The 91,019-nt window shown below is 68.6% G+C and carries 95 protein-coding genes, 4 tRNA genes and 1 pseudogene; 25 read left to right on the forward strand and 75 right to left on the reverse strand.

Features of this window, described 5'->3' with window-relative positions; translation table 11 throughout:
• Nucleotides 1-385 precede the first annotated feature (385 nt).
• Both rplL and rplJ read right to left on the reverse strand, forming a co-directional pair.
• Nucleotides 386-775 (reverse strand): 50S ribosomal protein L7/L12, encoded by a 390-nt coding sequence (gene rplL, locus ORI60_RS41760; protein ID WP_266043532.1) that lies wholly within the window; start codon nucleotides 773-775, stop codon nucleotides 386-388.
• 56 nt (nucleotides 776-831) lie between these two features.
• A complete protein-coding gene (rplJ, locus tag ORI60_RS41765; RefSeq protein ID WP_266043533.1) occupies nucleotides 832-1,386 on the reverse strand; it encodes a 50S ribosomal protein L10 in 555 nt (184 codons plus the stop codon).
• A 248-nt stretch (nucleotides 1,387-1,634) separates the two neighbouring features.
• Here rplJ and ORI60_RS41770 point away from each other — a divergent pair, with 248 nt between their 5' ends.
• Together ORI60_RS41770 and ORI60_RS41775 are read left to right on the forward strand one after the other, a co-directional pair.
• Complete coding sequence (locus ORI60_RS41770; RefSeq protein WP_266043534.1) at nucleotides 1,635-2,345, forward strand: hypothetical protein; 711 nt, start codon at nucleotides 1,635-1,637, stop codon at nucleotides 2,343-2,345.
• A gap of 9 nt (nucleotides 2,346-2,354) precedes the next feature.
• Nucleotides 2,355-3,125, forward strand: coding sequence for a methyltransferase domain-containing protein (locus ORI60_RS41775; RefSeq protein ID WP_266043535.1), 771 nt, complete (start codon nucleotides 2,355-2,357; stop codon nucleotides 3,123-3,125).
• Here the strand turns inward: ORI60_RS41775 and ORI60_RS41780 are convergent.
• A complete protein-coding gene (locus ORI60_RS41780) occupies nucleotides 3,105-3,983 on the reverse strand; it encodes an NAD(P)-dependent oxidoreductase (RefSeq protein WP_266043536.1) in 879 nt (292 codons plus the stop codon). The two genes, ORI60_RS41775 and ORI60_RS41780, sit on opposite strands and share 21 nt — an antisense overlap.
• A gap of 84 nt (nucleotides 3,984-4,067) precedes the next feature.
• Between ORI60_RS41780 and ORI60_RS41785 the strand changes: the two genes are divergently transcribed.
• The gene (locus ORI60_RS41785; RefSeq protein WP_266043537.1) at nucleotides 4,068-5,048 is read left to right on the forward strand and encodes a helix-turn-helix domain-containing protein; all 981 of its coding nucleotides are present in this window, start codon (nucleotides 4,068-4,070) and stop codon (nucleotides 5,046-5,048) included.
• Nucleotides 5,049-5,115: 67 nt separating this feature from the next.
• Here the strand turns inward: ORI60_RS41785 and rplA are convergent, their stop codons facing one another.
• The 12 genes from rplA to ORI60_RS41845 form a co-directional block, all read right to left on the reverse strand.
• Complete coding sequence (gene rplA / locus ORI60_RS41790) at nucleotides 5,116-5,826, reverse strand: 50S ribosomal protein L1 (protein ID WP_266043538.1); 711 nt, start codon at nucleotides 5,824-5,826, stop codon at nucleotides 5,116-5,118.
• A 78-nt stretch (nucleotides 5,827-5,904) separates the two neighbouring features.
• Entirely contained in the window at nucleotides 5,905-6,339 is a 435-nt protein-coding gene (gene rplK, locus ORI60_RS41795; protein ID WP_030478269.1) for a 50S ribosomal protein L11, read from the reverse strand.
• Between the two features lie 87 nt (nucleotides 6,340-6,426).
• On the reverse strand, nucleotides 6,427-7,233 hold the full coding sequence (nusG, locus tag ORI60_RS41800; RefSeq protein ID WP_266043539.1) for a transcription termination/antitermination protein NusG: 807 nt from the start codon (nucleotides 7,231-7,233) through the stop codon (nucleotides 6,427-6,429).
• Nucleotides 7,234-7,273: 40 nt separating this feature from the next.
• Complete coding sequence (gene secE, locus ORI60_RS41805; RefSeq protein WP_266043541.1) at nucleotides 7,274-7,687, reverse strand: preprotein translocase subunit SecE; 414 nt, start codon at nucleotides 7,685-7,687, stop codon at nucleotides 7,274-7,276.
• 37 nt (nucleotides 7,688-7,724) lie between these two features.
• Nucleotides 7,725-7,797: transfer RNA gene (locus ORI60_RS41810), tRNA-Trp, on the reverse strand.
• 236 nt (nucleotides 7,798-8,033) lie between these two features.
• Nucleotides 8,034-8,441, reverse strand: coding sequence for a MaoC/PaaZ C-terminal domain-containing protein (locus tag ORI60_RS41815; RefSeq protein ID WP_266043542.1), 408 nt, complete (start codon nucleotides 8,439-8,441; stop codon nucleotides 8,034-8,036).
• The gene (locus ORI60_RS41820) at nucleotides 8,438-8,887 is read right to left on the reverse strand and encodes a MaoC family dehydratase N-terminal domain-containing protein (protein ID WP_266043543.1); all 450 of its coding nucleotides are present in this window, start codon (nucleotides 8,885-8,887) and stop codon (nucleotides 8,438-8,440) included. The genes ORI60_RS41815 and ORI60_RS41820 overlap by 4 nt, the downstream gene beginning before the upstream one ends.
• A 71-nt stretch (nucleotides 8,888-8,958) precedes the next feature.
• Nucleotides 8,959-9,123 carry a 50S ribosomal protein L33 gene (rpmG, locus tag ORI60_RS41825; RefSeq protein ID WP_015105301.1) on the reverse strand — a complete coding sequence of 55 codons (165 nt, stop codon included), beginning with the start codon at nucleotides 9,121-9,123 and terminating at the stop codon, nucleotides 8,959-8,961.
• Nucleotides 9,124-9,225: 102 nt separating this feature from the next.
• Nucleotides 9,226-9,298, reverse strand: a tRNA-Met gene (locus tag ORI60_RS41830).
• Nucleotides 9,299-9,343: 45 nt separating this feature from the next.
• Nucleotides 9,344-9,416: transfer RNA gene (locus ORI60_RS41835), tRNA-Thr, on the reverse strand.
• Nucleotides 9,417-9,488: 72 nt separating this feature from the next.
• Complete coding sequence (locus tag ORI60_RS41840; RefSeq protein WP_266043544.1) at nucleotides 9,489-12,095, reverse strand: putative bifunctional diguanylate cyclase/phosphodiesterase; 2,607 nt, start codon at nucleotides 12,093-12,095, stop codon at nucleotides 9,489-9,491.
• A gap of 157 nt (nucleotides 12,096-12,252) precedes the next feature.
• Nucleotides 12,253-13,005 carry a PhzF family phenazine biosynthesis protein gene (locus ORI60_RS41845; protein ID WP_266043545.1) on the reverse strand — a complete coding sequence of 251 codons (753 nt, stop codon included), beginning with the start codon at nucleotides 13,003-13,005 and terminating at the stop codon, nucleotides 12,253-12,255.
• 30 nt (nucleotides 13,006-13,035) lie between these two features.
• Between ORI60_RS41845 and ORI60_RS41850 the strand changes: the two genes are divergently transcribed.
• The gene (locus ORI60_RS41850; RefSeq protein ID WP_266043546.1) at nucleotides 13,036-13,854 is read left to right on the forward strand and encodes a GNAT family N-acetyltransferase; all 819 of its coding nucleotides are present in this window, start codon (nucleotides 13,036-13,038) and stop codon (nucleotides 13,852-13,854) included.
• A gap of 140 nt (nucleotides 13,855-13,994) precedes the next feature.
• The gene (locus ORI60_RS41855) at nucleotides 13,995-14,204 is read left to right on the forward strand and encodes a hypothetical protein (RefSeq protein WP_266043547.1); all 210 of its coding nucleotides are present in this window, start codon (nucleotides 13,995-13,997) and stop codon (nucleotides 14,202-14,204) included.
• 113 nt (nucleotides 14,205-14,317) lie between these two features.
• Here the strand turns inward: ORI60_RS41855 and ORI60_RS41860 are convergent, their stop codons facing one another.
• From ORI60_RS41860 to ORI60_RS41870, 3 genes are all read right to left on the reverse strand, one after another.
• A complete protein-coding gene (locus tag ORI60_RS41860) occupies nucleotides 14,318-14,743 on the reverse strand; it encodes a carboxymuconolactone decarboxylase family protein (RefSeq protein WP_266043548.1) in 426 nt (141 codons plus the stop codon).
• An 82-nt stretch (nucleotides 14,744-14,825) separates the two neighbouring features.
• Complete coding sequence (locus ORI60_RS41865; RefSeq protein ID WP_266043549.1) at nucleotides 14,826-15,560, reverse strand: SDR family NAD(P)-dependent oxidoreductase; 735 nt, start codon at nucleotides 15,558-15,560, stop codon at nucleotides 14,826-14,828.
• Nucleotides 15,557-16,375 (reverse strand): NAD(P)-dependent oxidoreductase, encoded by an 819-nt coding sequence (locus ORI60_RS41870; protein WP_266043550.1) that lies wholly within the window; start codon nucleotides 16,373-16,375, stop codon nucleotides 15,557-15,559. Before ORI60_RS41870 ends, ORI60_RS41865 begins: the two co-directional genes overlap by 4 nt.
• Nucleotides 16,376-16,458: 83 nt before the next feature.
• Between ORI60_RS41870 and ORI60_RS41875 the strand changes: the two genes are divergently transcribed.
• Nucleotides 16,459-16,812, forward strand: coding sequence for a winged helix-turn-helix transcriptional regulator (locus tag ORI60_RS41875; RefSeq protein WP_266043551.1), 354 nt, complete (start codon nucleotides 16,459-16,461; stop codon nucleotides 16,810-16,812).
• 342 nt (nucleotides 16,813-17,154) lie between these two features.
• On the opposite strand, the gene ORI60_RS41880 is transcribed toward ORI60_RS41875, so the two are convergent.
• Together ORI60_RS41880 and ORI60_RS41885 are read right to left on the reverse strand one after the other, a co-directional pair.
• A complete protein-coding gene (locus tag ORI60_RS41880) occupies nucleotides 17,155-17,820 on the reverse strand; it encodes a protein phosphatase 2C domain-containing protein (protein ID WP_266043552.1) in 666 nt (221 codons plus the stop codon).
• Between the two features lie 89 nt (nucleotides 17,821-17,909).
• Nucleotides 17,910-17,990 (reverse strand) — tRNA-Tyr (locus ORI60_RS41885).
• Between the two features lie 119 nt (nucleotides 17,991-18,109).
• On the opposite strand from ORI60_RS41885, the gene ORI60_RS41890 reads away from it, so the two are divergent.
• A complete protein-coding gene (locus tag ORI60_RS41890; RefSeq protein ID WP_266043553.1) occupies nucleotides 18,110-18,601 on the forward strand; it encodes a YajQ family cyclic di-GMP-binding protein in 492 nt (163 codons plus the stop codon).
• Nucleotides 18,598-19,470, forward strand: a complete 873-nt coding sequence (gene rfbA, locus ORI60_RS41895) for a glucose-1-phosphate thymidylyltransferase RfbA (RefSeq protein WP_266043554.1) — start codon at nucleotides 18,598-18,600, stop codon at nucleotides 19,468-19,470. The genes ORI60_RS41890 and rfbA overlap by 4 nt, the downstream gene beginning before the upstream one ends.
• Here rfbA and htpX read toward each other — a convergent pair.
• Genes htpX through ORI60_RS41915 form a run of 4 tightly spaced genes read right to left on the reverse strand, consistent with a single transcriptional unit; the run spans nucleotide 19,467 to nucleotide 21,741 of the window.
• Complete coding sequence (gene htpX / locus ORI60_RS41900) at nucleotides 19,467-20,336, reverse strand: zinc metalloprotease HtpX (RefSeq protein WP_266043555.1); 870 nt, start codon at nucleotides 20,334-20,336, stop codon at nucleotides 19,467-19,469. The genes rfbA and htpX overlap by 4 nt on opposite strands.
• 18 nt (nucleotides 20,337-20,354) lie before the next feature.
• On the reverse strand, nucleotides 20,355-20,807 hold the full coding sequence (locus ORI60_RS41905) for a 4Fe-4S binding protein (RefSeq protein WP_030478251.1): 453 nt from the start codon (nucleotides 20,805-20,807) through the stop codon (nucleotides 20,355-20,357).
• Nucleotides 20,804-21,334, reverse strand: coding sequence for an NADH-quinone oxidoreductase subunit C (locus ORI60_RS41910; protein WP_266043556.1), 531 nt, complete (start codon nucleotides 21,332-21,334; stop codon nucleotides 20,804-20,806). Before ORI60_RS41910 ends, ORI60_RS41905 begins: the two co-directional genes overlap by 4 nt.
• Nucleotides 21,331-21,741 (reverse strand): NADH-quinone oxidoreductase subunit B, encoded by a 411-nt coding sequence (locus tag ORI60_RS41915; protein ID WP_266043557.1) that lies wholly within the window; start codon nucleotides 21,739-21,741, stop codon nucleotides 21,331-21,333. Before ORI60_RS41915 ends, ORI60_RS41910 begins: the two co-directional genes overlap by 4 nt.
• A 311-nt stretch (nucleotides 21,742-22,052) precedes the next feature.
• Here ORI60_RS41915 and ORI60_RS41920 point away from each other — a divergent pair, with 311 nt between their 5' ends.
• On the forward strand, nucleotides 22,053-22,997 hold the full coding sequence (locus ORI60_RS41920) for a LysR family transcriptional regulator (RefSeq protein ID WP_323056001.1): 945 nt from the start codon (nucleotides 22,053-22,055) through the stop codon (nucleotides 22,995-22,997).
• 78 nt (nucleotides 22,998-23,075) lie between these two features.
• Here the strand turns inward: ORI60_RS41920 and ORI60_RS41925 are convergent, their stop codons facing one another.
• Together ORI60_RS41925 and ORI60_RS41930 are read right to left on the reverse strand one after the other, a co-directional pair.
• Nucleotides 23,076-23,225 (reverse strand): hypothetical protein, encoded by a 150-nt coding sequence (locus ORI60_RS41925; RefSeq protein WP_266043559.1) that lies wholly within the window; start codon nucleotides 23,223-23,225, stop codon nucleotides 23,076-23,078.
• 148 nt (nucleotides 23,226-23,373) lie between these two features.
• A pseudogene (locus ORI60_RS41930) lies at nucleotides 23,374-23,724 on the reverse strand (transglycosylase SLT domain-containing protein); the annotation flags it as partial.
• 1,035 nt (nucleotides 23,725-24,759) lie between these two features.
• Here ORI60_RS41930 and ORI60_RS41935 point away from each other — a divergent pair.
• Both ORI60_RS41935 and ORI60_RS41940 read left to right on the forward strand, forming a co-directional pair.
• Nucleotides 24,760-25,710 carry a GNAT family N-acetyltransferase gene (locus ORI60_RS41935; protein ID WP_266043560.1) on the forward strand — a complete coding sequence of 317 codons (951 nt, stop codon included), beginning with the start codon at nucleotides 24,760-24,762 and terminating at the stop codon, nucleotides 25,708-25,710.
• Between the two features lie 1,153 nt (nucleotides 25,711-26,863).
• Entirely contained in the window at nucleotides 26,864-27,241 is a 378-nt protein-coding gene (locus ORI60_RS41940) for a MerR family transcriptional regulator (protein WP_416234586.1), read from the forward strand.
• Between the two features lie 594 nt (nucleotides 27,242-27,835).
• On the opposite strand, the gene ddaH is transcribed toward ORI60_RS41940, so the two are convergent.
• Nucleotides 27,836-28,648: a dimethylargininase gene (gene ddaH, locus ORI60_RS41945; protein WP_266043611.1), complete on the reverse strand. Its 813-nt coding sequence runs from the start codon at nucleotides 28,646-28,648 to the stop codon at nucleotides 27,836-27,838.
• A 147-nt stretch (nucleotides 28,649-28,795) separates the two neighbouring features.
• Between ddaH and ORI60_RS41950 the strand changes: the two genes are divergently transcribed.
• The 4 genes from ORI60_RS41950 to ORI60_RS41965 all read left to right on the forward strand — a co-directional run bounded on the left by ORI60_RS41950 (nucleotide 28,796) and on the right by ORI60_RS41965 (nucleotide 33,083).
• Nucleotides 28,796-29,236, forward strand: a complete 441-nt coding sequence (locus tag ORI60_RS41950) for an Lrp/AsnC family transcriptional regulator (protein WP_089915782.1) — start codon at nucleotides 28,796-28,798, stop codon at nucleotides 29,234-29,236.
• A 10-nt stretch (nucleotides 29,237-29,246) separates the two neighbouring features.
• Nucleotides 29,247-29,987, forward strand: a complete 741-nt coding sequence (locus tag ORI60_RS41955; protein WP_266043562.1) for an enoyl-CoA hydratase — start codon at nucleotides 29,247-29,249, stop codon at nucleotides 29,985-29,987.
• Nucleotides 29,988-30,198: 211 nt separating this feature from the next.
• Nucleotides 30,199-32,037, forward strand: a complete 1,839-nt coding sequence (locus ORI60_RS41960; protein WP_266043563.1) for a 2-oxoacid:acceptor oxidoreductase subunit alpha — start codon at nucleotides 30,199-30,201, stop codon at nucleotides 32,035-32,037.
• Complete coding sequence (locus ORI60_RS41965; RefSeq protein ID WP_266043564.1) at nucleotides 32,034-33,083, forward strand: 2-oxoacid:ferredoxin oxidoreductase subunit beta; 1,050 nt, start codon at nucleotides 32,034-32,036, stop codon at nucleotides 33,081-33,083. Before ORI60_RS41960 ends, ORI60_RS41965 begins: the two co-directional genes overlap by 4 nt.
• 66 nt (nucleotides 33,084-33,149) lie before the next feature.
• Here ORI60_RS41965 and ORI60_RS41970 read toward each other — a convergent pair whose 3' ends face one another.
• A complete protein-coding gene (locus tag ORI60_RS41970) occupies nucleotides 33,150-35,258 on the reverse strand; it encodes a hypothetical protein (RefSeq protein WP_266043565.1) in 2,109 nt (702 codons plus the stop codon).
• Nucleotides 35,259-35,399: 141 nt separating this feature from the next.
• Between ORI60_RS41970 and rarD the strand changes: the two genes are divergently transcribed.
• Nucleotides 35,400-36,323: an EamA family transporter RarD gene (rarD, locus tag ORI60_RS41975; protein ID WP_266043566.1), complete on the forward strand. Its 924-nt coding sequence runs from the start codon at nucleotides 35,400-35,402 to the stop codon at nucleotides 36,321-36,323.
• Nucleotides 36,324-36,326: 3 nt separating this feature from the next.
• Here the strand turns inward: rarD and ORI60_RS41980 are convergent, their stop codons facing one another.
• The 19 genes from ORI60_RS41980 to ORI60_RS42070 all read right to left on the reverse strand — a co-directional run bounded on the left by ORI60_RS41980 (nucleotide 36,327) and on the right by ORI60_RS42070 (nucleotide 57,933).
• The gene (locus ORI60_RS41980; protein ID WP_416234587.1) at nucleotides 36,327-37,328 is read right to left on the reverse strand and encodes a polyprenyl synthetase family protein; all 1,002 of its coding nucleotides are present in this window, start codon (nucleotides 37,326-37,328) and stop codon (nucleotides 36,327-36,329) included.
• 19 nt (nucleotides 37,329-37,347) lie between these two features.
• On the reverse strand, nucleotides 37,348-38,925 hold the full coding sequence (nuoN, locus tag ORI60_RS41985; protein WP_266043567.1) for an NADH-quinone oxidoreductase subunit NuoN: 1,578 nt from the start codon (nucleotides 38,923-38,925) through the stop codon (nucleotides 37,348-37,350).
• Between the two features lies 1 nt (nucleotide 38,926).
• On the reverse strand, nucleotides 38,927-40,495 hold the full coding sequence (locus ORI60_RS41990; RefSeq protein ID WP_266043568.1) for an NADH-quinone oxidoreductase subunit M: 1,569 nt from the start codon (nucleotides 40,493-40,495) through the stop codon (nucleotides 38,927-38,929).
• The gene (gene nuoL, locus ORI60_RS41995) at nucleotides 40,492-42,429 is read right to left on the reverse strand and encodes an NADH-quinone oxidoreductase subunit L (protein WP_266043569.1); all 1,938 of its coding nucleotides are present in this window, start codon (nucleotides 42,427-42,429) and stop codon (nucleotides 40,492-40,494) included. The genes ORI60_RS41990 and nuoL overlap by 4 nt, the downstream gene beginning before the upstream one ends.
• Before the next feature lie 10 nt (nucleotides 42,430-42,439).
• Nucleotides 42,440-42,739 (reverse strand): NADH-quinone oxidoreductase subunit NuoK, encoded by a 300-nt coding sequence (gene nuoK, locus ORI60_RS42000; protein ID WP_030473209.1) that lies wholly within the window; start codon nucleotides 42,737-42,739, stop codon nucleotides 42,440-42,442.
• Complete coding sequence (locus tag ORI60_RS42005) at nucleotides 42,736-43,578, reverse strand: NADH-quinone oxidoreductase subunit J (RefSeq protein WP_266043613.1); 843 nt, start codon at nucleotides 43,576-43,578, stop codon at nucleotides 42,736-42,738. Before ORI60_RS42005 ends, nuoK begins: the two co-directional genes overlap by 4 nt.
• Nucleotides 43,579-43,583: 5 nt before the next feature.
• Nucleotides 43,584-44,099 (reverse strand): NADH-quinone oxidoreductase subunit NuoI, encoded by a 516-nt coding sequence (gene nuoI / locus ORI60_RS42010; RefSeq protein ID WP_266043570.1) that lies wholly within the window; start codon nucleotides 44,097-44,099, stop codon nucleotides 43,584-43,586.
• Between the two features lie 2 nt (nucleotides 44,100-44,101).
• On the reverse strand, nucleotides 44,102-45,397 hold the full coding sequence (nuoH, locus tag ORI60_RS42015; RefSeq protein ID WP_266043614.1) for an NADH-quinone oxidoreductase subunit NuoH: 1,296 nt from the start codon (nucleotides 45,395-45,397) through the stop codon (nucleotides 44,102-44,104).
• A 23-nt stretch (nucleotides 45,398-45,420) separates the two neighbouring features.
• Nucleotides 45,421-47,871: an NADH-quinone oxidoreductase subunit G gene (locus ORI60_RS42020; protein WP_266043571.1), complete on the reverse strand. Its 2,451-nt coding sequence runs from the start codon at nucleotides 47,869-47,871 to the stop codon at nucleotides 45,421-45,423.
• A complete protein-coding gene (nuoF, locus tag ORI60_RS42025; RefSeq protein WP_266043572.1) occupies nucleotides 47,868-49,148 on the reverse strand; it encodes an NADH-quinone oxidoreductase subunit NuoF in 1,281 nt (426 codons plus the stop codon). The genes ORI60_RS42020 and nuoF overlap by 4 nt, the downstream gene beginning before the upstream one ends.
• Before the next feature lie 10 nt (nucleotides 49,149-49,158).
• On the reverse strand, nucleotides 49,159-49,875 hold the full coding sequence (gene nuoE, locus ORI60_RS42030) for an NADH-quinone oxidoreductase subunit NuoE (protein ID WP_266043573.1): 717 nt from the start codon (nucleotides 49,873-49,875) through the stop codon (nucleotides 49,159-49,161).
• Entirely contained in the window at nucleotides 49,872-51,272 is a 1,401-nt protein-coding gene (locus ORI60_RS42035; RefSeq protein WP_266043574.1) for an NADH-quinone oxidoreductase subunit D, read from the reverse strand. The genes nuoE and ORI60_RS42035 overlap by 4 nt, the downstream gene beginning before the upstream one ends.
• Complete coding sequence (locus ORI60_RS42040) at nucleotides 51,269-52,018, reverse strand: NADH-quinone oxidoreductase subunit C (RefSeq protein ID WP_266043575.1); 750 nt, start codon at nucleotides 52,016-52,018, stop codon at nucleotides 51,269-51,271. Before ORI60_RS42040 ends, ORI60_RS42035 begins: the two co-directional genes overlap by 4 nt.
• The gene (locus ORI60_RS42045) at nucleotides 52,015-52,566 is read right to left on the reverse strand and encodes a NuoB/complex I 20 kDa subunit family protein (protein ID WP_090013186.1); all 552 of its coding nucleotides are present in this window, start codon (nucleotides 52,564-52,566) and stop codon (nucleotides 52,015-52,017) included. Before ORI60_RS42045 ends, ORI60_RS42040 begins: the two co-directional genes overlap by 4 nt.
• 7 nt (nucleotides 52,567-52,573) lie before the next feature.
• The gene (locus ORI60_RS42050) at nucleotides 52,574-52,939 is read right to left on the reverse strand and encodes an NADH-quinone oxidoreductase subunit A (RefSeq protein ID WP_030478224.1); all 366 of its coding nucleotides are present in this window, start codon (nucleotides 52,937-52,939) and stop codon (nucleotides 52,574-52,576) included.
• A 265-nt stretch (nucleotides 52,940-53,204) separates the two neighbouring features.
• On the reverse strand, nucleotides 53,205-54,470 hold the full coding sequence (locus tag ORI60_RS42055; protein WP_266043576.1) for a geranylgeranyl reductase family protein: 1,266 nt from the start codon (nucleotides 54,468-54,470) through the stop codon (nucleotides 53,205-53,207).
• Between the two features lie 543 nt (nucleotides 54,471-55,013).
• Nucleotides 55,014-55,730, reverse strand: a complete 717-nt coding sequence (locus ORI60_RS42060; RefSeq protein ID WP_266043577.1) for a demethylmenaquinone methyltransferase — start codon at nucleotides 55,728-55,730, stop codon at nucleotides 55,014-55,016.
• Nucleotides 55,731-55,765: 35 nt separating this feature from the next.
• Complete coding sequence (locus tag ORI60_RS42065; RefSeq protein ID WP_266043578.1) at nucleotides 55,766-56,863, reverse strand: glycosyltransferase; 1,098 nt, start codon at nucleotides 56,861-56,863, stop codon at nucleotides 55,766-55,768.
• The gene (locus ORI60_RS42070) at nucleotides 56,860-57,933 is read right to left on the reverse strand and encodes a glycosyltransferase family 4 protein (RefSeq protein ID WP_266043579.1); all 1,074 of its coding nucleotides are present in this window, start codon (nucleotides 57,931-57,933) and stop codon (nucleotides 56,860-56,862) included. The genes ORI60_RS42065 and ORI60_RS42070 overlap by 4 nt, the downstream gene beginning before the upstream one ends.
• A 144-nt stretch (nucleotides 57,934-58,077) precedes the next feature.
• On the opposite strand from ORI60_RS42070, the gene ORI60_RS42075 reads away from it, so the two are divergent.
• Complete coding sequence (locus ORI60_RS42075) at nucleotides 58,078-58,911, forward strand: inositol monophosphatase family protein (RefSeq protein ID WP_266043580.1); 834 nt, start codon at nucleotides 58,078-58,080, stop codon at nucleotides 58,909-58,911.
• Here ORI60_RS42075 and ORI60_RS42080 read toward each other — a convergent pair.
• From ORI60_RS42080 to ORI60_RS42110, 7 genes are all read right to left on the reverse strand, one after another.
• Nucleotides 58,896-59,528, reverse strand: coding sequence for a hypothetical protein (locus tag ORI60_RS42080; protein ID WP_266043581.1), 633 nt, complete (start codon nucleotides 59,526-59,528; stop codon nucleotides 58,896-58,898). The two genes, ORI60_RS42075 and ORI60_RS42080, sit on opposite strands and share 16 nt — an antisense overlap.
• A gap of 90 nt (nucleotides 59,529-59,618) precedes the next feature.
• Nucleotides 59,619-60,674: a 1,2-phenylacetyl-CoA epoxidase subunit PaaE gene (gene paaE, locus ORI60_RS42085; protein ID WP_266043582.1), complete on the reverse strand. Its 1,056-nt coding sequence runs from the start codon at nucleotides 60,672-60,674 to the stop codon at nucleotides 59,619-59,621.
• Between the two features lies 1 nt (nucleotide 60,675).
• Nucleotides 60,676-61,167, reverse strand: coding sequence for a 1,2-phenylacetyl-CoA epoxidase subunit PaaD (paaD, locus tag ORI60_RS42090; RefSeq protein ID WP_266043583.1), 492 nt, complete (start codon nucleotides 61,165-61,167; stop codon nucleotides 60,676-60,678).
• Nucleotides 61,164-62,048, reverse strand: a complete 885-nt coding sequence (paaC, locus tag ORI60_RS42095; RefSeq protein ID WP_266043584.1) for a 1,2-phenylacetyl-CoA epoxidase subunit PaaC — start codon at nucleotides 62,046-62,048, stop codon at nucleotides 61,164-61,166. The genes paaD and paaC overlap by 4 nt, the downstream gene beginning before the upstream one ends.
• Complete coding sequence (paaB, locus tag ORI60_RS42100) at nucleotides 62,045-62,329, reverse strand: 1,2-phenylacetyl-CoA epoxidase subunit PaaB (protein ID WP_090065945.1); 285 nt, start codon at nucleotides 62,327-62,329, stop codon at nucleotides 62,045-62,047. Before paaB ends, paaC begins: the two co-directional genes overlap by 4 nt.
• Nucleotides 62,326-63,264, reverse strand: a complete 939-nt coding sequence (gene paaA, locus ORI60_RS42105; protein ID WP_266043585.1) for a 1,2-phenylacetyl-CoA epoxidase subunit PaaA — start codon at nucleotides 63,262-63,264, stop codon at nucleotides 62,326-62,328. Before paaA ends, paaB begins: the two co-directional genes overlap by 4 nt.
• Before the next feature lie 9 nt (nucleotides 63,265-63,273).
• The gene (locus ORI60_RS42110; protein ID WP_266043586.1) at nucleotides 63,274-63,705 is read right to left on the reverse strand and encodes a DUF3592 domain-containing protein; all 432 of its coding nucleotides are present in this window, start codon (nucleotides 63,703-63,705) and stop codon (nucleotides 63,274-63,276) included.
• 78 nt (nucleotides 63,706-63,783) lie between these two features.
• On the opposite strand from ORI60_RS42110, the gene ORI60_RS42115 reads away from it, so the two are divergent.
• Complete coding sequence (locus ORI60_RS42115) at nucleotides 63,784-65,016, forward strand: isochorismate synthase (RefSeq protein ID WP_266043587.1); 1,233 nt, start codon at nucleotides 63,784-63,786, stop codon at nucleotides 65,014-65,016.
• Here the strand turns inward: ORI60_RS42115 and ORI60_RS42120 are convergent.
• From ORI60_RS42120 to menD, 8 genes are all read right to left on the reverse strand, one after another.
• The gene (locus tag ORI60_RS42120; protein WP_266043588.1) at nucleotides 64,988-65,527 is read right to left on the reverse strand and encodes a GrpB family protein; all 540 of its coding nucleotides are present in this window, start codon (nucleotides 65,525-65,527) and stop codon (nucleotides 64,988-64,990) included. The genes ORI60_RS42115 and ORI60_RS42120 overlap by 29 nt on opposite strands.
• Complete coding sequence (locus ORI60_RS42125) at nucleotides 65,524-65,700, reverse strand: DUF397 domain-containing protein (protein WP_266043589.1); 177 nt, start codon at nucleotides 65,698-65,700, stop codon at nucleotides 65,524-65,526. The genes ORI60_RS42120 and ORI60_RS42125 overlap by 4 nt, the downstream gene beginning before the upstream one ends.
• Nucleotides 65,675-66,523: a helix-turn-helix domain-containing protein gene (locus ORI60_RS42130; RefSeq protein ID WP_266043590.1), complete on the reverse strand. Its 849-nt coding sequence runs from the start codon at nucleotides 66,521-66,523 to the stop codon at nucleotides 65,675-65,677. The genes ORI60_RS42125 and ORI60_RS42130 overlap by 26 nt, the downstream gene beginning before the upstream one ends.
• A 261-nt stretch (nucleotides 66,524-66,784) precedes the next feature.
• A complete protein-coding gene (locus tag ORI60_RS42135; RefSeq protein WP_266043591.1) occupies nucleotides 66,785-68,077 on the reverse strand; it encodes a hypothetical protein in 1,293 nt (430 codons plus the stop codon).
• A 23-nt stretch (nucleotides 68,078-68,100) separates the two neighbouring features.
• On the reverse strand, nucleotides 68,101-68,640 hold the full coding sequence (locus ORI60_RS42140) for a DUF3558 family protein (RefSeq protein ID WP_266043592.1): 540 nt from the start codon (nucleotides 68,638-68,640) through the stop codon (nucleotides 68,101-68,103).
• A 9-nt stretch (nucleotides 68,641-68,649) separates the two neighbouring features.
• The gene (locus tag ORI60_RS42145) at nucleotides 68,650-69,102 is read right to left on the reverse strand and encodes a hypothetical protein (protein WP_266043593.1); all 453 of its coding nucleotides are present in this window, start codon (nucleotides 69,100-69,102) and stop codon (nucleotides 68,650-68,652) included.
• A gap of 186 nt (nucleotides 69,103-69,288) precedes the next feature.
• Nucleotides 69,289-70,791 carry a M1 family metallopeptidase gene (locus tag ORI60_RS42150; protein WP_266043594.1) on the reverse strand — a complete coding sequence of 501 codons (1,503 nt, stop codon included), beginning with the start codon at nucleotides 70,789-70,791 and terminating at the stop codon, nucleotides 69,289-69,291.
• Nucleotides 70,792-70,845: 54 nt separating this feature from the next.
• Nucleotides 70,846-72,417 carry a 2-succinyl-5-enolpyruvyl-6-hydroxy-3-cyclohexene-1-carboxylic-acid synthase gene (gene menD / locus ORI60_RS42155; RefSeq protein ID WP_266043595.1) on the reverse strand — a complete coding sequence of 524 codons (1,572 nt, stop codon included), beginning with the start codon at nucleotides 72,415-72,417 and terminating at the stop codon, nucleotides 70,846-70,848.
• A gap of 72 nt (nucleotides 72,418-72,489) precedes the next feature.
• On the opposite strand from menD, the gene ORI60_RS42160 reads away from it, so the two are divergent.
• From ORI60_RS42160 to ORI60_RS42175, 4 genes are all read left to right on the forward strand, one after another.
• A complete protein-coding gene (locus tag ORI60_RS42160; RefSeq protein WP_266043596.1) occupies nucleotides 72,490-73,392 on the forward strand; it encodes a 1,4-dihydroxy-2-naphthoyl-CoA synthase in 903 nt (300 codons plus the stop codon).
• Between the two features lie 21 nt (nucleotides 73,393-73,413).
• Nucleotides 73,414-74,451: an o-succinylbenzoate--CoA ligase gene (menE, locus tag ORI60_RS42165; protein ID WP_266043597.1), complete on the forward strand. Its 1,038-nt coding sequence runs from the start codon at nucleotides 73,414-73,416 to the stop codon at nucleotides 74,449-74,451.
• 78 nt (nucleotides 74,452-74,529) lie between these two features.
• Nucleotides 74,530-75,630 carry an SH3 domain-containing protein gene (locus ORI60_RS42170; protein WP_266043598.1) on the forward strand — a complete coding sequence of 367 codons (1,101 nt, stop codon included), beginning with the start codon at nucleotides 74,530-74,532 and terminating at the stop codon, nucleotides 75,628-75,630.
• Between the two features lie 48 nt (nucleotides 75,631-75,678).
• On the forward strand, nucleotides 75,679-76,551 hold the full coding sequence (locus tag ORI60_RS42175) for a 1,4-dihydroxy-2-naphthoate polyprenyltransferase (protein WP_266043599.1): 873 nt from the start codon (nucleotides 75,679-75,681) through the stop codon (nucleotides 76,549-76,551).
• Between the two features lie 6 nt (nucleotides 76,552-76,557).
• Here the strand turns inward: ORI60_RS42175 and ORI60_RS42180 are convergent, their stop codons facing one another.
• Genes ORI60_RS42180 through ORI60_RS42220 form a run of 9 tightly spaced genes read right to left on the reverse strand, consistent with a single transcriptional unit; the run spans nucleotide 76,558 to nucleotide 84,223 of the window.
• Nucleotides 76,558-76,959: a hypothetical protein gene (locus ORI60_RS42180; protein ID WP_266043600.1), complete on the reverse strand. Its 402-nt coding sequence runs from the start codon at nucleotides 76,957-76,959 to the stop codon at nucleotides 76,558-76,560.
• Nucleotides 76,959-77,405: a hypothetical protein gene (locus tag ORI60_RS42185; protein ID WP_266043601.1), complete on the reverse strand. Its 447-nt coding sequence runs from the start codon at nucleotides 77,403-77,405 to the stop codon at nucleotides 76,959-76,961. The genes ORI60_RS42180 and ORI60_RS42185 overlap by 1 nt, the downstream gene beginning before the upstream one ends.
• 1 nt (nucleotide 77,406) lies before the next feature.
• On the reverse strand, nucleotides 77,407-78,390 hold the full coding sequence (locus tag ORI60_RS42190) for a hypothetical protein (RefSeq protein WP_266043602.1): 984 nt from the start codon (nucleotides 78,388-78,390) through the stop codon (nucleotides 77,407-77,409).
• Entirely contained in the window at nucleotides 78,387-78,803 is a 417-nt protein-coding gene (locus ORI60_RS42195; protein WP_266043603.1) for a hypothetical protein, read from the reverse strand. The genes ORI60_RS42190 and ORI60_RS42195 overlap by 4 nt, the downstream gene beginning before the upstream one ends.
• A complete protein-coding gene (locus tag ORI60_RS42200) occupies nucleotides 78,803-82,012 on the reverse strand; it encodes a hypothetical protein (protein WP_266043604.1) in 3,210 nt (1,069 codons plus the stop codon). Before ORI60_RS42200 ends, ORI60_RS42195 begins: the two co-directional genes overlap by 1 nt.
• A complete protein-coding gene (locus ORI60_RS42205; protein ID WP_266043605.1) occupies nucleotides 82,009-82,314 on the reverse strand; it encodes a hypothetical protein in 306 nt (101 codons plus the stop codon). The genes ORI60_RS42200 and ORI60_RS42205 overlap by 4 nt, the downstream gene beginning before the upstream one ends.
• 55 nt (nucleotides 82,315-82,369) lie before the next feature.
• Nucleotides 82,370-83,458, reverse strand: a complete 1,089-nt coding sequence (locus ORI60_RS42210) for a PLP-dependent cysteine synthase family protein (RefSeq protein ID WP_266043606.1) — start codon at nucleotides 83,456-83,458, stop codon at nucleotides 82,370-82,372.
• A 26-nt stretch (nucleotides 83,459-83,484) separates the two neighbouring features.
• On the reverse strand, nucleotides 83,485-83,754 hold the full coding sequence (locus ORI60_RS42215) for a DUF4229 domain-containing protein (protein ID WP_266043607.1): 270 nt from the start codon (nucleotides 83,752-83,754) through the stop codon (nucleotides 83,485-83,487).
• A gap of 4 nt (nucleotides 83,755-83,758) precedes the next feature.
• Nucleotides 83,759-84,223, reverse strand: a complete 465-nt coding sequence (locus ORI60_RS42220; protein ID WP_030478192.1) for an Lrp/AsnC family transcriptional regulator — start codon at nucleotides 84,221-84,223, stop codon at nucleotides 83,759-83,761.
• A 422-nt stretch (nucleotides 84,224-84,645) separates the two neighbouring features.
• Between ORI60_RS42220 and ORI60_RS42225 the strand changes: the two genes are divergently transcribed.
• Both ORI60_RS42225 and ORI60_RS42230 read left to right on the forward strand, forming a co-directional pair.
• Nucleotides 84,646-84,852 carry a BldC family transcriptional regulator gene (locus ORI60_RS42225; RefSeq protein ID WP_030473853.1) on the forward strand — a complete coding sequence of 69 codons (207 nt, stop codon included), beginning with the start codon at nucleotides 84,646-84,648 and terminating at the stop codon, nucleotides 84,850-84,852.
• Between the two features lie 56 nt (nucleotides 84,853-84,908).
• Nucleotides 84,909-85,076 carry a hypothetical protein gene (locus ORI60_RS42230; RefSeq protein WP_086667950.1) on the forward strand — a complete coding sequence of 56 codons (168 nt, stop codon included), beginning with the start codon at nucleotides 84,909-84,911 and terminating at the stop codon, nucleotides 85,074-85,076.
• Nucleotides 85,077-85,130: 54 nt separating this feature from the next.
• Here the strand turns inward: ORI60_RS42230 and ORI60_RS42235 are convergent, their stop codons facing one another.
• The 4 genes from ORI60_RS42235 to ORI60_RS42250 form a co-directional block, all read right to left on the reverse strand.
• Nucleotides 85,131-86,435 (reverse strand): MinD/ParA family ATP-binding protein, encoded by a 1,305-nt coding sequence (locus ORI60_RS42235; protein ID WP_266043608.1) that lies wholly within the window; start codon nucleotides 86,433-86,435, stop codon nucleotides 85,131-85,133.
• Between the two features lie 102 nt (nucleotides 86,436-86,537).
• On the reverse strand, nucleotides 86,538-87,449 hold the full coding sequence (gene ccsB, locus ORI60_RS42240; protein ID WP_266043609.1) for a c-type cytochrome biogenesis protein CcsB: 912 nt from the start codon (nucleotides 87,447-87,449) through the stop codon (nucleotides 86,538-86,540).
• The gene (resB, locus tag ORI60_RS42245; RefSeq protein ID WP_266043615.1) at nucleotides 87,449-88,924 is read right to left on the reverse strand and encodes a cytochrome c biogenesis protein ResB; all 1,476 of its coding nucleotides are present in this window, start codon (nucleotides 88,922-88,924) and stop codon (nucleotides 87,449-87,451) included. Before resB ends, ccsB begins: the two co-directional genes overlap by 1 nt.
• Nucleotides 88,925-88,965: 41 nt before the next feature.
• Complete coding sequence (locus ORI60_RS42250; RefSeq protein WP_266043616.1) at nucleotides 88,966-89,751, reverse strand: cytochrome c biogenesis CcdA family protein; 786 nt, start codon at nucleotides 89,749-89,751, stop codon at nucleotides 88,966-88,968.
• A gap of 120 nt (nucleotides 89,752-89,871) precedes the next feature.
• Here ORI60_RS42250 and ORI60_RS42255 point away from each other — a divergent pair, with 120 nt between their 5' ends.
• A complete protein-coding gene (locus tag ORI60_RS42255; protein WP_266043610.1) occupies nucleotides 89,872-90,861 on the forward strand; it encodes a M64 family metallopeptidase in 990 nt (329 codons plus the stop codon).
• Nucleotides 90,862-91,019 lie beyond the last annotated feature (158 nt).

Consider the following 91,019-nt stretch of genomic DNA (forward strand, 5'->3'; position numbering starts at 1 on the left):
TGGGGTCAAGTCGACACGCTTTTCGTCGACTTGACCCCACCCCTCAGGTGTGGCCCGCTCTTGGTGCGGCTTGTGATGGGACCCCACCGCCAACGCACCCAGCAACGCAACCGGCAGCCGCCCAACTCAACAGGCATGCCATCAACCCGCGCACGGCGCGGGCCCCCTGATCAGATTGCCGGGGGTCTGGGGGCGGAGCCCCCAGGGAAAGCACGCAACGCGACCAGGCCGCCCGCAAGGCGACCACCCCCAAACCCGCCGCCCGCAAAGCGACCACCCACCAAGCCCGCGACCAGAAAACACAAAAACGGGCGCACACCCCCACAGGGGTGCACGCCCGTTCAAGCACTACAAGGCAGAACGCCAGCCCCCGAAGGGGCTGAGATCACTTGACGGTGATCTTGGCGCCGGCAGCCTCGAGCTTCTCCTTGGCGGCGTCGGCGACGTCCTTGGCCACGCCCTCGAGGATCGCCTTCGGAGCGGACTCGACGAGCTCCTTGGCCTCCTTCAGGCCCAGGCCCGAGACGACCTCGCGGACGACCTTGATGACCTGGATCTTCTTGTCGCCGGCGGACTCGAGAACGACGTTGAACTCGCTCTGCTCCTCGGCCTCGTCAGCGCCACCGGTGGCGGGGCCGGCAGCGGCGGCAACGGCGACGGGCGCCGCGGCGGTGACCTCGAAGGTCGTCTCGAACTGCTTCACGAACTCGGACAGCTCGAGGAGGGTCATCTCCTTGAACGCGTCGAGCAGCTCTTCGGTGCTGAGCTTCGCCATGATCGGCGGTCCTTTCTAATCTCCCGCGCGAAAGCGTCGGGCGTGTCTTTGGGTGATCAGCTTTCGGCGGGAGCGTCGGCCTCGGCGGCGGGAGCCGCAGCGGCCTTCTTCTCCTGCAGGGCAGCGGCCAGGCGAGCGACCTGGGAAGCCGGGGCGTTGAACAGACCCGCGGCCTTGGCCAGGTTGCCCTTCATCGCGCCCGCGAGCTTCGCGAGCAGCACCTCACGGGTTTCGAGGTCCGCGATGGCGGTGACCTCTTCGACCGAGAGCGGGCGGCCATCCATGTAGCCGCCCTTGATGACCAGGGCCTTGTTGTCCTTCGCGAAGTCGCGGATCGCCTTGGCGGCGTCGACGGGCTCGCCCTCGACGAACGCGATGGCGGTCGGACCGGACAGAAGGGCCTCGAGGCCCTCCACACCGGCGTCCGCAGCGGCCAGCTTGACCAGCGTGTTCTTCGCGACGGTGTACTTGGTGCCCGCGCCGAGAGCGCGACGCAGCGTGGTGAGCTGCGCCATGGAGAGGCCACGGTACTCGGTGACAACCGCTGCCGAGCTGGTGCGGAACTGGTCCGCAAGCTCAGCGACCGCCGTAACCTTCGTGGGCTTCGCCATGATCGCCTCCTCTCTGGGCTGGGTTTAGACCGCCGGCCTGGAGAAGGTCCCGAAACAACAAAAACGCCCTCGCGCACAAGCAGCACGGGGCGTCACACAAGAACTGAGCCTCGTCCTCCCTGCGCGGGCCGCCCGTGTTGCAACGGGGCCTTCGTTCTCCTCGCGGAGAAAACCTGCGGTCTTCGGTAGAACCATCCAAAACAGTACTCGACTGTGTCCTGCCGCTCCAAATCGGCATGATGTGACGTGTGACCGACGAGCCCGGCAAGGACCTCGCGCCCCGCCAGCCGCCCACCCCGCAGCCACCCGCCCCGCCGGTGGACCCGGAGCAGCTGCGGCAGTTCCAGGAGTTCCAACGCTTTCAGGAGTTCCAGCGCTACCAGGAGGCGACGGGCCAGGCACCGCAGGCGCCGAAGCAGCCCGGCGGCAAGCGCTGGTGGCTCGCCGTGCTCGGCAGTGGCATCTTCTGGCGCGCGCTCTTCTTCCTCCTCGTCGTCTTCTCCGCGGTCTGGGCCTACAACCACTTCTTCGGCGTGGACGACCCCGGTGACATCGCGCAGGACAGCGGCGGCGTGACCGGCGCGGCGCAGGGCCTCACCGCACCGGCCGGGCTGCAGGGCACCGTCGGCATGTTCTACAAGCACGTGTCGTTCGCCGACACGACCCGCGCCTGCACGCTCTTCCTGCGCGACGACACCCGTCAGAAGTTCGCGAACGCCTATGGCGCAAGCGATTGCGCCGCCGCGATCAAGGACCTGAAGACCAAGGTGACCAGCGTCGACAGGTACCAGCAGGTGATGTTCCCGCCGGACATGCTCAAGACGCCGACGACCACCAAGGTCACCATCGACTCCTGCGCACTGACCGTCGAGGGCGGCCCGCGCCTGGGCACGTTCGTCGTGGAGAAGGTCGGCGCGGGCTGGGTCATCACCGACTGGTCGCCCAGCACCTGTGGTTGATTGGGGTGCATGGCAAACGCACTGGGGGTGCCCAGCCCCGACAAGGCCGAGTACATGGCGGACGCCGCCGAGCTGGGCCGTGACTACAAGCACCAGCTGCTGCTCTCGCTCGACCTGAGGCACGGCGACACGGTGCTCGACGTCGGCTGCGGCCCTGGCATGGACTTACCGGTGATGGCCGACGCGGTCACGACGTCCGGCCGCGTCATCGGCGTGGACGTGGACCCGGTGATGGTGGCGGCGGCCAGAAGCCTCCTCGACTACTACCCGCAGGTGGACGTCCGCCAGGGCGACGCCCACGCGCTCCCCGTGGACGACGGCACCGCCGACCGCGCTCGCATGGACCGCGCGTTGCAGCACGTCGAGAGCCCGTCCGACGTTCTCGCGGAGCTCCACCGGGCCCTGAAGCCGGGCGGCCTGCTGCGCATCGCCGAACCCGACTGGGACGCCCTGGTCGTCGACGGCGACCTGGAGATGAACAGGGCGTTCAACCGGTTCGTCTGCTCGACCATGGTCCGCAACGCCACGATCGGCCGCCGGCTCGGGCGCCTCGCGCGGGAAGCCGGCTTCGAGGTCGAGGACGTCCGCGCGGCGACGACGGTGCTGCGCGACTTCCCCAGGGCGGACTACACCCTCGCCCTCACCCGCAACACGGAACGGGCGATCCGCGCCGGCGCCATCGAGCGCGCGGACGGTGAGCGCTGGCTGGCCGACCTGCGCGAGGGCGGCTTCCAGGCCTCGGTGACGATCTTCCTGCTGTCAGCCCGCAAGCCCCTGTGACGCGACGCCCAGCGACTCGACGGCGCGGGCGAGGCTCTCCTCCCCGCGCCCGGCGTCGACCTGCCGGTCGACGAGCGCCTTGAGCGAGTCGAGCGCCGCGAACGGAACGCCCTGCGCCGCGGCCGCGCGGATGAGCGTGGCCAGCCCCGTCTGGTTCATCGCGAGGCTCGACTCCGCGTTGTCGTAGCTCTCGCCGTCGATCTCCGCGGCGAACGTGGAGAGCGCGGGGTGGAGGTCCGTCAGCCACGACAACAACATCGGCGTGAGCTCGGTGGTCTTGATGCCGTTGGCCCGCGCCAGCGCCGCCGCGTGCAGGAAGCCGCCGATCAGGCCGTACATCCCGGCGAGGATCGCCACGTCGTACCCGGAGGCACGGCCGGCGTCGGCCCCCAGGAACGTGACCTTTCCCAGCAGTCCCAACTGCTTCCGCCAACGCTCGGACACGGCCGGGGAGCCGCTGTAGATGATCGACGACGCATCGGTGCCGATCGTCTGGGGCACCGCGTACACGGCGCCGTGCAGGTACTCGGCTCCGTTCGCCACGGCCCAGCCGGCCAGTTCACGGGCCTCGTCGGGAGTGCCGGAGGTGAGGTTCACCAACGCCCGTCCGCGCACGTCCACGCCGCTGAGAACCCCTTGTGCCGCTGGGTGGTCGAGCACGGCGACGATCACGAGCCCACTGGCCGCGACCGCCTCCGCCGCGGTCCCGGCGACGACGGCGCCGGGCACCTTGAGTTCGGAAGCCTTTGCGGCAGAACGGTTCCAGACCGTCACGGGGTGGCCCTCCCGCAGGAACGCCTCCGCCAGCGCGCGTCCGAGGTTGCCGAGACCCAGCACGGTGATCGCTTCAGATGTCATGCCTCCAGCCTCGCCGCGGGTGATCAACTCGACCAGTGACTGGAATGACCCCTTTCGCCAAATTCCTGCCATAGGCTGGATCGCATGAGCGCTGGATCAGTCGCCCTGGTCGTTCCCAGCGACTTCGGCGTCGCGGACCTCTACGAGCTGGGCATTCCCGCCGCCGTCTTCGGCACGCCGCAGCCCGACCTCGCCGACCCCTGGTACGAGTTGTGGTTGTGCGGCACCGGGAACCGCAGCCGCGACACCATGCCGGGCTTCACCCTCAACAGCGCTCATGGGCTGGAAGACATCGTGAACGCGGACACCGTCATCGTGTCGTGGGTGCCGGACGAGGTCTTCGAGGAGAACGCGCCCGTGCCGCCCGAGCTGATCTCCGCACTGCGCAGGGCGCACGACAACGGCGCACGGATCGTGTCGGCGTGCGTCGGCGCGTACGCACTGGCCGAAGCGGGCCTGCTCGACGGGAAGAAGGCCACCGCGCACTGGATGCACACGGCGCTGCTGGCCGAGCGCTACCCGAAGATCGACGTCGACGCCTCGAAGCTCTACATCGACGAAGGTGACGTGCTCACCAGCGCGGGCATGAGCGCCGGCCTCGACCTCTGCCTGCACCTGGTCCGCCGCGACCTGGGCGCCCACGTCGCCAACCAGCTCGCCCGTCGGATGGTCGTCCCCGGCCACCGCCCCGGCAACCTGGGCCAGTACGTCGACCTCTCGGTTCCCGCCAGCGACGAGGAGGGCCTGACCCCGGTGCTCGACTGGGCCCGCGCCCGCCTGGACGAACCGCTGACCATCGAGGCTCTCGCCCGCCGCGCCGCGATGAGCCCGCGGACCTTCTACCGCAGACTTCACGCCACCACCGGCACGACGCCGTTGCAGTGGCTGCTCAACGAACGCATCACGCGGGCGCAGGCGTTGCTGGAGTCGACCGACCTGTCCGTGGAGAAGATCGCGGCACTGAGCGGCATCGGCACGGCGAACAACCTCCGCCACCACTTCCTGAAGCAGGTGGGGCGCTCGCCGAGCGACTACCGGCAGGAGTTCGGACGACACCAGTCCTGACATGCGAAAAGGCCCCCGGCGAACCGGGGGCCTTCTCAGGAGCTCACTAGCTGCGAACCGGGGAGGCTCAGGCCTCGTCCGACAGCATGTTGCGGGTGCGGTTCGGGTCGACCGGGATGCCAGGGCCCATCGTCGTGGAGACGGTGACCTTCTTGACGTACCGGCCCTTGGCCGCGGACGGCTTCGCGCGGAGGATCTCGTCCAGCGCGGCCGCGTAGTTCTCGACCAGCTTCTCGGAGTCGAACGACACCTTGCCGATGACGAAGTGCAGGTTGGCCTGCTTGTCAACGCGGAAGTTGATCTTTCCGCCCTTGATCTCGTTGACGGCCTTCGAGACGTCGGGGGTGACGGTGCCGGTCTTGGGGTTCGGCATCAGGCCACGCGGGCCGAGGATGCGGGCGATGCGACCGACCTTGGCCATCTGGTCGGGGGTCGCGATCGCGGCGTCGAAGTCGAGCCAGCCACCCTGAATGCGCTCGATCAGGTCCTCGGAGCCGACAGCGTCCGCACCGGCGGCCTCGGCCTCAGCGGCCTTGTCACCGGTTGCGAAGACGATCACGCGGGCGGTCTTGCCCGTACCGTGCGGCAGATTCACGGTGCCGCGGACCATCTGGTCGGCCTTGCGAGGGTCGACGCCGAGGCGAATCGCGACCTCGACAGTGGCGTCGAGCTTCACCTTGGACGTTTCCTTGGCGAGCTTGGCGGCCTCCAGCGGCGAGTACAGCCGCTCCCGGTCCACCAGCTCTGCGGAGGCCTTGTAGGCCTTGCTGCGCTTCATGCTCTGTCCTTACCGTGGATCAGTTCGTGGTGATGGAGCCGCGCTCGGCTCTCCCACGCTTGCTAAAAGAGGGTGTGGTCAGCCTTCGACCGTGATGCCCATGGAACGGGCGGTGCCGGCGATGATCTTCGCCGCCTGGTCGATGTCGTTCGCGTTCAGGTCGACCATCTTGACCTGCGCGATGCTGCGCACCTGCTCCATGGTCACCTTGGCGACCTTGACGCGGTGCGGCTCGCCGCTGCCCTTGTCGACACCAGCGGCGGCGAGGATGAGTCGCGCGGCCGGAGGGGTCTTCAGCTTGAAGTCGAACGAGCGGTCTTCGTACACGGAGATCTCAACCGGCACGACCTGACCGCGCTGCGACTCGGTCGCGGCGTTGTAGGCCTTGCAGAACTCCATGATGTTGACGCCGTGCTGACCCAGCGCGGGACCAACGGGAGGCGCCGGGTTGGCGGCACCAGCCTTGATCTGCAGCTTGATGATCGCTGACAGCTTCTTCTTCTTGGGAGGCATTGTCCGTACTTCCTGTTATTGCAGTGTCCGCGCGCGGCTCTGCCAGCCGCAGCGTGGCCGATCGGTCTTCCGGTCAGGGAAAACCGCTCAGATCTTGGAGACCTGGCTGAACGACAGCTCGACCGGCGTTTCCCGGCCGAAGATCGACACCAGGACCTTCAGCTTCTGGCCGTCCGCGTTGACCTCGCTGATCGTGGCGGGCAGCGTGGCGAACGGGCCGTCCATGACCGTGACCGACTCGCCGACCTCGAAGTCGACCTCGATGGTCGGCTTCGACACGGTGGTGGAAGCGGCCTTCTTGCCCTCGGCCGGCTTCTGCTCCTGCTGCGGGAGCAGGAACTTCAGCACCTCGTCGATCGTGAGGGGCGAGGGCTTCGACGTGGCTCCGACGAACCCGGTCACGCCCGGCGTGTTGCGGACGGCGCTCCAGGACGCGTCGGTGAGCTCCATGCGGACCAGGATGTAGCCGGGCAGCACCTTGCGCTGCACCAGCTTGCGCTGGCCGTTCTTGATCTCGGTGACCTCTTCGGTCGGCACCTCGACCTGGAAGATGTAGTCCTCCATGTCGAGCGTGTGGATACGAGTCTCGAGGTTCGCCTTGACCTTGTTCTCGTAGCCGGCGTACGAGTGCACGACGTACCAGTCGCCGGGCGCGCGGCGCAGGGCCTGGCGCAGCTCTTCGGCGGGGTCTTCCGGCTCTTCGTCGATCGGCGTCTCGTCGATCGCGAGAACGTCGGCGGCCTCGGCGTCCTCTTCGGACTCGTCCGCGGTGCCGTCGGCCTCGGAGTCCACAGCCTCCGACTCGACCGTCTCGTCGGCCGCGATGTCCTCGGACACCTCGTCGTCGATGAGGTCGGTCTTCTCCTGGGCGTCGACGCCGTTATCGGAGGTCACTGTGGATCTCGCTTCCTGATTGCAGCGGCAGCTGTCCGGCTCAGCCGAACAACTCGAAAACAGCCGCGCCGAAGCCGAGGTCGAGAGCCCACACCAGCGCAACCATGAAGACCACGAACACCAGCACGACGCCGGTGTAGGTGACGAGCTGCTTGCGCGTCGGCCAGATCACCTTGCGGAGTTCGCCGATGACCTCGCGGATGTAGCGGAAGAACCGCCCGATCAGCGAGGGACGCTTCTCCTGTCCTTCACGGGTCTTGGTCGGGCGACCCTTCTTCGCGTCCTCGTCCGAGGAGTCGGACTTGGCGACGCTCTTCTTCGACTCAGCGCTGCTGCCGTCCTTGCGGGCGGCCGGGCGAGAGGAGGCACGACGCTCACGCCGCGCCGCAGCAGTGGACGGCCGGACAGCGCCTTCGCGCTCCTCCGGCTGGTCCTGCTCGCGGCCCTCGCTCATGCCGTGCCTCCACTCCACCCATGACGCGCTTCGACAGCAGGGGCGACAGGACTTGAACCTGCAACCTGCGGTTTTGGAGACCGCTGCTCTGCCAGTTGAGCTACACCCCTTTGAGATCCCGATCGGGATCCCCTGGCCAAGCAGGAAGTGTACGGGAGCTTGCCCCGTCCATTCCAACCAGACCGCTCAAGCACTTGCCGAGCGGCCTGTCGCACAGCCTACCCATATGCGAGCCGAGAACACGAATCAGGGTCGTGCAACCGCGGTGCCACGCGGGCCAGAATCTCCCGTGAGCACCGCAAACACCACCGGACCGAGTCGCCCGGTGGTGTTCTTGATCACAAGATCAGCCGACCCGCACGCGGGCGAAGGCACCCGTCAACACCGACTTGCCGTCAAAAGCCGCGTTGATGTTGACCTTCACAGTTCCGTCCTCGAAGTCCTTGGTGACCTTCGCCGTCACCTCGACGAGCGCGCCCTCGCCGTCGTTGGGCACCACGACGGGCCGGCCGAAGCGGCAGCCGTACTCGACGATCGCGCCGGGGTCGCCGATCCACTCCGCGACGATCCGCGAGGCCACGGCCATGGTCAGCATGCCGTGCGCGATCACGTCCGGCAGGCCGACGTCCTTCGCGGTCTTCTCGTTCCAGTGGATGGGGTTGAAGTCCAGCGAGGCGCCGGCGTAGCGCACCAGGTCGTCGCGCCTGAGGCGCACGGACAGCGCCGGCAGTTCGGTGCCAACCTCGTACGTCACGCGTCTTCTCCCCTCACGACGAGCATCGACTTGGCGGTGGTGACGGGCTCGCCGCCGACCGTGCTGATCTCCGTCCGCACGGTCACCATGTCGTTGCCCATGCGGGACGTGATGGCGTCGATGTGCGCCACGCACACGAGCTGGTCGCCCGCGGTGATGGGCCGGTGGTGGACGAAGTTCTGGTCGCCGTGCACGACGCGGCTGTAGTCGAGCTGCAGCTCCGGGTCGAACATGACCGTCTCGTTGGTCTTCATCGACACGACGATCGCGAACGTCGGCGGCGCGATGACGTCCCTGTGCCCCAACGCCTTCGCGGCTTCGGCGTCGCGGTAGGCCGGGCTGGTCGCGCCGATCGCCTCGGCGAACTCGCGGATCTTCTCGCGGCTCACGTCGTAGGGCTGCGACGGCGGATAACTGCGTCCGATGAAAGCGGGGTCGAGAGGCACCGGAGGAGCCTATATGCGACGAGGCCCGCCCCACGGTGTGGGACGGGCCTCGTCGAAGACCGGTTACGCGCTCAGCGGGTTTCCTTGTGCGCGCGGTGCGTCTTGCAGTTCGGGCAGAACTTCTTGATCTCCAGGCGGTCCGGGTCGTTGCGCCGGTTCTTCCTGGTGATGTAGTTCCGGTGCTTGCACTCCTCGCACGCGAGGGTGATCTTGGGGCGTACGTCGGTTGCAGCCACGGTCCTTGCCTTCCTGAGAGCACACGTACCCCGGAGGTCCAGTACGGGCTTACCGCCTGGCGGGGGTGAGCAGCGAGATTGCCGCCCGGGAATTTTGCTGAGTAGCGGTGGCCGGACTTGAACCGGCGACACAGCGATTATGAGCCGCTTGCTCTACCAACTGAGCTACACCGCTTTACACAACTCAAGCCGCAGCGCTCAGCACTGCGGCCAGTTGTAGAGCCCCTTTACGGAATCGAACCGTAGACCTTCTCCTTACCATGGAGACGCTCTGCCGACTGAGCTAAAGGGGCCAGCTCTTCGTTCCTGCTGACACGTAGAACTCTACAACACGCCTCAACCAAGAACGAAATCCGGGGGGTGCCTTAGTGCACCAGCGTGAGCACCGTCTCATCCCGAGCACCCCTGACCTGCACCGTTCGGGCGCGCAGCCAGGCCTCGAAGCGATCTTCGGACAGCGGGCGGGAGATCAGGTAGCCCTGGGCCACGTCGCAGCCCATGCCGACCAACTGGTCGCGCGCGGCGTCGTCCTCGACGCCCTCCGCGACGACCACGAGACCGAGCGAGTGCCCTAGCTCCACGATCGACCGGACCACGGCCATGTCGCCGAGGTCCGTGCCCATCCCGAGCACGAACGACTTGTCGATCTTCACCTCGTCCACCGGCAGCTGGCGCAGGTACGCCAGTGACGAGTAGCCGGTGCCGAAGTCGTCGACCGCCAGCACGACGCCGATCGCGTGCAGGCGCCTCAGCACCGGCAGAGCGCGCTCGGGATCGGCCATGACGCCCGACTCGGTGAGCTCGAAGGTCAGCAGCCCCGACGGCACGTCGTGGCGTTCCAGAGCGGCCTCGACGCGGTTCGGGAAGTCCTCGTCGCCGAGCGTCCGCACGGAGAGGTTCACCGCGATGGACATCCGCAGGCCGCGGTCGAGCCAGCGGCGCACGCGTTCCAACGCGCGGTCCATCACGAAGTCCGTCAGCACGTCCACGAGACCGGTGGCCTCGACGGCCGGCACGAACTCGTCCGGGTCGACGCGGCCGAACTCGGGATGCGTCCAGCGCACCAGGGCTTCCGCGCCCACGACCTGACGTGAGGGCAGGGCGACCTTCGGCTGGTAGTGCACCGAGATCTGCCCGGTCTCGACGGCCTGGCGGAACTGCGTGACGAGCTGGAAGCGGCGCAGGAACAGGTGGCCCATCGACGGCGCGTAGGCCTTCACGGGCGTGCCCTCGGACGTCGCACGCACGGCGACATCGGCGCGCTGCAGCAACGCGTCGGGGTCCGGGTCCTCGGTCTCGGAGTCCGCCTTGGACGCGTACCCCACGACCGCGGAGGCCTCGACGGTCAGGCGGTCGACCGGGTACGGCACGGAAAGCCCGGCGCGCAACCGCTCCGCGGTCTCGTGGGCGGTCTGAGCGCGCTCGTCGTCGAGGTAGGCGGCGAACGCGCCACCCTCCAGGCGCGCCAGCGGCACGTCGGCTCCGAGGGCGTCGCGCAGCCTGCGGCCGGCGGCGACGACCATGCGGTTGCCCCAGGCCTGGCCGAGCGCGTCGGAGACCGTCGACAGGATGTCGAGGTCTATGCGCAGCACCACTGCCTTCCGGGACTCGCGCAACGGCTCGGCGCACGCCTCGCGGAAGCCCGCCCGGTTGAGCAGGCCGGTCAGCGGGTCGTGGTAGGCGTCGTGGCGCAGGCGGGCGAGCAGGCGGCGGTTGTCGACGGCCGTCGCGAGGTGCGAGGCCAGCGTGCGCAGCAGCTGGATGTCCGCCTTGCCGAAACCGCGCCAGCGCGACAGCCGGTCGTGCGCCTCGACGGCACCGAGCAGCTGGGTCGCGCCGCGCAACGGGACGACGAGGGCTTCCTGCGCGTCGCGGCGCAGCAGGGCCTCGGTGACGTCCTCGGTCGCGTCGGCCACGCGGTAGTAGCGGACGTGCGTGCCCGGCAGCTGGAGCACCGGGTCTTCGCGCACGGCACGGGGGTCCGTCGCGGTCATCTCGTCGGGCAGCGGTTCGCCTGCGACGAGGGTGATCATGGCTTCCTGCGGGTCGGTGCGCAGGCGCAGCACGACCCTGTTGGCGTTGAGCTGCTCGCGGATGCGTTCCGCGATGAGCTGCCACTCGTCCTCTTCGACGCCCGTGGTGAGGTCGTCGTCGGGCTGGCGCGGGCCGGTGCCGTGCTGTCCCGACCGCGCGACGCGGAGGCTGACCTCGCTCAACGCCTCCAGGTCGCGCTGTTCGCGAAGGAGCCCGGAGTAGGCGAGGTAGGTGGCCACGATGCCCGCGAGCACCAGGATGATCAGGGCGGCGCCCCACGGCGTGGTGGCGACGATCTGGTAGCCGACGAGGCCGGCCGAGGTGTTCAGCAGCGCGACGACGAGCGTCTGCAGCACGAGACGGACGCTGTTGCCCACGCGCATCGACTTGCCCATGAGGCGCAACGCGCAGAGGCCCAGCACGCTCGCGAGGAGCGGCACGGTGATGGTGCCGACGAAAGCCCCGGCCCAGAACGGACCGCCCGCGCCGATCATCCGGTTCACGGCCTCCGCGGCGGCGAACGCCACGGAGATCTCCATGAACATGAGGCCCGCGTTGTAGACGGCCCGGTCGAGGATCCGCCTGCCGAGCAACGTGCCCACGCCGGCGACCACGTGCGCGGCGAGCACGATCTCGAACGGCGCGACGAGCAGGCCCAGGACCAGCGGGATCTCGGTGAAGGAGATCGTCCACGCGACACCGCTGCGGACGTCGACGTTGATCGCGAGCTGTTCCGCGAGCAGGAAGCCGACGACGAGGAGGGGGCCGATCCAGAAGAGGGAGGTGGTCTCCTTCTCCGGGAGCCAGGCCGCGACCATGCCCGCGCAGGCGACGCCGGCCACCAGGAGGGTGACGGCGAACGCGCTGAACGCGCGGTTGGTCGACTTGGCCGACCAGGCGGCCGAGTCCGACACGGGGGCCGACGCTCGGTCGGACATCCAGCCTCCTCGTCGGCCTGGGTGGGGGACCTCTAGGCGTGACTGAGGGGTCCCGCACTTCTCGATCAGGACCCCTCCAGGGGCACCAATGTACCCCGCTCGGGGGACGAAATGGCAGGTCGAGCACCCCTAGTGACTTTGATTCACCCAGACGTGACTACACGCTCAGCCGTCCCCGGAGCACCGTCACGGCCTGCCCCGAGAGCAGTACGCGATCTTGCGCGAGGGTCGTCCTGACGAACCCTCCGCGCGGCGACGCCTGCTCCGCCAGCAGGTCAGCGCGGTGAAGCCGAGACACCCAATAGGACGCAAGGGTGCAGTGGGCCGATCCGGTGACGGGGTCCTCCGGGACGCCGGCAGCTGGGTAGAAGCACCGGCTGACGATGTCCGCGTCGCCGTCTCCGACCGCCGTCACGATTACTCCGCGTGACGGGATTTGTGCCAGTCCTTGGACGTCAGGTCGCAGGGAACGGACTTCCGCCGCGCTTTCCAACTCGATCAGGAAGTCGAACCGCCCGCGCGACACGGACTTGATCGTCGCATGTGGCAGCGCTTCCGCTAGACCGATTGGCGGGTCAGTCAACTCTGGGGGGTCCGCCGGGAAGTCCATCCGGATCCACCCATCGTCATTTGCGCATGTGAGCACCCCACTACGCGTGGTGAACGCCTGCTCTCCGCCGAGCACGTGCGCGGTGGCGAGGGTGGCGTGCCCGCAGAGGTCGACCTCGACCTCCGGCGTGAACCAGCGGAGGTGGTTGTCGGGGGTGACGAACGCCGTTTCGGCGTGCTTCATCTCGGCGGCGACCTGCTGCATCCAGGCGTCGTCGCGCGGCTCGGTGAGGAGCACGACCGCGGCGGGGTTGCCCGCGAAGGGCTTGCTGGTGAACGAATCCACGACGTAGATCTCCACCCTCACGACACTGCCATGATCAGATGGGGCGTGAGCGAGATTTTCTCCTACCGCGAGAACGACCCCGACTCCCTGCTCCCGACCTGGGGCCCGCTGCGCACGCACGGCCTGACCTGGCAGCCGGGCTGGGACCTGCCGGCGTTGCTCGACGAGTGGGACGCCCGCCTCACCGGCCTGGACGACCCGGACACCGCGGCGGTCGTGCAGCTGCCCAGCCACGAGACGGGCGACTCGCGGACGTTGATCAGCCGGGGTTTCGCGCCGCTCACGGTGGTGGCCGAACGCCTCGCCGGCCGTTCGCCCGCGCCGCGACCGTCCGGTGTGGACATCCGCGCCGCCACGGCCGCCGACCTGGACGTCGCCGTCGAGCTGAACCTGCACACCGTCCGGTACGACGCCCAGTTCGGCCTGGTGACCGAGCGCCCGAACACCGTCGAGCACCTGCGCACCGCGCTGGCCGAGGTGCTCTGCCGCGACCACGAGGCGATGTGGCTGGCGCTCAGCGGCGACACGCCCGTCGGCATGGTCTACGTCGACATGCCGCAGGACGCGGGGTGGATGGAGAAGTACGCGTCGGCACGGCCGTTCGCCTACCTCGGTCATCTCGGCGTGCGGCCGGACATGCGCGGAACCGGCGCGGGCAGCGCTCTCGCGGCTCACGCGCACGGCGTCCTGGACGCGGCCGGGGTGGCGTCGACCCTGCTCCACCACGCGTTGCCGAACCCGCGCTCGACGCCGTTCTGGTACTCGCAGGGCTACCGGCCGCGCTGGACGATGTGGGTTCGCCGCCCCGCGCTGCGCTCTTCCTCCGGCGTGTCGGCGCTACCCGAACGGCCTAGTGAGACATGATCTACCCGTTCACACAAGCGAAGAACCCGAACGAACCCGTACTTGTGGAACGAATCCGGACTCTATTTCGACAAAGGGGATAGCGGATTCGGACACCACTTCTGGGGGTCGAGATGGAACTCAGCGGAAGAGCGAGAGCGATGCTGCGGGCTGTCGCCGCAGGACGTGCCGAGGTCACCGGCGGCACAGAGCCCGACCTGTACGTCGACGGGCTGCCCTGTTGCGACCGCATGGCGACGCACGACCTCGTCCACGCGGGACTGCTGCGCCCCGCGCAGCCGACGAGCTTCGGCCTCCGGGTCTGTGCGGAACTGACCGACGACGGCCGTGCGGCACTCGCCGCGATCTGACCCGCGTGTTGATCGCCCGGTGATCGAACATTTGTTCGACATGGGGTAGGCTCCGCGCTGAGGCCGGCACGCAAGAGAGAGGAAGCTCTTGCGCGCCGGCTTCACCTTTTCGCTCAGGCCACCTTCTGCGCCGTGGCCACGTTCATGCGGTTCCACAGGTTGATCGCGCCGATCGCGATCACGAGGCCGGCGAGCTGTTCCTCGGTGTAGTGCCTCGCCGCCTCGTCCCACACGTCGTCGCTCACGTGCACGTGCGTGACCTGCTCGGCGAGCGCGAACCCGGCCTTCTCGGCGGCGGTGTAGTACGGCACGTCCCGCCACCCCGCGACGGCGTAGACCTTCTCGTCCGCCACGTTCGCCTCGCGCAGCAGCCTGGTGTGGTAGTCGATGCACGTGCCGCAGCCGTTCATGATGCTGACGCGCAGGCAGATCAACTCGACGTAGTCCTTGTCCAGACCCGTCTTCCCGGCTGCCTCCGACAGGTCCAGCAGTGCCTTCATCGCGCCGGGCACGGACATGATCGGGTTGGCGATCCTCATCTTCGTTCTCCCTGTCTCGTCGTCTTCCGCTCTCTCGACCCGGCGGGCGGCGAAGGTGTGACAGGTCGTCCGAAGATTTTTTCTAGGCGTTGATCCCCTGGCCCAGTCCGCCGTCGACGGCGAGCTCGGCACCGGTCGTGAAGGTGGCGTCGAACCCCAGGAACAGCACCGCGTCCGCGACCTCGTCCATCGTGCCGTGGCGCTTGAGCGGCGTGATGCGGTCGCCCACCTCCTTGAACTCCTGCAGCACCTCGGGCGGCGCACCGACGACACCCATGGACGGGGTGTCGATGAAGCCGGGGCTGACGACGTTGACCCTGATCCCGCGCGGGGCGAGCTCCGCGGCGAACCCGCGCGCGAAGGACCGCACCGCCGCCTTGGCCGCCGCGTACAGGGTCAGCCCCTCCGCGCCCTGCTCCGTGGCGACGCTGGTCGTGAAGACGATCGCGCCGCCGTCCTTGATGAGCGGAGCCAGCTGCTGCGCGGTGAAGAACGCGCCCTTGGTGTTGATGTCGAACGTGCGGTCGTAGTCGCGCTCGGTGGCGTCGGGAAACGCGGTCAGCGTCGAGTAGCCGACGTTGATGAAGAGCAGGTCGATCTCCTGCAACCGTTCCCGCACCTCGGATCCGAGCTTGACGATGTCGTCGAGGTTCGCCGCGTCCGATGCGACGGCGTGGGCCTTGATCCCCTCGGCCTTCTCCGTGCTGCGTCCCGTGAGCAGCACCTCGGCGCCACCCTCGATCAGCTTGTCGACCGTCGCCCGGCCCATGCCGTGCGTGCCGCCCGTGACGACGGCCTTCTTGCCCAGGTACTTCACTTCCGGATCTCCTCGATGACACTCGCGATGCTGTGCGCGCCGTGGCCGTTGCTCTGGGCGCGTTCGAACAGGTCGTGCAGGGCTTGCGGGAGGGTGGTGTCGAGGCCCTGGTCGCGGTTGGCCTCGGTGAGCATGCGCAGCCCGGCCACGTTGATGTCCAAGGCGGACACCTCGGTCTCGTACTGCCTGGTCTGCGCCTCTTCGCCCATCTCGGGCAGGAGGGTGCTCATCTCGCTGAGCCAGCTCATGGCCATCGGCGTGAACCGGGCCGGCTCGACGCCCTCGGTGCCCATCAACGCGATCGCCTGCAGGTAGCCGCCGAACGTGGCCCACATGATGCCGAGCAGGGCCAGGTCGTGGAGCGCGGCGAGCCCCGCGTCCTCCCCGACGTACACGGGTTCGCCGAACGCGTGCAGCACGTGGTGGTTCTCGCTGCCGCTGAACAGGATCCTCGCCTGCTCGGTGCCGATCTGCTGCGGTACAGCCATGATCACGCCGTCGACGTACTCGACACCGTTGGTCTTCGCCCACTCCGCGGTGGCGCGGGCCTGCTCCGGCGTGCCGGACGTCAGGTTGACGAGCGTCTTGATCCCGTTGGTGAGCAACGGTTGCTGAACGTCGTACGTGGACAGGCAGGTGACGACGACGTCGCTTTCGAACGCCTCTTCAGGCGTGGCAACACTTCTGGTGTTGGGCAGTGCTTTGGGCGTGCGGTTCCACACGGTCACTTCGTAGCCCTGGCCGACCAGGGCCTTCGCCAGCGCGCTGCCCATCCGGCCGAGGCCGAGCACGCTCACGGTTTTCTTGATCCCCATGCCGTGAATGCTCGTTCCGACACTGGCGGATCGACAAGTACCTACTATTTTGTCAGGTACCCACTTTTTGGTAAGGATCCAGCATGAAGCCACGACAGTACTCGTGCGGCCTCGACGCGGCGATCGACGTGATCGGTGGCCGCTGGAAGGCCCTGATCCTCTGGGCGTTGCACCACGGCCCCAAGCGCACGGGCGAACTGCGCAGGTCCGTGTCCGGCATCAGCGAGAAGATGCTGATCCAGGTGCTGCGCGAGATGGAGGCCGACGAGATCGTGCACCGCGAGGTGTTCCACGAGGTCCCGCCACGCGTCGAGTACTCGCTGACGCCGCTGGGAGTGAGGCTGAACGAGGCGCTCGACGCGCTGGGCAACTGGGGCGAGGAGAACATGCGGGCGATCGCACGCCGCCGAGGCGTCGAGCCCGCGCCCAGGCATTGAGCAGCAGGCGCTCCGCCCAGTCCGGCAGGACGTGACCGCGGGCCTTGGCCGCCTCCCGCACACGGATCCTGAGAGGTCCGGGCAGGCGAGCCACGTCCATCCGTTGCTTGCTGCGGGTCCGCCCGGCCAGCAGGATCCGAGCCGCACCCGCGTCGTCCTCGAGCTCCCCGTGACCGCTGTCCCACTTCCAGGCGAGCGAAACCCCGTGGTGCATCACGGCAACCGTGAGGCGCTCCCCTTGCGCCTCGAAGAACTCGAACCGCACCTATCCCCTGCACGCACACCCGTAGCCCGGCAACGAGCTGACCGCCATGGCCACGCCGAGCGCGAAGAGCCCGACCGTCACCGGTCGAAGTACACGACAGTCGCGTCGTCGGAAATCTTCTTGCGCGGCCATTCGACGGCCTTGGCGTCTTCCTTTTCGACCGCGCGCATTCTGCGGATGAGGTCGTCCGGGCCGTTCGCCGCCATCAGTTCGAGCGCCTGACGCCAATCGAAGAGGTTGAACAGGTCGACGGCCCGCGCGGCCCCGTCGGACAGGATCGCGACGCGGCGCACGTCCTGCAACGGCACCTCGCCCGTCAGCGCGTGCTCGACGTCAGCGACCTTCGCACCGGCCGTGCGCTTCGTCTGCGTGTCGGTCACCACGAGCAACTCGCGCTTGGTGTCGACCACGACGGTCGCGTCCCCGAGCACCAGGTACCGCAGCACGTCGTCCTTGGTCTGCACCATCGCGATCGCCACGCTCGGCGAGTCCGGATGATCGAGGTCGCAGGTGCCGGAGTGCAGCTCAGCGGCCTGTTCGACGGCCTTCGCCAGCGCCACGCCGGGTTCCAGGTGCGCGAACCGCAGGATCTCGCCGGAGAGCTGGTCGGCGAACCAGCCGACACCGTGCTCGCACCCGGTCTCGGGCTTGGCCGTCACGCCGTCGAGCACGGCGAGCAGGTTCGGGCCGACGAGCGCCCGGTCCTCGCTCGGCGCCGTCGTTCTGCCGGCCTCTGTTGCCATCTGCGCACGCACTGAGATCCCCCTCGGTCCGCTACGTCGGTACGACGATGGGCCCCTGACCTGTCGGTCAGAGGCCCATCAGTCTTGCGTGGCGGGTAGAGGATTCGAACCTCTGTAGCTTTCGCGACGGATTTACAGTCCGCTCCCATTGGCCGCTCGGGCAACCCGCCCCACACCGCCGTAACGGTGCGGGCAGAACAATACATAACCCCTTCGGGAGGCCCCAAATCGGGGTCCCCCAGTAGCATCGACGCTGGCTGTGATCCCGAGATCGTTGAGGAGTGAAGTCGTGGCGGACCCGTCGTTCGACGTGGTGAGCAAGGTGGACCGGCAGGAGGTCGACAACGCGCTCAACCAGGCCTCGAAGGAGCTGAGTACCCGCTTCGACTTCCGCGGGACCAACACCACAGTGGCCTGGGCCGGCGAGGAGGCGATCACCTTCACCTCCGAGACCGAGGAGCGCTGCAAGGCGGCGATCGACGTCTTCCAGGAGAAGCTGGTCAAGCGCAACATCTCGATGAAGGCGTTCGAGGTGGGCGAGCCCGCGATCTCCGGAAAGGTGTTCAAGGTCACGGGAAACCTCGTGCAGGGCATCACGTCCGAGAAGGCCAAGGAGATCGCCAAGAAGATCCGCGACGAGGCGCCCAAGGGCGTTCAGGCGCAGATCCAGGGCGACCAGTTGCGGGTGTCCGGCAAGAAGAAGGACCACCTGCAGGACGTCATCGCACTGCTGAAGAACTCCGACTTCGGCATCGCCCTCCAGTTCACCAACTACCGGTGAAGGGCATCGTCCTCGCCGGTGGCAGCGGGACGCGCCTGCACCCGATCACGCAGGCCGTCTCCAAGCAGCTGCTGCCGGTGTACGACAAGCCGATGATCTACTACCCGCTGTCGGTGCTCATGCTGGCCGGCATCCGCGAGGTGTTGATCATCTCCACGCCGACCGACTTACCGCTGTTCCGGCGGTTGCTCGGTGACGGGACCCAGTGGGGCATGGCCTTCTCCTACGCGGAGCAGGCCGCCCCGAACGGGCTCGCGGAGGCGTTCCTCATCGGCGCGGACTTCGTCGGTGACGACGACGTGGCGCTGGTGCTGGGCGACAACATCTTCTACGGCCAGGGCTTCTCCACCACGCTGCAGCACCACGCGTCCTCTTTGGACGGCTGCGTGCTGTTCGGCTACCAGGTGAAGGACCCCGAGCGGTACGGCGTGGGCGAGGTCGACGCGACGGGCAAGCTGTTGTCCATCGAGGAGAAGCCCGCGAAGCCGAAGTCGAACCGGGCCATCACCGGGCTCTACTTCTACGACAACGGTGTGGTGGACATCGCGCGGCAGCTCAAGCCGTCGCCGCGCGGCGAGCTGGAGATCACCGACGTCAACCTCGCCTACCTGCGCGAGGGCCGGGCTCAGCTGGTGGACCTCAGCCGCGGGTTCGCGTGGCTCGACACCGGCACGCACGACTCGCTGCTCGAGGCCGGGCAGTTCGTGCAGGTGCTGGAGCACCGGACCGGCGTGCGCATCGCGTGTCCTGAGGAGATCGCGCTGCGCATGGGCTTCATCTCCGCGCAGGAGTGCTACGCGCTCGGCGAGAAGCTCGGCAAGTCCGGGTACGGCGAGTACCTCATGGCCGTGGCGAAGGCAGGGCGTTAACCGGCCCTGCGCGCCATCTCCTCGAGCCTGCGGATGCGGTCGGCGATCGGCGGGTGGGTCGAGAACCACTTCGCGAGCTGTTCCCCCGAACGGAACGGGTTCGCGATCATCAGGTGGCTCTGCGACACCACCTCCGGTTCCGGTGCGAGCGGCGCCGCCCGCGTCCCCAGCTCGATCTTGCGCAGGGCTGAGGCCAACGCCAGCGGGTCGCCGGTGAGCTCCGAACCCGACTGGTCGGCCTGGAACTCGCGCGAGCGGCTCACGGCCAGGCGCACGACGGTCGCCGCGATCGGGCCGAGCAGCGCGATCAGCAGCAGCCCGAGCGGGCCGGGGCCGTCGTCGTCGGAGTCGCCGCCGCCGAAGATCCCGGCGAACAGGGCCAGGTTGGCGAGCATCGTGATCACGCCCGCCAGCGCGCCGGCCACGCAGCTGATCAGGATGTCGCGGTTGTAGACGTGCGCGAGCTCGTGGCCGATCACGGCGCGCAGCTCGCGTTCGTCGAGCAGGTCGAGGATGCCCGTGGTGCAGCAGACGGCCGCGTTGCGCGGGTTGCGGCCCGTCGCGAACGCGTTCGGCGCGACCGTCGGGCTCAGGAAGAGCCTGGGCATGGGCTGGCGCGCCTTCTGCGACAGCTCACGCACGATGGCGTAGAGCACTGGTTGCTCCACTTGCGACACGGGCACCGCCCGCATCGCGCGCAGCGCGATCTTGTCCGAGTTGAAGTACGCGTAGGCGTTCACGCCCAAGGCCAACACCAGGCCGATGACCAGTGCCGTCCGGCCGAACAAGCTGCTGACCAGCACGATCAGCGCGCTCATCCCGCCGAGCAGCACGGCCGTCTTCAACCCGTTGAAGTGCTTGTGCACGGTTTTCGCCTCCGGGTTTCACGTCCTACCCCTCAACGAACCAGGCCGCCGTCCGGTTCCTGTCGCCGTTTCGGGCGCGGCCTCCGCGGCCGGGTCGAGCGGCGGTGGCGGCGGCACCTTCTCGACCCACGTGGACAGCACGTCCCGTTCGTGGACGAGCTCCGCGACGGCACCCTCGCCGTCGATCGAGCCCGTGCCCGGATAGCCGAACTCCGGCGCCCAGTGCAGGGCGTCGAACGGGCAGACCTCGACGCAGATGCCGCAGTAGAGACACTGGCCGTAGTCGATCGCGAACCGGTCGAGCACGTTGCGGCTGCGCGGGCGGGCGCTGCCGGGCTGCTGCTCGACCTCGGTGTGCGACGTGATGTGGATGCACCAGTCAGGACACTCGCGCGCGCAGATCATGCAGACCGTGCAGTTGGCCTCCAGCAGCGCGATGACGCCCCTCGTGCGCGGTGGAAGGTTCGTCACGACGTGCTCTCCTCTTCACGGCGCGGGCCCCAGGACGGGTCCGGAACGCCAGGTGGTGCGGTGCGGCGGCGGCTCGGGGCGCTCGTGTTGTCCTCGCCGGGCTCCAGCGCGCCCGGCCAGGGGCGCACGACGCGAGAAGCCAGCACGAAGTCCTTGCGCAGCGGGTGGCCCTGGAAGCTGTCCGGGAGCAGCAGGTGTTCAGGCTCGCCGTCGACCGCGACGCCGAACATCTCCGCGGCTTCGCGCTCGTGCCACCGCGCGCCCTTCCAGAGGTGCGCGACGCTCGGCAGCGCGTCGGCCTCGGTGATCTCGGTCCGCAGCATCACGCCCTCGCGCGTCCGCGGGTTGATCACGTGCAGGAACACCGCGTGGCGCTGACCCGCCGCACCCGGCCGGCCCGCGTCCTCGACACCGAGCCAGTCGAACATCACGCAGCCGTCGGCGTGGTGGGCCGCGGCCGTGGCGAGCCAGTCGGCGAGCTCCACGTGGTGGACGGTCTGGCCGAAGGCCGTCTTGGGGGTCGTCACGCGTTCACCAGCTCGTGCAGTGCCTTCAGGCCTTCGAGCAGTGCTTCGGGTCGCGGCGGGCAACCGGGGACGGCGACGTGGACCGGCAGGGCCTGGTCGATCCCCTTGGTGACGCTGTAGGAATCCCAGTACGGACCACCCGTGTTGCTGCAGGCGCCCACGGAGATCACGTAGCGGGGTTCGGGCATGGCCTCGTAACTGTGGAGGACAGCGGGCAACATGACGTCCGTGACCGTGCCGGAGACAACGAGAACGTGCGCCTCGCCGGCGCCGTCGACCGGCGTGACGCCGAGGTCGGGAAGGCGGTCGAGAGCTGCCATCACTTCGACCCCGCAGCAGGCGAGTCCGAGTTCGAGCACGGTGACCTGGTAGGTGGTGCCCCATTCCAGGCGAGCGGAAGCCGTCACAACTGGCGAGGGTAATACTTGGGGGCCCGCCGGCTCGCGCCTGGCGGACCCCCACCCCCCAATGATTCCCCCCGGAATCGGCTCCCACGCGTGGTCGCCGCAGATAGTTTTGTACACCGCGAGATAAGTGTCCAGGGATTTGCCAACAGGATCTGCAGATAATTTGTCGGCGAAATGCGGTCAAGTTCAGTTCAACTGATCGACAGAACACAAGAGAGGTCCCGATGTCCGGCTCGTCCCAGTTGGTGCTCCCCACCAGCACCTCGCTGCACCGTTTGCTGAACATGCCCGGTGCACTACTGGATACCACGATGGACCAGCTCAGGACCCTCCTCACGGTGCACGAGACCCGTTCGGCCCTACGCGCGGCGCGGGCGCTGGGACGTGAGCAGTCGAGTGTGCAGAAGCAGCTCGACACGTTGAACAGGAACTTCCTGGAACTGTGCGGCGAAGCACTCGTGGTGAAGCAGGGCCGCGGAAAAGACGTGCTGTTCACGCCGACTGGTGAGTCACTCGTCGAATTGGCGCGGGAGACGCTCGCGGAGTGGCTGGACGGAATTCACGAGTGCCGCCGCAAGCTCGGCACGACCGTCACCGTCGGCACGACGCGATACATGCTGGACACGCTCGCGAAGGCGTGGCACCACGTGGCGGACGAGTTCCGCGAGCGCGACGTGGACCTCAAGGTCGTGCACATCCGCACCAAGGACATCTGGACGAAGCTGGAGACGCAGGAGGTCGACGTCGTCTGCGGCAGCGTCGTGACGCGGGCCGGCCAGGGCTGGGAACGCCCCGAGTTCGAGGTGATCCAGTGGCGGAGGGGCGGCCTCGCCCTGCTGACGAACCTGCCGGAGACGGTCGTCGGGGACCGCGTGCGCGTGCCAGCGTTGCGGTCGGTGCCGCTGGTCGTGCCAGGCGCCGGACTGATCGCCGAGTTCCTGCGCGGCTGGTTCGGCCCCGACTACCGGCAGGGCCTCGACATCGCCGCGGAGATCGACGAGATCCAGTACGGCATCTCCCTGCTCCGCTCCAACCTGGTCAAGGGCGCGATGATCGTCACGTCCGGCCTCGGGGTGGTGGCGGCGAACAACGAACTGCGCGAGGGCAGCGGCCTGCGCGTGGTCCAGCTCGCCGACGACTCGCTGGAACGGCTCGTGGGCGTGTTCGCGCGGACCGACGCGCTCGCGAAGCACCCGGCGGACCACCCGCTGAAGCTCCTGTGGGCCGCGTTCCAGCAGGAGGCTCCTCCCCTGTGAGCGTGGCGCTGGTCGTCCCCACCTCGGACGAACAGAAGCGCCCCGGCCTCGGCCGGGGCGCTTCTGTCGTTTTTCTGGCTACTTCTTCGCGGGTGTCATGGCGTCGTGCTCAGGCCTGCGTTGCTCGACGTTGGGACGATATTGGGCCTTGGCCATCTTGGCCAGCCAACTCGTCGCCTCCGAGCGGATCTTCTCCAGCTCGTCGTTGCGTGCCTGTTGCTCGTTCATCGGCCACTCCCTGCGTTCGGGGATCGCGTTCGATGGGAGCACTACCGGGCGTGTGCCCGCTAGGGCCGCCATGCTTGTGGGTGAACCTGTTTGACAGCATCGTCCGCCGATAGGTTTCCCGCACCCCGACACGGCGTATTCCGCTCCTTTAGTACCCCCGGTACCCGCCGCCGAGGTTCATGGAGACCAGACCCGGGTGGTTGTGGAAGCCGCCGTAGCGCGCGTAGGTGTAGCGGACACCCGCGATGATGTTGTCGACCGGCGCGAGGATGTTGTCGTACCCGGCCAGCTTGTACGCGCGGAACGTCGGGTCGATGCACTGCATCAGGCCCTTGGACGGCGTGCCGCGCAGCGCGTTGGAGTCCCAGTTGTTGACGGCGTTGGGGTTGCCGTTCGACTCCTTCATGATGATCGTGTAGATCTCGTCGATGGAGCCGTTGTCGATGTTGGTGCCGTTGGCCTGCAGGATCTTGATGGCTTCCTTGATCCAGCCCTCGACCTCGCGCTGCTTGGCGGGCTTGCGCATCTCGATCTGACGCTCGGCCTCGGCCTTGGCGGCGGCCTCGCGCTGGGCGTGGGCGTCCGCGGCGACCTTCGTGGCCTGCTCGAACGTCTGCTGCGCGTACATCTGCTGGAACTGCAGAAGACGACCGACCTGGCTGCCCGGGTTCACGTCGTGAACCGTCTGGATGGTCTTGGCCTGCTGGTCGGGAACAGCGCCCAGCTCGGCCGCACCCGCGGCGAGTTCGGTCGAAGGACCGCTGGTGGCGGCGTTGGCGATGGCCGCGGTGCCGGCGGCGACACCTGCGGCGACGACGATCGCGCTCACACGGTGGGCAAGCGGGACCTTGTCGTCCTCGACGCGGTGAGCGCCGGGCTTGACTTCTTGTCTGGGCACGACCGTGTACACGGTTCGGCCATCGGCCTTGCTGTGCCGGGCCAAGGGGGAGCCTCCTGCGTCGGGGAGCTTGGCCACCGGGCTGTCTCGGCGGGGGATTCCGAGCCGGACTTCGGACCCTGACTACCAGGGGTCCTGTGTCCTGCCGGTGACCAAACCGTTATCGGCGGGCGAGAACGTAACCTCGCGTCACGAGCGCAGGCAAGCCTGAGCGCCCGATGGGTGACTCTCGTCACGTTTCCGATGAGCTGGGCTATCCGTTGCTGACAGACAGTCAACTAGCCGCGTGAGTCCTGCGTAAGTTCATCGTTGTCTCCTGACGAACTGGCGGAGCTGTCTGTTAGTTCGCTGCTAGTCCGGCTCTCGTTATGGGTTACGTCCACGACCACGCGATCGAGTGATGCCGTCACGCTTCGTAGCTTTGCTGGGGTGCGGGGTGCTGACCTGCGGGGACTTGATCGCTGGACAGCGTTTTTCTGGGTCTGACGAGGGGTACGGAGGAGCGGCCCGTCCGGTTCACCCGATGTTGTGGGTTAACTGTTGCGTTTTTGCTCGAGCGCCTTGGCCCTGTGGCCAGTTCGCCGCGGACCAGACAACTGAGGCGACAGCCCGCGCGAGCCTGGCTACGTTCCGCCCATGATCGAAGGCCTCACGTGGCGCCCGCTCACCCGAGACGACGCCCAGACGTCAGCCGACCTCCTCAACGCGATCGAGGCCGTCGACAAGATCGGCGAGAACTACACGGCGGAGGACACCCTCACCGAGCTGGTCGACCCGTACGCGGACCTGGAACGCGGCAGCCTCGCGGCCTTCGACGGCGATCTCATGATCGGCTACATGAAGATCCAGTACCGGCCGACCGCCTCGGAGGTCCACCGCGTCTCCCTGGACGGCGGCGTCCACCCGTCGTACCGCCGCCAGGGCGTCGGCACCCGGCTGGTGCGGGCGGGCATCGAGTCGGCTCGCGTCCTGCACGAGCTGCACCACCCGGCGCTGCGGCTCGCGATCAACGTCCACAAGGCCGAGCACATCTCCGGCCTGCCCGAACTCCTCGGCGCCGCCGGCTTCACCCCGGTCCGCTACTTCCAGCGCATGGAGCACGCGCTCCGCGACGTCGGGCCGTCCGACGACCCGCGGATCGAGCCGTGGTCGGAGGCGACCGACGAGGAGTTCCGGCACGTGCGGAACGAGGCGTACCGCGAGAACTGGGGCTCGACGCCGATGCCGCTAGAGCTGTGGAAGAACAAGGTGACCAACCAGACGTTCCGGCCCTCCGCCAGCTTCCTGTGGCGCGACGCCGGCGGGGTGGCGGCAGGCCTTCTGGTGACGATGAACTGGGAGGCCGACACGGAGGCCACCGGGGTTCGTGACGCGCACTTCATGGTCATCGGCACGTTGCCCGGCTATCGGAACCGTGGCGTTGCGAGCGCTCTGCTTGGCCATGCGCTTCGGGCGGCCGCGTCGCAGGGTTATGACCGCGCGCTGCTGAGCGTGGACTCGGAGAACTCCACTGGGGCGTTCGGCATCTTCGAGCGGGCGGGCTTCGCCTCGACGATGCGCTTCGTGCGGTGGGAGCTGGGCCTCTAGCGCTTGATCTTGCGGCGCAGTTCCTCCGGCGTGATCCACTCCTTGCCGCGGTGGATCATGCGGTGGCAGTTCGAGCACAACACCACGAGATCGGTGAGCCGCGCCTTCGTCGACATCGGTATCCAGCGTCGGCAACCCGGCCAGGTTGCCCGCGCGGTACTCCAACCGCAGCGCCTCGGCCTGCAGATGCATCTCGACGGGGGTTCGGAGGAACTCGGCGAGCACCTCCCAGTCTCACCTGCCTCCGTTATCGGGTGCTTGGCCGAAGCTCTCATGCCGCTGCCGGATGTTCTCGCCCTTGCGAGCCACGGCGCCCGTCGTGCAGAACCTGCTGCCCTGCTGTTCCGACGAGTGCATCGGCAGGCCCCCGCAGCGTCTCCGAGAGCTCGCGGACTTCCGGGTGCTCCTCCAGCAACCGGTGCCACGGCCTCCCTGCGGGAAGGCGGCCTTGGGCGTGTCAGGCCAGGTCAGCACAGCTGCATCACCCGATCGAGGAAATCTGTGGTGACGGGAGTAGACATTGTCCGGCAGGTGTGGGTAATCTTCTCCTCGTTGGACGAGAGAGAACATGACACGGGAGATGACGAACTACCCGTGAAGCAAGACGGTCAGGAGTGCCCGAGCTCGTCGTTCTAAGGGCTCGAGGCAGTAGACCAAGGGAAGTCGGCAGGTAAGACCGGACGCAGTGCAAGACCCCGGAGCCGGCGACCGCGTGACCAGCAAGTGCAAGTCGCAGTTCCGAAGTTGAAAGTGCAAGTCGCAAGTGCAAGACGGTCAGATGTGCCGGAGCCGATCAGTGGAAGGGGTTCTGGCAGGTGACCAGGGGCGGTCGGTGAGGTGAACCCGGCATGTGCAAGAGGTCCGGTGCCGACAGCCACGTGAGAAGAAGGTCAGTACTCAGAGGAGAAGGGAAGGGTTGCACACCATCGGATCGCCCGCCTTCGGCTGAACTCGGCCGGACGGGTACCGCGGTTCCATCAGATTGGAAGGTGGTCTTCGGTTACGCACACGCGATCCCCGCAACGCCCGCTCGCAGTACGGGGCATGCGGAAAGAGGATGCCGATCTCACGGTCGGCTAGGTGGAAGTGAAACCCAACAACCCTTGGGGCCCCGGTGCTACTGCACCGGGGCCCCTCGTGATGCGGAGGCGCGATGACCCCAGGCAGCAATGAATCTGTGAACAACGAACCGCAGAGCGCAGCGGACAAGTTCGACGACGAGCACTACCCCGCCTACACGATGGGCCGGGCCGCGGAGTTGCTCGGTACGACGGCGAACTTCCTGCGCAGCCTCGACGAGGCGAAGCTCATCGAGCCCCAGCGCTCAGCCGGCGGGCACCGCCGGTACAGCCGCCACCAACTGCGCCTTGCCGCCCGCGTGCGCGCACTGGTCGACCAGGGCACGGGACTGGATGCGGCGTGCCGCATCGTCACCCTGGAAGACCAGCTCGAGGAAGCGCAGGCGCTCAACGCCAAGCTCACTCCCCCGCCTGCACCCGACGATCCGTATCCGCCGCTGCAGAGCGTGTGAGTCGTTCGAGGACCGGGACGTGAGCGGGAGCAACGTGTTCGTCGAGTGGCTGTATACGCGGCGCAGCACTCTTGAGCGACCAGTGAGAACTCGTCCGACGACGGCCGTCAGAGCGACGTGGACTCACCAAGTCGCCGATGTCGTAGCCCTCGGTGGGGTCGCCAAGCACCGCGACGAGATCCGCCGATGTCAGCGACTCGCTGAACACCCTCAACGAAGCCGCGTACTCCTGTTGCTCTCGCCCGGACATCAGACGTCCCCCTCACGTCGTCCGATGATCGCGTCAGCGCCGAAAGCACGGGACGTCGCGCTGAAGGTGTCGGCCAAATCGACGCGAACAGGACCAACCGGGGGAACTGCGGCGACGCCGAGTGAGCAGCGTTTTGGCAGGTAGGCTCATATGAGAACGCCCCGAGCAATGATCTTGCTCGGGGCGTTTCTTGTTCCGTGCATGTTCCGTGAGCCGTGGCGGACCGCCGCACGAAGCGGCAGACGGTGACCTGCGGCGCTGACGTCGTTGGCAGCATCGGAGCAGGTCAACCGGCATACATGGCCTTCACGCAGGAACTGCGGAACGGCACTGCGTGGGCGAGGTCAGCCGCGCAGTTCCATCGTGCAGCACTTCGGGCCGCCGCCCGACTTGCGCAGCTCCGAGATGTCCACGAACACGGGCTCGAACCCGCGCCGCGCCACCTGCTCGGCGAGATGAGTGGCCTCCACCGGCATGACGACGTGCTTGCCGTCGGACACCGCGTTCAGGCCGAGGCACACGGCGTCGTCGTCGTTGGCGATCACGGCGTCCGGGAAGAGGCGGCGGAGGACCTGCTGGGAACCCGGCGAGAAGGCTTCCGGGTAGTAGGCGACCAGGGGTGACGGGGACTGGTCGTCGAGCATGAACAAGGCCACGTCGAGGTGGTAGAAGCGCGGGTCGACCAGCTGCAGGGACACGACCGGGACGCCGAGGACCTCCTGCGCCTCCGAGTGTGCGCCTGGGTCCGTGCGGAAGCCCGTGCCGGCGAGGAGCAGGGAGCCGGTCCAGGTGAAGTCGCCCTCTGCCTCGTTCACGGCGGTGGGCATGACGACCGAGTTGTAGCCCGAGGACAGGAACCAGCGGCGGAAGTGGTCGGCTTCTGCCGAGCGCTGGGAGGCCCTGAACCTGGAGCCGAGGACTCGGCCGTCGATGACGGTGCCGCTGTTGGCCGAGAAGACCATGTCCGGGAGGCCGGGGACCGGGTCGATCACCTGCACGTCGTGGCCCAGGCGTTCGTAGGTCTCCTTGAGCGCGGTCCACTGCTCCACGGCCAGCGTTGTGCTGGTGGGCTGAGTGGGATCCATCCACGGGTTGATGGCGTACTCCACCGTGAAGTACGTCGGCGGGCACATGAGGTACCGACGGGTCGTCGGCATGCGCGTCGGCGCGAGGGGTGCGGCGATGTCGAGCGTGATCGGCTCGCCGGGCCCGGAGATGGATACGGTCATGGATCGAAATGTAAAGGGCTGTTAGACCATCGATCAACGCCGCGACATTGCGTTAACTAGGGCAGAATGTTGCGTGTGGACAGCATCGACCAGCGAATCATTTCGTGCCTCATGGCCAACGCCCGTTCCAGCTACGCGGAGATCGGGAAGGAGGTGGGGCTGAGTGCCCCCGCGGTGAAGCGGCGGGTCGACAAACTGCTGGACACGGGGGTGTTGCGCGGGTTCACGGCGGTGGTGGACCCGGAGGCGCTGGGGTGGGGCACCGAGGCCTTCGTCGAGGTGCACTGCAAGGGCAACGTCGCGCCGCACGACATCCAGCACCGGCTGGAGCCGATGGCCGAGGTCAGCGCGGCCTACACGGTGTCGGGGGCCGCGGACGCGATCGTGCACCTGCGGGCCGCGGACATCCACCACCTCGAGACCGCGCTGGAACGGCTCAGGGCCGTCGAGATCATCGACCGGACCGTGTCGACGGTTGTGCTGTCCCGGCTCCTGGACCGGCCGATCGCGCCCTAGGGTGCGGGGCATGGCTGAGGTTCTGCTGGAGCACCACGATTCCGTCGCCGTGATCACCATCAACGATCCGGAGCGGCGCAACGCACTGACCGTCGACCTGTCGCGGGAGCTCGCGGACAAGGTCGCGGAAGCGGAACGGGAAGCCAACGCGCTGGTCATCACAGGTGCTCCGCCGGCGTTCTGCGCCGGGGCGGACCTCACGCAGCTCGGCAACTCCAAGGACGAGGGACTCAAGCGGATCTACCAGGGCTTTCTCGCCGTGGCCAACGCGAAGATCCCCACGATCGCCGCGGTCAACGGGGCGGCGGTCGGCGCGGGGCTCAACCTCGCGCTGGCCGCGGACGTGCGGATCGCCGGGCCGAAGGCGCGGTTCGACGCACGGTTCCTGCAGCTCGGCATCCACCCCGGTGGTGGCATGACGTGGATGCTGCAACGGATCGCCGGGCCGCAGACCGCCACGGCGATGACGTTGTTCGGGCAGATCCTCGACGCCGACCAGGCCGTCGCGCACGGACTCGCCTACGCCAGGGCCGAAGACCCACTGTCAGTGGCGAAGGAGCTGGCGCGGGCCTCTGCCGAGGCTCCTGCGGAACTCGTCCGGACGATCAAGGCCACGATGCGGGCGACCGATGCAATGCACGACCACGCGGAAGCGGTCGCGCTCGAGCTGATCCCACAGGTCGCTTCGATCGACACTCCAGAGTTCGCTGCGAGGCTTGCCGCGATGAAGGCTCGGATCAGCGGACGATAAGTGTTACCTTGGGTAACAGGTATCGAGGGTGACGTCTGCCGCATTCGGGTATCCGCTGGTAGTGCTGTGCTTACCGTTGAGTTAAGGACCCGTTGCGGCAGGTGGGACAGTTCGTCTCGCCTGGTGGTACACGGCCCGTCTCGCAGGCGGTCCTGGCGACTACCCTCGTGGTGGGGCACGGCCACCCTTGGAGAGAGGTATCGGCGTAGGAATGAGCACTGAGACCCGCAAGCTGGATCGCGTTGTGATCCGCTTCGCCGGCGACTCCGGTGACGGCATGCAGCTCACCGGAGACCGGTTCACGTCGGAAGCGGCGGCGTTCGGCAACGACCTCGCCACGCAGCCCAACTTCCCCGCCGAGATCCGCGCACCACAGGGGACCCTGCCCGGTGTGTCGTCGTTCCAGCTGCACTTCGCCGACTACGACATCCTGACGCCCGGCGACCGTCCCGACGTCCTCGTCGCGATGAACCCCGCCGCGCTCAAGGCGAACGTCGTCGACCTGCCGGACGGCGGCATCCTCATCGTCAACACCGACGAGTTCTCGAAGCGGAACCTGACGAAGGTCGGGTACGACTCGAACCCGCTCGAGGACGACTCGCTCGAGAGGTTCCAGGTCCACAAGGTCGCCATGGCGACGCTGACCATCGGCGCCCTCGAAGAGACCGGTCTCGGCAAGAAGGACGCTGAACGCGCGAAGAACATGTTCGCGCTCGGCCTGCTGTCGTGGATGTACCACCGGCCGACCGAGGGCACGGAACGGTTCCTGCGCGAGAAGTTCGCGAAGAAGCCGGACATCGCCGAGGCCAACGTCCTGGCGTTCCGCGCCGGCTTCTACTACGGCGAGACGACCGAGGCCTTCGCCGTCACCTACGAGGTGGCGCCCGCGAAGCTCAACGTCGGCACCTACCGCCAGATCACCGGCAACACGGCGACGGCGTACGGCATCGTCGCGGCGGCCCAGCTCGCGAAGCTGCCCGTCGTGCTCGGCACGTACCCGATCACGCCGGCGTCGGACATCCTGCACGAGCTGAGCAAGCACAAGAACTTCGACATCACCACGGTGCAGGCCGAGGACGAGATCGCGGGCATCGGCATCGCCCTCGGCGCGTCCTACGGCGGTGCCATCGGCGTGACGTCGACGTCCGGCCCCGGCATCGCGCTGAAGTCCGAGACCATCGGTCTCGGCGTGATGACCGAGCTGCCGCTGCTCGTGATCGACGTGCAGCGCGGTGGCCCGTCCACCGGTCTGCCGACGAAGACCGAGCAGGCCGACCTGCTGCAGGCGATGTTCGGCCGCAACGGCGAGTCGCCCGTGCCGATCGTGGCGCCGCAGTCCCCCTCGGACTGCTTCGACGCCGTGGTCGACGCGACCAGGATCGCGCTGAAGTACCGCACCCCGGTGCTGTTCCTGAGCGACGGCGCGATCGCGAACGGCTCCGAGCCGTGGATGATCCCCGACGTCGAGACGCTGCCCGACCTCACGGTCGAGTTCGCGACCGACCCGGAGAACTTCCAGCCGTACTCCCGCGACCCGGAGACGCTGGCGCGGCCGTGGGCCGTGCCGGGCACTCCCGGCCTGCAGCACCGCATCGGCGGTCTGGAGAAGCAGGACGTCACGGGCAACATCTCGTACGACCCGGAGAACCACGACAAGATGGTTCGCCTGCGCCAGGCCAAGATCGACGGCATCGAGGTGCCGGACGTCGTGGTCGAGGACCCGGACGGCAACGCGAAGGTCCTGGTCGTCGGCTGGGGTTCGTCCTACGGCCCGATCGGCGCCGCGGCACGGCGGGTCCGCAAGCTCGGCCTCCCGGTCGCGCACGCGCACCTGCGGCACCTCAACCCGTTCCCCAAGAACCTGGGTGACGTGCTGAAGTCGTACGAGAAGGTCATCGTGCCGGAAATGAACCTGGGGCAGCTGGCGTTGCTGTTGAGGGCGAAGTACCTGGTGGACGCCGTGTCCTACACCAAGGTGCAGGGCCTTCCCTTCAAGGCGGAGGAGCTGCAGGACGTGCTCGCTGACGTGATCAAGGGGGTGTCGGCGTGACCGCGATCGACCTCGGAATCCCCGGCCTGACCGGGGTACCCACCACCGACGAGAAGCAGACGGCCAGGGACTACAAGTCCGACCAGGAAGTCCGCTGGTGCCCCGGCTGTGGCGACTACATCGTGCTCAACACCATGCAGTCGTTCCTGCCGTCGCTGGGTCTCAAGCGCGAGAACATCGTGTTCGTCTCGGGCATCGGGTGCTCGTCCCGCTTCCCGTACTACATGAACACCTACGGCATGCACTCCATCCACGGCCGTGCGCCGGCCATCGCCACGGGTCTCGCCGTGGCGCGGCCGGACCTGAGCGTGTGGGTGGTGACGGGTGACGGTGACGCGCTGTCCATCGGCGGCAACCACCTGATCCACACGTTGCGCCGCAACGTGAACCTCAAGATCCTGCTGTTCAACAACAGGATCTACGGCCTCACCAAGGGCCAGTACTCGCCGACCTCCGAGGAAGGCAAGATCACCAAGTCGACCCCGCTCGGGTCGCTCGACCACCCGTTCAACCCGGTGTCGCTGGCACTGGGCGCGGAGGCCTCCTTCGTGGGCCGGGCGCTCGACTCGGACAAGGCCGGTCTCACGTCGGTGCTGCGCCAGGCGGCGGAGCACCGCGGCTCGGCGCTCGTCGAGATCTACCAGAACTGCCCGATCTTCAACGACGGCGCGTTCGACGTGCTGAAGGACGCGGACGAGGCACAGAGGCGGATCATCAACGTCGTCGACGGCGAGCCGATCCGGTTCGGTCGCGAGGGCGAGTACTGCGTGGTCCGCGAGGGCTTCGGGCTCGCGGTCGCCAAGTCCGCGGACGTGGACGCGAGCGACATCGTCGTGCACGACGCGTCGGACCTGAACCTGTCGTTCGCGCTCTCGCGGCTGTCGACGCAGGACCTCACGCACACCGTCACGGGCGTGTTCCGCCGTGCGGACCGCACGACGTACGACGACGGAGTGCGCGCGCAGGTCAACGAGGCCAAGGCCAGCAAGGCCGCGGACCTCAGCAAGCTGTTGCACGGCAAGGACACCTGGACCGTGGTCGGCTGACCCCGGAACAGCTGAAAGGCCCCCACCGAACGCGGTGGGGGCCTTTTTGTCGCCTCTGGTGCGAGCTCACGGAGCCGGGCGGAACCCGGCCTTCTCCGCGTCGGCCTCGGTGCGGAACCACACGTCCGCGCGGGTGTCGCCGAAGTTCGCCGACCCCTCGCTGTAGTAGCGGCGGCCGGTGAGCGTGGCCTTCACCGAGAAGTCCGCGGCCGGCGCGTGGCCGTCCGACTTCGGCAGCACCGAGCCGGGACCGAACGGCGAGCGCGGGTTGAAGCCCTCCGGCTGCTGGAACCGCGCCGGCGGCGAGCCCGCGGGCGTCCCGTTCGGGCGGCCGCCGGTGGACGGCGAGAAGCCGACCGGACGCGGGCGCTGCGGGAGCGACGGCGTGGGCGGGGCCTCCTGCTTCGGCTGCTCGAACGCCGAGAACGCCGGGAAGCTCTGCTGGCGCTGCGGCGTGGTGCGCCGGGCCTCGCGGATGGGCAGGCCCGCCTCGGTGTGGCGCTGCGGCAGGTCGACGGGCTCGGGCTCCGGCTCGGGCGGGGCGGCGAGCAGCGGCTCGTCGCTCGGCACGAACTTCGGCACGAACGGCTGGTCGTTGCTCGTGTCCGGCAGCGTGCGGGTCTGGCCGAGCGCCGGCAACGGCTCGTCGGCGTCGAGCAGCGGCTCGAACAGCGAACGCGGGCGCTCGGCGACCGGCGCGGCCGGGGCAGCCGGTGCGGCGGGGGCCTCGGTCCCGTGGGAGAACGCGGCACCGACGGCACGGACCGAGCGCTCCTGGGGCTCCTCGGACTCCACCCGCGGCTCGAACGCCGAGAACGGCGCGGGCGGCGGGGCACCGGGGGTCATGAACGGCTGGGAGAACGACCCGGTGTACTCGGGCTCGACGAACTCCTCGAAGACCCGCTCGGGCTCCTCGTGACGCTCGTGCGCGGGCTCCCGCTCCGGCTCGGACTCCTGCTCGGACTCCTGCTCGGTGTACCGCTCCTGCTCCTGCTCGGCGTGCCGCTGTTCCTCGGGCAGCGTCGACTCGAAGACGCCGTTGCGCACGCTCGGCGCGTCCAGGTCCACCGGCTCGACGATCGGCTCGATCAGCCCGGTCTGCTCGGCCGGGGACTCCGGCTCCGCCTCGGACCGCGGCTCGGTGAACCCGTCCAGCTGGCCGGAGATCTCGTCGCGCAGGCCGGGGTACTCGCCGGTGAGGTCGTTGTCCGGCCAGCTGCTCTCCTCGACGGCGATGAACGTCGTCTGCTCGGAGCGGGTGCCGGTGGGCTCGTCCTCCTGCTCGGCTGCCTCGTCGAGGTACGTCTCGGGCTCGTCCTGCGCCCAGACCTCGCGCGGCTGGTAGATGAAGTCGTCGGACTGCTCGTCGACCTCGGGCCCCGCGGTCGGCACGCGGGCCGGCGCACCGGGCTCGGCGACCTGGTGCACGTGCGACGTCTGCTCGGCCGGGAGCTCGGGCTCCTCGTCGAAGTCCGCGGCCTCCAGGCCGGACTGCGACAGGACCGTCGTCTGCTCGGCCGGCGTCTCGGCGGGGACCTCCCCCGGCCCGAGTCGCTCGAACAGCGAGCGCGGGCGGTCGTCCTCGGCGTCGGCGCGTGCCTTCTGCTCGGCCAGCTGCTCCTCGAAGCGGCGCTGCGCCTCTTCGGGCTCGAGGTAGTGGCGGACCTGCGCGGCCGGCTCCTCCTCCGCCTCGGGCTGGGCCTCGAAGGTGGTCGTCTCGAACGACTCCTGCTCGAACGACTCCTGCTCGTGCGGCGTGTGCTCGAACGGGCCCTGCTCGTCCTGCTCGCGAGACGCCTGCACGGGCTCCTCGACGACCGGGAGCGGCGGCACGTGGAGCGGCGGCGGAGCGGGAGCCGGCACGGGCTCGCCGAAGTAGGCGGGCGGCTCCTGGTACGGCGCGGGAGCGGGAGGCAGTGCCGGCGCGGCCGTGGGCGGCGTCAGCACCTCGTCGCTCAGCGACCGCGGCGGCGGTGCGTCCCACTCGTCGACCACGAAGTCGTCGACGGTGCTGGACGCCGCAACCGGCGCGGCGCTCCGGCGCGCGTCGAGAAGTTGATCATCCAGGTCGGCAATCTGCTTGCGTGCGGGGCGCACCATCACCAACCAGGTGAGCAGTACTCCCGCAACGAAGGACAGCAGGCTCCACAGCCAGACCTGCCCGAAGATGTTCACGGGTAAGCCCCTTCTACGACCACACCGACCACTCACTCGGAAGGGTGAGCACGGCCAAACTACAGTGCCTTTGATGATGCTCCGTCACTACGCCGTTCAGCGCAAATAACGGGCGGAAAGCCCAGCGTAGAGTGGGATTTTGTGCCCCCTCTGACAACCTCGGCCACCACTTCGCCAGAAGTTCACACCCAGGGGCGAGGGCTCACGTACGGCGCACTCGCCTACGTCCTCTGGGGCTTGTTCCCGGCGTACTGGCCACTCCTCGTACCCGCCCAGCCGGTCGAGGTGCTCGCACACCGGATCGTCTGGTCGTTCGTCACGCTCGCCATCGTCGTCATGATCCTCCGACGGTGGCGGCCTTTCCTCGAACTATCAGGAAAAGGCTGGCTGATCGTTACCGCAGCAGCCGCGTTGATCACGGTGAACTGGGGCACCTACATCTACGCGGTCAACAGCCACCACGTCGTGGAAGCGGCGCTCGGCTACTTCATCACGCCACTGGTGAGCGTGGCGCTCGGAATGATCTTCCTGAAGGAACGCGTGCGGTTGCCGCAGACCGTAGCGATCGCTGTGGTGATCGTCGCTGTGATCGTGCTCACCGTCGACTACGGCAGGCTGCCGATCATCTCGCTGATCCTCGCCTGCTCGTTCGGCGTCTACGGACTGCTGAAGAAGAAAGTCCCGCTGGACGCCATCACGAGCCTCACCGCGGAGAGCGTCGTGATCATGCCGTTCGCGGTGGTCTACCTGCTCGTCCTCGGCAGCGCGAACACCTTCACCAGCGAAGGCACCGGCCACACCCTGCTGATCCTGAGCACCGGCATCGTCACGGCGATCCCGCTGGTGCTGTTCGGCGCGGGCGCGCAGCGGATTCCGCTGATCACGATGGGCATGCTGCAGTACCTCGCTCCGGTGCTGCAGTTCGCCTGGGGCGTGTTCGTCGTGCACGAGCCGATGCCGGCCAGCAGGTGGGTCGGGTTCGCCCTGGTGTGGCTGGCCCTCGCGATCTTCACGGTCGACGCGGTGCGGAACCGGCGCAAGCAGGCGCTCGCGCCGGTCAGCTGATCGTCAGCGAGAGCGCTCCACGACGTAGGTGGCGAGCTCTTCCAGGGCGTTGCGCGCGGCGCACTCGGGCAGCTTGCCCAGCTCCGTGCGGGCCCGGTCCGCGTAGTCGTCGAGGGTCTCGCGGGCCTTGTCCATGCCGGAGGACTTGCGCAGCAGGCCGAGGGCCTCGTCCACCAGCTCGTCGTCCGTGATCGGTCCGGCCAGCAGCTCGGCCAGGCGCGTCTCGGACGGATCCGCCAGCGCGTAGAGCATCGGCAGCGTCTTCACGCCTTCGCGCAGGTCGGTGCCGGGGGTCTTGCCCGACTCGACCGACGGCGACGCGATGTCGATGACGTCGTCGGAGATCTGGAACGCCGCGCCGATCACCTCGGCGTAGTGGCGCAGCGCGTCCGTCTGCTCCTCGGTCGCGTCGGAGAACATGCCGCCGAACCTGGCCGCGGTGGCGATCAGGACGCCGGTCTTCTCCTCGATGACCCTGAGGTAGTGGGAGATCGCGTCCTCGCCGGGCTGCGGGCCGACGGTCTCGCGCATCTGACCGGTCACCAGGACCGAGAAGGTCTCCGCGATGATCCGCGCCGCGTCCGTGCCGAGGTCTGCCGTCAGCCGGGACGCGTGGGCGAAGAGGAAGTCGCCTGTCAGGATCGCGATGCTGTTGTCCCACTTGACGTTCGCGGAGACCGCTCCGCGCCGCATCGTCGCCTCGTCCATGACGTCGTCGTGGTAGAGCGTGGCGAGGTGGGTGAGCTCGACCACAGCGGCCGCCTTGATGACCTTCTCCCGGTCCCAGTCGGCGCCGAACTGCGATGCGAGCAGTGTGAAGAGCGGGCGGATCCGCTTTCCGCCCGCCTCCACAAGGTGAAGCGAGGTTTCCGTGACCGGGTGGAACTCGCTCTGCACGACGTCGTGCAGGATGCGCTCCACCTCGGCCAGGCCGTCCTGGACTACCTCGGTGAGCACGGGGTCCACCAACGCGAACCCCGGTCCCTCATGCTCGCTACTGGTCACACCAGCAGACTACGTACACCTAGCTGAGGAAGGAGCCGGTACCCGCCCAATCGAGCACGAAGGTGGGCCACAAACCCAGCACCAGGGTCACCACGGCACCCAACGTGATCGCGATCGTGGTGAACGCACCGGGCACCGTCACGGTCGGGCCGTCCGGAGCCGGGTCGCTGAAGTACATCAGCACGATCACCCGCAGGTAGAAGAACGCCGCGACGGCCGAGGCCACCAGGGCGATCACCACGAGCGGCGTCAGGCCGGCGTCGATCGCCGCGCTGAACACGACGAACTTGCCGATGAAGCCGGACGTCAGCGGAATGCCGGCCAGCGCCAGCAGCAGGAACGTGAAGGTGGCCGCCACGATCGGCGACCGCTTCGCGAGACCCGCCCACTGCGACAGGTGCGTCGCCTCGCCGTCCGAGTTGCGGACCAGCGACACGATGCCGAACGCGGCGATCGTGGTGAAGCCGTACGCCAGCAGGTAGAACATGGTCGCGCTCACGCCCGGAGCGTCGCCTTCCGGCGTCAGGGCGATGGAGCCGATCAGCAGGAAGCCCGCGTGCGCCACCGAGGAGTACGCGATCATGCGCTTCACGTCGGTCTGGGTGAGGCCGAGGATCGCGCCGATCACCATCGAGACGACCGCGACGCCGTAGAGCACGCCACGCCACTCCCACTGCGTGTTCTCGAACGCCACCGTGAGCACGCGCAGGATGCCGCCGAACGCGGCGACCTTGGTGCACGCGGCCATGAACGCCGTCACCGGCGTCGGCGCGCCCTGGTACACGTCCGGGGTCCAGGCGTGGAACGGGCCGACGGCGGCCTTGAACAGCAGGCCCACCACCAGCAGGCCGAAGCCCGCGAACAGCAGCGTGTCGGAACGGTCCGTACCGCCGGCGGCGGTCGCGATGGCCGAGAGCTTCACCGAACCCGCGTAGCCGTACAGCAGGGCCACGCCGTAGAGGAAGAACGCGGACGCGAAGGCGCCGAGCAGGAAGTACTTCACGGCCGCTTCCTGCGAGAGCAGGCGACGGCGGCGAGCCAGGCCGCACAGCAGGTACAGCGGCAGCGACAGGACTTCCAGCGCGATGAACATCGTCAGGAGGTCGTTCGCCGCGACGAACGTCATCATGCCGCCGAGCGCGAACAGCGTGAGCGGGAAGACCTCGGTCTGCATGCCGGTCTTCGTCGCCTGAGCGCGGTCCTGGACGGTGCCGGGACGGATCGCGGCCTGCGCCACGAACGCGCCACCGGGCTCCACCGAGCGATCGGCGATCAGCAGCACCGAGCCGAAGCCCAGCACCAGCAACGTGGCCCACAGGAACAGCGACGGCGAGTCGACCGCGATCGCCCCCGCCAGCGTCGCCACGCCCTGCTCGGGACGCTCCGAGGTCGCGTAGAGGATCAGCGAGCCGACGGCACCGACCAGCGCCACGAGCGTGAGCACGAGCTGCACGGCCCACCGCTGGTGCTTGGGCAGCAACGCTTCCAGCAGCACGCTGATGCACGCCGCACCGAGCACGATCAGCAGCGGCGCGATGGCGCCGTAATCGATCTCCGGCGCCTCGATCTGTTGCGCCTGAGCGACGAGAAGGTTCACGTCACTTGCCTTCCTGCACGGTGACCGGGTCGGTCACGCCGACCTCGGTCAGCGTCGCCCCCACAGTCGGGGTGATGACGTCGAGCACCGGCTGCGGGTAGAACCCGAGTGCCAGCACGATGACAACGAGCGGTGCCAGCACGGCGATCTCGCGCTTGGTGAGGTCGCCGATGGTGGTCTTCTTCTCCGGGTCGCCGACGGCGCCCGGACCGGCGGCCGCGGCCACGAGCGCGTCGCCGCGCAGCGGGCCGGTCATGATCCGCTGGTAGAGCCACAGCACGTAGAGCGCCGCGAGCACCATGCCGACCGTCGCGATGATCGTGAACACCGGCTGGGTCGGGAACGAGCCGATCAGCACCAGGAACTCCGAGACGAACGAGTTCGTGCCCGGCAGCGACAGCGTGGTCAGACCCGCCAGCAGCAGCATGCCCGCGAGCAGCGGCGCCACCTTCGACATACCGCCGTAGTCGGCGATCAGCGACGAACCACCGCGCGCGATCACCATGCCGACCACCAGGATCAGCATGCCGGTCGAGATCGAGTGGTTGAGCATGTACGACACCGAGCCCACGCCCGCCTGCGACGTGAACGAGAAGATGCCGAGCGCGATGAATCCGAAGTGGGCGATCGAGACGTAGGCCAGGAACCGCTTCATGTCCCGCTGGCCCGTGGCGAGCAGCGATCCGTAGAGGACACCGGCCACCGCGAGCACGAGCACGAACGGCGCCAGGTTCTTCGACGCCTCCGGGAACATCGGCAGCAGGTAGCGCAGCATGCCGAACGTGCCGACCTTGTCCAGGATGCCGACGACGATCACCGTGACGCCGATGGGCGCCTCGGCCGCGGCGTCGGGCAGCCAGGTGTGGAACGGCACGAGCGGCGCCTTGATCGCGAACGCCAGGAAGAAGCCGAGGAACAGCCAGGTCTGCGTCGTCGAGTCGGCGTCGCGGACCACGGTCACCAGCGTCGCCCAGTCGAACGTGCCCTTGCCGAGCTCGTCCGACGCCATCGCGTACGCGCCGATCGCGGAGGCCAGCATGATCAGGCCGCCGAGGAACGAGTACAGGAAGAACTTGACCGCCGCGTACTGCCTGCGCGCGCCGCCGTAGCCGCCGATCAGGAAGTACATCGGGATCAGCATGACTTCGAAGAGCACGTAGAACAGGAAGACGTCGGTGGCGGCGAACACCGCGACCGTCACGGCCTCCTGGATGAGGATCAGCGAGAGGTACCCGCCCTGCGAACGGCCGGCGGGCAGCTTCTCCGTCCAGCCGGCACCGATCACCAGCGGGATCAGCAGCGCGATGACCGCGATCATCACCAGCGCGATGCCGTCGATGCCGAACTGCAGCCGCACGCCGAACGCCGGAATCCAGTCCACGCCGGTGGCGAGCTGGATGCGGTCGCCTCCCGGGTCGTAGGCCGTCCACAGCAGAACCGCGAGCACGAGCTCGACGAGCGAGAACGCCAGCGCGACGAGCTTGGCCTTCTTGTCGTCCTTGCGCAGGAACGCCACCACCAGCGCGCCGACCAGCGGCACCACCAGCAGTGCGATCAGAACCCAGGTCACGAGAACCTCACCACCAGGAGCGCTCCGAGCACGAAGATCGAGCCCAGCAGCATGGACAGTGCGTAGGAGCGGACGAACCCGGTCTGCAGCCTGCGCAACCGGCCGGAGCTACCGCCGAGCAGCGCCGCGGTCCCGTTGACCAGACCGTCGACGCCCTTCAGGTCGAGGTACACCAGCGCGCGGGTGAGCCAGGTGCCCGGCCGCGCGAAGAGGGCCTCGTTCAGTGCGTTGCCGTAGAGGTCCGCACGAGCCGCGCGCACCGGGAACGACACGCGCGCCGGACGCTCGACCGGCTGCTTGCCGCGCAGGAAGAGCAGGCACGCGAGGCCGACGCCCAGCAGCGACAGCGCCACGGTCAGGATCCCGACCATGCCGTGCGAGATGACGCCGTGCGACTCCTGCAGCTCACCGAGCGACGGCTCCAGCCAGCCGGCCAGACGTCCGCCCGAGGAGAGGAACCAGCCACCGGCGACGGAGCCGACCGCGAGGATGATCATCGGGACGGTCATCGTCAGCGGGGACTCGTGCGGGTGGTAGTCCTTGCCGTTCTCCGCCTTCAGCTCCTTCCAGCGGGGCTTGCCCAGGAAGACCAGGATCAGCAGGCGCGTCATGTAGAACGCGGTCAGCGCGGCACCGAGCAGTGCGACACCGCCGAAGACGTACCCGCGCCAGCCCTCCGCGCCGAACGCCGCCGCGATGATGGCGTCCTTCGAGAAGTAGCCCGCGAACGGCGGGATGCCGATCAGCGCGAGGTAGCCGAGCGTCCAGGTGACGAAGGTGATCGGCAGGAACTTATAGAGCCCGCCCATCCGGCGGATGTTGCCCTCGTCGTTCATGCCGTGCATGACCGAACCGGCACCGAGGAAGAGACCGGCCTTGAAGAAGCCGTGCGTCAGCAGGTGCATGATGCCGAGCGCGTAACCGATCGGGCCGAGGCCCACCGCGAGGATCATGTAGCCGATCTGCGAGACCGTCGAGTACGCCAGGACCTTCTTGAAGTCGTCGTAGGCGCAACCGATGATGCAACCGATCAGCAGCGTGACGCCACCGATGATCATGACGACCAGGCGGCCGTCCTCGCTCAGGTTGTAGAGCGGGTTGGAGCGGGCGATCAGGTACACGCCCGCGGTGACCATCGTCGCCGCGTGGATCAGGGCGGACACCGGGGTCGGGCCGGCCATCGCGTCCGGCAACCAGGCCTGGAGCGGGAACTGACCGGACTTGCCGCAGGCACCCAGGAGCAGCAGCAGCGTGATCGCGAGGACCTCGGCCGAGGAGAACTCGCTGACGCGGCTGAAGACCTCGGTGTACTGCGTCGTCCCGAGCCTGTTGAACATCAGGAAGATCGCGATCGCGAGGCCCAGGTCACCGACGCGGTTCATCAGGAAGGCCTTCTTGGCCGCCGATGCCGCTTCCGGCTTGTACTGGTACCAGCCGATCAGCAGGTACGAGGCGAGACCGACGCCCTCCCAGCCGAAGTACAGGGTCACGAAGCCGTTGCCCAGCACCAGCAGGAGCATCGCCGAGACGAAGAGGTTGAGGTAGGCGAAGAACTTCCGCCTGCCTTCCTCGTGCGCCATGTAGCCGATCGAGTAGATGTGGATCAGCGAGCCCACACCGGTGATCAGCAGCACGAACGTCAGCGACAGCGGGTCGAGCCGCAGTCCGAACGCGACGGTCAGCGCGTTGACGTCGATCCAGTTGAACAGGTGCAGGTTCTGCACCCGCTCCTCGGGGTTCGAGACGCCGAGCGTGGAGAAGAACAACGCGAGCGCGTAGCCGAACGACGCCAGCAGCGTGGCGCTGCCGAGCAGGTGGCCCCACTTGTCGGCGCGCCTGCCACTGACCAACAGCACCGCCGCACCGAACGCGGGCAGCGCGAGCAACAACCAGGCGAAGCTCGCGACCCCGCTGGCGACAACAGGTTCCGTCACCGGTGACCCCTCAGTACTTCAGCAGGTTCGAGTCGTCGACCGAGGCCGAGCGACGCGTCCGGAAGATGGACATGATGATCGCGAGGCCGACGACGACCTCCGCCGCGGCGACGACCATCACGAAGAACGCCATCACCTGACCGTCGAGCGAGCCGTTGATCCGCGCGAACGTCACGAGGCTCAGGTTGACCGCGTTGAGCATGAGCTCGACGCACATGAACACCACGATGGCGTTGCGGCGCACCAGGACGCCGACGGCGCCGATGCTGAACAGCAGTGCCGACAGCAGCAGGTAGTACGTGGGAGTCACGACTCACTTCCCTTGAGCGCGTGCGCGTCGGCCACGTGCCCGGTGCCGGCCACGTCGGCGACGTCGTCCGAGAGCGTGGACCTGTCGGTCGCCTCGATGACCTCGAACAGCGACTCCTCCGCCACGGTGCCGTCGGGCAGCAGGGCGGGGGTGGCCACCGAGTTGGCGGTGGCGAAGACGCCGGGGCCGGGCAGCGAGCCGACCCGCGTGCCGTCCTGGAAGCGCTCCTCGACCAGTTCCTTCTGCGTCTTCTTGGCGGGCTTCCCGTCGCGGCCGACGAAGGCCAGGATCATCGCGCCGAGTGCGGCGGTGATGAGCAGCGCCGACGTGAGCTCGAACGCGAACAGGTAGTCCGTGAAGAGCTTCTGGCCGATGTTGCCGACGTTGCCGCCGTTCGTGGTGTTCGCCTCGGCCAGACCGCGCGGCTCGACCGAGGTGAGCGCGCGGCCGACGGAGCCGACCAGGATCACGGCGAACCCGATGCCGAGCAACGCGGCCGCGAGGCGCTGGCCCCGGATCACCTCGACGACGGAGTCCGAACTGTCGCGGCCGACCATCATCAGCACGAACAGGAACAGCATCATGATCGCGCCGGTGTAGACGATGATCTGCACGAAGCCGAGGAACGGCGCCTGCTGGACCATGTACAGCACACCGAGGCTGAGCATCGTCACGACGAGCCACAGCGCGGAGTGCACCGCGTTGCGCGCGAAGAGCATGCCGAGCGCACCGGCCAGCGCGAGCGGGCCGAGCACCCAGAACGTGATCGCCTCGCCCGTGGTGACGGTGTCGACCACGCGCTGCACCGGTTCCGGCTGCTGCTGCGCGAGGAAGGTCAGGAGGCTCACTGCCCGGCCTCCTTCGCGAGCTGCGGGCCGTTCACGTAGTAGTCGTTCTCGTTGTTGCCCAGCCGCATCGGGTGCGGCGGCTGCTCCATGCCGGGCAGCAGCGGAGCGAGCAGGTCTTCCTTGGTGAAGATCAGGTCCTGGCGGTTGTCGTCGGCGAGCTCGTACTCGTTCGTCATCGTGAGCGAACGGGTCGGGCACGCCTCGATGCACAGGCCGCAGCCGATGCAGCGCAGGTAGTTGATCTGGTAGTCCATGCCGTAGCGCTCACCGGGCGAGTAACGCGCGTCCTCGGTGTTGTCGCCACCCTCGACGAAGATCGCGTCCGCCGGGCAGGCCCACGCGCACAGCTCGCAGCCGACGCACTTCTCCAGCCCGTCCGGGTGCCGGTTCAGCTGGTGACGACCGTGGAACCGCGGCGCGGTCACCTTCTTGACCTCGGGGTACTCCTCCGTCACCACCTTCTTGAACATGGTGCCGAAGGTGACGCCGAAGCCTTTCAGGGACTCGAACATCCCTACTCAGCCTCCTTACCGGTGGTGACGGCTGCCTTGTCCGCGGGGATGTTGGCGACCTTGACCTTGCGCTTGGGCGCGGCCTTGGGAACGACGAGGTCGAGCGGCGGCACGGGGAAGCCGGAACCCGCGAGCGGAACGCCCTTGGTGTCCTGGACCTTCTTGTCCGGCAGCAGGAACGAGACCAGCAGCACGAGGCCGACGACCACGCCCAGCGCGATGAGCCGCTGCGCCGTGGAGAGCTGCTGGATCGCGCCGGTGCGGATGACCGCGACGGCCATGATCCAGACGAGGCTGGTCGGGACCAGCACCTTCCAGCCCAGGCGCATGAACTGGTCGTAGCGCATGCGGGGCAGCGTGCCGCGCAGCCAGATGAAGATGAACAGGAAGCCCAGCGTCTTGATGATGAACCAGAGCAGGCCCCACCAGCCGGTGTTCATGAACTCGCCGCTCCACGGGGCGTGGTAGCCGCCGAGGAAGAGCGTGGTCGCGAGCGCCGAGACGGTGACCATGTTGACGTACTCGGCGAGGAAGAACAGCGCGAACTTCAGCGAGCTGTACTCCGTGTGGAAACCACCGACGAGCTCCGACTCGGCCTCGGGGAGGTCGAACGGGGCGCGGTTGGTCTCGCCGACCATCGACACGACGTAGATCGCGAAGCTGGGGAAGAGCAGGAGGCCGAACCAGCCGGGCGCGAACCCGAGCACGGTGGTCGCCTGCGCGCCGACGATGTCACCGGTCGACATCGAGCCGGTGAACATGATCACCGCGACGATCGACAGGCCCATCGCGATCTCGTAGGAGATCACCTGCGCGGCCGACCGCAGCGCGCCGAGCAGCGGGTACGGCGAGCCGGAGGCCCAGCCGGACAGCACGATGCCGTAGACGCCGATCGAGGAGCAGGCCAGCACCACGAGCACGCCGACCGGGAGGTCGACGAGCTGCAGCGCGGTCTGCTCGCCGAACAGGTTGACCTCGCCCGCGAGCGGGATCACCGAGAACGCGAGGAACGCGGGGATGCAGGAGATCACCGGCGCGAGGAAGAACACCCACTTGTCCGCGAGGACGGGACGGATGTCCTCCTTGAACGCGAGCTTCAGACCGTCCGCGAGCGACTGCAGCCAGCCGTTCGGGCCGACCCGGTTGGGACCGGGACGGTGCTGCATCCGCGCGACGACCTTGCGCTCCCAGTTGATCATGAACAGCGTCATGACCACGAGGAACGCGAAGATCGCGACGACCTTGACCAGGACGAGCCAGATCGGGTCGTCCGCGAGGAGCTTGGCGGTCTCGCCGATCTCCGCTGCGACGAACTGCTGGGTCATGACGTTCCTCCGCTGACGGAGACGATCGAGCCGTGGCCCGCGCCGAGAGTGGCCCGGACGGTCACGTCACCCGAGTTGGTGGGCAGCCAGACGACGCCCTCGGGCAGGTCGTCGGTCTCGACCGGGAGCGTGATCGCGCCACGCTCGGTGGAGACCGTCACGTACCCGCCGGACACGAGGCCGAACTGCTGCGCGGTGGCCTCCGCGATCTTCGCGACGACCGGGCGGGCCGTGCCGGCGAGGTGCGGCTCGTCCACCTGCAGCGAGCCGTTGCCGATCAGGCGGTGCCACGTGGCGAGCACGGCCTTGCCGGGGCCGGCCGGGGAGACCAGCGGCGCCGCGACGTTGAGCGAGGAACCGCTCGGCGTGCCCTCGCCCAGACGGGCCAGGTCGGCGGCCGAGGCGGCGGGCGTCTGCGTGAACAGGTCCGCGTCCATCTCCACCGCGAGGGTGTCGAGCACGCGGCAGTCCGGCAGGGCGCTGGTGCCGTCGAGGGTCGTGCCGAACTCGCGGCGGCGGCCCTCCCAGTTGAGGTAGCTGCCGGACTTCTCGACCGCCGGGGCGATCGGGAGCACGACGTCCGCGTGCGCGGTGACCGCGCTCGGCCGCAGCTCCAGGCTCACGATGAAACCGGCCGCTGCCAGCGCCTTCTCCGCGAGCCGCGGGTCGGGCAGGTCGAACGGGTCGACGCCGCCGATCAGCAGACCGGACAGCTCGCCGTTCGCGGCGGCTTCGAGGATGCCCGTGGTGTCGCGGCCGGGCGTCGCGGGCAGCGAGCCCTCCTCGACGCCCCAGGTGCGCTCGACCTCGGTGCGCGCGGTGGCGTTCGCGACGTGGCGGCCGCCGGGCAGCAGGTTCGGCGTGGCACCGACCGCGAGCGCGCCGCGCTCACCGGCACGGCGGGGGATCCACGCGACCTGGGCGCCCGTGCGCTCGGCCAGGCGGGCGACCGCGGTGAACGTGCCGGGGATCGCGGCGGCGCGTTCGCCGACCAGGATCACCGCACCGGGCTTGGACAGCAGCTCGACGACGTCGGAAGCGTGCTCCGGCAACGCGTTGATGGCGTTGGCCTCGGCACCGGGGACGCAGGCGAGCAGCGTGCCGTACGTCTTCTCCACGGCCGGGGTCGTGAACTGGCCGAGGTGGAAGACCTTCGTGGTGCCCTTGCGAGCCGCCTTGCGCAGGCGCAGGAAGACGATCGGCGCTTCCTCCTCGGGCTCGAACGCGACCAGCAACGCGGCCGGTGCCTTCTCGATGCCCTGGAAGGTGACGCCGTTGTCCGGGTTGGTGAACACGGTGGTACCGGACAGGAACTCCAGCTCCTCGGCGCTGTGCGGCCGGGCGCGGAAGTCGATGTCGTTGGTGTGCAACGCGATCCGGGCGAACTTCGAGTACGCGTAGGCGTCCTCGACGGTCAGCCGGCCACCGGTGAGGACACCGACGCCGTTCGCGTCGCGAGCCGCCGTCAGGCCCTCGGCCGCGACCCGCAGCGCCTCGGTCCAGGACGACTCGCGCAGCTCGCCGCTCTCCTTGTCCCGCACGAGCGGCCGCTTGATGCGGTCCTCGGCGGTGGCGTAGCGGAAGGCGAACCGGCCCTTGTCGCAGATCCACTCCTCGTTGACCTGCGGGTCGTCACCGGCGAGCTTGCGCTGCACCTTGCCGCGCCGCCAGTCCGTGCGCTCGGCGCACCCCGACGAGCAGTGCTCGCAGATGCTCGGCGTCGACACGAGGTCGAACGGCCGGGCGCGGAAGCGGTAGGCCGCCGAGGTGAGAGCGCCGACCGGGCAGATTTGGATCGTGTTGCCCGAGAAGTACGACTGGAACGGCTTCTCCGGCGCCGTGCCGATCTGCTGCAGCGCACCGCGCTCCAGCAGCTCGATGAACGGGTCGCCGGCGATCTGCGCGGAGAACCGGGTGCAGCGCTGGCAGAGCACGCAGCGCTCGCGGTCGAGCAACACCTGCGTCGAGATGTTGATCGGCTTCGGGAACGTCCGCTTGTGCTCGTGGAAGCGGGAGTCGCTGCGGCCGTGGGCGATCGCCTGGTTCTGCAGCGGGCACTCACCGCCCTTGTCGCAGATCGGGCAGTCCAGCGGGTGGTTGATGAGCAGCAGCTCCATCACACCCTGCTGGGCCTTGTCCGCGACCGGCGAGGTCAGCTGGGTCTTCACGACCATGCCGTCCGCGACCGTCATCGTGCAGGAGGCCTGCGGCTTCGGCATCGGCCGGCCGCCCATCTCGACCTCGACGAGGCACTGGCGGCAGGCGCCCGCGGGCTCCAGCAGCGGGTGGTCGCAGAAGCGCGGGATGACCGTGCCGAGGCGCTCGGCCGTGCGGATCAGCAACTCACCCTTGGGCGCGACGACGGTCTCGCCGTCGATGACGAGCTTGACGTGCCCCTCGGGCACGACGACCTCGGCCTCGGTGGGCTTGTCAGGGGCGATGGTCATGCGTTCGCTCCAGCCAGGACCTTGGAGTTCTGGTCGCACAGCGCCAGGAACTCGTCCTTGAAGTACTTGATGCCACTGGTGATCGGGCTGACGGCACCGTCACCGAGCGCGCAGAACGAGCGGCCGAGGATGTTGTCGCAGACGTCGAGCAGCGTGTCGATGTCGCTCGCCGTCCCGTTCCCGGCCACCATCCGCTGCAGGATCTGCACGAGCCAGTACGTGCCCTCGCGGCACGGCGTGCACTTGCCGCACGACTCGTGCTTGTAGAACTCCGTCCACTTCATGACGGCCCACGGCACGGACACGGTCTCGTTGAAGATCTGCAGGGCGGTGGTGCCCAGCATCGAGCCGGCCTCGGCGGCACCCTCGAAGTCCAGCGGCACGTCGAGGTGCTCCGCCGTGAACAGCGGGGTGGACGAGCCACCCGGCGTCCAGAACTTCAGCGGGATGCCGTCCTTCATGCCACCGGCCATCTCCAGCAGCTGCCGGAGCGTGGTGCCCATCGGCGCCTCGTACTGGCCGGGCCGCGTGACGTGGCCGGACAGCGAGTAGATCTTCGGACCGGGTGAGCGGTCGCGACCCATCTCGCGGAACCAGTCGGCGCCACCGTTGACGATGAAGGGAACCGACGCGATGGTCTCGACGTTGTTCACCACGGTGGGCGACGCGTAGAGGCCCGAGGTCGCGGGGAACGGCGGCTTGAGCCGCGGCTGGCCGCGACGGCCCTCCAGCGAGTCGAGCAGCGCGGTCTCCTCGCCGCAGATGTACGCGCCGGCGCCGGCGTGGACCACCACGTCGAGGTCGAACCCGCTGCCGAGGATGTCCTTGCCCAGGTACCCCTTGGCGTACGCCTCGCGCACCGCCGCGTTGAGGCGGCGGATGCAGTGCAGGACCTCGCCGCGGACGTAGATCGCCGCGAAGTTCGCGCGGATCGCGTACGACGTGATGATCACGCCCTCGATCAGCGAGTGCGGGTCCGCCATCATCGTGGGGATGTCCTTGCAGGTGCCCGGCTCGCCCTCGTCGGCGTTGATGACGAGGTAGTGCGGCTTGCCGTCGCCCTGCGGGATGAAGCCCCACTTCATGCCGGTGGGGAACCCCGCGCCGCCGCGGCCGCGCAGTCCGGAGTCCTTGCACTGCTGGATGAGCTGGTCCGGGTGGGCCTTCAGCGCCTTGGGCAGGGCGGTGTAGCCACCGGTGCGCTCGTAGGTCTCGATGGTCCAGGACCTGGGCTCGGTCCAGCGCTTGGTGAGAACAGGAGTCAGCGGGTCAACCATGGGTGTTCCCCTACTTCTTTTCCGGCAGGGCGGGGAATTCGGCGTTGGACGGCATCCGGGGCGCGTCCCAGCCGCGTTCCTTGGCGATCTGCGCACCGGCGAGCGTCTCCGGCGCCGCCGACGGGCCTTCGAGGTCGGCGTCGCGACCCTCGAAGAAGCCGGCGAGCTGGAGCTCGGCCTGCTTGAAGTCGGTGAGCGGGGCACCGCGCGTGGGGGCGGGCTTCTCCCCCGACTGCAACGCCTTCACGAGTCCCAGGGCCTTCTCCGGCGTCTGGTTGTCGTAGAACTCGTAGTTGACCTGGAGCACCGGGCCGAGGTCGCACGCGGCGAGGCACTCGGCGTGCTCCAGCGTGATCGAGCCCGGCGTGCCCGGCTCGCCCGCGGTCTCCTCGTGGCCGACACCCAGGTGGCTCTTGAGCGTCGAGTAGATCTCGTCGCCGCCCAGGGCCGCGCACAGCGTGTTCGTGCACACGCTGACCAGGTGCTCACCGCACGGGCGGCGCTTGTACATCGTGTAGAACGTCGCGACGGCGCTGACCTCGGCCTCGCTCAGGTCGAGCTGTCCGGCGCAGAACCGGATGCCGTCCTGGGAGACGTAGCCCTCGACCGACTGCACGAGGTGCAGCATCGGGAGCAGCGCACTGCGGGACTGCGGGTAGCGGGCGATGATCGCCTGCGCCCTGTCCACAGTGGACTGGTCAAAAGCGGTTTCCTGTGCCTGAGTCATCGGTCGCAACCACCCATCACGGGGTCGATCGAGGCGACGGCCGCGATCACGTCGGCGACCATGCCGCCCTCGCACATCGCGGGCATCGACTGGAGGTTCACGAAGCTCGGTTCGCGGAGGTGCACGCGCATCGGCCTCGTGCCGCCGTCGGAGACGACGTGGTAGCCGAGTTCGCCGCGCGGCGACTCGACCGGCACGTACACCTGGCCCGGCGGAACCTTGAAGCCCTCGGTCACCAGCTTGAAGTGGTGGATCAGGGACTCCATGGACTGGCCCATGATCTTGCGGACGTGCTCGAGCGAGTTGCCCATGCCGTCGCTGCCGATCGTGAGCTGCGCCGGCCACGCGATCTTCGCGTCCTCGACCATCACCGGACCGGTCGGCAGGCTCTTCACGACCTGCTTGATGATCCGCAGCGACTGGTGCATCTCCTCGAGGCGCAGCAGGTACCGCGCGAAGCAGTCCGCCGCGTTCGAGGTCGGCACGTCGAACTGGTAGTTCTCGTAACCGCTGTACGGCTCGATTTTGCGCAGGTCCCAGGCGAGGCCGGCGGAGCGCAGGATCGGGCCGGTGATGCCGAGCGCGAGGCACGCGTCGACGGGCAGGTAGCCCACGCCCGCGAGGCGGTTGCGCCAGATCGGCTGGCCGGTGAGCAGCTTGTCGTAGTCCGGCAGCCGCTTTTCCATGACCTCGACGAACGCGGTGATCTTCTCGACCGCGTCGGCCGGCAGGTCCTGCGCGAGGCCGCCGGGCCGGATGAACGCGTGGTTCATCCGCAGGCCGGTGAGGTGCTCCAACAGGTGCAGGGCCTCCTCGCGCTCGCGGAAGCCGGAGGTCATGCCGGTGAGGGCGCCGAGCTCCATGCCGCCGGTGGCGAGCGCGACGAGGTGCGAGCTGATGCGGTTGATCTCCATCAGCAGCACGCGGATCGCCTGCGCCTTGTCCGGCACCGCGACGCCGAGCAGCTTCTCGACGGCCATGCAGTACGCGGCCTCGTGGTGCAGCGGCGCGAGGTAGTCGGTGCGCGTGACGAACGTGACGCCCTGGACCCAGTTCCGGTACTCGACGTTCTTCTCGATGCCGGTGTGCAGGTAGCCGATCACGCTGCGGGCGTGGGTGACCGTCTCGCCCTCGAGCTCCAGGACCAGGCGGAGCACGCCGTGGGTCGAGGGGTGCTGCGGGCCGAGGTTCATGACGATGCGCTCGTCGTGGACCGCGTCCGCGAGCACCTCGTCCCAGTCGCCGCCGGTCACCGTGTAGACGGTGCCCTCGGTCGTCCGGCGCGACTCCGCGATCTCGGCGTCGGTGCGCGTGCGGGTGTCGACGTCGTCCGTGCTGTCGCTGCCGGTCGCACTGGTGTTGGTGCCGGTGGTGACGTCGGAAAGTCGCTCGGTCATGAGTAGGACCGCCTCTGGTCCGGCGGAGGAATCTCCGCGCCCTTGTACTCGACCGGAATGCCGCCCAGCGGGTAGTCCTTGCGCTGGGGGTGGCCGTCCCAGTCGTCCGGCATGAGGATGCGGGTCAGTCCGGGATGACCGTCGTAGATGATCCCGAACATGTCCCAGGTCTCGCGCTCCTGCCAGTCCGCCGTCGGGTAGACCTCGACGAGGCTCGGCACGTGCGGGTGCTCGACGTCGACGGCGACTTCCAGCCGGATGCGGCGGCGGTACGTCATCGACGTGAGGTGCGTGACCGAGTGCAGGCGCTGCGGCACGTCGGCGCCGTAGTCGACACCGGAGACCGAGCTGCAGAGCTCGAAGCGCAGGGACGGGGTGTCGCGGCAGATGCGCGCGACCTCCAGCAGCGTCTCCGGCCTGAGGTAGAAGGTGATCTCGCCGCGGTCGACCGTCACCTGCTGCACCGTGTCGGCGGGCAGGCCCTTGTCGGCGATCGCGGCGAACAGCTCGTCCGCGACCTCGTCGAACCAACCGCCGAACGGGCGCTCGGACGGAGCAGCCACGTGGGCGGGCAGGCGCAGGCCACCGAAGCCGGACGTGTCACCGGAGCCGGTGACACCGAAGAGGCCCTGGCGCTCCTTGCCCGCGAGGATCGGCGCCTTCGCCTTCGCCTCGGTCGGGTTGGTCTTCTCGAGATCCTCTCCCGCGCGGTTGACGCTGGAGTGCTCTCCCCCTGGCTCGGTCACTTCTTCCTCGCAAAACGCTCGGAGGACGGGATGAGATCGGTGCGGTAGCCCGAGTCGGCGAGTGCCTTGGCGCGCACGGCGCCCAGGGGCTCGTCCATGATCTTGGCGTGGATCTTGAGGATCGCGTCCATCAGCATCTCCGGCCGCGGCGGGCAGCCCGGCAGGTACATGTCGACGGGCACGACGTGGTCGACGCCCTGCACCACCGCGTAGTTGTTGAACATGCCGCCAGTGCTGGCGCACACGCCCATGGCCAGCACCCAGCGCGGCTCGGGCATCTGGTCGTAGATCTGCCGCAGCACCGGCGCCATCTTGTTGGTGACGCGGCCGGCCACGATCATCAGGTCCGCCTGGCGCGGTGAGGCCCGGAAGACCTCCATGCCGAAGCGGGCCAGGTCGTACCGCGGACCACCCGTCGTCATCATCTCGATGGCGCAGCAGGCCAGGCCGAAGGTGGCAGGCCAGAGCGAGGACTTGCGGGTCCAGTTGACCAGCTTCTCGACGCTGACCAGCAGGATGCCGTTCGGGAGCTTCTCCTCGAGACCCATGACTTCCTCAGTTCCAGTCGAGGCCGCCGCGACGCCACACGTAGACGTACGCGAAGCCGACCGTGGCGACGAACAGGACGATCTCCACCAGCCCGAACAGGCCGAGCTTGTCGGCCGCTACGGCGAACGGGTAGAGGAAGACCATTTCGATGTCGAACAAGATGAACAGCATCGCCGTCAGGTAGTAGGCGACGGGCATGCGCCCACCACCCACGACCGGCTGCGGGCTCGGCTCGATGCCGCACTCGTACGCGTCGAGCTTCGCCTTGTTGTAGCGGCGCGGTCCGATGTAGGGAGCCGCGGTCACCGAGAACAGCGCGAACGCCCCGGCGAGCGCGAACATCAATACGAGGGGGAGGTAAGGGTCAAGCACGCTCCGTCGTCCTTTCCTCGCGGTCGCCCGCACCCTAAGGGTGTTGTTCTACGACACGTTTGTTAGGCGAACCTAACAAACGCTTGTGAAACAGTTCACAAGCTTGATCACACTGTTGTGAAGTGATTCACAAGCTCGCTCGCCAGTGTAGAACGCCTGTAAATGACCTGGATCACAGGGTCTGACCTGGGCGTTTAACTTGCCCGACACATGCGAAACGGCACCGGCTCGTATTGAGCCGGTGCCGTCACCTATTCGGAGTAATTTACGCGCTGGGAGCGAGCTTCGTGGCGGCCACGATCAGACGGTCCATTGAGTCGCCGTCCTTGGGGTCGTAGAGGCCCGCGAGTAGCTTGAGCACGAGTTTCATCAGGCGTTTCCGCGGCATTCCGTACTTCGTTGCGGTCCGCATGATCGCCGGGTTGCCGATGAGCTTCGAGAAGACGTTCCCGAGCCGGTAGTAACTGCCGAGCGCCTCCTCGATGCGGACCGGGTAGCCGTGCAGCGCCCGTTCACGGTTGACGCCGGTGCGCGCGAGGGCCTGGACGATCGACTCGGACGCGATCTTCGCCGACTCCATGGCGTAGCCGATGCCCTCGCCGTTGAACGGGTTGACCATGCCGCCGGCGTCGCCGACGAGCACCATGCCCGCCCGGTAGTGCGGCTTGCGGTTGAGGCCCATGGGCAGCGCGGCGCCGCCGATCCGGCTGGTCGCGTTCTCCTCGCGGAAGCCCCACTCCTCCGGCGTGCCGTCCAGCCAGCTGCGCAGGAGCTGGCGGTAGTCGGTGGTGCCGTAGGCCTTCGACGTGCTGAGGATGCCCAGGCCGACGTTCACGCTGCCGTCGCCCATGCCGAAGATCCAGCCGTAACCGGGCAGCAGCTGCCCGTCCGGGGCCCACAGCTCGAGGTGCGACTCGAGGTAGTCGTCCTTGGTGCGCGGGCTGTTGTAGTAGCGGCGGACCGCCACGCCCATGGGCTTGTCGTCGTCCTTCTGCAGGCCGACGCTCAGCGCGAGCCTCGCCGACACGCCGTCGCAGCCGACGACGATGGGCGCGCGGTAGGTGACCGGGTTCTTCTCAGGTCCCTGCTTGGCCTCGACGCCCACGACACGGCCGTTCTCGACGATGGCCTTGGTGACCGTCGTGTGCTCGTGCATGCGCGCACCGGCCGCCTTCGCGGCGTTCGCGAGCATCTCGTCGAAGTCCATGCGGGGACGCACGACGCCGTAGTTCGGGAAGGTGGCCAGGTCCGGCCAGTCCAGCTCCATCGTCACGCCGCCGCCCACGACGCGGAGGCCCTTGTTGTGGAGCCAGCCGTTGCTCTCGCGGGTGTCGATGCCGAGGTCGATGAGCTGCTTGACGCCTCGGGGCGTGAGCCCGTCGCCGCAGACCTTCTCCCTGGGGAACGTGCTCTTCTCCAGGAGGAGGACGTCGAGGCCCGCCCTGGCGAGGTAGGTGGCCGCGGTCGAGCCCGCCGGTCCAGCACCCACCACGATGACGTCGGCGTCCTCGTTGATCCCGCGCCTGCTCATCCAGACTCCCTGCGTGTACCGGTCACAGCTTCTGCTGGCGACTCTAACCGGCCTTTGCTGAGGGTTCCGGGTGCTGGGGTTGCGGGCGGTGCCTTGCGCTGGTCCGTCGCGTTCCAGCGGGGTGGGTCGCGTTGGGCCGGTCACGTCACCCTGCGAGGGTGGGGCGCGCGGGCAGTGACGAAGCGCGGGGTTGCGATTGGGGCTTGACCTCGAGCCTCTGGCGGGATGCTTGGACGGCCGGAAAAGGCCGGGCTGAAAAGCGCCCGGCCGTGCCCATGAGGGGAGCATCCCGCCCCCTCGAGGTAAAGCCCCAATCGCCATGAGCGGAGTGCACCGCTACCCAGCCCGTGAGGTTCACACGGCTCGCTTCGCATCGCCACGCCAGGACTCGTACGTGGTTGCGGTGCGTTGGCGGGTTCCTGGTGGCACCGCGCGGGTCTGGTTGCGCTGGCGGGCGCCGGTTCCAGCGGAAGGGTCGGCTGCCGTTCTGACTGTCACCCTGCGAGGGTGATGCGGGCGGTCGACCCTGCGCTGGCGAGCGGGCTACGACTCGGCGGCCTCTTCGGCCTTCGGCTTCGGCTTGGTCGCGCGGTGCAGGGCCACCATGCCGCCGGTCAGGTTGAACCAGGCCACGTCCTCCCAGCCCGCCTGCGAGATGAGCTCGCCGAGCGTGCGCTGGTCCGGCCAGGTCGCCATCGACTCGGACAGGTAGGAGTAGGCGGCGGGGTTCGAGGAGACGAACTTCGCGATGAGGGGGAGCAGTTTGAGCAGGTAGCGCATGTAGACGAAGCGGAACGGCTTCCAGACCGGCGTCGAGACCTCGCAGATGACCATGCGGCCGCCCGGCTTGGTGACGCGGGCCATCTCGCGGAGGGCGACGACCGTGTCGTTGAAGTTGCGGATGCCGAAGGACACCGTGACGGCGTCGAAGGAGTCGTCCTTGAACGGCAGGCGCAGGGCGTCCGCCGCCACCTTCGGGACCCGTCGGTGGGAGCCGGAGGCGAGCATGCCGAAGGAGAAGTCCGCGGCGACGCACCAGGCGCCCGACGCGGCGTACTCGACGGTGGAGACCGCCGTGCCGGCGGCCAGGTCGAGGACCTTCTCACCGGGGCGGGCGTCGAGGACGCGCCTGCTCCACTCCCGCCAGCGGCGGTCGAAGCCCAGCGTCATGACCGAGTTCGTGCGGTCGTAGCCCTTGGCCACGCCGTCGAACATCTCGGCTACCTCGCGGGGGTTCTTGTCCAGGCCGGCTCGAGACATGACTAGAGCCTAAGTCAGCGTCGCTGAGATCTTGTTCAGGGCACCTTCAGGGCGGTGAGCATGCCGTCGACCGCCGCGTGCCACGGGTACTCCTCGGCACGGGCCCGCGCGGCCTCCCGGGAACCCGATTCCAGCAGGTGGCGGGCCGCCGAGGCGAAGGCGGGAGCGTCGTCGGAGACGGCCGCGCCGCAGGACGGCTGGACGATCTCCTTCAGCGCGCTGCTCCGGCTCACGACGACCGGGGTGCCGCTGGCCAGGGCCTCCAGGGCGGCCAGGCCGAACGTCTCGTGCGGGCCCGGTGCGAGCGACAGGTCCGCCGAGGCGAGCAGGGAGGCGACGTCGAGGCGTGAGTTCACGAAGCCCAGGAACGTCACCGGCAGGCCCGCCGCGCGCTTTTCGAGGAACGAGCGGCGCGGGCCGTCCCCGGCGATCACCAGGCGTGCGGAGTGGCCCTGTTCGTGGAGTTCGGCCAGGGTGTCGACGGAGCGTTCGACGTGCTTCTCCGGCGACAGGCGTCCACAGTGGATGAGCAGGTTCTCCTTACCCTGCAAAAGGTCCTGCCGCAACGAGGCGGAGTGGCGCGTGGGGGTGAAGGTGGCGAGGTCGACGCCCAGCGGTACCTGGGCGACGTTCGTGGCACCGATGCGCTCGAACTCCTCGCGGGCGAAGGCCGTCGTGCAGACGACGGTGTCGTAGGAGGCGGCCATGCGGCGGTTCGCCCAGTCGGCGCCGCGTTCGGCCGGGGTGGCGGGCAGCACGAACCGGAGCAGGCGGTCGAGGCGTTCGTGGGAGATCACGACGTTCGGGATGCCGCGTTCGCTCGCCCACGCGCCCATGCCGCGCAGGGTGAGCCGGTCGGAGACCTCCAGCCGATCGGGCCTGAGGTGTTCCACCAGCGACTTCACCCGCCACGGGTCCACCACCCGGTAGCCGCCGGTGTACGGGACCTTCACCGCGGGCAGGGTGATCCGGCGCACCCCGCCCGGCAGTTCCTCGTCGGCGTGGCGGGCGCCCGGTACGACGAGCACCACCTCGTGGCCCTCCTGCGCGTAGCCGGTGCCGAGGTGGTGCAGCGCCGTGCGGAGTCCGCCCGACCTGGGACCGTAGAAGTTGGCGAGCTGGACGATCCTCAAGCGGCCGCCTGGTGGGTGAGTCCGATGACCTCCGCGTAGTGGCCCATCAGCTGGTCGCAGATGGCGGGCCAGGTGCGGGTGAGCACCGACTTGCGGGCCGCGAGGCCGAACCGCTTGCGCAGCACCGGATCTCGCAGCAGGTCGACGTACTGGGCGATGTCCTGTTCGAAGAGGTACCCGGTGCGGCCGTGCCTGACCAGGTCGCGCGGGCCGCCGGCGTTCGGCGCCAGCACCGGCAGGCCGGTCGCCAGCGCCTCCTGCACGGCCTGGCAGAACGTCTCGTGCGGGCCCGTGTGGATGAAGACGTCCAGCGACGCGTAGGCCTCCGCGAGCTCCTGCCCTGTGCGGAAGCCCAGGAACTCCGCGTTCGGCATGTCCTTCTCGAGCTGCTCGCGGTCGGGCCCGTCACCCACGATCCGCAGCTTCACGCCCGGCAGGTCGTGCAGCTCCTTGAGCCGGTCGACCTGCTTCTCCGGCGCGAGGCGGCCGACGTAGCCGATGGTCAGCTCGTCGTTGTGCCTCGGGCGGGGGTGGAAGAGGTCGATGTCCACGCCCCTGCCCCACTTGTGCACGCGCGGGACGCCGTGCTGTTCCAGGGCCTCCACCGCCGAGCTCGACGGGGCGAGCGTGCGGTCGGCGAGCGTGTGGAGGCGTCTGGTCCAGCGCCACGCGGCGCGCTTGGTGAGGCCGAGACCGTAGTTGCCCGCGAAACCGGCCACGTCGGTCTGGTAGACCGCGACGGTGGGCACGTCGAGCTTGCGCGCGGCTCTGAGGCCGTACGCGCCGAGCACGAACGGCGACGCGAGGTGCACGACGTCGGGCTGGAAGTCGGCGAGGGCGTGGAGCACTCTCGGGCTCGGCACGCCGATGGGAAGACTCGTCACCATGGGCACGTCGACGGAGGAGACTCTGACGACGGGCGTGCCGTGGTGCTCGTCGGCACCCGCGCCCGGCGCAACGACCATCGCCTGATGTCCGTTGCGGCGCAGGTGCTCCAGGACCCGGAGCACCGAGTTGGTGACTCCGTTCACCTGGGGCAGGAAGCTCTCGGTCACGATCGCTACGCGCACAGGGACACCATGAGGTGCCCGCATGAAGTCCGCGTGACCTCAGATTTGACGTGGACGGAACACCTCACGTCGTGGCCAGGTGATCGTCGATTCGTCATCTCGGCTTCGGTTGCCGGACATCCGGCGCGGTGAAACTAGGCCAGCATGACCGTCTTGTCGTCCCGTCCCGCGCACCCGGTAGAGCCCGGCCTGGTGTCCATCGCGCTGGAAGTGGCCGGTCGCCTGGCGAACGACGCCTCGGACGTCATCATGGCCACCGCCGGCCGCGGCGTGCGTCCCGACTCCGGCGAGTCCCCGTTCGACTGGGTCACCGACACCGACCGCACCCTGGAACGCCACACCCGGCGCGTGCTCACCGCCGAGTTCCCCACGATCCCCGTGTTCTGCGAGAACTCCGACCCGGACGTTCCCGGCGACTCGGAGTTCCGGTGGGTCGTCGATCCCGTCGACGGCACCGCGAACTACACGGCGGGCATGCCCTGGTGTGCCTACAGCCTCGCCCTGGTGGACCGCTGGGGCCCCGTGGTCGGCGTCGTCGCCGACCCGTACCGCGCGCAGATCTACGCCGCTGCCCGTGGCCGTGGCATGCGTGCGAACGGCACGCCCGTCCGCCTGACCGAACGCCAGGGCGACTCTCTCGTCGTGTGCACCGAGATGACGCGCTCCGGCCCGTGGCCGGGCATGGGCGAGTTCATCTCCAAGGCAGCCATAGCGGGCACGGGCGTGCGCGTTCTCGGCTCGAAAGCGCTCGCCGTCGCACAGGTGGCGTTGGGCCACGTCGCGGCTGCTGTGCTGCACGGCTACCACGAGTGGGACGTCGCCGGAGCGGTGTCCTTGGCCGTGGAGTCGGGTGCGGTCGTGCTCGACCGGCGCGGTGAGGGCGCCCAGCTACCCGTGGACGGACTGCTCGTCGCCGCTCCGGAAGCGGCGGACGAGGTTCTGGGCTGGTGGCAGTCGGCGCTTCAGGGCGACAGCTGAGGGAGCTGCTTCTCCAGCATCTCGAGGTGCGTGCGCGCCTCGTGCAGCTCGGGGTGGTCGAACATCTGCAACGCCACGCGCCCGACCTCGTTCTCGAACTGGTGGAAGTCGTGCGAGGCCTTGAGCAGCCGCTGGTAGACCGGGTGCTTCTGGTCGACCGCGCCGAGCGCCCGCCCGAGCTGCGCGATGCCGCGCACGTCGTCGAGCTCCTTCAAGAGCTGCTCGCTGATCCGCTGCAGCCAGTCCTTGGCCGCCGACTGCGGGACGGTCTGGACCGCCGCCGCGACCCTGCGCGTGGACGCGGCACAGCGTTCGACCAGGTCGGACCACATGTCGTAGGGCTGCTGCGGGACCGGCGGGTGCATCGGCCCCGGCATCTGCCCCGGCAGGTGCCGCGGACGCTGGACGGAGCGGCGGACGAGGCCGACGCAGGTACCGACGACCGCGCCGGGAACCGCGCCCATCATGAAGGAGACGATGAGGATCGCGGTGAACGTGATGAACGCCGAGGAGGGTTTGCCGCTCTCGGACGCCAGCTCGATGGCCGTGACGAGGGCGCCCATCAGCAGGGTGCCGATGGTGGCACCCCAGAGAGCTGAGCGGACGACGATCCCCATGACCTCGATCGTGCCACGCGGAAGTTGTTCTTGCGGGTGTTTCCTGAGGGACCGGCGTTGTTCTGTCAGGTCCAGTCCCCCTTGCTCCGTTCAGGCGTCGAAGTCGACCGTCACGCACTCGCTGGTCGGCAGCGCCTGACAGGTCAGCACGAACCCGGCCGCCACCTCGGAGGCGTCGAGCGCGTAGTTGCGCCGCATCTCGACGCTGCCCTCGGTCACCAGGGCCCGGCACGTGCCGCAGACCCCGCCCTTGCAGGCGAACGGCAGGTCGGCGCGGACCCGCTGGGCGGCGTCGAGGATCGGCTCGTCCGCGGGCAACGGCAGCGTGGTCGACTTGCCGTCCAGCACGACCGTGACCGAGGCGGCGGCGTCGATGACGGCCTCCGCGCGGCGCGGAGGGGGCGGCGGTTCGTCGACGTAGAAGAGTTCGTGGTGCACGCGGTCGGTGGGCACGCCGCGATCACGCAGCACGGCCGTGGCGTCCTGCACCATCTCGTAGGGGCCACACAGCCACCACTCGTCGATGGCGTCGAACGGGACGACGCTGCCGAACAGGGCCGTCAGCTTCTCCGCGGTCAGGCGGCCGGTGAACAGCTCGACGTCGCGCGGTTCGCGGGACAGGACGTGGATCAGCTGGAACGTGGCCGGGTAGCGGTCCTTCAGGTCGGCCAGCTCGTCGGCGAACATCACCGTGTTGGTGCTGCGGTTGCCGTACATCAGCGTCACGCGGGCGCCGGTGGCCAGGACCGTGGCGGCGATCGACAGGGCCGGGGTGATGCCGGAGCCGGCGACGACCAGGCCGTGGTGCGTGCCCGTGCCGGACGGGGTGAACCTGCCCAGCGGCGGCAGGACTTCGAGCACGTCACCGGGCACGACGCGGTCCACCAGCCAGGTCGAGAACTGGCCGCCGTCGACGCGGCGCACGCCGATGCGCGGCGGGGAGCCCGCGGGCGCGCAGATCGAGTACGAACGGCGTTCGTCGCCCTGGCGCAGCGTCAGGTACTGGCCGGCCGCGAAGGCGAACTCGTCCGAGAGGTCGGCGGGCACGTCGAAGGTGACGGCCACGGCGTCGTCGCAGAGGCGGTCGACGCGGGCGACGGTGAGCTTATGGAAGGCCGCCCCTCGCTTTCCGGTTGTGGACGGCAACTCAGATCTCCTTGACGTGCTCGAACGGTTCGGCGCAGGCGTGGCAGCGGCGCAGGGCCTTGCACGCGGTCGAGCCGAACCGAGAAATCTCCGAGGTGTTCAGCGAGCCGCACTGCGGGCACGCCACCTGGCGTGACGGCGGCACGAGGTTCAGCGGGACCGGGCCCGCGACCGAGGGACCGATGCGGGACGGCGGCGCTATACCGGCGGCGGCCAGCTTCGAGCGGCCCTCCTCGCTGATCCAGTCCGTGGTCCAGGCCGGGGACAGCGACAGGCGCACCTCGACCTCGGAATACCCCGCGCCGACCAGGGACCGGCGCAGGTCGGCGCCCATCTCGTCGATCGCCGGGCAGCCGGAGTAGGTCGGGGTGATGGTGACGACGACGCGCCCGTCCTCCTCGGAGACGTCGCGGAGCACGCCGAGGTCGGCGAGCGTGAGGACCGGGAGTTCCGGGTCCCGCACGGCCGACGCGACCTCCAGTGCCGTCGTCACCAGACCGCTCCCGGCAACGAGCGGTGCAGGTGCTGCATCTCGGCGAGCAGGTAGCCCATGGCCTCGGTGTGCACGCCGTCGCGGCCCGCCATGCCCGCGACGCGGGCGGCACGGGTGTCGGCGGGACGCGTGAGACCGGCGGCGCTCAGCACCGCCTCCAGCACTCCGTCCACTTCGGACCGCAGCGAGGCGGGGTCGACCGCGACACCGGCCAGCGCCGCCTCGACCGCGTGCGTCGCGAACAGCTCGTCCACGAACGGCCACACGCGTTCGAGCCCGGCCTGCATGCGGCGGTGCGACTCGTCGGTGCCGTCGCCGAGGCGAACTGTCCACTGGGCGGCGTGGTCGCGGTGGTAGGCCAGCTCCTTGAGGCCCTTCTCGGCGATCGCGGCGAGCACCGGGTCGGCCGAGCCACGCAAGCGTGAGAACAGCGCGAGACGCCACGACGAGAACACCAGAAGACGCGCGATGGTCGCCGCGAAGTCGCCGCCGGGGCCGGGACCGCAGTCGATCTCGGCCAGGTGGACGTTGCGGAACTCGCGTTCGTCGCGCAGGTACGCCAGGGCGTCCTCGTCGCGGCCGAGCACCTCACCGGCGCGCGTCAGCAGCATGCGGGCCTGACCGAGCAGGTCCAGGGCGATGTTGGCGAGGGCGATGTCCTCTTCCAGCTCGGGAGCGCGCGAGCACCACTCCGAGAGCCGCTGCGAGAAGATCAACGCGTCGTCGCCGAGCATCAGGCAGTACACGGCCAGCGCTTCGCGGTCGACGCCCGCGGGGAACTCGCGGTCGACGCCGGAGAGGGCCTCCGAGAAGCCCGTTCCGAACGCCCAATGCGCGTCTTCACCGCCCAGCAAGGACTCGTAAGCGTTATCGAAGCTCATAGATGCGGCACGTCCTCGGGAATCGCGTAGAACGTCGGGTGCCGGTAGACCTTGTCCCCCGCGGGCGCGAAGAACGGGTCCTTCTCGTCCGGCGAGGAAGCGGTGATCTCCGTGGCGGGCACCACCCAGATCGACACGCCCTCGTTGCGACGCGTGTAGACGTCACGGGCGTTGCGCAGCGCCATCTCGGCGTCCGGCGCGTGCAGCGAACCGACGTGCACGTGGTTCAGCCCGCGCTTGCCGCGCACGAACACTTCCCACAGCGGCCAAGACGTGCTCACGCGGCACCTTCCTTACGTGCGTGCTTGGCGGCGTGCGCGGCCGCGGCTTCACGGACCCACGCACCGTCCTCGTGCGCCTTGCGGCGGTGGGCGATGCGCTGCTCGTTGCAGACGCCACCGCCCTTCACGACCTGCCAGAACTCGTCCCAGTCCGGCTGACCGAAGTCGTACTCGCCGCGCTCCTCGTTCCACTTGAGCTCGGGGTCCGGGAAGGTCACGCCGAGCGCCTCGGCCTGCGGCACGCTCATGTTCACGAACTTCTGCCGCAGCTCGTCGTTGGTGTCGCGCTTGATCCGCCACGCCATGGACTGCTCGGTGTTCGTGGACTCCGCGTCCGGCGGGCCGAACATCATCAGCGCCGGCCACCACCAGCGGTTCACAGAGTCCTGGACCATGTCGCGCTGCTGCTGGGTGCCGCGCATCATCGTCATCAGGAGCTCGTAGCCCTGGCGCTGGTGGAACGACTCCTCCTTGCAGATGCGGATCATGGCGCGCGCGTACGGCCCGTAGGACGTGCGGCACAACGGCACCTGGTTGCAGATCGCGGCGCCGTCGACCAGCCACCCGATCACGCCGACGTCGGCGAACGTGAGCGTCGGGTAGTTGAAGATCGACGAGTACTTCTGGCGGCCCTCGATGAGCTTGGTCGTCAGGTCCTCGCGGTCGGCGCCGAGCGTCTCGGTCGCCGAGTACAGGTACAGGCCGTGCCCGGCCTCGTCCTGCACCTTGGCCAGCAGGATCGCCTTGCGCCGCAGCGAGGGCGCGCGGCTGATCCAGTTGCCCTCCGGCTGCATCCCGATGATCTCGGAGTGCGCGTGCTGGGCGATCTGCCTGATCAGGGTCTTGCGGTAGCCGTCGGGCATCCAGTCGCGCGGTTCGATGCGCGCCTCGGACTGCACGGTGCGCTCGAAGCGCAGCTCCAGGTCATCCGCCATGCCTCGATGTTACACCCGAGTGCCGAATCTGCGTAGAACTGTCACAACGGCGGCGATGACGATCCAGACGGACAGGAGGAAGGTTCCGACGGGAAGCAGGCTGAGCACCGCCGTCCGGCCGGCGACGCGCGTGAGTTCGGGGTTCGTCTGGTCGTACTCGACCCGCACGTTGTCCCCGACGCTGAGCCCAGCCGGGTAGAGCACGCCCTGCGACGGGATGATCACGCGCCCGTCCGGTGTGGCGTAGCGCACAACGGTCCGGTTGAAGGACACGGAGTCGACCTGGGCGACCGCCTGCCCCATCGACCGCTCGATGGCCACGTCGTCACGCCAGCAGGCGATGGGCAGAAGCACGCACACGAGCGTGATCACGCCACCGACGACGAACAATGCTTTGCAGACCGCACGGCGGACGCGTACACCGCGGGGCGTCTTGGTCACTGCGTCCTCCACCACAACTGAGAAGTCTAGAGCCGGGCGGATGCCGCGCTTTCAGGTTGATGTCCATACAGTCGAAGCGTGACCTCAGCACCGACATCGCGAGCACGGCAGCGAATCCGCGTCCGGTCGAAGCGGGACACCGCCGGTGACCTGCTCGGACTGCTGCCGACCCCGGAGCACGCCCTGGCCTGGGTCCGCGATGGTTCCGGCCTGGTCGGCTGGGGAGAGGCAGCACGTCTGGAGGTCAGCGGCCCGGACCGGTTCGCGCAGGCCGACAAGTGGTGGCAGGAGTTCTGCGCACACCTCGACGTGGACGACGAGCTGGGCGTGCCGGGCAGCGGCCCGGTGGCGTTCGTCTCGATGGCCTTCGCCGACTCCCCGGGCGACTCGGTGCTGATCGTGCCCGAGGTCGTGGTCGGACGGCGCAACGGCGAGCAGTGGGTCACCACGATCGGCGCCTCGGACCCGGCACCGTACGTCGAACCTCTCTCACGCCCGACCTCGGTGCGTTACGCGAACGGACAGCTGCCGGTCACGCAGTACCGCGAAGCCGTGCGCGAGGCCGTCGTGCGAATGCGCGCGGGCGACCTGGACAAGGTGGTGCTGGCGCACGACCTGGTGGCACTGACCGACAAGCCGCTGGACCAGCGGTTCGTGCTGCAGGGACTGGCGCGCCGCTACCCGGAGTGCTGGGCCTACGCGGTGGACGGACTCGTCGGCGCGACGCCCGAGTTGCTGCTGCGCAGGACGGGTTCGGTGGTGGACTCGCGCGTCCTGGCCGGCACGACCTGGCCGCACGACGGAATCTCGGACGAGGAACTCGCCGCGGCGCTGATGTCGTCCGAGAAGAACCTCGAAGAGCACGACTACGCGGTGCGCTCTCTCGCGGACACCCTGCGGCCGTTCTGCGCGACCATGTCGGTCGAGGGGCCTTCGGTGTTGAGGCTGCCCAACGTCTCGCACCTGTCGTCCGACGTGATCGGGACTCTCGAGTCCTCCACCTCCTTGCTGCACCTCGGCGAGGCCGTGCACCCGACCGCCGCCGTGGGCGGGACGCCCCGCCTGGACGCGACGTGGTTGATCTCGCAGCTGGAGGGGATGGACCGCGGGCGGTACGCCGGGCCTGTCGGGTGGATCGACGGCAACGGCGACGGTGAGCTCGGGATCGCGCTGCGGTGCGCGCAGCTCTCCGGGTCGACGGCCCGGTTGTTCGCCGGGTGCGGGCTGGTGGCCGACTCGGATCCCGACATCGAGGTGCAGGAAGCGCACGCCAAGATGCGGCCTATGCGTGAGGCCCTTGAAGGGCTTTAGCCACGAAGGCCGCCTTGCCCGTCGTGTACGCCTCACGGTCGTGACCTGCTTCGGCAGATAGTTGGCGTTTCAGGTCTTCGTAGGCCTGGGCGAGGGTTGTGTCGTTTCTCAGGGCGTCGCGGAAGCGGATCTGGTCGGACCATCTCGGGTGGCCGGCCTGGATCAGGTGCAGGTGGGCTTCTCGGCGTTGACCTGTCTGGTCCGGTTTGACGAAGAAGCGGCGCCAGGGGCGGTTGTCGAGTTCCGGGGGCACGTAGACCCAGCCGTGGGCGACGAGAAGTTCGGGCGCTTCGGTGTCGAGTGCTGTCATCGAGGCCATCAGGTCGACGACCGGTTTGGCCGCGAGGCCCGGGACGGCGGTCGATCCGATGTGCTCGACGCCGTCGACCAACCAGGGGGCGAGCAACTCGGTCAGCCTGGCTGCCTCGGTCTGTGCGCGGACGACCCATCGAGGATCGGACGGACGCACCTCTGCCCGCTCGTACGCCCAGGCCGGCGCTTCCTCGCTCACAGGGCCTTGTCGAGAAACGCACGCCAGGCGGAGGTGCTGAACGTCAGCACCTCACCGGCCTGGTTCTTCGAGTCACGAACTCGTGCGTCCTGGGCGAGTGAAACCTCGACGCAGTCGCCTTCCGGCGTGCCGTTGCTGTAACTGCTCTTACGCCAGACGCGGTCCTCGGTCATGAAAATCCTCTCGCGGTGCGCTGACGTATTCCGCCAGCTTCCTCCGCGATTGTTCCTCATCCAAAGCCACCGCGGCCAAGCGATCGAAGATCAGCCTCGTCCTCGCGATGGCCCCTCGGTCCTGCACGAACACCTGGGTCAGATCGGTCTCGGTGTAAGCGATCGGCATTGCTTTCTCGTACTCCCACAGCCGCACACCGGCCGAGTTGACGAGCACGTCGGCGGACACGACTCGGATGATGTGTGCGTTGAACAACAGCTGGAGGTACTGGTCCTCCATGACCTGGGCGTCACCGACCTGCTGTCGCAGCGCCAACTCATGGATGTAGAACAGGCAATCCGGTCGATCGTGCCGCCTCAGGACCGCCTGGCGGTCCATCCGGGCCTGCACGAGCGCCGGGATCCGGTCCTGAACGGCAACACCGGCCGCTCGGTACAGGGCGTCGGCGTACCGCTCCGTCTGAACGAGGCCAGGCACCGTCAACGTGTCGTAGTTGAACATCGACGTGGCGGTCGACTCTGCCATCGCGAGAGTGCGCACGTTGTCCGGGACCTGGACGATGTACTCGTCGAAGGCGTTGCGGTAGCGCCGTCTGAAGTCCTCGAAGAAGTCGATGTCCTTGCCGCACATCGTCAGGAACTGGACGAGGTCGATCTCGCTGGGCCGCGCCTTGCCGTGCTCGATGGTCGAGACCTTGCTGGGGTCCCAGCCGAGGCGCGCGGCCACCTCGTGCCCCTTGAGATCGGTGCAGGTCTCGCGCAGTCGCCGCAGCTCATCGCCTAGGTCCCGGCTGTACGCGGTGGAGGGGGTGCTTTGGGCCATCCACCGAAGTTATGGCTTGGAGTTGTTCCACGATACGGGCTCGTTCGGGTGAAAACGGATCAGCCGTGAGGACCTCCGCTGACACCGAGAACCGCGATGTCCCTTGCGAAACCCGCGTTGTCGACCAGGATTGCGACCGGGCCCAGCTTCGTCGTCACCTCGTCGACGGTCTGGGGGGACGGAGTCGGAGTCCGCCTGCACCGCCAGGGCTTTGCCGTTCCGGCGCCGATTCCGCGGAGTCCTGCGCCACCGGCTTCACGATCAGCCGCCGATCACCGGCGGCGCGACCATCCGGTCGTCGTCGAAGTACTCGTCCGTGGGCACGAGGTAGTTCGACTTGTGTTCCTTGTCCTCTTCGCCGTTGCCGGTACCGGCGCCCGCACTGCCCGCGCCGACAGGACCCGTTGCACCGGCCCGGCCCGCGGATGCCGCACTGCCACCACCACGCGCGGTCCCCTCCGAACCGTGGGCAACTCCAGCGGCACCACCGGGATTCGAGGGTCCGAAGCTGCCGCACCCTGCCGCCGAACCGACGCCTCCAGCACTTCCAGCACCGAATCCGCCTGCGCCGCGACCACCGCCTGCGCCACCGGCGCCTGGTGCACCACGACCCGCTCCGCCGGAACCGCCTCCGCCACGCACGGCAGCGCGCGGGTCGTTCAGCCTGAGGCCGGGTGGGATCGGGCCGGGACCGGGCATGAACGGCTTGCGGTCGTTCGGGTTGCCGCCGTTGGGAAGCTGGTTGTTCCCCTGCGGCTTGGGCTGTGTGACCGGCGGAGCTGCCCACGAGGTGTTGGTGGTGCCGTTGTTCAGTCCGGGGTTGCCCAGGTTGCTGGTGCCGGGAGTACCGGTACCCGGAGTGCCGACAGCCGGGTTTCCGACAGCCGGGTTGCCGTTACCAGGGTTTCCGAACTGGGCAGGCGGATTCACTGAGTTCGTGGTGTGCGCGTACGTCGTGCTGCTCGTCGTCGTGACGCCTTGGTCGCCATTGGGCAACCGCGGGGCTTCCTCGAACGTGGGCATCCCCGCGGCCGCTGCGGCGAGCGAGTCGTCCCGCTCCTGCATGACCCGCTCAGCTTCCTGCTTGGCGGCCTGCGACTTCTCCCGCTGTGCCATCATCTCGAACGGCGCCGCGGCCATCTTGAACGGGTTCATGCTGGTCGCCGCGTCCTGCAGCATCTGCTGCGGGTTGAACGGCACTTCCTCGGGGAACTTGTTCTTCGTCGATTCCGCTGTCTCGACCTGGCGGTTGATCACATCGCTCGTCGTCGAGAAGGACGAGGACAGCTGGTCGGTGAAGTTGCCGACCTTCGTCAACGCCTGAGACGCCGCCGCGCCCGCAGAACCCGTCCAGCCGGCGCGCAGACCGTTCACGACGGTGTTGATCCCGACGGCGACGTCGACCAGATGGCTCGAGATCGTCTTCCATCTGGCCGCGATCTCTCCCGCCCCACGCGGATCGTTGCCGTCCATCGCCTGCTTGTACATCGCGGCGTGGCTATGCCCTGGGTAGTTGGCGGTCGGCTGCGGAACCTGCGATCTGTCGTACGCCATCGGTCATCCCCTCGAGCTCTGACTCAGGACAACTTGCCAGCGACAAAGCCTGCAGACTTCTTGGCCATCTCACAGGCCTTGGCCGTGTCGGTGGTCGCAGCACCGGCGCTCGCAATGATCTGCACATGTGACGATCCGCTGATCGAGATCACCGCGTGACACATGTAAACGGTCTTCTTCGCCCCCGCCACCGTGAAACCGTCGTACTTCCCGAATTGGGAGGGAGTTTTCACGTCTCCCTCGTAGTTGAGGCGGTCCGCTCCCTCCTTCGCTTGAACAGCGAGCGTGAGCCCACCATTGCCCACGCCATCCCACTGACAGATCTCCGCGCCAAGAGCCTGGTCGGGCGTCGGCGACTTGATGCCGATCTCGCTCGCCTCGCCGCTGCTGATCAGTTCGCACGGCTTCACAGAGGTGAGCTTGGAGTCGCCCGCATCAACGGACGAGGTGCTGGTCGAACTCTCAGTGGTGCCAGCAGGCTTGGCTTCACCCGTCGTTTTTCCGCTCGAACAGGCAGCGGCGAGCAGAACGAGTCCGACAACGGCGATACGCGCGTGCTTCATGGGTTCCTGTCACAGTCGGTTCATGGTGTCGGACGTGCTCTCGTCCACGTTCCGGTAGGATTTGCGGCTCCTGTCCAGCTGGGCCTTGAGCTCACCGATCGCCCTGATCAGGTCCGGAATGACCTCGGACCTGGCAACCTCTCCGACTTCCTCGTTGAGCTTGCCGATCTGAGCTGCATAGCCCCCGCCCAACGGGGTCTTGGTCGCAAGGTGAGCAGCATTTCGGCCTATCTTTTCCAGCACGTTCGCGAAGTCGTCCAGCTTCTTGATCGCACTGTCGACGGCATCCGGGTCGTGCTGGAACGCACCCGCCTCGGTGGCTGCTTCCACCGATTGAGCCGCGGCCAAGATGGTGCTGACGCCCCCGGTCGCCAGGCCCATCAAAGGGCCACCGGACTGCGCGTAGTAGCGCTCGAAGGCGTACGCCTGGGTGCTTTCCTGTGCGCTGCTTTCACCTGTCACAGGGCTCCCTCCCCAGGCGCACTCCGATCGATCGTTTGACCGTAAAGCAAGTGAGCCGGGGGGCGGGTCAGCACGACTACTTGCACCCGTTCGAACTAAGGAAAAGCACCCGATTCAGGGCTGAACGTCACGAGCCGTGCAGGCCACCCGAGGTGGCCCGCACGGCTCGTTGAGCGTTGGAGCGGCTTACTTGTGGGCGTCCAGCAGTTCGTGCGTCAGCTTGATCTTGGCGCGTGACTTCGGCTCCGCCTGGACCGAGAGCGACTTCGACGCGACGTCCGCCGAACGGCCGGGCGACTCCGCCGGCTTGCCCTTGGTGAAGAGCCAGGTCTGGAAGACCTCGTCGAGCTGCTGGCCGGAGACCCGCTCCGACAGGGCGATGAACTCCTCGACGGTGGCGTCCGAGTACTTCTTCTCCGCGACCCAGGTCTTCAGGATCTCGAAGAACTTCTCGTCGCCGACCGCCACGCGCAGGGCGTGGACGGCCAGCGCGCCGCGGTCGTAGACGGCGCCGTCGAACACGTTCGACGCACCGGGGTCGCCGGGCAGGACGTTCCAGAACTCGCTGTCGGCCGGGTACGAGTCGTAGGTGAAGTCGGCGTTCTCCTGGGCCGTGCCCTCACCGACGTGCTCGGACCACAGGAACTCCGCGTAGGAGGCGAAGCCCTCGTTCAGCCAGATGTCCCGCCAGTGGTGGACCGACACGGAGTCGCCGAACCACTGGTGGGCGATCTCGTGCGCGACGACGTAGGTGTTGGCGCCGCGGCGGAAGAACGCGTCGTCGTAGTTCGAGCGGGTCTGGTTCTCCAGCGCGTAGCCGAGGTCCGGCGTCACGACGCCGCCCTGCGCCTCGAACGGGTACGGGCCGAAGTTGTCCGCCAGGAACTCGGTGACCTCGGGCGTGCGCTCGACGCTCGCCTTCGCCGCGTCGGTGTGTTCGCCGAGGCGCTCGGAGTAGGCGTTGAACGACGGCTGGCCCGACGGGGTGGTCGACTGGCGGATCTCGAACTGGCCGATGGTCAGGAACGTCAGGTACGTCGCCTGCGGCTTGGTGCTGCGCCAGTTCCAGCGGGTGTAGCCGTTGATCTGGCGGGTCTGACCGACGAACGTGCCGTTCGAGATCGCCTCGACGCCGTTCGGGACGGCGACGTTGACGTCGAAGGTGGCCTTGTCGGTCGGGTGGTCGTTGGACGGGTACCACCACGCCGAGATCTCCGGCTCGCCGATGGCCAGGGCGCCGTCGGGGGTCTTCGTCCACGCCGTGTAGCCGTTGCGGTCCTTCACGGTGGACGGCGAGTCGGCGTAGGTGACGACGATCGTCAGGTCCTGGCCCTTGCGGACGCCGCCGCGCGGGGTGAGCGTGAGCTCACCGTTGTCGGAGACGAACGAGGCCGGCGCGTTGTTGACCCGGACCGACTTCACCTTGAGCAGGAAGTCCAGATTGAACTGCGTGAGGTCCTGCGTGGCCTTGGCCAGGATCGTCGTCGTGCCCGAGAGCTGGTCGCCGTTCGGGTTGTAGTTGAGCCTGATGTCGTAGTGGGAGACGTCGTACCCGCCGTTCCCGTAGGTCGGGAAGTACGGATCGCCGACGCCGGGAGCGCCCGGAGACGCCGCCAGCGCCGCCCCCGCGAAGAGCGTCATCGCGGCCGCGGACGCCACCGCGGCCGTCGCCTTGGTTCTGATCGACATGCGGCGGACGCTATCCAGACGATCAAGAACGAACCACCGACTTACGTATGTTTCCTATCTGGTGAAAACGTTTGACACAGTCGCCTTTAGACGCTGGTGCAGTGCGCGCAGCTCGTCGCGTTTCGCCTGCACTTCGACCACTCGGAGGCCCTCGGGTGCCGCAATCGCGCTACGGAACTCCTCCTGGTCGTCCACAGTGGAGTGCGGAATTCGGTAGCCCGCGCACAAAGCGGTCAGATCAGTCCCGTGCGGAGTGCCGAAAATCCGTTCGAAACTTTCCCCGTGTTCCGGAGCGCCCTGTTCCAGCAACGAAAAGATACCGCCGCCGTCGTCGTTGAGGACGACGATCGTGAGGTCCGGCAGGCGGTCGGCGAGCAGGCCGTTGCTGTCGTGCAGGAACGTCAGGTCGCCCATCAGCGCGTACGCGGGGCCTTGGTGCTGCACGGCGAGCCCGATGGCCGTGGACACGCTCCCGTCGATGCCCGCGGCGCCGCGGTTGGCGTGCACGACGACGTCCGAGCGGCGTTCGGAGGCGAAGTCGACGTCGCGGATCGGGTTGGACGAACCCACGAACAGCAGCGATCCGGACGGCACCGCCTGCATCAGGTCGCGCGCGACGTGCAGGCCGGTCGGCCACGGCGTGGCGTCCAGCAGGTCGTCGACGGCCACGCTGACGCTCTTCACCGCGCTCTGCCACGCCTGCAGCCACTCACCGTCGGGCGCGGCGGGCTCGGGCAGCCAGGTGGAGGCGCGCGTGGCGGTGAACGGGACGTCCGGCCACTGCGCCTGGTCACCCACGGCGTGCACGATTGGAGTCGCTCCAAGCACGGCCTGCTGCCCCCTCGACAGGGTGACGCGGCCGACGACGAGCACCGCGTCGGGCCGCAGGTGCTCCGGCAGGCCCGCGTTGAGCAGCAACGACCCGTGGCGCAGGCCACCGGGCGCGGTCGGCTCGGCGATCACCGGCCAGCCGAGCCGCGAGGCCTTCAGCAGCCGTTCCGGGCGGTCGTCACCGAGCAGCACCAGCGTGCGGGCGGGCAGCGAGGAGGGCCGGGTCTCGACGGTGAACGTGCGGTCCGTCTCCGTCCACGCCCCGCGGTCCGAGGAGGGCCACAGGTCGTCGGACGGCGTCAGAGGCGGCCGGAAAGGCACGTTGACGTGCGACGGGCCGTCCGCGGCGATGGCGCGGCAGATCAACGACCGCGTCACGGCCTCGCCGGCGCCCTCCGGCATGTGCAGCGTCGGGATGCCGAGCACGTCGTGCTGGTTGATCGTCTGGCTGGAGCCGGTGCGGTAGAGGTCGACCGGGCGGTCGGCGGTCAGCGCGATCAGCGGCACGTTCGTGAGCTGCGCCTCGATCACGGCCGGATGCAGGTTCACCACGGCGGTACCGCTCGTGCACGTCACCACCGCCGGCTCACCGGTCTTCGCGAGGCCCAGCGCGAGGAAACCGCCGCTGCGCTCGTCGATGCGCACGTGCACCGTGAGCAGGCCTTTTTGCTCGGCCTGGTGCAGCGCGAACGACAGCGGGGCGTTGCGCGAACCGGGGCACAGAACGACGTGACGCACGCCGTTGCGCACCAGTTCGTCGACGATCACCCTCGCCTGCGTCGTGGACGGGTTCATCCCCCAATTGTCACCGGACCGCGCTGAGAGGTCACCCGCTGGTCTCAGGAGCGAAAGCTTAGAGTCTGGTCCGTGGCAGATCAGGAGCTCTTCGACCCGTCGTTGTGGAAGCCGATCGAGGGCTTCGACTTCACCGACATCACGTACCACCGCGCGCTCGACCAGGGCACCGTCCGCATCGCGTTCAACCGGCCCGAGGTGCGCAACGCGTTCCGGCCGCACACGGTGGACGAGCTGTACCGGGCACTCGACCACGCGCGGATGTCGTCCGATGTCGGATGCGTGCTGCTGACCGGCAACGGCCCGAGCCCCAAGGACGGCGGCTGGGCCTTCTGCAGCGGCGGTGACCAGCGCATCCGCGGCCGCAGCGGCTACCAGTACGCCTCCGGTGAGACGGCCGAGAGCGTCGACCCGGCGCGCGCGGGCCGGCTGCACATCCTGGAGTGCCAGCGGCTGATCAGGTTCATGCCGAAGGTCGTCATCGCGGTCGTGCCCGGCTGGGCCGCGGGTGGCGGGCACAGCCTGCACGTGGTGTGCGACCTCACGATCGCGAGCGCCGAGCACGCGAAGTTCAAGCAGACCGACGCGGACGTCGGCTCGTTCGACGGCGGCTACGGGTCGGCCTACCTCGCCCGGCAGGTCGGGCAGAAGTTCGCCCGCGAGATCTTCTTCCTCGGCCGCACGTACTCCGCCGAGGACATGTACAAGATGGGCGCGGTCAACGAGGTCGTGCCGCACGCCGAGCTGGAGACCACGGCGCTGCAGTGGGCGCGCGAGATCAACGGCAAGTCGCCGACCGCCCAGCGGATGCTGAAGTACGCGTTCAACCTGATCGACGACGGCCTGGTGGGACAACAGATCTTCGCCGGCGAGACGACGCGGCTCGCGTACATGACCGACGAGGCGGTCGAGGGCCGTGACTCGTTCCTGGAGAAGCGCGCCCCGGACTGGTCGAACTACCCGTACTACTTCTGAGCTCGTACTCCTCTTGGGCAGGTGCCTGTGCTCGACGAACTGCGCGCGGCGCTGGCCGGTGGCGAACCACTGGTCGACGGCCCGCTCGACGGCTGGGAGAAGCAGGCCGTGCTCGGCGTGCCGACCTCCGGCTCGACCGGCGAACCGAAGACCGTGCTGCTCGGCGCGGACGCGCTGACGACGTCCGCGGAAGCCACCCACGAGCGGCTGGGCGGCCCCGGCACGTGGCTGCTCGCGTTGCCGACCGGCCACATCGCCGGGGTGCAGGTGCTGGTGCGGTCGATCGTCGCCGGCACCGCACCCGGCGTGCTCGACCTGTCGAACGGCTTCCGCGCCATGGGTTTCGCGCTCGCCGCGAGGCCCGTGCTGGCGCAGCCGGGACGCCACTACACGGCGCTCGTGCCCACCCAGCTCTCCCGGCTCGTCGTGGGCGAGGGGCCGGGTCTGGAGGCGCTGCGGCAGTTCGACGGCGTGCTGATCGGCGGGGCCGCCACCCCGCCGACGTTGTTGCAGCAGGCGCGCGCTCTGGGCGTGCAGGTCGTCACGACGTACGGCATGAGCGAGACGTCCGGTGGGTGCGTGTACGACGGCGAACCGTTGCGGGACGTCTCGTTGCGCACCGACGACGTGATCGAGATCAGCGGTCCGGTGCTGGCGCTGGGCTATCGCGGGCACGCGGAGCCGTTCGGCGAGTGGTTCCGCACCGGCGATCTCGGACGGTTGCGCGACGGCCAGCTGGAGGTGCTGGGACGCGCCGACGACGTGATCGTCACGGGCGGCGAGAAGGTGCCTCCGGTGCTGGTGGAGCGGGCTCTGTCGACCGTCGAGGGCGTGCTGGAGGCGTGCGTGGTCGGCGTGCCGGACGACGAGTGGGGGCAGGTCGTGGCCGCTGCCGTCGTCGCGCGCGGGGTGGAGCCGCCGGTCGACGCGCTGAGGGCCGCGGTCGTCGAGGCCGTGGGACGGGCGGCGGCTCCGAAGCTGGTGCGGTTCGTGCACGAGCTGCCGTTGCGCGGGCCAGGCAAGGTCGACCGAACGGCCGTGGCGGCCTCCTTTAGGTGAACCTTTACCGCTGAGGACAACCCTCGCCGCGAAGCGTGCGGAACCCTAGCCGCGCGCGTTAGCGATGGGGGTTTCTTCATGCGCTACCTGATACCGCTGGTCGCGGGCGCCGCTCTGGTGGCCGGACTGGCGTCTCCCGCCCAGGCCGCTCCTGCCTCGAACGAGTGGTCCGCCGACGTCAGCGGCCGTGCCGTCACGTGGGGCGGTTCCCCGCGCACGGGCCTGATCGAGCTCGGCTCGCACAGACTCGCCCAGCCCGCCAACGCGGTCACGGCGGCGGTGACCGGCGATGGTGTCGTCGACGTGCGCGGCCTGCGTGCGGACGGGCAGTGGACCGAGTGGCTGGAGGCACCGGCGACGTTGCCGGTGACCACATCCACCATCGAGACCCGCGTGGTTTTGAGCAGTGGCAAGGCATCGCGTGTGAAGCTGACCGCGAGGCAGGTGCCCGCGACCGTGGCCGCGGACGACGTCTCCGCCGCGGCGGCCGGGCGTTCGTACCGGGTGTACGCGACGCGGGAGGGTCTTGTCGGGGGCACCACGGCGAACGGGCACGTGATCCGTTCGCGCGACCACTTCGTGGCGCTGCCTTCGCGGCGTGGCCTGGCGGGCAAGAACTCCGGCAACTACAGCGTGCAGGTGTGCGCGTCGAACGGCCGTTGTGAATGGGCGCCTGTGTGGGACGTCGGCCCGTGGAACACCAAGGACGACTACTGGAACCCGTCCGCGACGCGCGAGATGTGGAAGGACCTGCCGCAGGGCAAGCCCGAGGCGCAGGCCGCGTACGAGAACAACTACAACGGCGGCAAGGACCAGTTCGGGCGCGAGGTCGCCAACCCGGCGGGCATCGACCTCGCCGACGGCACGTTCTGGGACGGCCTGAAGCTCACCAACAACGCGTGGGTGACCGTGACCTATTTGTGGACCGGCTCCGGTCCTGTCGGGACTGTCCGCACGGCCGCGGCCAACGGCACGGTGAACGTCCGCAGCGGCGCGAACTCCTCGTCTTCGCAGGTGGGGCTGGCCGCGAACTACGCGCAGGTCAGGGTGACGTGCCAGCTGACCGGTGAGTCGGTGTCGGGCACGCAGGGGACGTCGAACGTCTGGTACCGCATCGCGTCCGGCAAGCACATCGCGAAGGCGTACGTGGCGGGCGTCTCAGGCGCCACTGCCTGCTGATACACCCCTTCGGCGGGTCCTCAGGAGCCATACCGGAGGATGTGGGGCATGGCCTCAGTCGTCCAGTGGATCCAGGGGACCCGCCCCCGTACGCTGCCGAACTCGATCGCCCCGGTGGTCGTGGGAGCCGCTGCGGCGCACCACATCGACGAGTTCAACGTGCTCTACACGGTGCTCGCGCTCGTCGTCTCGGTCGCGTTCCAGGTCGGCGTGAACTACGCGAACGACTACTCCGACGGCATCCGCGGCACGGACGACAACCGGGTGGGGCCGTTCCGCCTGACGGGGTCCGGTGCGGCCGAGGCGTCGAAGGTGCGGCTGGCGGCGTTCATCTCGCTCGGCGTGGGCGCGCTGGCCGGTGTCGTGCTGGTGGCGTTGTCCGGGTACTGGTGGCTGCTCGGCTTCGGTGCCGTGTGCATCGCGGGGGCGTGGTTCTACACGGGCGGCAAGCGTCCGTACGGCTACGCGGGCCTCGGCGAGATCGCGGTGTTCCTGTTCTTCGGCCCGGCCGCGGTGCTGGGCACGTTGTACGTGCAGACGGGCGAGATCACCGGCATCGGCATCGGGGCGTCCATCGCGATGGGGTCGATCTCGGCCGCGGTGCTGGTGGCGAACAACCTGCGCGACATCCCGACGGACGCCGTGTCGGGCAAGCGGACCCTGGCCGTGGTGCTGGGCGACAAGGACACGCGCAGGCTGTACCTGGCGCTGGTGGCCGTGCCGTTCCTGATCGCGCTGGGCATGGTCGTGCGGGTGCCGTACGCGCTGCTCGGGTTCCTCGCGGCGCCGGTGCTGCTGCCGGCCGTGCGGCGGGTGGCCGCCGGGCGTGGCGGCCGTGACCTGATCCCGGTGCTGCAGTTCACCGGAATCGCGATGCTGGCCTGGGCCGTGCTGGTCAGCGCCGGTCTGGTGCTGGACTGAGCCAGGTCACCAGGCGTCCTCGGTGAACTGCAGCGGCTCGTCGTCGTCCGTTCGCGCGGGCCTGCGCGGGGGTGGCGGCGGGGCCGTCTCCCCCTTGATCAGCTCGTCGAGCCTGGCGCGGTCGGCTTCGAGTGCCTGGCGCACCAGCGGATCGTGGCCCGCCTCGCCGGTGAGGACCTGACGCCAGCTCAGGCCGGCACCGCGCGCGATGCGGTCCGCGAGCTGGCGCATCGCCGGTGAGGCATCGCTCGACTTGGCGAACTGCATCACCCTGCGGATGTCCTCAGTGGACGGTTCCTTGCCCCTGAGGCTCTGCTGGGCGGTCCGCATGGCGCGGTCCGCCTCGGCGACCGCGCTCGTCAGGAAGTCCTCCGCCGCGCGGATGTCCGGTGTCCGCCAGGCCGTCATCACCACTTGTCCTCCGTGAAGATGTCGGGGTCGAGCTGGTCACCGTCGTCCCCGCCCCGGCGCGGCCGCTGGGCTTCCATGATCTCGTCGGCGGTCATGCCCTCCCGCAGCATCTGGAACGCCTGCTTCATCTTGTTGACGTTCTCCTGCTGCATGGCCTGCACGTCGGGGTCCTGCGCGGCCTTGCCGGAGACCACGTCCTCCCAGGTGAACTCACCCGCGTCCACCTTGCGCTTCAGCGCTTTGAGCTGTTCGGGCGCGTCCCGTTCCTGCGCGGCCCGCTCGACCTGCTGCGCGATCGCCTTGAAGTCGACGGGCGGGACGGGCGGCAGCGGCGTCTCCTTGAGGCGGTTCGCGAGGTCCTGCGCCTCCTTGAAGCGCGCGTCGACCTGTGCCTCGGCCGCTCGCAGCTCCGCGGACTTCCAGCCGTCGTTCGGGGTGGTCATCTCAGTTCTCCCTCGCGAAGAGCCCGCGCTGGATCGGCCTGGCGTCACCGCGGATGTCGCTCACCTCGTTGCGCTGAGCGAGGGTGCGCCACTGCCGGAAGTCTACTTCGGACAGACCGAGCTGCTGCGCCGTTTCGTAGTTCTCGCCGACGAAGTGCAGCACGGCCTGTTCGCCGAGGACGCCGATGATCTCGAACTCCGCACCCCGGTACGTGCAGAGCGTGCGGACCAGCTGGAGGTCCTCGACGACCGCGTCGGGCACCTCTAGGAACTGGACGCCGCCCTCCTCGGTGAAGTCCGGCGGCGCGGGGTACCCGGCGAGCGGGTGCAGGAGCACCGATCCGGGCGCGGGCCCGAAGTCGACGTCGAAGTCCTGGCCCCGGTACCTGCCGATCAGTCCACGGCGGACGGTCGGCCGGTGCGGAACCGGTGCCTGCCAGTACCTCCCGGGACCGAAGCCGACGTCACCGGTCGGGATCCAGCCGGTCTGGCGGTTGACGTACTTGCCGACGCTGCGGCCGGTGCCGTCCGGCTCGAAGCGCCAGAGTTCCGTGCCCGCCGGGAGCTCCGCGAGCTCCATGACGTACTCGGGCACGGGGTTGGCACTCGGCGTGTACCCCGTGCCGGTGAACGGCAGCGGGTAGACGCGGGTGGTGCCCATCTTCTGCGCGCCCTCGAGCGTCGGGCCGCCGAAGCTGGTGTCGAAGAGCTCGGTGGTGTGGGCGAGGAAGCGCAGCAGGTACTGCGTGCCCCTCGGCCAGTCCGCGACCTTGTCGACGCCGAACACCTCCGCGAACTGGTCGGAGGTGCCCTGCGGGAAGTCCTGCCCGCGCGTCACGAACCCGGCGGCCCGGTGCGGCTCGAACTTGCCCGGCACCACGACGTTGCCCAGGTAGAGCTGCGCGATCGCCGGGTGGACGATCTTCTGCAGGATCGTCTCCGGCCCGATGCCGGCCGCCTTGCGCACGGCCTGAGGGGTGCTCATCCCGGGTTCTTCTCCTTCCACCGCGCCAGGAAGTCGGTGCGGTCGACCTGCACGTCGGTGAGCTCGCTGACGTCGAGCGTGGCCGTGTAGCCGTTGTACTGGTCGCCTTCGAGCCCGTTCTGCGCGGCCCACACGTACTCGCCGCCCGCGTACCCGGCCTCGGCCTTGCCGTCGTCCGTCCTGATGACGTTGAACGGCTGCCCCCGCCAGGTGGCCCTCATCGTCTCGCGGTACCAGGCGTCGAGGTCGGCGACGGCCACCGTCTTCAGCTCCCGGTTCCCGTAGGTCTGGAAGCCTTCGGCGTGGGCGTAGGCGACGCCCGGGATCTTGCGGATCCAGACGTCGTCACCCTCGCTGCCCGCGAAGTAGACCTCGCCGCGGTACTCGGCCATCTCCTGGGAGTAGTAGGTCATCAGAGCTTCGTCCAGCCGAACTTGCGGTCGTACACGGCGTGCAGTTTCTCAGTTCCGTCCGCGTTGACCTGCCAGATCTCGGCACGATCGGGCAACGGTGTGCCGCCGTCGACGCGCCACTCCGGCATGCCGCCCATCGTGTAGCCGGTGCCGGTGAACGGGTCGTAGCCGTCGTAGACCTTGGTCGACCCGCCCGCCGCCGCCATCTGCTTCTGCGACGCCTCGTAGTGCGCCTGCTCCTGCGGCGACTGGTAGGAGCTCTCCGGGTGCGGTCCGACCAGGTTGTAGTCGGGCACGTCCTTCTTCGGCCCGCCGAACGGCACGTTGTGCGCGCCCGCGTTCTGGTCGGTGACCTCGTAGCGGAGCTGCATCGCGTTCGGCGCGCCCTCGGGGATGGGCGTCCAGCCCTTGCCCTTGTCGTCGAGCGCCAGGCCGTCCCGCAGGCCCTGCGGCGTGTTGACGTCGACCACGTCCTGGCCGCGGGCGACCGAGCCGCCCATCTGGTTCTGCCAGGTCTCCTTCTGGCTGCCGGGGGCGTGCGGCTGGTCGGGCAGGTAGGTGCTGAGGGCGCTCTGGTTGAGGGCCTTCGTGACGATGTCGCCGGTGTCGACCTTGATCTGGTTGCGGACGTCGGCCACGTGCTGGGCCTCGTCCGCGCTCAGGTCGGTGGACAGCTTCTGGCTCAGCTCGACGTAGCGGTCGCGGTCGGCCTGGTTGGGCAGGAGCTGCTCCAGCTGGTGCTGGTAGCCCTGGCCCTGCGCGGCCATCGCGGCGGCGTCGAAGTGGCCCTTGAGGTCGGGGCCGGTGGGCGGCGGCGGGGTGCCGCCGTCGCCGTCGCCGTTGTGTCCGGGGGTGGCGTCGTCGTTGCCGGGCCTGGGGTCGGTGTCGTGGCCCGCCGGGGTGTTGTCGTGGTCCGGCTGGGGGTCGTGGGGCCTGACGTCTTCGGCACCGCTCGTGTCGGTGTCGTGCGGCTTGGTGTCGTCGGGACGGGTGTCGGTGTCGTGGGGCTTGGTGTCGCCGTCGTGCGGCTTCGGGTCGGTGTCGTGCGGCTTGGCGTCAGCGTCGTGGGGCTTGGCGTCAGCGTCGTGGGGCTTCGGGTCGCTGTCGTGGGGCCTGGTGCTGTCGGGGGCGTCGTGCGGCTTGGTGTCCGTCGACCCGTTCGGGGTGGTGTCGTGGGGACGCGTGCCACCGTCGGCGGGCGTGCCGCCGTCGTGGGGGCGCGGGGACGGCGAGTCGGTCGGCGTGGTGCCGGACGGCGTCGAGTGGTCCGCGCCCGTGGTGGGGCTCGGGTGTCCGGGAGGCGAAGGCAGACCGCCGCCCGCGCTCGGAGCCGGATGTCCAGGAGGCGACGGGAGGCCGCCGCCGGTGCCGGTGGGAGGCGGGGCCGTTGCCGTGCCGGAGCTGGCGCTCGGGTGGTCCGCGCCCGTGGTGGGGCTCGGGTGTCCGGGAGGCGAAGGCAGGCCGCCACCCGCGCTCGGAGCCGGGTGACCGGGAGGCGAAGGCAGACCGCCACCCGCGCTCGGCGCCGGATGTCCAGGAGGCGACGGGAGGCCGCCGCCGGTGCCGGTGGGAGGTGGGGCCGTTGCCGTGCCGGAGCTGGCGCTCGGGTGGTCGGGTGGCGTCGGGAGGCCGCCGTTTCCACCGGGCGTCGGGTGGCCGCCGGAGTTCGGCGGGGTCGGCAGGCCCGCACCGTCGGGGTGCGTTCCCGGAGTCGGGTGCGAGCCCGAGCCGGGCGTCGGGTGCGTGCCCGCGGAACCTGGGTGGCTGCCCGAGGTTCCGGGGCCGGACGGCGGCGTGGGCAGGCCCGCGCCGGGACGTCCACCGGTGGGCGGCGTTCCCTGGCTGGGCGGGCTCGGTAGAGCTGAGCCGGGAGGCGTGGGGAGACCGGGGGGCTTGGGGGTGCCGGTCGGGCTGCCGGCGCTGGGGAACGCCGGGACGCCGCCCGCGCCCGGACGGGAGCCGGAGCTCCTGGTCTGGTCGCCTCCACCTGCGCCTGGCGCCATCGGGGCGCCCATCGGCATCGCGCCGCCCATGGGGGTCTGGTGGGACGACGGAGGGGCCACGGCGGGGGCCGCGCCTGCCGTGTGCGTGGTGTCCGGGCGCATCGGGGCACCGGGCGAGCCGGAGGGGCCGCCGACCGGACCGCCGCCCGAGCCGCCGCCGGAGCCGGGCATGGAGGTCGGAGCGCCACCGCCGCCGCCTCCGCCCAGCGAAGGCGGTGCCGACGTGGCGGGGCCTGCCGCGGTCGCCGCGTGGGTGGTGGCCGGAGCGTCTGGGGACGAGGGCAGGGTCGGCGGGGCCGCTGCCGGGGCACCGCCGGGTGCCACCGCGGAGACGGCGGCGGGTTTGGTGTCCTCCGCACCGCCTGGCGGGCTCTGAACCTCGCGGACCCTCGTGCCGATGTCGTTCCCGCGGTCCGCGATCTCGGTGGCCGACTCCTTGATGGACGTGAAGTCGTCGTGGATGTCGTTGACCGCGTTGCGGACGTCGCGGCCCGCCTCGGCCACCTCCTGGGTGGCGTTCATGGCCTCGGCCAGGGAGTCGGCGTCCTTCAGCTTGCCGATGGCGGAGAAGACGCGGCCGACGGCGTCGAAGAGCGCCTTCACGTCGGAGATGAGCTTCTGGACCGTGTCGATGATGTCCATGACGCGCCGGTAGATCTGGTACGCGTTCCAGACCATCTCGGCGGCCTTGATCCAGCCGGCCACCGGGATCCAGACGGTGGCGGCGGCTTCCAGCAGCTTGTTGACCAGGTAGTCCAGCAGGCGCGCGGCCTGCTTGCCGAGGGCCTCGGCGCCGGACGCGACGGTGTCGAAGCCCTTCGCGATCAGCTGGGCCACGCCCATCTCGGCGAGGAGTCCGGCCTTCCAGCCGAGCGCGATGTACTTCTCGTGGGCGCGGGCCGCGTCGCCGTCCCAGTGGTCGCGCACCTTGCCCACGGCGTCGGTGAGGTTGTACGAGACGTCGTTCATGGCGTTGCCGACCATGCGCCACGCGTCGCCGTCGGCACGGATCTTCGACCAGTCGCCGGTGATCGGCGTGATGATCGTGGAGACCAGGCTTTCGCCGGTCACCGCCTCGAACACCCAGTTCACCGCCTGGACGCCCCAGCCCTGGTCGCGCAGGACGTCGTTGAGAGACGCCGTGTCGACCTCGGGCTGCTTGAGGGACGCGGCGACGGGGCGCGGGGGCTGGTAGGCCGTCGTCACTTCAGCAACCCGTCGAAGTTGCGCCGCTGGAGGGCGTCGACGTCCTCGTAGACCTTCGCCGTCGCGTCCACCGCCGTGGCCGCGCCCTCGAGCTTCGACTTGCCGAAGTCGAGGGACTCGTCGAACAGCGCCCGGACGACGTCCACGCCCGGCTGCAGCAACGAGAGCAGGCCCGTGAAGCCCGCCTTGTCGCACGCCGTGGCGTGGACGTACTTGCGGATCGTCTCGAACTCTTGGGCCTCGGTGCGCAGGTACTCGGCGTACGCGCGCAACTCGGCCGCGTCGGTGAACAGCGACGACACAGCGTCCCCCCTGCGGACTCAGGTGCTCAGGTCACGCTGTGACGCACAGCTCTCGTCACCAGTTCCCCGTGCGGTGGAAGTTGTCCAGGCGTTCTAGGCACGGGGCGAGGTGCATGCCCTGTGCCGACACCCATGTGTCGTCGTAGTAGGTGTTCGCGTAACGCTCGCCACCGTCGCACAACAAGGTCACCACGCTCCCGCGAGTGCGAGACTGCCGCATCTCGGCCACGATCTGGAACGCTCCCCACAGGTTCGTCCCGGTGGACCCGCCGACCCGGCGGCCGAGCAGGTCCTCCACGTACCGGATCGTCGCGACGGACGCCGCGTCCGGCACCTTGATCATCCGGTCGATCACCTCGCCGATGAACGACGGCTCCACCCGTGGCCGGCCGATGCCCTCGATGCCGGAACCCCTCGTGGCCACCAGGTCGCGGTCGCCGTCGCGCCACGCGTCGAAGAAGACCGAGTGCTCGGGGTCGACGACGGCCAGGCGCGTGTTCAGCTTCTGGTAGTGGACGTACCGGCCGATCGTGGCCGATGTGCCGCCCGTACCAGCGCCGACGACGATCCAGTCGGGCTCCGGCGACGGCTCCAGCTTCATCTGCTCGAAGATCGACTCGGCGATGTTGTTGTTGCCCCGCCAGTCCGTCGCGCGCTCGGCGTGCGTGAACTGGTCCATGAAGTGACCGCCGAGCTCCGCGGCCAGCCGGCGCGACTCGTCGTAGAGCGCGGAGGGCTCGTCGATGAAGTGGCACCTGCCGCCCTGGCGTTCGATCAGCGCGACCTTCTCCGCCGAGGTCGAGCGGGGCATGACCGCGATGAACGGCAGCCCCAGCAGCCGCGCGAAGTAGGCCTCGGACACCGCCGTCGAACCGGAGGAGGCCTCGATCACGGGCGTGCCACCGGTGATCCAGCCGTTGCAGATCGCGTAGAGGAACAACGAGCGCGCCAGCCGGTGCTTCAACGAGCCCGTGGGGTGCGTCGACTCGTCCTTCAGGTAGAGGTCGATGCCCCACTCGAGCGGCAACGGATAGCGCAGGAGGTGCGTGTCAGCGCTGCGGTTCGCGTCCGCCTCGATGATCCCGACGGCCTCGCACACCCAGTGCCTGGTCCTGCTGCAAACGCGGTCAACGGAGGTACTCACAGCGGCACGATAACCGCGCGAACGTCCTATGCCCGGGTGACAGGACCTTCGTCACCACGCAGCTCGGAGCGCAGCTTGTCGCGCTCGGCCCTGCGCGCCGCCTGGTGCTCGCCGAGACCCACCGCCACCCGCTGCCGCAGCCCCTTGAAGATGAACAACGAGGCCGGCAACGCCACGACCACGCCCACGGCGAGCGCGGGCAGCAAAGGAACCTTGACCAACATGAGCGCGCCCATCACCACGACCACGAGGCCGAGGCGGGCGAGGACGTAGAGCGTCACATCACGAGCGAGCACCCGTTCAGGTTACGTCGCCTTCTTCGTCACCGGTGTTCGGGCGCCCCTCGAACCTCGTGGAGAGCACCACGGTCGTACGCGTGCGGGCCACGCCGGGAATGCGCCGCAACCGCCCGAGAGCGCGCTCCAAGTCGTCCACCGTCGACACCCTGACCTTCACGATGAACGACTCGTCACCCGCGACCCGGTAGCAGGACTCGACCTCGTGGAGCTCGGCCAGCGCGACCGCGACCTCGTTGTCGTCCGCGATGTCGGTCGGGTGGATGCCGATGAGCGCGGTCACGCCCAGTCCGACCGCGCTGGGGTCGACGACCGCGTGGTACCCGACGATCACGCCGCTGGACTCGAGCTTCCCGACCCGCTCGTGCACGGCGGAGGCGGACAGGCCGACCTGCCTGCCGAGGTCTGCGTACGTGGCCCGTCCGTTGGCCCGCAGGGCGGCGATGATCTGCCGATCAAGAGCATCCACCCGCGACACCCTATGCCTCACGCGTCCGCCCAGGCACCAGCGGTCACACGAGCCGCGAGTTCGAGTCGCCACCCTCACCCGAACCGCAAGCTCACGCCGGCCACCCTCACACGAGCCGCGGAGTCACCTCGACCACCTCAACCGATCCGCAAGCTCACTTCGGCCCTCTCACCTGGGCCGCGAGTTCGCGTCGGTCGTCCGGGTCCCTCTTCGTGTCAACCGCCGAAGGCGATTCGGCGCGAAGCGGGGCCCGGACGACCGACTCCCCGGCGAACTCGCCGCGCGAGCGGAGCGAGCGCCATCAACACTGTCCGGTTCGCCCCGGTCGTCCCTTACTACCTCTTTACCAAAAAACAAGCGTTCGAGTACCTGATGGGTCAGATGCCACGATCAGACCGGAACGTCTGATCTGAGGAGGACGAGTGACTGCAGCCACCGAGCGGCTCTTGACGCCTGGGGAAGTCGCCAATCTGTTCCGGGTCGACCCGAAGACCGTGACCCGATGGGCCACCGCGGGTCGCATCGGCTCGATCCGCACCCCTGGAGGACATCGCAGGTTCCGTGAGACCGAGGTGAAGGCTCTGCTGTCGGAGCTCACGACCGAGGCAACTGAACCCGTTCGCCACTGAAACCGTATTACTCCTGTGCCGCGGGTAATCTCGTGGCAAAGGGAGGTGGCGACACGATGATCTACCTGCTGGCGGTGATCGGTGCGCTCACCGTGGCTGTGCTCGTGTGGCGAGCGTTCGCCCCGCAGCACTCGGAGTACACCCCAGGCCGCAAGGTGATCGCGCCCGACGACGACCCGGAGTTCCTGCGCAAGCTCGACGAGCAGCGCAAGCGCGACGAGTGAACGGAAAAGGGGCCCTGATCCCAGGACCCCTTTCCGCCACTGTCGAGAACCCGTTCAGGAGTGCGGGAAGTCGTCCGCGACCACAGCGGCGAGTTCCAGCAAGGCCAGACGGGTCTCCGGCGCGAGCTGGTCCAGCGCGATCTCGGCGCCCTCTTCGAGGTGCGCGTCGAACGGCAGGCGGACCACGGCACGGCATCGCTGCTGGAAGTGGGCGGCGAGCTTGTCGAGGTCGACCTTGCCCGACTTCGGGCGCACCGAGTTGATCACGCAGACGGACTTCGCGACCAGGTCGCGGTAGCCGTGCGCCTCCAGCCAGTCGAGCGTGGCCGCCGACGTCTGCGCGCCGTCGACCGAGCCGGACGACACGAGGACCAGCGAGTCCGCCTCGTCCAGCACGCCCTTCATGGCCGAGTGCATCAAGCCGGTGCCGCAGTCGGTCAGGACGATGTTGTAGAAGTGCTCCAGCAACGCGATCGTGCGCCGGTAGTCGTCCTCGCTGAACGCCTCCGACACGGCCGGGTCCTGCTCGGACGCCAGCACCTCGAGCCGTGCGGGTGACTGCGAGGTGTACGAGCGCACGTCGCTGTACTTCGTGATCCGCGGGGCGTCGCGCAGCAGGTGACGCACGGTCGCCGTGGTCTCCCGCGGGATCTTCAGCGCCAGCGTGCCGCGGTCGGGGTTCGCGTCGACGGCGACAACCCGGTCACCGCGCAGCGACGAGAACGTCGAGCCGAGCGTGGTGGTCGTCGTGGTCTTGCCGACACCGCCCTTGAGGGACAGCATCGCGATCTTGTAGCACCCGCGCAGCGGCTGGTTGATCCGCGCGATCAGCTCGCGGCGCCGCACGTCCGCCGGGCTCTCGCCCAGGTTGATGGCACCGCCGGTGATCGTGTGCAGGGACTTGCGCCAGCCGGACGTCGGCGGACGCTTCTCCTTCTTGATCAGCTGCTGCGACGAGACTTCCTGCGCCTGCGAGCGGTACTGCTGCTGCGGGAAGTTGTTCGGGTACTGCTGGCCGGCGAAGTGGCCGTACTGCGCGGTGTTGTCGGTGTGGTGGGGGCCCGACTGGCCGCCGCCCACCGCATGAGCACCCGACTGGCCGCCACCCACCTGGTACGCGCCGGACTGCGAACCGGGCACCGGGTACGGGCCCGACGCGGTGCCGGGCACCGGGTACGGGCCGGAGGCGTTGCCGGGCACCTGGTACGCGCCGGACTGGCCGGCCAGGTTGTACGGGCCTGATTGGCCGCCGCTGACGTGCTGCGGGCCGGACTGCTGCGGGTCGAGGTAGGCCGCCGCCTGCGGGTCGACGTACTGCGGGCCGGAGCCCTGTTCCTCACCCGGTGGTTGCCATGTCACCGCTGTGGCCCTCCCTGAGCAAGAGGGACCGAGACTTCCCCGACCCCCAGGTTGCGACGGTACGCAACCGGCAACGGTTCCATCGACCTGGGGGCTAACTCGTTAGAGACCTGCGTACGAATGCAACCCGCTGGTGACCAAGTTGATGAAGAACAGGTTGAACACGTTCAGGGCGAAGCCCGCGATGTTGATCCAGGCGGCCCTGCGGCCGCGCCATCCGGCCGTCGCCCGCGCGTGCAGGTACGCCGCGTAGACCACCCACGAGACGAACGCGACCGTCTCCTTCGGGTCCCAGCCCCAGAACCGGCCCCACGCCGCTTCCGCCCAGATCGCGCCGAGGATGATGCCCGCGGTGAACAGCGGGAACGCCAGCACGGTGGTCCGGTAGGACATGCGGTCGAGCACGTCGGCGGACGGCAGCTTCGGGAAGCGCTCGGAGTTGGTGTCCTTGAGCAGGTAGAGGATCGACGTCACGCCGGGGATCAGCAGCATGCCGGACGAGATCGAGATCACCGAGACGTGGATCACCAGCCAGTACGACCGCAGCGCCGGCTGGACGGGCGCGGACTCGGCGTAGAGCACGGTGCCGCCGAGGAACAGCAGGACCAGGATCGGCGTCAGCACGAACGCGCCGAGGCGGCGGATCGGGAACTTGGCCATCAGCACGATCCACGTCACCACGGCCGCGAGGCACAGCAGCGACATGTACTCGTACATGTTGCCCCAGGGCGCGCGCCCGGCCGACAGACCGCGCATGACCAGCGAGCCGAGGTGCAGCACCGCACCGAGGACCGTCATCGCGGCGCCCATGCGGCCGATGCGCTCGGCCTTGGTCAGCTCGCTCTTCGGCGCGTCGGTGAGGACGTCGGGTCCACCGGCTCCGGCCATCGCCCTGCGCGGCGCGCGGGCGAAGGCCTGCTCGACCGCGTAGAGCAGGACCGCGAAGAGGTAGACACCCAGCGCACTGCGGTACAGCCAGTCGCTGTAGGTCGCGAGGGTCTCGTCAACCGGCATCAGGACTTCTCCTCGTTCAGCACCGCGCGGGCCAGCCGCGTGAACTCCTCGCCGTATCCTGCCTGGTCAGTGCGGGCGAGCCCGCCGACCTCGACCAAAGTACGCCCGTCGTCCAGACGGGTCGCACGCACCCACACCCTGCGGCGCTTGACGGTCAGCGAGACCCCCAGGCCGAGGATGATCAGGATGGCGAACGCCAGCACGTACCCCTGGGTCGGGTCGTGCGACACCTGCAACGACACCCAGTCGTTCACGGCGTCGAAGCGCACCTTCGTACCGTCGTCGAGCGCGATCTCCTCGCCCAGCGCGAGGTTCTTGCGCGCGACCTTCGCCAGCCGTCCCTGCTCGACCATCTTCTGGTCGATCGAGAAGATCGACTGGCCGCGGCCGTCGTCCACGCCGAGGTCGCCGCGGTACACGTCGACGGCGACCATCGGGTTGTTCAACGCCGGGAACTTCGAGTTCAGGATGTTGCCGTGCAGCAACGGCGTCGGCGCCAGCAGGCCCGTCACCGCGATCTGGCTCTTGCGCCGCGTCTCCGAGTCCGTGACGCCGGGCGGGTCGAACTTCGTGGCGCCCTCCGAGGCCAGCGTGAGCTGGTCGGTCGGCAGCCACTGGATGCCCTGCGTGCGCTTCTCGCCGTTGGGGAACGTCACGGTGAACGTCGGCGTGTACCCGTGGCCGAGCAGGTAGAGCCGGTCGCCTTCGGTGCGCAGCGGGTGGTTGACCTGCAACGTGTACGGCTTCCACGTGTTCGACACGAGGTCGTCGCCCGACTGGTAGCGGATGTCCGCCTTGTAACCGACGGGCTGGCCGTTGTCGAGGTACTCGGCGGAGAACTTGCCGATCTCGACGCAGAACGGCGTGAGGTCCGTGCCGTCGACCCGCAGGCCCGGACGGAACTGGTCGTAGTTGAAGATGCCGCCGTTGCAGAACTGGCCACCGTTCGCCTGGACGATGACCTGGCCCTCGTAGTTGAACATCTTGCCCAGCGCGAACGACACCAGCAGGCCCAGCAGCGCGAAGTGGAAGACCAGGTTGCCGGTCTCGCGCAGGAACCCGCGCTCGGCGCTGACCGTGCCCTCACCGGTCTCCATCCGCCAGCCGCGCATGGCCTTCTTCGCCCGCGCAAGGGCCTCGTCCGGCGTCACGTCGAGCTCGGCCTGGGCGTGGTGCGGCATGCGCGAGAGGTTGCGCGGCGTCAGCACCGGCTTCGCGCGCATCTGCTTGAAGTACTCGAACGTGCGGGGCAGCAGGCACCCGACGAGGGACGTGAACAGCAGCAGGTAGATCGCAGCGAACCACGGCGTGGCGTACACCTCGAAGAACCCGAGCTTGAGCAGCAACTGCCCCCACCAGCCGCGCTGGGCGACGTACTCGTCGACCTTGGCCGCGTTCAGCGACAGCTGCGGCAGCAACGCACCGGGCATCGCCGCGAGCGCGAGCAGGAACAGCAGGGTCAGCGCGGTCCTCATCGAGGTGAGCCCGCGCCACGTGTTGCGGAGGAAGGCGATCACTAGAGCGGCAGCCTCACGACGTCGACGAACGAGTAGCGCAGCCACCCGACGAACTCACCCCAGAGCCCGGTCACCAGCGCGATCCCGACTCCGATCAGCAGCACGCCACCGAAGACCTGCACCTGCCGGGCGTGCGTGCGCAGCCACTTCGTCACGCCCAGCGCCCACCGCGCACCGAGCGCGAGGACCACGAACGGCAACCCGAGCCCCAGGCAGTACGCGAGCACCAGAACAGCCCCGCGCACGGTCGACGACCCGACCTCGGTGCTCCGCGCCACGGCGAGCACCCCGGCCAGCGTCGGCCCGAGACAGGGCGTCCACCCGAGCGCGAACACGGCCCCGAGCAAAGGCGCCCCGAGCAACCCGGCCTTGGGCTTGGTGTGGAACCGCACGTCCTTCTGCAGCGCCGGAACGAGCCCGATGAACACCAGTCCCATCAGGATCGTGACGACACCACCGATGCGCTGGAACAGGTCAGCGTTGAGGAACAGCAGGTCCGAAGCACCGAGAATGGCCATCGAGGCCAGCGCGAAGACGACGGTGAACCCGAGCACGAACAGCAAAGAGGCACCGGCCACCCGCCACCGCCCCTGCCGTGCGGGCTCGTTCGCCTCGACCCGAGGCGCCTCGGCCCCGACCAGCCCGGCGAGGTAAGCCAGGTAACCGGGCACGAGCGGCACCACGCACGGCGACGCGAACGAGATGAAGCCCGCGAGCAGAGCAACCCCGGTCGCCAGCAGCAACGGCCCGGAGATCGCCAGATCGGTGGGGTTCACAGACCTCAGAGTAGGTAGTTGCCCGGATCACGCGACCACCGGCATGGCTTTGACCCAACACAAGGCTTGGGCCAAAAGTACCGACAATTGCCGCTTGTGGGTGACATCACGGTTGCTTAGCGTCAGCGCATGCAACGTTCCCGGCTGCTCCTCCCAGCGCTGACGATGTCAGCACTGGCACTGTTCGCGCAGGTACCGGCCGGCGGCGCTGCCCCGGCGATGGAATGGCGGGAAGTCTTCAACGAAGACGGCTCGATAACCCAGGCACTGACCCCGAAGGCCCCAGCGGAGAAGTCGTCGGACTTCCGCGCCCTGGCCGCGGCGGAAGTGATCCCGGTCCAGGTGACAGGCGACTCGGCAGACCGCTTCGACCTGGTCTTCGTAGGCGACGGCTACACGGCCGAAGACCTGACGACCTACACCGCGAACGTGAAGAGCAAGTGGGAAGAACTCTCAGCGGTAGAGCCCTTCGCCACCTACAAGGAGTACTTCAACGTCTGGCAGGTCAACGTGGTCTCCGCAGAATCAGGAGTGGACCACGACCCGACAAAGGGCTTGCTGAAGAACACAGCCCTGGACATGGGCTTCTGGTGCCAGGGCCGCGACGCGAACACAGAACGCCTCCTCTGCGTGAACGAGACCAAGGCAAAGGAATTCGCAGCCCTGGCCCCGCAGTCGGACCAGGTGATCGCCCTCGGCAACACCACGAAATACGGCGGCGCAGGCGGCTCAGTGGCAACAGCGTCAGGCTCGAACGCACAAGCGGGCCAAATCGCGATCCACGAACTGGGCCACTCGATCGGCGGCCTGGCCGACGAGTACGACTACCCGTACGCCAACTACACGGGCACAGAACCACGCGAAATCAACGTGACCAAGGACCCCACAGGCGCCAAGTGGGCGGAATACCTGGGCCAACCTTCCCCGGACGGCGGCGTGATCGCCCCGGTGGAGGGTGCGCGCTACTACAAAACCGGCCTCTACCGCCCCACAGGCAACTCGATCATGCGAACCCTGGGCAAGCAGTTCAACTCGATCGGCCGAGACGCCATGATCAAGGCCTTCAAGGCCAAGATCCCATCCCTGAACGAGCCGGTGACCCCACCCGCACCGCAGTAGCAGCAGCAGTAGCAACGAGCAGCCCACCCAAGCGAAGCCGAAGGCGAGCCGTCCTGCCATAAGGCAAGGGCGGTGGGGTCCCATCACGAGTCGCGCCACAGCACTTGCTGCATGAGAGAAGGGGTGTCAACTCGACACGCTTTTCGTCGAGTTGACAC

Origin of the sequence: Lentzea sp. NEAU-D7, from assembly GCF_026242055.1 — a bacterium.
Classification (GTDB): domain Bacteria; phylum Actinomycetota; class Actinomycetes; order Mycobacteriales; family Pseudonocardiaceae; genus Lentzea.

Coding starts and splice junctions, on each gene's coding strand:
- rplL (WP_266043532.1), bottom strand. CDS start 775: ATGGCGAAGCTCAGCACCGAAGAGCTGCTCGACGCGTTCAAGGAGATG.
- rplJ (WP_266043533.1), bottom strand. CDS start 1,386: ATGGCGAAGCCCACGAAGGTTACGGCGGTCGCTGAGCTTGCGGACCAG.
- ORI60_RS41775 (WP_266043535.1), top strand. CDS start 2,355: ATGGCAAACGCACTGGGGGTGCCCAGCCCCGACAAGGCCGAGTACATG.
- ORI60_RS41780 (WP_266043536.1), bottom strand. CDS start 3,983: ATGACATCTGAAGCGATCACCGTGCTGGGTCTCGGCAACCTCGGACGC.
- ORI60_RS41785 (WP_266043537.1), top strand. CDS start 4,068: ATGAGCGCTGGATCAGTCGCCCTGGTCGTTCCCAGCGACTTCGGCGTC.
- rplA (WP_266043538.1), bottom strand. CDS start 5,826: ATGAAGCGCAGCAAGGCCTACAAGGCCTCCGCAGAGCTGGTGGACCGG.
- rplK (WP_030478269.1), bottom strand. CDS start 6,339: ATGCCTCCCAAGAAGAAGAAGCTGTCAGCGATCATCAAGCTGCAGATC.
- secE (WP_266043541.1), bottom strand. CDS start 7,687: ATGAGCGAGGGCCGCGAGCAGGACCAGCCGGAGGAGCGCGAAGGCGCT.
- ORI60_RS41840 (WP_266043544.1), bottom strand. CDS start 12,095: ATGTCCGACCGAGCGTCGGCCCCCGTGTCGGACTCGGCCGCCTGGTCG.
- ORI60_RS41855 (WP_266043547.1), top strand. CDS start 13,995: ATGCTGCGGGCTGTCGCCGCAGGACGTGCCGAGGTCACCGGCGGCACA.
- ORI60_RS41860 (WP_266043548.1), bottom strand. CDS start 14,743: ATGAGGATCGCCAACCCGATCATGTCCGTGCCCGGCGCGATGAAGGCA.
- ORI60_RS41870 (WP_266043550.1), bottom strand. CDS start 16,375: ATGGGGATCAAGAAAACCGTGAGCGTGCTCGGCCTCGGCCGGATGGGC.
- ORI60_RS41875 (WP_266043551.1), top strand. CDS start 16,459: ATGAAGCCACGACAGTACTCGTGCGGCCTCGACGCGGCGATCGACGTG.
- ORI60_RS41880 (WP_266043552.1), bottom strand. CDS start 17,820: ATGGCAACAGAGGCCGGCAGAACGACGGCGCCGAGCGAGGACCGGGCG.
- ORI60_RS41920 (WP_323056001.1), top strand. CDS start 22,053: ATGGACCAGCTCAGGACCCTCCTCACGGTGCACGAGACCCGTTCGGCC.
- ORI60_RS41925 (WP_266043559.1), bottom strand. CDS start 23,225: ATGAACGAGCAACAGGCACGCAACGACGAGCTGGAGAAGATCCGCTCG.
- ORI60_RS41935 (WP_266043560.1), top strand. CDS start 24,760: ATGATCGAAGGCCTCACGTGGCGCCCGCTCACCCGAGACGACGCCCAG.
- ORI60_RS41940 (WP_416234586.1), top strand. CDS start 26,864: ATGACCCCAGGCAGCAATGAATCTGTGAACAACGAACCGCAGAGCGCA.
- ddaH (WP_266043611.1), bottom strand. CDS start 28,648: ATGCCGACGACCCGTCGGTACCTCATGTGCCCGCCGACGTACTTCACG.
- ORI60_RS41955 (WP_266043562.1), top strand. CDS start 29,247: ATGGCTGAGGTTCTGCTGGAGCACCACGATTCCGTCGCCGTGATCACC.
- ORI60_RS41960 (WP_266043563.1), top strand. CDS start 30,199: ATGAGCACTGAGACCCGCAAGCTGGATCGCGTTGTGATCCGCTTCGCC.
- nuoI (WP_266043570.1), bottom strand. CDS start 44,099: ATGTTCGAGTCCCTGAAAGGCTTCGGCGTCACCTTCGGCACCATGTTC.
- ORI60_RS42020 (WP_266043571.1), bottom strand. CDS start 47,871: ATGACCATCGCCCCTGACAAGCCCACCGAGGCCGAGGTCGTCGTGCCC.
- nuoF (WP_266043572.1), bottom strand. CDS start 49,148: ATGGTTGACCCGCTGACTCCTGTTCTCACCAAGCGCTGGACCGAGCCC.
- nuoE (WP_266043573.1), bottom strand. CDS start 49,875: ATGACTCAGGCACAGGAAACCGCTTTTGACCAGTCCACTGTGGACAGG.
- ORI60_RS42035 (WP_266043574.1), bottom strand. CDS start 51,272: ATGACCGAGCGACTTTCCGACGTCACCACCGGCACCAACACCAGTGCG.
- ORI60_RS42045 (WP_090013186.1), bottom strand. CDS start 52,566: ATGGGTCTCGAGGAGAAGCTCCCGAACGGCATCCTGCTGGTCAGCGTC.
- ORI60_RS42055 (WP_266043576.1), bottom strand. CDS start 54,470: ATGAGCAGGCGCGGGATCAACGAGGACGCCGACGTCATCGTGGTGGGT.
- ORI60_RS42060 (WP_266043577.1), bottom strand. CDS start 55,730: ATGTCTCGAGCCGGCCTGGACAAGAACCCCCGCGAGGTAGCCGAGATG.
- ORI60_RS42075 (WP_266043580.1), top strand. CDS start 58,078: ATGACCGTCTTGTCGTCCCGTCCCGCGCACCCGGTAGAGCCCGGCCTG.
- ORI60_RS42080 (WP_266043581.1), bottom strand. CDS start 59,528: ATGGGGATCGTCGTCCGCTCAGCTCTCTGGGGTGCCACCATCGGCACC.
- paaC (WP_266043584.1), bottom strand. CDS start 62,048: ATGAGCTTCGATAACGCTTACGAGTCCTTGCTGGGCGGTGAAGACGCG.
- paaA (WP_266043585.1), bottom strand. CDS start 63,264: ATGGCGGATGACCTGGAGCTGCGCTTCGAGCGCACCGTGCAGTCCGAG.
- ORI60_RS42125 (WP_266043589.1), bottom strand. CDS start 65,700: ATGACCGAGGACCGCGTCTGGCGTAAGAGCAGTTACAGCAACGGCACG.
- ORI60_RS42130 (WP_266043590.1), bottom strand. CDS start 66,523: ATGGCCCAAAGCACCCCCTCCACCGCGTACAGCCGGGACCTAGGCGAT.
- ORI60_RS42135 (WP_266043591.1), bottom strand. CDS start 68,077: ATGGCGTACGACAGATCGCAGGTTCCGCAGCCGACCGCCAACTACCCA.
- ORI60_RS42140 (WP_266043592.1), bottom strand. CDS start 68,640: ATGAAGCACGCGCGTATCGCCGTTGTCGGACTCGTTCTGCTCGCCGCT.
- ORI60_RS42150 (WP_266043594.1), bottom strand. CDS start 70,791: ATGTCGATCAGAACCAAGGCGACGGCCGCGGTGGCGTCCGCGGCCGCG.
- menD (WP_266043595.1), bottom strand. CDS start 72,417: ATGAACCCGTCCACGACGCAGGCGAGGGTGATCGTCGACGAACTGGTG.
- ORI60_RS42170 (WP_266043598.1), top strand. CDS start 74,530: ATGCGCTACCTGATACCGCTGGTCGCGGGCGCCGCTCTGGTGGCCGGA.
- ORI60_RS42175 (WP_266043599.1), top strand. CDS start 75,679: ATGGCCTCAGTCGTCCAGTGGATCCAGGGGACCCGCCCCCGTACGCTG.
- ORI60_RS42180 (WP_266043600.1), bottom strand. CDS start 76,959: ATGACGGCCTGGCGGACACCGGACATCCGCGCGGCGGAGGACTTCCTG.
- ORI60_RS42185 (WP_266043601.1), bottom strand. CDS start 77,405: ATGACCACCCCGAACGACGGCTGGAAGTCCGCGGAGCTGCGAGCGGCC.
- ORI60_RS42190 (WP_266043602.1), bottom strand. CDS start 78,390: ATGAGCACCCCTCAGGCCGTGCGCAAGGCGGCCGGCATCGGGCCGGAG.
- ORI60_RS42195 (WP_266043603.1), bottom strand. CDS start 78,803: ATGACCTACTACTCCCAGGAGATGGCCGAGTACCGCGGCGAGGTCTAC.
- ORI60_RS42230 (WP_086667950.1), top strand. CDS start 84,909: ATGATCTACCTGCTGGCGGTGATCGGTGCGCTCACCGTGGCTGTGCTC.
- ccsB (WP_266043609.1), bottom strand. CDS start 87,449: ATGCCGGTTGACGAGACCCTCGCGACCTACAGCGACTGGCTGTACCGC.
- resB (WP_266043615.1), bottom strand. CDS start 88,924: ATGAGGACCGCGCTGACCCTGCTGTTCCTGCTCGCGCTCGCGGCGATG.
- ORI60_RS42255 (WP_266043610.1), top strand. CDS start 89,872: ATGCAACGTTCCCGGCTGCTCCTCCCAGCGCTGACGATGTCAGCACTG.